The following is a 113,617-nucleotide window of genomic DNA, read 5'->3' on the forward strand; positions in this document are numbered from 1 at the left end:
AAAAGGGCCATGGAGGGCCCGTTAGCCGCTTAGGCCATGGATGGCCTTAAGTGGCGACCCCCGGAGCAATGCCGGAGGGAGGGCACCCCGAAGGGGCCGGAACCAGGAGCAAACGGTTTGGTTACTTTGCCAGGACAAAGTAACCCGGCCCGAAGAGGGTCGGAACCTCTCTGACAGGCCAGCACAAAAAGCCCATACAACCTGACCCAGTAATACCGCTTGGAGCACCAACAGACCCTAATCATTCACCTCGATAATCCCTTCACGCACGGCAAACAGCACCAGGCTGGCGATGTCGTGAATGCCCAGGCGGTGCATGACTTGTGAGCGGTGGGCTTCGATGGTCTTGACCGACAGGCCCAGGCCTACGGCGATGGAGCGGGTCGATTCGCCGCGGGCGATCAGGCGCAGGATTTCCAGCTGGCGGTCGGTCAGGGTGAAGTTGCCCGGCCGTGCCGGTTGCGCCATGCTTTTTCGCACCGCCTGGCTGACCACCAGCGGCACGACTGCCGACGACAGGTATTGGCCGCCGCGTCGCAGCGCCTGCAGGGCCAGTTCCAGCTCCAGCACGCTGGCGCTCTTGAGCAGATAGCCATGAGCGCCCAGTTGCAGGCATTTCATGACGAAGTCCGAGTCGGTGTGCATCGACAGCATCAGCACTTTGCTGTGCGGGGCGTGCAGCGATAACTCCTCCAGTGTCTGGACACTGGCGGTACGCTCCACCGACATGTCCAGCAGGACGATTTCCGGTTCCAGTACCACCGCCAGTTCCACAGTGCTCAGGGTGTCATCGGACTCCCCGACAATTTCGTACTCGTGTCGTTTTTCCAGAAGCGCCCGGATACCGGCCCGAAACAACGGGTAGTCATCGGCGAGCAAAATTCGGCAAGGCATAAGTCAGGCCTGTGTCGCATGGGAGGATGCCGTCCTTCAATATAGGCGGCGTTATTTTTATCCCGTAGGCGGACGGTGATCCGGCATGCTGGCGGACGCCCACAGGAAGACGTCCTTATCCCGGTACTGATATCCCGGAGTTCCGGCAATGTCCTTCAGCCGTGTCGAGCGTGGTCACCGAACTGCTGGATCAGCAGCGGGACCCTGGATAACGGTTCGACGGTTTGTGCAGCCCCCATGCGGATAGCCTCTTTGGGCATGCCGAAGACCACACAACTGGCTTCATCCTGGGCGATGGTCTGGGCGCCGCTTTCGCGCATGGCCAGCAAGCCGCGTGCACCGTCATCGCCCATGCCGGTCATGATCACCCCAAGGGTATTGGCCCCGGCGTGCCGGGCGACGGAACGAAACAGCACGTCTACTGAAGGTTTGTGACGATTGACCGGCGGGCCATCGAGTACTTCGACCTGGTAATGCGCGCCATTGCGCTTGAGCTGCATGTGCAGTCCTCCCGGCGCAACCAGTGCAAGCCCTGTGTGGACGCGATCCAGATGCCTGGCCTCGCGCACTTCTATCCGGCACAGACTGTCCAGGCGCCGGGCAAAGTCAGCGGTGAACTTCTCCGGCATGTGTTGAACGATCACAATGCCGGGGCAGTCACGCGGCAATTGTCGCAGCACATACTCCAGCGCCTGTGTGCCGCCGGTCGAACAGCCCAGCGCCACGACCCGGTCGGTGGTCTGCAATAGCCCGGCAGCCGGTATTGCCGGTGTGCGCGGCAGGTGATGCAAGACCCCTGCCGGAGGGCGAAAAGCCCCTGGCCGGGTGCGGGCTGCGTCTTCGATGGTGCGAATCAGCTCGCCGGACATCTGTTCCAGGCTTTGGCGCAAGCCCAGCCGCGCCTTGGTGAAAATCCCTACGGCACCGGCGGCCAGTGCTTCGACCGAAATACCCGCGCCCTGTTCGGTCAGGGTCGAGCAGATCAGCGTTGGCGTTGGCCGCTCGCTCATGATCTGGCGCAAAAACGTCAGGCCGTCCATGCGCGGCATCTCGATGTCGAGGATGATCACGTCCGGCCAGTCGCGGCGCATCTTGTCGATGGCATACAGCGGGTCGCCCGCATGGCCGATGACCTTGATGCCGGGGTGATTGTCCAGGCAACCGGTCAGCACCTGGCGCACCAGTGCCGAGTCGTCGACGATGAATACCTTGATCATGAGCTCAGCCTCCTGCTGATGGGCAGCCGCATGGGCATGCGCTGGCAATCGATGCGGCCGCTCATGCCGTCGATGCTCAGCCGCCGATAGTGCTCGCCGGCCAGGTCGCAATGGTCCACCGGCCAGTTGCGCTGCTCGAACTGGCCACGGGCAAACTCGCTGTTGTTATGGCCGACCCGCAACGCCGCAAGCCCGGCCCGGCCGGTCAGCCCGGCGAGGGTGCCGCCACCAAAAATGCTCTTGCGGTATTGGGCAGGATTGGTGCCATGGCGCAGCATGTCGGCGTGCATGCGCTTAAACACCGCGACGCCGTAACGGGTGTCGAAAGGCTCGCCGGGTCCGTCATCGCTGCGCAGGCCGGGATCTTTGGGCAGCACATAGTGCGACACGGCCAGCAATTTCCAGCGCGGGTGCCAGAGGATGATCGACACGCAGCTGCCCAGCAGGGTGGTGACCGGGCCGTCATGGCGTCCGAAAAAGTAATCGCCGGGGCGCAGGAACAGGGCAGGGCTTACAGGCATTCGTACACCGAAGGCTGGACCAGCCGCACCGGCAGCTCGAAACCGTGAATGCTTTCGGCATGGCCGATGAACAGCAGACCGCCAGGACGCAACTGATGCACCAGGCGTTGCACGATGCGTTTCTTCTCTTCGTTGTCGAAATAGATCAATACATTGCGCAGGAAAATCACATCGAACAGGCCCAGATCCTCGCTCAAGGGTTGCACCAGATTGACCTCGCGAAGGGTGATGCGTTCGCGCAGGGCGGCCTGGATGCGCAGGCGACCGCTCATGTCGCCGACGCCGCTCAGGCAATAACGCTGCAACCAGCCCTCGGGAAAATACTTGGCCTGGCTGATGTCGTAGATCGCCTCATGGGCCTTGTGCAGCATGCTCAGGCTCAGGTCGCTGGCGGTGATCGACCAGTCGCGGGTGGTGGCGTGCTCGCTCATCACCATGGCCATGCTGTAGGGCTCTTCACCCGATGAACACGCCGCACTCCACAACCGCAACGGGCCGCGCTGGCGGGTCAGCCAGCTGGCGAGAAAATCGAAATGCGGGTGTTCGCGAAAAAAGTAGGTTTCGTTGGTGGTCAACAGGTCGACCACCAGCCGTCGTTCCTGGCGATACAGCGGTTGTTCGATCAGGCGCAGGTATTCGTTGAAGCTGCCCAGCCGGTAGTGCCGCAGGCGTTTCATCAGCCGGCCGGCCACCAGCGGGCGCTTGTTGGCGGCCATCTGGATGCCGGACGCATCGGCCATGAGTTTTTGCAAATGCCGGAACTCGGCGTCGCCCAGCGCCGGCATTTTCAGTGCATCGGACATCTCAGCTTCCCTTGACAGCGGCAAGACTGAGCTGGCGGATATCGTCCAGGGACAACACTTGCGGGATGTTCAGAATGATGGTGAAAGTCTGTTCGTTACGGGCCATGCCGGCAATGAAGTCGGTACGGATCCCGGCACCGAACGGCGGAGGCGGCACCACGTGCTGCGGGTCGATATCGAGCACCGCATCCACCGCATCGACCACAAGACCAATGCTTTGCTGATGGTCTTCAAGGTGCAGCTCGATGATCACGATGCAGGTGCGTTTGGTCGCCACGGTCAGCTCGAAGCCGAAACGCGCCGCCAGGTCGAGCACCGGCACGACGTTGCCGCGCAGGTTGAGCACGCCGTGGATGAAGGCCGGCATCATCGGCACCGGCGTCACGTCGTGGTACTCGATGATTTCGCGCACCAGGTCGATGGGCAGCGCATAGGCCGCCTCGCGCACGCGAAACGACAAGTGCTGGACGCTCTCGACATGGCTGGCATCGGCGTGAGCCACATGCAGGCCGGGCAGGTTTTTCTGGGCAAGGTTCATGGGCGGCCTCCGTCAACCGAAACTGACGAACTGGCCTTCATCGACCTGGCTCTTGCCGCGCGACCAGGACGCCGGCGTGCCGGAGTGGCTGTCGTTGATACGCGGCAAGGGACGGCTTGAAGCGTTCTCGTCGAAGCGGAAGAAACCGATCAGTTCCTGCAATTGCCCGGCCTGGGCGTTCATTTCTTCGGCGGTGGCCGCCAGTTCTTCTGAGGCCGAGGCGTTCTGCTGGGTGATCTGGTTCATCTGGCCCATGGCGATATTGATCTGCCCGGCCGCACCGCTTTGCTCCTGGGAAGCGGCTGTGATTTCCTGCACCAGGTCCGAGGTCTTCTGAATGTTGGGCACGATCTCGTTGAGCAGGCGGCCGGCCTGTTCGGCCAGTTGCACGCTGCTGGAGGCCACCTGGCCGATTTCCTGGGCAGCGACCTGGCTGCGTTCGGCCAGCTTGCGCACTTCGGCGGCCACCACGGCAAAGCCCTTGCCGTGATCGCCTGCACGCGCCGCTTCAATGGCGGCGTTCAGGGCCAGCAGGTTGGTCTGGTAGGCGATGTCGTCGATGATGCTGATCTTGTCGGCGATCTGCTTCATGGCCAGCACTGTGTCGCTCACCGCACCTCCGCCTTGCACCGCATCGTTGGCGGCCTTGCCGGCGATGCCATCGGTGATCTTGGCGCTTTCAGTGTTCTGCGAAATCGACGCCGACATCTGTTCGACCGAGGCGCTGGTCTGCTCGACGCTGGCGGCCTGTTCGTTGGCCGCCTGGCTCAGCGATTGCGAGGTCGAACTGACTTGCTCGGAGGCCGACGACAACGCATCGGCGGCGCTGCGCACATCACCGAGAATGCTGCGCAGGCGCACCGCCATGTTCTGCATGGCGCCCAGCAACTGGCCGGTTTCATCCTTGCTGTTGATTTCCAGGTCCTTGCTCAGGTCGCCGGCGGCCATGCGGTTGGCCGCTTCCACGGCGCCGCCCAGCGGCTTGGTGATGCTGCGGGTGACCAGCACGCCGATGAGGATGCCCAGCAGGGTGGCGGCGATGATCAGGCCGATCATTTGCACGCGCGAATCTTCGGCGATGCTGGTGATTTGCTTGTTGGCTTCGCCGGCACGGGTTTTCTTGTGTTCGACCAGGTCGCCCAGCATCAGGTCGACAACGTCGCCACTGGCCACAGCCTTTGGCAGCAGCGCGGTGATTTCACTGGCTTCCTGCAACTGCGCGGTCTGGCGGCTGACGCTGACCAGTTGCTTGACCTGCGCTTCGTATTCGGCGAGCGGCGCGTTCATCTGGTCGAATTTTTCCAGGCTCTCCTTGGTGAAGAAGCTTTCGCGGCCCTTGGCAACCAGCTGGCGTGTCAGCTCAAGGGCGGACAGGGTCGTGACCAGCAGTTTTTCCCGGTCGGCCGCGGTGGTGGCCAGCAAGGCGCCGCGCAGCGAGCGACCCACGATCACCAACTGGATATTGGCCTCCTGCAACTGGGTCATGCCTTCGACATCGACGTCGTACATGCGGTCGGAAAGCTGGTTGACCTGATCCAGGTTACGGATGCCGATCACCCCGATGATGCCGGTCAGCAGCACCACCACCAGAAAGCCCAGCGTCAGCCTTAATCCTATCTTCATATTGCGAATGAACTGCATGGTCGATCTCCTGAAAGGCTGTAATCGTTAGTAAGCGTTGGCCACGCCGGGCGGTGTCGGGGTCTGGGTTTCAGCGTGCGTTTGCAAGTGCCGCAGCAAGCTGGGGATATCGAGAATCAGCGCCACCTGGCCCGACCCCAGAATGGTCGAGCCGCTGATGCCGCGCAGGTGCTGGAACATCGTGCCCAGCGGCTTGATCACCGTTTGCAACTCGCCGTGCAACTGATCGACAACCAGCCCGGCCTGCTGGCGGCCCTGGCTGACCACCACGATGTTGCGCCGCCGTGAAGGGCTGGGCGTAAGGCCGAAGTGGCTGTCCAGGGCAATGCACGGCAGCGGATGGCCGCGCAGGTTCAGATAGCCATAACCCTTGTCCAGCGCCTGTTCGTTGGCCTCCATGCATTCGGTGACCATGTCCAGCGGGATGACGAAGCTTTCGTCGCCGACACTGACCTGAAAGCCGTCGATGATTGCCAGGGTCAGCGGCAGGCGAATGCGGAAGATGCAGCCAAAGCCTGCCACCGAATCGATCTCGATCAGGCCGCGCAACTGATCGATGGCGCTGCGCACCACGTCCATGCCCACGCCACGGCCCGACAGGTTCGACACTTGCTCGGCGGTCGAGAAACCCGGTTCGAAAATCAACGCATGAATGTCCCGTTCGGACAGCACCGCGTCGGGTTCGACCATGCCTTTGGCGATGGCCTTGTCCAGAATGCGCTGGGTGTTGAGCCCGCGGCCGTCGTCGCTGATCTCCAGCACGATCATGCCGGAGTCGTGATAGGCATTCAGGCTCAGGTTGCCCTCGACCGGCTTGCCGGCCGCCAGCCGCTCGGCGGCCGGTTCGATGCCGTGGTCGATGGCGTTGCGCACCAGATGGGTCAGCGGGTCGGCGATCTTGTCGATCACCGACTTGTCCAGTTCGGTCTCGCCGCCACGAATGGTCAGCTGGATCTTCTTGTCCAGCTCCTGGCTGACATCGCGCACTACGCGGTGGAAGCGATTGAAGGTTTCACCGACCTCGACCATGCGCAGCTTCAGCGCGTTGTCGCGGATCTGCTCGACATGCTGGAACACCGCCTGGGTGCTTTCGATGCAGCGAGTGTCCCCGGACAAGCGCGCCTGAATCTGTGCGCCGGCGGTGCTGATGACCAGCTCGCCGACCAGGTTGATCAACTCGTCGAGCTTGCTGGCCGAGACCTTGATCATCGCCGATTCGCTAGGGCGACGGTCGCGGCTGGTCGTGCTGCTCGTGCTGCTCGTGCTGGCGGACGCCCGTTCGGGCTGAACGCCGGGTGCCGGGCTCTGCACCAGCGCCGTACTGGCTACCGGCAAGGGTTCGATCAACGCCGGCGGCAGAGGCTCATCCAGGGTTTCGATGCGCAGGCTGCAAAAGTCCTGGATGAACTCGAAGACATCTTCGATTTCCTGGCGAGTGGCCGCGCTGCTCAGCCCGATGTCGAGCGCCAGATAACACCGGTGCGGGTTGAGTTCGTGCAGCGCCGGCAGGTTCGGGGTGCGAGTGACCATGCGCGTGATGCTGCCGAGCTTTTTCAGGTAGCGGACAAAGGCGGCCGGGTCGAAGCCGTTCTCGAACAACTCAGGAGCAAAGCCTATCGTGATCTGCCAGTCACGCAGCGCTCCACTGTCGCTGTCCTGCGGTAACGGCGCCGGCTCAGCCTCAGGCTCAATGTCGGGTGCGGTCTGGTGTTGCGCTTGCGCCAATGCCGCCAGCAGCGGCGCCTGGCGCGCTTCATCGGCCTGCAGTTCGCCGGTGGCCGCATCGACGCTTTCGAGCATGACCCGCAGTTCGTCCATGCAATTGAGGATCAGCGAGGTCATCGGCGAGGTCAGGGCCAGCTGCCCGTCGCGCACCGACATCAGCAGGCTTTCCAGGTGATGGGTCAGGCCCACCAATGGCGTCAGCGAAAAGATGCCGGCCGAGCCTTTGAGGGTATGCACCGCACGAAACAACTGGTTGACCGCCTCGTCGTCGTCCGGGCGGGTTTCCAGGCGCAACAGGCTGTCTTCAGCGTCCTTGAGCAGGTCGCGGCCTTCATCCAGAAAGCCCTGCAATAGCTGGTTCCATTGATCGGCGCTGAGCATTGTTCAATCCTCGGCCAGGGCGGCGGGACGCAGAGCATCCAGGGCCAGCAGCCCGGCCAGCTCCAGCACGCTCGGCGAGGCGGCCAGCACGGTGGCCGGTTGTTCGAGCGACAAGGCCGTGTGCAGGGCCATCAGCAATTGCACGCCGGCGCTGTCCAGTTCGGCGACACCGGACAGGTCCAGTTGCCAGGCCAGGGCGTCGCCCGGCAGCAGGCCCATGAGCTGTTCATGGGCCTGCTGCACTTCATAGATGGTCAGGTCGCCGCTTACCTGCATCAGTGCAGGGTGGTCAGGTGTTGCAGGAGTGATCGAAAACATGGGCTTACCCCATCAGCTTTTCGACCGCCGCGAGCAACTGCTGGGGCTGGAAGGGCTTGACGATCCAGGCCTTGGCACCGGCGGCCTGGCCTTCGGCTTTTTTCGACTGCTCGCTTTCGGTGGTGAGCATGATGATCGGCGTGAAGCGGTATTCAGGGCGCGCCTTGACCGCCTTGACCAGACCGATGCCATCCAGGTTGGGCATGTTCACGTCGCTGATGATCAGGTTGATTTTCTGCCCGGTCAGTTTGTTCAGCGCATCGCGGCCATCGCTGGCCTCGATGACCTGATGGCCTGCGCCGGTCAGGCTCATCCTCACCAGTTGGCGCATCGAAGAAGAGTCATCAACGATCATTACGGTCTTGGCCATGTGTCAGGTCTCGTACAGAAGAAGGGCAATCAGAAAAATGTCACTTCATTGGCCGGGGTTGCGGTTCGCCCGTGGCGTTCCTCTTCGGTCGTGAAGCGCTGGCGCAGGCGTTCGAGCCAGGCGCGCGGGTCGTGCAGGCTGGCGTCCTGGTCGTGCAGGGCGCTGAGCAACTGTTGCTGGTCGCTTTGCACGTGATCGAGCATCTGATCGGCGCGATCCTGAAACTGCAGGTTGACCATGATGGCCTGGATATCGTGCTGGGTATCGCGGGCGTCGTTCTGCAGGATGCGTGAGGCGTCGGACAGCTCGTTGAGGTTGTTTTCCAGATGGCCCATGACCTGTTTGACCGAGCCATCGAGAAACGCCAGATTGCTGCGCTCGCTTTCGCCCAGCGCAGTGGCGGCGGTGATGGTCGAGGCGATGGCGTGATTGATTTCCACCACCTTGGCGTCCATGCCCTGGCCGGTCTCGGCAGACAACGAAGAGAGCTTGCGCACCTCGTCGGCCACCACCGAAAACCCCCGGCCATGCTCGCCGGCACGCGCCGCTTCAATGGCGGCATTCAGGGCCAGCAGGTTGGTCTGGCTGGCGACTTCCTGGACACGCTTGGCCATCTGCTGCAACTGGCCGGTGTAATTGCCGAGCTGGCCGATGGTTTCGATCAGGCTGTGCTGGCGTTGACTGCTGGCCTGGAACGCATCGGTGACTTCCTTGAGGCGCTGGTTGGCATCGCGCAGGCTGCTGCCGACGCCGCCATTGGCCAGGATGTTTTCCGAGTTGCCGAGGCTGCCTTCCAGGCGGCTGGCAATGTTGCTGAAGCGCTCGAACAGGTCGCCGATGTTGCTTTGCAGCAAGTGCCGGCTCTGGGCGATGCTGTCGCTCCAGCTGGGCACCACGCTGTGCAGCAGCGCAGGTACATCGGGAGCAACGGGGACGGTGTCGGCGGAGTCGACGCTGTCTTCGCGGGCGGGCGCGGCGGCAGGCGCGCGCAGGTGCAGGCTCAGGGTCGCGATGGCGATGATCACCAGCCCTGAGGCGGCCACCAGGGTATGGGTCAGTGCAAGTCCGGTTGCAGCGAGAGCGAGGCCGGCCCATAAAGCAAGATAGATCACCATCCTCGCATCCATTCGATTATCTAAAAGTATGGCGATGATAGCGATGGCAATTTGACGTCAATATCGGGATAACCCCTAAGCCGACCAGTGGGTATCTGGTACACCAGACAGATGAAACCGGCTCTCGGGTTGACTGAAGCGCCGGTTGAATCTGCGCAGAGTCAAGACAGCCATGGTGTCAAAGGCGGTTGTGGGGCTTGAGGATGCAAATGGCCATTTAAGAGATTGGCTTAAGGGTTGTCCTACAATTTGACCATTTTTTGTGAATTTTCAGACGAAAAATGTGCTGCTGGCATCTTTACCCGCGCACCAGAACGCCAAACGGCGCCGCTGCAATCTGCAGGGGCGCCGTTTGGCTTTTCAGGTTGAGGCGTAAGGTCAGGCAGGGTTGCGGCTGGCGAACACAGCCTTGCCGATGCCTTGCAGCACGGCGTCGTTCTGCGGCGTGTGGACCCGCGCACAAAGCACATTGCGGTAATGACGTTGCAGCGGGTTGCTGCGCGACAGGCCAGGGTTGCCGCTGGCTTCGATGGCGACCTCTACCGCGCGCAGGGCGTTGTCGGTGGCCAGGTATTTGATCTGCGCCGCATGCTGGGTGGGCACCAGGCCCTGGGCTGCGGTACTCAGCAAATTCTGGTTGGCGAACAACAACGTGTCGATCTTGCCGACCACTTCCTGAAAGCGCGGCAAGGTGGCCAGCGAGGCGCCGAGGTTGGACGGCTTGCGCTGTTCCAGCCACGCCACCAGCCAGTCGCGTGCGGCATGCGCCACGCCGTCGTAGACCGCCGACAGCAACACCGACATCCACAGCATGCCGGCCGGGTCCAGCTCCGAACGCGGCGCGCTCCAGCGGCTGACACTGACCGCATGTTCCAGCGGCACCAGCACATCGTCGAAGATCACTTCATGGCTGCTGGTCGCGCGCATCCCCAGGTGATCCCAGTCTTCGACGATGCTGATACCCGGCGTGTCCTTGTGCACCAGGTAAGTACCCACCAGCGGGTCTTCATCATCGCTGCGTGCCCACACGCCAAACCAGGTCAGGCCGTGGCTGCCGGTGGAGTAGATCTTGCGCCCGCTGATGCGCCAGCCCTCCGGCGTGCGCCGGGCGGTGGTGGCCGGCAAGCCACCGCGTGCCGGAGTGCCAAGGTCCGGCTCGACGCGCAGGGCGTTGATCAGCGCACCGTCGCGCACCGCCTCGATGGCCACCTGCTGGCGCAAGTGTTCGGGCCACTGCTGGCTGTCTTGCAGGCGCGCATGCTGGATGTACTGCATGACCAGCACCAGCGCGGTCGACGGCTCGCCCCGCGCCACGGCGCTGATCACCTGCAAAGCCTGCGGCAGATCGGCACCGCCGCCGCCCAGCGAGCGCGGCACGGTCAGGCCCAGCAGGCCGTGCTCGTGCAGCAGGCGAAAGTTTTCATGCGGAAACTCGCCCGACTCGTCGTAACGCTCGGCGGTCGCCGCCAGTTGTGCGGTGATGCTCGCCAGCCTGGCGCTGAACGCCTCGGCAGATTCGGGTTCGTCATGACGCTGACGAAGGCTTGTGAGACTCATGTGCGGTTCCTTGCGCAGTAAGTGATGGCGCGTTCAGACGGCCGCTGCGGTCTTACGAGCCGCCAGGGCCAGCTCGACCGCCTGCAGGATGGGCTCGGCTTCGGTGCGCACCAGCCAGTCGGGGCTGACCTGGGCAAACACCACGCGGGCCTCGGCATCGAGCACCACCACGGTCGGTTGCGGCAGTTCCCATGTTCCGGTGCCGGTCACTTCGCCGATTGATTTGCCCTTGCTCAGCGCTGCCTGGCGCGACGCGTCATCAAAGCTGTAGAGAATCCCCAGGCGGCGGCCCAGCTCGTTGTCCTTGTCGCTGGCGACCTGCAATTGCAGAGTGTGCTTTTGCTTGATCTCGATCAGGCGCTCAGGCACCTGCGGGCTGACCGCCACCAGCGGCACGCCCAGCGCCTTGAGCGCCGGCACCAGTTGCCGATCGTAATGCGGAATGGCGATGTTGCACGCCGGGCATCCGGCAAAGCGGAAGAACACCAGCACTGCCGCGCCGTTTTCCAGCAACTGATCGCGGCTCAGGGTGCCACCTTCGACCTTGAGCAGCTCGAACGGCTCGATGTGATCGCCGGCCTTGACGAAGCGCTCGGTATCGGCGCTGTCGACCAGGTGCTGACGCTGGTTGATGTTGACCTGCAGCACTTCCGGCGCCCAGTTGGCGACGCGCTCGGCATGCAGATCGGCCAGTTGACGGTTCAGGGACTGGCTCATGCCACGGCTTCCTCTTCAGTGGTTTGGTTCAGGCGGGCAGCGGTGTGGCGGTTGACCGGCGCTTGCAGGCCAAAGTGCTCGCGCAGGGTCTGGCTTTCATACTCGGTACGGAACAGGCCACGCTGCTGCAGGATCGGCACCACCAGCTCGGCGAAATACTTAAGGCCATCGGGCAGCACCGAGTTGATGATGAAACCGTCGGCGGCGCCTTGTTCGAACCAGGTTTGCACGGTGTCGGCCACTTGCTCCGGGGTGCCGACAAAGTCGCGGCGCGGACGCGAGAAATACAGCGCGACTTCACGCAGGGTGAGGTTTTCGTCCCTGGCCAGTTGCTTGATGCGGTCAGAGCCGCCTTTCTGGCTGTTGGCGCCCAGATCGCCCAGTTCCGGGAACGGCGCGTCCAGCGGGTATTGAGTGAAGTCGTGGTCGTTGAACGGACGGCCCAGCGCGACGATGGCGTCTTCGATGCTGACCAGGTCCACCACCTGCTGGAAGCGTGATTCAACCTCGGCTTCATCGCGCCCGACAATCGGGCGGATGCCCGGCAGGATCGACAACGCCTGCGGGTCGCGGCCGAAGCCGGCAGCACGTTGCTTCAGGTCTCTGGCGTAGGCGATGCCGTCTTCCAGCGACTCGACATGGACGAAAATCGCATCAGAATATTCAGCGGCAAAGTTGCGCCCGTCGTTGCTGGTACCGGCCTGGAACAGTACCGGCTGGCCCTGACGAGAGCGGGCGATGTTCAGCGGGCCCTTGACCTTGAAGAATTCACCCTGGTGATTGAGCGTGTGCAGTTTGTCGGGCGCAAAGAACTCGCCGGTCTGCTTGTCGCGGGTAAAGGCGTCGTCTTCCCACGAATCCCACAGGCCCTTGACCACCGCGACATGCTCTTTGGCAATGCGATAGCGCACGGCGTGTGGCGGGTGCTCGCTCTTGCCGAAGTTATCGGCGGTGCCGCTGAGCCACGAGGTGACGATGTTCCAGCCGGCGCGGCCGCCGCTGATGTGGTCCAGCGAGGCAAACTGACGCGCGACCTGGAAGGGTTCGGTGTAGCTCACGGTCACGGTGGCCACTAGGCCGATGTGCTCGGTGGTCGCGGCCAGCGCCGACAGAATGGTCAACGGCTCGAAGCGGTTGAGGTAATGCGGGCTGGATTTTTCATGAATGTGCAGGCTGTCGGCAATGAACACGAAATCGAACTTGGCGTCTTCGGCCAGCCGCGCCTGTTGCTTGTAGAAACCGAAATTGACGCTGGCATCGGGCTGGGCATCGGCATGCCGCCATTCGCCCCAGCCATGACCGACGCCGTGAACCATGGCGCCGAGTTTCAAATGACGTTGCTTGCTCATGAGACTGCTCCTGAAAATTGTCGAGTGATTGCACGCATCTGGCGCTGCTGTCGTCGAGTCGAGCAGGTCATGGCAAGACCGTGCAGCAGGCGATTGGAGGACGTCCGCCAGGCTGGGGGTCGGTCTTGAATTGAAGTTATGCCTATAAGAACGGGGAGGGAAGGAACTTTTGGCTATAAGCTAATTATGTATTTGTTTGATTATATTTTTGGTTAATATAATTTTTTGTAATTTAAAGGTTGGGCAATATGCTTTCGCCTCGTTCTCGTAGGACCGACTTTAGTCGGGAAGCAGACGCCACAAAACGGTGGTGTACTCTTCGCAGCTAAAGCGGCTCCTACGAGAGTGGATCATCAGATCACATAGAACCCATGGGTGCCATCACGGCCCAACTGCGCCACCAGGCCGTATTCCCAATCCAGGTACGCCTGCATCGCTTCACGCGGTGCATCGGTGCCTTCGTACGGGCGGCGATAGCGGTCGATGCGAGGTGAGGCCAGACGGGTTTCGCCATGCTCCAGCGCCAACCCGGCCTTGATCCAGCTGGCGGTGCCGCCATTGAGCAGAAACACCGGCTTGCCGGTCAGTTCCTGCACCTTGCCCACCGCCAGGCGCGCCAGGCGGCTGCTGCCGCAGGTCAGCACATAGCGCTCGGCCGCCGACACCTTGGCCACGGCGTTTTCCAGATCGGCACGCAAGGTCCACCAGGCACCGGGAATGTGCTGCTTGACGTAGTTGGCGCTGGCGGTGAAATCCAGCACGGCGACGTTGTCCTGAGCCTGCCATTCGGCCAGCGTCTCGGGGCTGATTTCTTCGACCTGCGGCGGGTTGGGGTAGGGCGCGTCCCAGTCGCCGGTCTCGGTGAACTGCGCCGCTTGCAGGCCGTCGAGCACATAGACTTCCCAGCCCAGCTGGGCCAGCCATGAAGCCGACATGTTGGCGCGCACGCCGTCGTCATCGGCCAGCACGATGCGTGCACCGCGTACGCTGGCAAAGTGATCGGTTTCCTGCACCAGCTGGCCGCCCGGCGTGGAGCGTGCGCCCGGCAAATGGCCCTTGGCGAATTCTTCCGGGGTGCGCACATCGAACAGGTAAGTGGTGCGTGCGGCCTCGGCTTGCCAGGTGTGCAGCTCGCTCAGGCTGGCGCGTTTTACCCGGGCCTTGTCGGCCACGCGACGGGCATCGGCGCTTGCGGTTTCGCGGGTGTCTTCACTGACTTCGGCAAAGCGCCGTGCCTGGCCGTGGTCCAGGGTCTGGCCGGCCAGCAGCCAGCCGATGGTGCCATTGCGCAGCGCGCTGATCGGGTTGGGCAGGCCGGCGTTGACCAGCGACTGGGTGCCAATAATGCTGCGCGTGCGCCCGGCGCAGTTGACCACGATGCGCGTGGCCGGGTCCGGCGCCAGTTCACGGGCACGCAGCACCAGTTCGGCGCCCGGCACGCTGATGCCGGTGGGAATGCTCATGGTCTGGTATTCGTCGAAGCGGCGTGCGTCGAGCACCACCACATCGGCCTTGGCGTCCAGCAATGCCTTGACCTCTTCGGCGGCCAGCGACGGCGTGTGGCGATGGTGTTCGACCAGCTCGCCAAAGGCCTTGCTCGGCACGTTGACGTCGATAAACAGCTCGCCACCGGCATCGCCCCAGCCTTTGAGGCCGCCTTCAAGCAGCTTCACATCGACATAGCCCAGCGCTTGAAAACGCTCTACCGCCAGCGCGGCCAGGCCTTCGCCGTTGTCATAAACGGTGATGGCGGTGTCCTTGCGCGGGATGCGCGCCAGCACTTCCAGCTCCAGCTTGGACAGCGGGATGTTCACGGCAAACAAAGGGTGCGATTCGGCGAAAGGAGCTTCTTCGCGCACGTCGACCAGGGCCAGTTCTTGCCGTTCCAGCAAGGCCTGGCGAATGTCGGTATAGGAACGGGTTGCATGTGTAGTCATCGTGCTTGGCTCACTTCTTTGGACAGGTCCCAGATGTTGGGGAGAAAGGCATTGGAATAGCCGGAGATGAACGGTTTCTCGGTGCCGTCGGGCAGATACACCGCACGGCGTACGGCACCGATGTTGGCGCCGTAAACATGAATGCTGATCGAGACTTTATCGTCGAAGGCGTTGTTGACCTGGTGCACATCGTTGCTGCGCGGCGACAGCGCCTCGACCTGACCCGGCTCCAGGCGAATGGCCGGGCCTTCAAGCTCCAGGCGGCCGTCGGCGGTGCGCACATAGCCTTGCGAATACTCGGCGCCGCGCAACATGCCGATCAGGCCCCAGACGCGGTGGTCGTGGATCGGCGTGCTCTGGCCTGGCCCCCAGACAAAGCTGACCACCGAAAAGCGCTGCCGCGAGTCGGCATGCAGCAGAAATTGCTGGTAGCGGGTCGGGTCCGGCACCGCAAACTCTTCAGGCAACCAGTCATCAAAGCTGACCAGTTGCGAGAGCAGCTTGCCGCCGCGATGCAGCAGGTCGCTTTCATGCGGGTTGCTGTCGACCAGCTCGGCCAGTGCGCCAATAAAGGCCCTGAGTCTTTCGGGGTGTGCAGTATGTGACATGTCCATTACCAGGCTGTGTTGAGGCATGGATGGATATAAACATAATAGGGTCATCTAATATGCTATTTTTTTATGATTAGCATATAACGAAACGCTCTTTTGAAGCCTGAAAGTGCGTGCTGTACTGCATATGTGGTGATGTTGGCCAAGGCCGTGGTGCGCGAAAAGAGTGCGACTTGGTCGAGCGCCGGACTATCCAGAAACGGCGAATCGCACTATGCTTTTTGCCTATGTTCCTTTTATGCCTTTATGTGCGGTTCGAATGAAAATTGATGATATCGATGCCTTCGTTGCTGTGATCCGCTGTCAGTCGATCAGCCATGCCGCTGAGTCGCTGGATCTCACCCAGCCCGCCATCACCCGGCGGGTGCAGAATTTCGAGCAGGCGCTGGGGGTCGAGCTGTTCGATCGCAACACCAAGCCGCTCAAACCCACGCCGATGGGCAATCAGGTTTACCAGAAATGCCTGGCGATCCTGCGCGAGATGGACTCGCTGCGCGAGCTGGTCGCCAGCGACACACCGCCCAGCGGCCAGTTGCGTCTGGGTGTACCGCAGACCATTGGCGACGTGGTGTTGCTCGATGCGCTCAAGCAACTGCGCGGTGCCTTCCCCGACCTGCGTGCCCAAGTGGTAACCGGCTGGGGCAGCAACCTGATCGGCAAGATCGAAAATGGCGAGCTGGATGCCGCTGCGGCGCTGTTTCCGGCCGGCAAGATCTTCCCCGACAACATCCTCGGCGAGTCGATCGGCAAGATCGAACTGGTGGTGGTCTGCGCCCGCGACGCCCTGCCGAAAAAGGCCGGCAAACTGTCTGATTGTTATCAGCAGGGCTGGGTGCTCAACCCGGACGGTTGCGGCTTCCGTGCCGGCTTGCAGCGCACGTTGTCCGATCAGGGCCTGGGCTTGAAGGTCAACCTGGAAACCTTCGGCACCGAGCTGCAACTGGGCCTGGTTGCCGACGGCATGGGCCTGGGCCTGGTGCCACGCCCGCTGCTGGAGCGCAGCGCGCACCGTGAGCAACTGGCAATCATGGCCTTGAAGGATTTCAAGCCGGTGATGGACTTGTGGCTGGTGTACCCGCGCTTCCTAGGCAACCTGCAAGGCCCGGTCGAAGCCTTCGGCAACCTGGTGGCGCAGTCGCTGAAGCAGGTATCAGCGGCTGCATAGGACCTACGCCGACATCTGGTAGGAGCGCGCTTGCCCGCGACCGAGTGCGTAGCGCTCGCAAAGTTGTGTAAACGCCACAAATTTACGACTGCTAACGCAGCCGGTCGCGGGCAAGCGCGCTCCTACGGGGCCGTGTTGTCCTTAACTAATCGGTATTACTACGGGGATCGTGTGGCGTTTCAAGCCACCTTTTCCTGCGCTTCGCGCTCGCGCTGTGCAACCAGTTCGCGGGTCAGCGGGATCAGCTTGCGGCCATAGTCGATGGCATCCTCCAGCGGGTCGAAGCCGCGAATCAGGAAGGTGGTGATCCCCAGGTCGTAATAGTCCAGCAACGCTTCGGCCACTTGTTCTGCTGTGCCGACCAGCGAGGTGGAATTACCCTGGGCGCCCAGCAAGCCGGCAATCCCGGTCCACAGACGCTTATCCAGACGCGCGCCTTGGGCCGCCGCAGCCAGCAGCCGGCGCGAGCCTTCGTTCGGCGGGTCCTTGCGCACAAAGCCATTGCTTTCGGCCAGCGCCGTGGCACGTTCAAGAATGCTGTCGGCGCGTGCCCAGGCCAGTTCTTCGGTCTCGGCCAGAATCGGGCGCAGCGACAGGCTGAAGCGAATGGTGCGGCCATGCCTGGCGGCTTCTGCGCGCACCTGTTTGACCACTTCGCGCACTTGCTCGTAGGTTTCGCCCCACAAGGCATAGACATCGGCATGCTTGCCGGCCACCGCAATCGCAGCCGCTGACGAACCACCGAAGTACAGCGGAATATGCGGCTGCTGCGGCGACTTGACCTGCGAGTGCGCACCTTCGACGTGGTAGTACTCGCCCTTGTGATCGAACGGCGCTTCGGCGGTCCATTCCTGGCGCAGCACGCTCAGGTATTCGTCGCTGCGCGCATAACGTTCGTCCTTGCCGATATGGCTGCCGTCGGCGCGCAGTTCCTGATCGTTGCCGCCGGTGATGATGTGCACGGCGGTGCGCCCGCCATTGAACGCATCCAGCGTCGCGAACTGCCGCGCCGCCACGGTGGGCGCGATAAAACCAGGACGGTGAGCCACCAGAAACTTCAGCCGTGTGGTCAGGCTGGACGCGTGGGCCGCCACGAATGCGCTGTCCGGGCTGTTGGAATGATAGGCCACCAGCGCCCGGTCAAAACCTGCGTCTTCGTGAGCCTTGGCCACCTTGGCGACGTACTCATGCTGGATGGTCGGGCCACTGCGCGGATGAATCTCCGAGCCGGGTTGTGTGCCGATATAACCGATGAATTCGATGCTCATGAAATCTCCTGCCGCGCGGCTTGAGTAAGAAGGGTGCTCAGGGCGCGTGTGGCCCCAACCTGCTGGCGGGCACCTTAAGGTGCGCAGGCGGTGGCTGTGAAATTCCAATTGGGTCTAAGTTAATTATAAAAAATACGCATTATAAAAAATGATAATAATCAGGGTTTTTTAACTATTAGGTTATTTCCAAATAGAATTTCACGCCTGTTTTTTATGCGCTTAGCATTGGCCCTCCTGTGCTCGGGTGGTTTTGTCCGGGTTGCTCACCAAGGATGTGCCTATGTCTGAAAAGACCCTCGACCCCGTCAACGCCGGCTTTCTGACCATCAGCAAGCCAGACCCGGCCAAGGCCGGAACGCGTAAAAACAGCCGTCAATGGCAAGTGCCGGCGTTCGCGTTGCGTCTGCTCAGCCCGCTGGCCCTGCTGGTGCTCTGGGAGCTGGCGTCGCAGACCGGCCTGTTGCCCAGCCGCGTCATTGCCGCGCCCTCGCAGATCGGCGGCACCCTGTGGGAAATGATCACCTCCGGCGAGCTGGCCGGGCACCTTTGGGTGTCCTTGCAGCGCGCCTTGCTGGGCCTGAGCATCGGCGTGGCCATCGGTGTGGCCGCAGCGCTGTTCACCGGACTGTCCAAGCGCGGCGAGGTGATTCTCGACTCGCCGATGCAGATGCTGCGCACCATTCCTTCACTGGCGCTGGTGCCGCTGTTCATCCTCTGGTTCGGCATCGGCGAATTCACCAAGGTCGCGCTGATCGTCACCGGCACCACCTTTCCGGTGTACCTCAACCTGTTCTCCGGCATCCGCAACATCGACCCGAAACTGATCGAAGCTGCCAACACCCTCGGCCTGAGCCGCCGCGAACTGATCTGGCACGTGATCCTGCCGGGCGCCTTGCCGTCGTTCTTCGTCGGCCTGCGCTACGCATTGGGCATCTCGTGGCTGGCGCTGGTATTCGTCGAACAGATCAACACCACCGCCGGCATCGGCTACCTGGCCAGCGATGCGCGCGACTTCATGCGCACCGATGTGATTGTCATCTGCCTGTTGATCTACAGCGTCCTGGGCCTGTTGATCGACGGCATCATCCGCACGCTGGAGCGCCATGCGCTGGCCTGGCGACCCACCTTCGTGAGGAACTGAACATGAGCGCTATCGATGTGCTGGATCCTGTGACCACCCGTCCCGCCGCCCACCCGGCCGTCCCTGCTGCGGTGCAGTTGCGCAATGTGGTGCGCCAGTTCGGCGAACAACGGGTGATCGACAACCTGCAACTGGACATCGGCGCCGGCGAATTCGTCGCCTTGCTCGGCGCCAGTGGCTCGGGCAAAACCACCTTGCTGCGCAGCCTGGCCGGGCTGGACAGCATTGAAGGCGGCGAACTGCGCGTGCCCAAAGCCCGTGCAGCGGTGTTTCAGGAACCCCGCCTGATGCCCTGGAAGCGCGCCTGGAAAAACGTCGTGCTCGGCCTGCGCAGCGACGACGCCAAGGTTCGCGCCGAAGCGGCGCTGACCGAAGTCGGCCTGTCGCACCGCATCAACGCCTTCCCCGCGACCCTGTCCGGCGGCGAAGCACAACGCGTCGCCCTGGCCCGCGCCCTGGTGCGCGAACCGAAACTGCTGCTGCTCGACGAACCCTTCGCCGCGCTGGACGCACTGACCCGCATCCGCATGCACCAGTTGATCATCGATCTGTGGCGCAAACACACCCCGGCCGTGCTGCTGGTCACCCACGACGTCGACGAAGCGATCCTGCTGGCCGACCGGGTCATCGTCCTGGCCCACGGCAAGATCGCCGACGAAATCCACGTTGACCTGCCACGCCAGCGCGACAGTAGCCAGCCGGGTTTTCAGGCGATTCGGGCGCGGTTATTAGGGTTGTTGGGGGTCAAGGTGGGGGAGCATGAGACGCCTGTTGCTGCAGCGCAGGATCCGACACTGAATGCCTTGCGGCGGGTGGCTAACGCGCGTTGAGGTGAGAATAGGGGAGAACCCACGTTATCGGCTGAGGCGGGTGGCGTGGGTTTTTTGGTTTTACCACTCCCAGACTTTTTCGGTAAATTCGGCTTGCGGCGCAACGGCGGTGTGCAGGAAGACGAGGTATTGTTCGAAGAGTTCTTTGTTGGGGAAGCGGGCTTTGAAGCCGGTGGTGGTGTCGGTGGTATGCACCACGATGATCAGGTGTTTGCGGTCGACGGTAACGAAGTGGTGTTTTATCCATGGCATGCTTGTTTCATGTTGTGCTGCAGGCGGCTCCCATTTCAGCAGCCTCGTGGCCGGGATAACGATGAATATGATCGTTCCCAAAAGAAAGAGCAGTGAGCCTGTGAAAATGGCAAGCAGGATAAACAGGAAAATCAGCATGATGGCGATGCCGATAAAGATATCACCTGCATATTTTGAGGTGTGAAGCTGGTAGTCGACTTCGCCTTGGTGGGCATGGATACGGTAGTGGAAATTGGATTTTTGTAGCATGGCCTTAAGAAGGAATAATATGACAGCTGTCGATGTTCCTCCGGCTATTAGAACAACGTCATAGTTTTCGCTGAGGGTGTTCCATAAAAGGTAAGCTACATAGCTTGACATTATTATGGGAATGCAGGAGAAAGCGAATGGTAGCTTTATTATGGCTGGGCGCGGAAGGTTGATACGTTTAACGGACCATGTCATTAATGCTGGAGCGGTGCTTGTTTTTTGGGGAGTGCTCTTATGCAGATTTTTCTGGGTTTTTGTGGTCATGGTTTTTTTCAATAGGGCATCATGAATGCTGACGAGTATTTGACTCGTCAGACATATTTAAAATTTTAAGTCAAAGCTGTTACGGCATCAGAAATATTTGCGATGCTGCTTCACGGCTTTCATTTTTTACCTGTAACTCTGTTTTGCCGAGCGCATCAATCGTACTAGCACCTTTGGCGCTCAGTTCAATCTGATAGAGATAGCCTGTGTCATGAGTTGATGGGTGGAGGATGTCGACGGGGTACCAGATCTGGAATTCGAGAAAATCAGCGTCCTTGTCGAGTGGAATCCAAACTTTCCAGATAATATCCTCTTCTTCTGGTATGCCATAAGCTAAAGACGGATAAAAGCCTAAAGGCTGGCGCTGGTTATCAATGTTGCCCCAGTTTTTGATAGATGTATAAGTGCCTTCTTCCAAGAAGATATCCTTGATGGGGGATTCAATTTTCCTGACGGGCATAATACCTAGTGGGCGCGTGCTGCTAATAACATCAAAAAATATGCCACGGCCTCGTAGTGCATGAGGAAAGCGAATCTGAACCCAGGCACCATTTTGCTTTGTAATCGGGACGTGACCTTTGCCAGTGAATATCCACTCTTGCTCCGTGGTGCTTTTGACCATGATCTGCGGGCTGAGCTGGATTTCCAGTAGGGTTTTTAGTTCTTGAGCGTGCCCGTCTGGTGTGTCGGGATATCGAGAGTCTGAGGGATAGGACCAACAGCAATTTTTAAGCCAGGAACCGATGTTGTCTTGTTTTAGATAGTTTAGTAGGGCGCTGGCGAATAAGTAAATAATCCCCCCGGTCAATGTGATAATGGTAAGCCAGCCACCTAAAGCCATCATGGCTGCGCTTATTGCCAATGAGCCTGTTACCAACGCTGCAGCTCCTTGCCCAAAGGCAGCTGCTCCCATAATAAATATTCCGGCAGCCTTTAGCTTTAGTATGTTTTTTTCAGTTGGAGTTTTAGCATTTTCTAAATCCACTATCAGCTCCGAGAACTCCAGCGCTGCCGCACCTACTCCCCAAGCTCCCGCAGCCAATAAACGTGACCTGAAGCTACGAACTGCACTTGCCCATGTCGAATTCCCCTGGGCTTTCCAATATCTGGAAGAGCGCTCCAGTATTCCGATTTGATAGTTTCCTGCTTGGATGGGCTGAGCATTTTTGACAATCGCCCACGGCGCCTCAACATACAAGGCCATCAACAGGTTAAAGCTATACCCCAGGTTGTAGCCGACCTTTACAAGGTCCTTCTTGCTGAGGTCTCCATCCCGGCTGACCTCTTCCAGCGTCATCGCTGTATTGATGAAGTTAAGTATGATCACGCCCCAACTGATGCTGGCGCCATGAATGCCCAGACGCTGACTCCAGTTTTTGACATGTTGCTGCCAATGCTTGACGACGTTCTTGCCGGACTGGAAGAACTTTTCAATTTCCTGCTGAAACAATTTGGCGTACTGATTGTTTTGAAAATCCACCAGCATGGGCAGTTTCAGGTCGTGGGCTTTGAGGCGGTCTGTGCAAGCTTGTACTTCGCCGGTCAATCCGCGGCGCACCCACTGTTCAGAGGGGTAGAACCACCTCATCTGTACGCGATCAAGGTGCTGAAGCAAAACCCGGCGTTGTCGTTGCCATTCCTTGAGTTTGCTGGCGATAGCCGTGTCTACAACCAATCGTTCCGGGGAGTTGCTCAGGATCTGGCCGATCAGCAGGGTGCGCAGTAATGCAACCACGTTCAGTTGCTTGCCTTGTGCCAGGCGGCTGTCCACGGGTAACCAGGCAATCAGCATGCGTTGTGCTGTCTCTTTACCTATATCGCTGGCCAGTGTCCGTAACGCCTTGAAGGTGTCTTGCACCGGTTGTTTGAGGGCCTTCATCCACGGCGCATTGGCAAAGTCCTTATGGTTGAGCACAGCATTGAGTTCGCCCGCGCGGGTGGCCAGATTGGTGAAATCGCTGACACCATTGATCAATTTGTCGGCTTCGTGGTGCAGTGCTTCTTTCAAGGCCGGCGAGAAACCGTAGCGCATTGTGCCGAACAGGGTGGTGGCCCGGTTTTCCTGCTCCATTAGCCAGTCGGTGGTGCGCATGTCCTGGGCCCAGATGGTGAGCAGGTTCTCCATGATCATTTTCAGGTAGTCGAGTGTTCTGATGTTCCCGGTATCGATGAACAGTTCCAGAGGGTCGATGCCGATGCGTTCAGCCCACGTTTCAAAATCTGCCTGAGTGTCGCGAACCTTTTGCAGCAATCGCTGCTGAGGCAGGTGCTGTTGCTGCATATGAACACGTGCGGCCTGCAGATCAACTTCGCGTCGCCATTTGCTCCGCTCCAGCCACGATTGCACATCGGCCTGATCGGGGGCATGGCCATAACGATCTTTTAGCGCCTGAAGCTTCGCATCGCTCTCGGTCCGGGACATGAAAAAGATTTCAGGCGCGACAGTCGTGTTTTCGGTGTGAAGACGTTCTTCCAGCTCGTACTGTTCCAGATACTCTTCCGCTTCGATCAGATACTGCTGGGTCATGACCGGGTTGCTTAAAACCGATGCCGGTAGCTTGTCTTTTTCCGGTTTGCTGGCTGTACCACACAGATTGCTGACTAATGAGGCGATCTCAAGCTTATGCTCATGCTCCGCCTGCCAACTCTGATAAGCCGCCTGATCGCCCGCCAGTTGCATGCCCAGATCCTTGAGAATGGCCAGCGAGTCGTCCAGCGCGATTAAAAGCGCGCTGTCCTTGTCCGGCACGCTGCCCAGCCAGTGCACGTCGGCGCCCAGTGGCACCCATTCAGGTTTCTTGTCAGGTTTTTCCGGATCGGGTGGTGGCTGGGTGCTGGGCAGCGCGGTATCGGCAAATCGTTGGTCTTCGTTGATGCACCCCGCATCCACATCCGCCACCGCCTTGGCAATCTCGCTCAGCGGTAACGTCCCCGGCTCGTTCATGGTGATGCAGTAATTCGCCAGATCCAGACGCTTCATCCACAACGCCCGGCTGTCTTCGTGCGAGCGCAGGTGTTCGCAGATTCGCCACGTCCACTGCATCGGCGCGTAAGCGATATGCAGCGTGTGGTTACGCGGATAGAGCAGATACGGCAGCGCTTCACCGTCACCGGTGCGTTCATCCTTGCCCAGTTGCGCTTCAGTCCAGACGATGCGCCGCAGACCGGCATCGGTGGCCGAGAAAGCATATTCATGCAAAGTGCCGGCGGTTTCGTCGAACACATAGACATAGCCGTCGTACAGCTGGCGCAGGGTGTAGGTGCGGCTTTTCAGTTTCGGCAGGGCCGCCCATTTGCCTGCCCTGTACAGCGGCGTGAGCACATGCGGGTTGGGATCGTAGCGCGAGCGGTCCAGCGCGTAGCGCATCGGCACGATGGCGATGCCCGGACCCTTGAACGGGCACAGGCTGGTGCCGGTGGCCGGGGTCTTGTCGAAGGCCGTGGCGCGGCATTGTCGGGCGGTGCCTTGTTTTTTATTCATCGGTGGCCTCTTGGGCGGTGCGTTGTTCCTGGTAAAGGTCGAACGCATCGAGGCGCAGCTCCGGTGCCAGGTTTTGCTGTTCGGGATGCTCGGTCAGCCATTGCTGCCAGAGGCCGTCCGGGGTGTGGACAAAATCCACACCCTGCGCATGGCTGTACTCAGCCCAGGTCGCCAGGGCGAATTCGCTGATCAACCCCCATTCACGGCCACCGCGCAGGCTGTGGTCGAGCCAGGTATCGATCTGTTCTGGGCGCTCTGTGGCGAAGGCGCCGGGTGTCCGGCCGGTGATCCAGTCGTACAGGCGTCGTTTGAACAGAAAGTCATAAGCCTGCTCGAAGGCTTCAAGCTGCGCCGGGCCTTGCAGGGCAAAACTTGGCTCCCATGCCTGCTCCGCTTGGTCGCGGGCAAAGGTCGCAATCCCGTGCGTTACCGAAGCCGGTTCGCGGTGCCAGGGCTGGCGGGGAATGGCGACCCGTAAATGCTCGATGGGTCCGAGCGTGCGGTTCAGGTGCGCTTGTTCCTGACTGTTCAGCCAGGCGTGCATCACCAGCGGATCGGCGAAACGCAACAGGCTGGCGTTACCAAGATAATCGGGCGGGCAGAGGAAGCGACGCAGGTGCGCGGCGAGTGTCGGCATTGTTGCCTGGCTATAGAGCAGCGACGAACAGGCATGCCAGTGCTGCTCGCACAGCCATTCACCTTCAAGCCGCTCGCTGGCCTGGACCAGAATCGGCCCTTTGTCCTTGAGGTTGTGCCAACGGGTGCCGAGGTAAAGCGGCTCGATCTCCAGGGTTTCGCCGCGGCCATATAACTGCCTGAGTGCCTCGGGCAGTAACAGGCCGTCGATCAGCACAAACGCCTGGGCGCTCATTGGCCGGCCTCTTTGGCGGCTGCTTCGCATTCTTCGCAACGGCCGGTACGTTTGATCGCCACGTTCTGTGCCGGCACCAGCAGCCCTCCGGCCTTGTCGCTGTCGGCCGGCTGCACGGCGCCGGGCAGCAGCGGGGCGGCGGGCGTGCCATTGCCGGCACTGCCACCGCTGTTGAGTTTGATGTCCGGGCCCATGAGGGTCACGCCGCTGGCATCGAGGGTGATGAAGCTGCCGCCAGCCTTGAGCGTGATGTGCTGGCCGGCATCGAGAATCAGTTTTTGCCCGGCCTTGAGGTGAATTTCGTTGCTGGCTTCGACCAGTTGCGCGACCCCCAGGCGAATGTGCTGGGTCTGGCCGACGGTCAGGTGGTCGTCGACCTTGACCTCGGTGCGCCGCTGGGTGTCGGTGGTGCAGTGTTGTTCGGCGAGAAAGTGGCTGTAGCTGTTGGCCTTGACCTCGTCGTGACGCTCATGACCGACGCGGATTTTCTGGTTGCGTTCGATCTCCTGGTCCCAGTCGCGCTGGGCATGGACAAAGATCTGCTCTTCGCCGGCCCGGTCTTCGATGCGCAATTCGTTGTAACCCTTGCCGCCTGGGCTGCTCAGGCTTTTGAACACGCTGCGGGTCTTGTTTTCGGGCAACGGGTAGGGCGGCGGATGGTCGCTGTGAAACAGGCAACCGCTGATCAGCGGCTGGTCGGGGTCGCCTTCCAGAAAGGTCACCAGCACTTCCATGCCGACCCGTGGCAGGCTCACCGCGCCATAACGATTACCGGCCCAACCGCTGGCAACGCGCACCCAGCAACTGGAGCGTTCGTTGTTCTCGCCCTCGCGGTCCCAGTGGAACTGCACCTTCACGCGCCCATGGCGGTCGCAGTGAATCTCTTGCCCGGCGGGACCGGTGACCTTGGCAGTCTGGCTGCCAAGGATGCGTGGCTTGGGATGATCGAGCGGCGGGCGGTACATCGTGTCCCAGGGCGTGGCGAGAAAGCGGTTGCGATAGCCCTGAACCAGCTCGCCAGCCGCAGGCTTGGCAAGGCTGGTCGACTCTTCCAGCACCTGCGGCTGGCGGCCTTCATGGTGGACTTCGGTCAGCAGCCACAACTGGTTCCAGTCCTGGCGAGCGTGTTCGGTCAGCGGCAGAAAATAACCGCTGACCAGGCGCGGCTGGTCGCTGTGCCCTTCGGCCAGCCGGTAATCATGGCGATGGCGTTCCAGCGCGCGTTGCGCCAGCACCTGGCCACGGTCGCGATGGATAAAGCGCCCCGGATAGTCGTAGTCCTCCAGATCCAGTACGGCTTTACCGCCGGCGCTGCTGATCAGGTCGACCCGCGGAATTTCAAAATGGTAGTCGCGCCGGGTAGTGCGGTTGCTGCGGGTTTCCAGGCGCACGTTGAAGCGCTTGACCACCGGCGCATCGGCGACCATGGATACATCCGGGTGGTAGGCCAGCGCCGGCAAGGACGGGAAGTACGCCTGATCGTCGCCGAACACCAGTACATGGCCGGCTCGGCTGTGCTCGAAGTGATAGTGCAGGCCTTCTTCTTCACACAGGCGCTGGATGAAGTGCAGGTCCGACTCATCGTACTGCACGCAGTATTCTCGCTCCGGGCACGGCGTCTTGACGTTGAAGCGCCAGGCATCTTCAAGAATGCCGTGTTCCTTGAGCAACTGGCCGATGATCTGCTGCGCGTTGCGCTGCTGGAAAATACGCTGGTTGATGCGGTAGGCAAGGTTGGCCAATCGGGGCCGCAGGCTGAGCTGGTAGTAGCTGAGCCGCTGGCCGCGATCCCCTTGGGCAATACGCTCGACCTGGCCATGAATGCCGCTGCCGTCCGGGCTCAGTTGCAGAAAGGCCGGCTGGTGCAGCATGGCTTCCAGGTCCAGGCCATGGTGTTCGCTGACCAGTTGAATGTCGAAACGAAACGGCTGGTTAAGGGCTTCATGGCCTTCGAACGCCAGCACCTGGAATTCATGCTGACCGGGCAGGCTCAGAGTAAAGGATGGCTGATTGGCTTGAGTGGACATGCCGGGTCTCCCGGTAATGGCTGACGGGTGAGCCAGTCCAAGATCTGTGCCACGGGAATATTTCTGTTCTTAATCAATATCTTGCGTTTTCTATTGCTTGAATCTGAGCGTTTTTTGAGCAAAACGCCGGTTAAATTGCGCAACACCTTGCGCAAGGTATGCAGGCGCTTGCGCGCTTGAATGAAGGTCACGGCCGTGTTGGCCGGCAGCCATCCGCCCACAGGGTTATCCACCGCTGGCTGCGCAACTTGATGCGCAGCAAGGCGTATGATGACGCGCTTCAACGACTCTGTTTCTCAATCACCTGTTTCGAGCGTGACTTCATGAGCACTGACAAAGCCCACATCGTCATCACCTATTGCACTCAGTGCCAGTGGTTGCTGCGTGCCGCCTGGCTGGCCCAGGAATTATTGAGCACCTTCGGCGACGATCTGGGCCGGGTGAGCCTGGAGCCGGGCACCGGCGGGATTTTTCGCATCACCTGCGACGAGGTGCAGATCTGGGAGCGCAAGGCCGACGGCGGCTTCCCGGAGGCCAAGGTGCTCAAGCAGCGGGTGCGCGATTGCATCGACCCCGAGCGTGACCTGGGGCATAACGACCGCCCGGCTCAGTGAGCTGCGCCGGTTTTGTCCTGAGGCTTGAGCCCTGACAACACGATGGCGGCGATGATCAGCGCGCCGCCGGCCAGCATGCGCGGGGTCGGGGCTTCGGCAAATACCAGCCAGGCCAGGGCAATGCCGTAGACCGGCTCCATGGCGAACACCACCGCCGCGATGCGTGCCTTGACCACCGCGAGGCTGGCGACGAACAGGCTGTGGGCCAGCCCGGTGCAGATCACCCCGAGCAGCGCCAGCCACACCCAGTCGAGGGCGCGCAGGCTGCCCAGTTGCGGCGCGGCGAACGGCAACAGGCACAGCATCACCACCAGGTTCTGGCACAACGCCGCCTGCACCGGTGGCACTTGCGCGGCGCTGGCGCGGTTGGCCAGCGACAGCAAGGCGAAGGTCAGCCCCGAGAACACGCCCCATAGCAGCCCGCCGGTGGCATCACTGGCCAGGTCGAAACCGGGTGTGACCAGCACCAGCCCGGCGCTGACCATCGCGACCAGCAGTATTTCCCGGCGGTGGATCTTCTCTTTGAACAGCAGGCCTTCGAGCACCACGGTAAAGGCCGGAAACGTCGCAAAGCCCAGCGTGGCGATAGCCACGCCAGCGGTTTTGATCGCGATGAAAAACGCCACCCAATGCATGCACAGCAACACGCCGGACAGCGTCATCTGCAGCCAGTGACGGCGCTGCAAGGGTTGCCAGCCATTGCGCCGGAACAGTTTGATGAACGCGGCCAGTGCCAGCACCGCAAAGGCGGCGCGGGCGAACACGATGACGCTGGGCGTGGTGGCGGCCAGCTTGCCGAGCACGCCGGCCAGGCCGACCAGAATGGCGCCCAGATGCAGGGCGCCCAGAGCAGTGCGTGGGGTCATCGTCGTCCTTGTGCGTATGGCGGGCGAAAGCCCGGAAGTCTACACGGTGATGGCACTGGCCGGTTGTCATGCGAATGCCATGACGGTGTCATATTCGGGTCACCGCTGCCGGGCACTCTTGGCAAAACCCAGCCGGAGGTCGCCCATGAGCAGCGCTCAGCTCGCCAAACCCAGCCGCAAGCAACGCGTGCGCACCTTGTGGATTTCTGATGTGCACCTGGGCACCCGCGATTGTCAGGCCGAGCATCTGTCGACCTTTCTCAAGGGTTACCAGGCTGACAGGATCTATCTGGTGGGCGACATCATCGACGGCTGGAAACTGCGCGGCGGCATGTACTGGCCGCAGGCGCACACCAATGTGATTCGTCGCCTGCTGACCATGAGCAAGCGCGGCACCGAGGTGATCTACATCACCGGCAACCACGACGAGTTCCTGCGCCGCTATTCAAAGCTGGTGCTGGGCAATATCAAGCTGCTGGACGAGGCCGTGCACGTTACCGCCGATGGCCGGCGCTTGCTGGTGATTCATGGCGACCAGTTCGATGTGATCACCCGCTACCACCGCTGGCTGGCGTTTCTTGGCGACTCGGCCTACGAATTCACCCTGACCCTCAACCGCTGGCTCAACCACTGGCGCGCCCGTTATGGCTACGGCTACTGGTCGCTGTCGGCGTACCTCAAGCACAAGGTCAAGGGCGCGGTGAACTTCATCAGCGATTTTGAAAACGCCATCGCCCACGAATGCGTCAAGCGCGGGCTTGATGGCGTGGTCTGCGGGCACATTCACCATGCCGAGATTCGCCAGGTGGGCGAGGTGGAATACCTCAACTGCGGTGATTGGGTGGAATCGTGCACAGCGCTGATCGAGCATCTGGACGGCAGCATCGAGCTGTACCGCCTGGCGGATGCGCAGATGCTGGAGAAGCAACGAGCTGAAGAGGCGCTGGCCGTTTAAAACGCCACCCGGCCCAGCAACATGTCGCGGAACATCACGAAATCGGCCATCAGGCTGTACAGCGGATGCTGAAAGGTCGCGGGGCGGTTGTGTTCAAACAGATAGTGCCCGGCCCAGGCAAAGCCGTAGCCGGCCACCGGCACCAGCCATAACAACCCCCAGCGACCGCTGCCGATCCCGAATGCCAGCAGAAAAATCACCAGGCTGGTGCCGACAAAGTGCAGGCGCCTGCAGGTGCTGTTGCGGTGTTCTTCAAGGTAATACGGATAAAACTCAGCGAAGTTCGCGAAATGCCTGACGTGTTCCATGGTGTACGTCCTCATGCTGGTCTATGGCCAGTCTAGCCGGGCACAAGGACGTTCGGACACCTCTAAAAACTACCTGCGTTGTCATCGCTGCGTTAAAAACCGGCTCGGAATGCTCATTTACAACCCGTAAAGTCGGCCGCGACTCCGACCGTTCCTCGCCTGTTTTTGTGGGGCCGCCATCGGTATTGCGCTGACTGCCTCGCTTACGTTTTTAGAGGTGCCCGTTCGTCATCAGTGTCGCCAGAAGGCCGGCACGCAGAGCACCAGAATGGTGATGATTTCCAGGCGGCCCAGCAGCATGCCGGCCGACAGAATCCATTTGGCCGCATCCGGCAGGCTGGCGAAGTTGCCCGCAGGACCTATCACTTCACCCAGGCCCGGGCCCACGCCCGATACAGTGCTGGCCGCGCCGGTCAGGGCGGTCATCCAGTCCAGACCCAGCAGCGACAGCAGCAGGGCGATGATGCAGATGGTGATGGTGAAAAAGAACGAGAAGGTCAGGATCGAGCGCACGATCTCATCGTCCAGGCGATGGCCGTTATACCTCTGCTTGATCACTGCGCGCGGATGGATCAGTTGATTGAGGTTGGCCTTGAGCAGGATATAGGCCACCTGAAAGCGGAAAATCTTTACACCGCCAGCGGTCGAGCCGGAGCAGCCGCCGATAAAGCCCAGGTAGAAGAACAGCATCAACGAAAAGTTGCCCCACAGGCTGTAGTCGCCCAGCGCAAAACCGGTGGTGGTGACCACCGAGGTCACGTTCAGCGCCACATGGCGCAGCGCATCGAGCCATGGCAGGTCGGTGGTCAGGCCGTACCACAAGGTCATGACCAGCCAGGTGACCAGCAGCAGGCCGAGCATGCCTTGCACCTGTTCGTCGCGGATCAGCGCCTGACGATTGCCGCGCAAGGTCGCCACATACAGGGTGAAGGGCAGGCTGCCGAGGATCATCACCACGATCGCCACCCAGTGCACCGCCGGTTGCGGCCATTTGGCCAGCGACAGGTCGGAGGTCGAGAAACCGCCGGTGGAAATCGCCGACATCGCGTGGTTGATGGCATCGAACAGGCTCATGCCCGCCCACCAGAAGCCCAGGCTGCCGAGCACGGTAAAGCCGACGTAAGCGAGGATGATGTACTTGGCCACCATGTGTGAGCGCGGCATGACCTTTTCCGAGCGGTCCGAAGATTCGGTCTGGAACAGGCGCATGCCACCGATGCGCAACAGCGGCAGGATCGCCACCGCCATGCCGATAAAGCCGATACCGCCAAGCCAGTGCAGCATCGAGCGCCAGATCAGAATGCCCGGCGACATGCTGTCCAGGTGGTTGAGCACCGTGGAGCCGGTGGCGGTGATGCCCGACATGCTTTCAAAGAACGAGTCGGTGTAGCTGATGTGCTGGGTCAGCAGAAACGGCAGCGCGGCAAAGATGCACACCACGATCCAGCTGGTCACGGTCAGCATGTACATGTCGCGCGGGCGCAGGTGCACGTGCTCCGGGCGGCCCGGCAATACCAGCGCAAGGCCGGCGATAAAGGTGATGGCGCTGGCCCACAGAAACGAGCGCAAGTCTTCGAAGCGGTCGTAGATCACCAGCGTGGCCATCGGCACGATCATCGAGATCGCCAGGGTGATCAGGAAGATGCCGATAATGAAACCGATAATGCGAAAGGTCGGCAACGCCATGAACTGCTCGGACTGGAGGGGAAGTGGGGCGCCATTCTACCTGCGCGTTTTTGCATGTAAACCTGTGGCTAAAGGGTAGCGTCTGATGAAGGTTGCGCTCGTTATTGCAGGCAGGCCTGGCCTAGAATGTCCGACTGTCTTTCAAGGAGATTGGCCCATGCAGGCTCTCGACGTTTTGCTCAATCGTGTTTCGGTCCCGCGTCTGGTCGAACCGGCCCCTGATGCCGGCCAACGGGAAATCCTGTTTGGCGCCGCCTTGCGCGCGCCAGACCATGGCTTGCTCAAGCCTTATCGTTTTCTGACGGTTGAGGGTTCGTCGCGTGAACGCCTGGGCGAACTGCTGGCTCAGGCCCTGCTGGAAAAAGACAGCAACCCGCCGGCCCAGCAACTGGACAAGGCGCGTCAGGGGCCATTGCGCGCGCCATTGGTCGTGGTAGTGATTGCCCGCTTGCAGGACCATTTCAAGGTGCCGCGCAGCGAACAGCTTCTGACCGCAGGCTGTGCCGCGCACGGGGTGTTGCTGGCCGCCTACGCGCTAGGGCTGGGCGGGGTGTGGCGTACCGGTGAGTTGTCGTATGCGCCCGGCGTGGCCAAAGGCCTGGGCTTGAGCGACGGTGAAGAAGTGCTGGGCTTTCTGTACCTGGGCACGCCGCTGAACCCGCCACGGGTGGCGGGCAAGGAAGAGATCGGCGCATTTGTCAGCGCCTGGTAAACCAGCCGGTTTAAGGTGTCAGGTCAATGCACGGGATTGACCGGCACCAGCGGTAACTCCACCACGGCAAGAAAACCGCCCTGCGGATGGTTGCTCAAGGTCAGGCTGCCGCCGTGGCGTTCGGCGGCGCGGCGGGCGATGGCCAGGCCCAGGCCATGGCCGGCGCTGCTCTGGCCGGGCGCGCGGTAGAACGGTTCGCCCAGCTGCGTCAGGTATTCGGGCGCGGTGCCCGGGCCATGATCGCGCACGCTGATACGAACGCGATCCTCAAGCTTTTCGGCATGCAGCTCTACAGGCTGATCGGGCGGGCTGAAGCGCCGGGCATTGCGCAGCAGGTTGTCAATGGCCCGTTCGATCATGTCCGGCCAGCCTTCGACACCCAGCGGGCTCTGAATCTGCAAGCTGATGCCGGGTTCCTGGCCGTCGAGCAATGCATCGTTGCGCAGTCGTTGCAGCAGGTTGTGCAGGTCCACCGGCTCGGCCTTGGCCATGTCGGCATCCAGGCGCGCCAGGGCGAGAATTTCACTGATCAATGCTTCAAGCCGATCGCATTCACGGTCCAGGCGCGGCCAGAGCTTTTCACGCTCTTGCGGTGTGGCGCGGCCCGCCAGAGCCAGGGCAATGCGCAGGCGTGCCAGCGGTGAGCGCAGTTCATGCGACACGTCGCGCAGCAACTGGCGCTGGCTGCCGATCAGGCTTTGCAGGCGCGCGCCCATGCGGTTGAAGTCGGTGGCCAGTACGCCAAATTCATCGCGGCGGTTGGCCAGTTGCGCCAGGCTGTGCTGCTGATAGCTGGCCTGGCCCAGATCATGGACAGCGCTGCGCAGGCGGTTCAGCGGGCGGGTGATCGACAAGGTCACGAACAGGCTGAACAGGGTCAGCACCACCAGCGCAATGCCCAGCGCACTGAGCGGCCACATCAGGCTCTGGCGATGCCATTCTTCGACTTCCGGGTGGGGGATGCGATAGATCAGCAGGTAGGTTTCGCCACTGGTATCGCTGGTGTATTCAGTGGTCAGGCGCCGCCATGGCAAGGGACGCGAGTCGTCGCCCTGACGTGCTTCATAGGCGGCAGCACGAGGTGGAAAGGTGCCTGGCACCACCGGCTCGCCACTGCTGTTGAGCACCTGCACATCGATTCGGTGCTTGCGTTTGACGTTCTGCAGAAAGTCCTGCGCTGCATCCGCGCCCTGTTCTTCAAAACGGCTGGCCCATTTTTGCGGCAGCTCGTTAAGGACCGGATGACGGCTGAGAATCCAGGCATCCTGGTTCAACATGTGCCCGAGCAGGACCGACAGGCCCGCCACCAGGGCGATGGCCAGCCAGAAACTGGCCAGGATTCGCCAGAACAATGAACGCACGTTTTGACCTCACTGCAACGGGAAAACCCGACATGCACGCATGTCGGGTCGGGGAGGGCGAAGAGTGTAACGATTACTGAGCCTTTTTGGCCTTTTCCGCTTTCCAGGCCTGGAACTCGGCCCACTCGGCGCGGCGTTCTTCGCGTTTTTTCTTCTCGGCGTCGAACTCTTTCTGCTGTTCAGGCTTGAGCAGGGCGCGCACGGCAGTGTCGGTCTTGTCGCGGCTGGCTTGCAGCTCATCCTTCATGGCTTTCTGGTCGGCAGCGGGCAGCTTGTCCAGGAAGCGCTTGTTGATTTCCTTGCGTTCGTGGGCTTGTTCGCCCATCAGCTTGCCGATCTGCTGGCGCTGTTCGCGACTCAGGTCCAGGTCAGCGAACGGGCCGCCGCGGTGCTTGCCAGGGCCTTGATCCTGATGGAAGCGTGGGCCGCCGTGCTCAGGACCGTCAGCCGGTGCAGGAGGTGCGGCCATGGCCAGGGCAGGAAGGGCAGCAGCGAACATCAAAGCAGTCAGGGTCTTGCGCATGGTGTATCTCCTTGTCTCTGGTGCGGCTTGTTTGCCGTTGGAGCCCAGTTTAGGGAGATCAAGGTCAAGCGCGGTCAATGCAGCGTAAAGCTTATGTAAAGGCCCGTAGGACCGACTTTAGTCGGGAAGCAGGCGCTAAAAATCTGCGGTGATGCACTTCGCTGCTGAAGCAGCTCCTACGGCTGTTTCAAAGGCTGTAATAGTAGCCGCGGCTGCGCAGGGCGACGATGCGCGGGCGGCCGTCGGGGTGTGGGCCGATCTTTTTGCGCAGGTTGCTGACGTGCATGTCCAGGCTGCGGTCGTACAGCGTCAGCTTGCGGCCCAGCGCCAGTTGCGCCAGTTCCTGTTTGTCCAGCGGCTCGCCGGGTTGACGCAGCAGGGCTTCGAGCAGGCGGCTTTCGGAGACGGTCAGGGTCATTTCCTGTTCGTCGATGATCACCACGCCACGCACCGCGCTGAAGGTCAGGTCGCCCAGTTCCAGCTGGCTGGTAGCAGTGGCCGGATGGCTGCGGCGCAAGACCGCCCGCAGGCGGGCCGTCAGTTCGCGCGGGTCGCAGGGCTTGGCCAGGTAATCGTCGGCGCCCAGTTCCAGACCCAGGATGCGGTCCAGCGGTTCGCCGCGTGCCGAGAGCATTACCACCGGCAAATCGGGGTGTTCGTTGCGCAATTGCTTGAGCAGCTCAAGACCGCTGCCGTCGGGCAGCATCACGTCCAGCACCACGGCATCGGGTGCCGACTCGGCCAGGGCCTTGCGGGCGCTCTGGCCGTCGTGGCAGGCGCGGATCTGAAAACCTTCCTGAGACAACCAACTGCCCAGCAGCTCACACAGCTCTTGGTCATCATCAATCAACAACAGCTCGCTCATGACTTACTCGATCAATCCGGGAAGGTTGCAGATGTGCAGCCGTACGGTCAGGGCAGAACCTGACGGAACGGCTTGACCACCACATTGGCATAGACACCGGCTTCTACGAATGGGTCGGCCTTGGCCCAGGTTTCTGCAGCGTTCAACGAGTCGAACTCGGCGACGATCAGGCTGCCGCTGAAGCCGGCAGGGCCTGGATCGTTGCTGTCGATGGCCGGGTGAGGGCCGGCCAGCACCAGACGACCGGCGTCTTTAAGGGCGTTGAGGCGCTCCAGGTGAGCGGGGCGCACGCTCAGGCGTTTTTCCAGGGAGTCTGCAGTGTCGGTGGCAATAATGGCGTAGAGCATGTCAGTCCTTGGTCTTGGTGGTCGATTGTGGGGTGTCGTTCAGGTAACGGGCCAGGTACAGGCCTTGCAGCACCATGAAGATCAGGGTCATGGCCAGGCTGCCGAAAACCTTGAAGTCGACCCAGAACTGCTCATAGGTAAAGGCGACGTACAGGTTGGCGGCGCCGCTGAACAGGAAAAAGATGACCCAGGAAATGTTCAGGCGTGTCCACACCGCTTGCGGCAAGGTCAGGGCGTGGCCCATGGCCCGCTGTACCAGCAGCTTGTCGCCGATAAAGTGACTGCCGGCAAAGGCCAGCGCGAACAGCCAGTTGACCGCCGGGGCTTTCCACTTGAGGATGGCTTCGCTGTCGAGCGCCAGTGTCAGGCTACCGAACACAATGCACGCGATCAGGGTCAGCCACTGGCTCTTTTCCAATTTGCGCTGCTTGATATAAAGAATGCCGTAAACCACCACGGAACTGGCGATCAGCACTTTGGTCGCACTGAATATCCCCCCCAGAATGAAGCTGTGGCCCAGGATATCGACGGCGTGAGGTTCGATCTTGTAAACGATGAAGAACAGAATCAGCGGGATGAAATCGATGAGTTGTTTCACAATGGCAGCCAGACGCGGGATGTGGCGGCATAATAACAAACATCAAAGACCGCGAAACCTAACTAAATGAATGTTGACCTGCATTGCCACAGCACCGCCTCCGACGGGGCTCTCGCGCCCTCAGTGGTGGTTGCCCGAGCCTATGAAAACGGCGTGCGCGTCCTGGCCCTGACCGACCACGACACCACCGAAGGCCTGCCCGAGGCCCGTGCAGCCGCCGAAGGATTGGGTATGCAACTGATCAACGGCGTCGAATTGTCCTGCGTCTGGAATGGCTCGACCATCCATGTATTGGGCTATGGTTTTGCTATGGACGCTCCGGCACTGACCGCCGCCATCGCCAGCCTGCACCAGGGGCGCTGGCTACGGGCCGAAGAGATCAGCCGCAAGCTGGCGCTCAAGGGCATGCCCGGTGCGCTGGAAGGCGCGCGTGCTGTGCAGCAAGCGCTGGGTGACAGCGGCAATGCGCCGGCCCGGCCGCATTTTGCCGATTTTCTGGTCAACGCAGGCTTCGTCAAGGACCGCGGCGAAGCGTTTCGCAAGTGGCTGGGGGCCGGCAAGCTGGGCGACGTCAAGCAGCACTGGCCGACGCTTGAGGAGACGGTCGCTACCTTGCGCGATTCCGGGGCGTGGATCAGTCTGGCACATCCTATGCATTATGATTTCACTCGCAGCAAGCGCCGCCGGCTGGTGATCGACTTCATCAAGGCCGGTGGTCACGCCATTGAAGCGGTCAATGGCATGCAGTCGGCCGATCAGGTCGGCAGCCTGTCTATCCTGGCCCGTGAGTTTGGCCTGCTGGTCAGTGCCGGCAGTGATTTTCATGGCCCCGGCCACTGGTCGGAGATCGGCATTTATCGGCCGCTGCCCGAGGATTTGCCACCGTTGTGGAGCAAATTCAAACATGAACCCGTCATTACCGCCGTTTGAACAGGATGTAACCGTGAGCCAATTTTTCCAGGTCCACCCGGAGAACCCGCAACCGCGCCTGATCAAACAGGCCGTGGAAATCATCAAAGCCGGCGGGCTGGTGGTGTACCCAACCGATTCGTCCTACGCGCTGGGCTGCCAGATCGGCGACAAGGGTGCCATCGAGCGCATCCGCCGCCTGCGCAAGCTGGACGATAAACACAACTTCACCCTGATGTGCTGCGATCTGTCGCAACTGGGGCTGTTCGCCAAGGTCGACACTGGTGCCTTTCGTGCCCTCAAGGCCCATACGCCAGGCCCTTACACCTTCATTCTGAATGCCACGCGCGAAGTGCCGCGCCTGCTGCTGCACGCCAAGCGCCGCACCATCGGCCTGCGTGTGCCGGGTCATCCGATTGCCCAGGCCTTGCTGGCGCAACTGGGCGAGCCGCTGATGAGCGTCAGCCTGATCATGCCCGGCGACACGCTGCCGCTGAGCGATCCTGAAGACATGCGCGAGATTCTGGAGCACCACGTAGACCTGATCATCGACGGCGGCATCGGCGGCGTCGATGCCTCGACGGTGATCAGCCTGGCCGAAGGCGACCCGCAGATCATCCGCGTAGGCTGTGGCGACCCGACGCCGTTCGGCGAACCTGCTTGATGACGGTTGTCGAAAGCGCCGAACCCCCTGAAGATGCCCAGCAACCCGCTCGCGTCTACGGCCAGCCGTTCCGCGAGTTGCCGCAGGATCTGTATATTCCGCCGGATGCCCTCGAGGTCTTTCTAGAAGCCTTCGAAGGGCCGCTGGACCTGCTGCTGTACCTGATTCGCAAGCAGAACATCGACATCCTCGACATCCCGGTGGCAGAAATCACCCGGCAATACATGGGCTATGTCGAGTTGATGAAAAACGTGCGCCTGGAACTGGCCGCCGAGTACCTGGTGATGGCCGCCATGCTCGCCGAGATCAAGTCGCGCATGCTGCTGCCGCGCTCGCAAGAGATCGAAGCCGAAGAAGATGACCCGCGTGCCGAACTGATTCGTCGCCTGCAGGAATACGAGCGCTTCAAGAGCGCCGCCGAAGGCATCGACCAGTTGAGCCGCGTAGGCCGCGACACTCATGTGCCGCGCCTTGAAGCGCCCGAAGCCCGTGCCCGCAAGCTGTTGCCGGATGTCAGCATCGAAGAACTGCTGATGTCGATGGCTGAAGTGTTGCGCCGTGCCGACATGTTTGAAAGCCATCAGGTCAGCCGTGAAACGCTGTCGACCCGCGAGCGCATGAGCGATGTACTCGAACGTCTCAAGGGCGGCGGCTTTGTACCCTTTGTCGAGCTGTACGGCGCCGAAGAGGGCCGTTTGGGCGTGGTGGTGACCTTCATGGCGATCCTGGAGCTGGTCAAGGAGTCGCTGATCGAGCTGGTGCAGAACGAACCCTTTGCTGCAATCCATGTGCGTACCCGAGCCTAAAAGAGCTATAGCCCCATGAACCTCAATGAACCCCGCGATCTGGCGCCGCTGCTGGAAGCTTTTCTGCTGGCCTCCGGCAAGCCGCAACCGCTGGAGCGCCTGTACGAGCTGTTCGAGGAAGCTGAGCGGCCCGGGCCTTCGGTCTTCAAGAAAGCCTTGCAGTTACTCGGCAAGTCCTGCGAGGGGCGCGCCTTTGAGCTCAAGGAAGTGGCTTCAGGCTACCGCTTGCAGATCCGCGAGCGTTACGCACCGTGGGTCGGCCGGCTGTGGGAAGAGCGCCCGCAGCGTTATTCGCGGGCCATGCTGGAAACCCTGGCGCTGATCGCCTATCGCCAGCCGATCACTCGTGGCGAGATCGAGGATGTGCGCGGTGTCGCGGTCAACACCCAGATCGTCAAGACATTGCTGGAGCGCGAATGGATCCGCGTGGTCGGTTATCGCGATGTACCGGGGCGGCCGGCGATGTTTGCCACCACCAAGGGCTTTCTCGATCACTTCAACCTCAAGGGGCTGGAAGACTTGCCGTCGCTGGCCGAGATTCGTGAAATCGAACCCGAGCCGCTGTTCGACCCGGAAGACGCCCCGGTGCCGGCGCATCTTCAGGCCCTGGCCGACGCCAGCCTGGGCGAAGACGGCGAGCCCGAAGCACCGCGCGAAGAAACCAGTTTCCGTACCTTGCTGGTCGAGCTCGACAGCATGGAGGAGGGCTTGAAGATCGACTTCGACGATTTGCTGCCGGCGGAACCGGCGGGCGATGAAAGTGACGAAGATAAAGACGACGATCCGCGTCTATTCCATGAGCCTTCTGCATGAGTTCAAGCAAAAGCCCCTGCACCGGCCTGTGCAAGTTCACCGATGACATTTGCCTGGGCTGCGGCCGCAGCAAGAAGGAAATCAAGGCCTGGAAGAAACTCGACAAGGACGAGCGGCGCGAGGTGCTGGACGCTTGCAAGCAGCGCCTGGCCGGGCTCAAGTCATCCGGCCGGCGGAAAAAGAAATGAGCGGTGATGCATAACCTTGCACAAGCGCGTATGATTCGCGCCCCTCTGGCCGTCCCAAATGGCCATGATTATTGAATTGAGCTTCGGCACGGCACACACTGCCTGCCGGGCAACAGGTCTTTCCGGTCCTCGGTGAGTCCTGATTCGACACACCGGGAGGTGCCCAGATGAGTGAAATAGAAGTTAAAGACGACCAGACCGAGAAACCTGCAGGCGAAAAACTGCAAAAGGTTCTGGCGCGCATTGGCGTTGGCTCGCGTCGCGATGTCGAGGCCTGGATCGGCCAGGGCCGCATCAAGGTCAACGGCGTAGTTGCCTCCCTCGGCCAGCGCGTCGACCTGTTCGATGCCATCAGCGTCGACGGTCAGGTGGTCAAGCGCGAAGAGTCGCGTGAGAACGTGCGCCGGGTCATCATGTACAACAAGCCGGACGGCGAAATCTGCACCCGTGACGACCCTGAGGGCCGTCCGACCGTGTTCGATCGCCTGCCGCGTCCGAAAGAAGGCCGCTGGGTCAATATCGGCCGTCTGGACATCAACACCACCGGCCTGCTGATGTTCACCACCGACGGTGAGCTGGCCAACCGCCTGATGCACCCGTCCTACGAGATGGACCGCGAATACGCAGTGCGTGTGCGGGGCGAAGTCGATGACGACATGCTGCTGCGTCTGAAGAACGGCGTGATCCTCGAAGACGGCCCGGCGCGTTTTACCGACATCAAGAAAGCGCCCGGTGGCGAAGGCTTCAACCACTGGTATCACTGCGTGGTGATGGAAGGTCGTAACCGCGAAGTGCGTCGCCTGTGGGAATCGCAAGGCCTGGTGGTCAGCCGCCTCAAGCGCGTGCGTTATGGACCGGTGTTCCTCAACTCCGACCTGCCGATGGGCCGCTGGCGCGAAATGAGCCAGCAGGAAGTCGACATCCTCGCCGCCGAAGTCGGCCTGACGCCGGTCGCCATGCCGGTGCTCAATGCCAAGAGCCGTGAAAAGCTCGAGCGTCTGCAGCGTCAGTCGTCGCGTCCGCTGGGCAAGGGTGAGCGGGTGCGTACCGTGCGTCCGGCCCTGGACAGCGGTGAGCGTGCCGAACGTGCACCGCGCCAGCCTGCCGGCGAAGAGCGTGGTCGTCCGGCCGCGCCACGCAGCGGCAGCGACAAGCCGCGTATTGGCGATAAGCCAGCCCGCGCCCCGCGTCCTGCCGAGCGTGAGCGCACCAGCACCGTCGCCGAGCGCCCAAGCGAAATGCGCAAGGACGTGCGTCCGCGTCCAGGCAAGCCCGATGGCAAGCCAGGCGGCAAGCCGAACGGCAAGCCGAGCGGTAAACCTGTCGCCAGGCGCGCCCCGGGCCGCAAGCCGGAGTAAATCCTGCCTGAACAAACGCCGGTTTCGACCGGCGTTTGTTTATGCGGCGTTTGTATAAAAACCACGGGCCACCCGCCACGCGGTTTCGCTTTCTGTCGCGTCACAAGCGCGGCAGGTTCCATTGCATCGAACAGGTAGCTTTTCCATGAATGCAACCGACGCGCAGCCAAGCGGGCTGAAACGCGGGCTGAAGAACCGTCACATCCAGTTGATCGCCCTGGGCGGCGCCATTGGTACCGGTTTGTTCCTGGGTTCTGCCGGCGTGCTGAAATCGGCCGGCCCGTCGATGATCCTCGGCTATGCGCTGTGCGGCTTCATCGCCTTTCTGATCATGCGCCAGCTCGGCGAGATGATCGTCGAAGAGCCGGTGGCCGGCTCGTTCAGCCACTTTGCACACCGCTATTGGGGCGGCTTTGCCGGCTTTCTGTCGGGCTGGAACTGCTGGCTGCTGTATATCCTTGTGGGCATGTCGGAGCTGACGGCGGTCGGCAAATACGTGCATTACTGGTGGCCCGAGATTCCGACCTGGGTCACGGCCGCAGCATTCTTTGTATTGATCAATGCGATCAACCTGACCAACGTCAAGGTCTTCGGCGAGACCGAATTCTGGTTCGCGATCATCAAGGTGGTGGCCATCATCGGCATGATCGCCCTGGGCAGCTATCTGCTGGTCAGTGGTAACGGCGGCCCGCAAGCGTCGGTCAGCAACCTCTGGGAACATGGCGGCTTCTTCCCCAACGGTGTGGGCGGGCTGGTGATGGCGCTGGCCTTTATCATGTTCTCGTTCGGCGGCCTGGAAATGCTCGGCTTCACCGCTGCCGAGGCCGAACAGCCGAAAACCGTGATCCCCAAGGCGATCAACCAGGTCATCTACCGCATCCTGATTTTCTACATCGGTGCACTGGTGGTGCTGCTGTCGCTGACGCCGTGGGACAGCCTGTTGATCACCCTCAATGCCTCGGGCGATGCCTACAGCGGCAGCCCGTTCGTGCAGGTGTTCTCGATGCTGGGCAGCGACACGGCCGCGCATATCCTCAACTTTGTGGTGCTGACCGCCGCCTTGTCGGTCTACAACAGCGGCACCTACTGCAACAGCCGCATGCTGGTCGGCATGGCCGAGCAGGGCGATGCGCCGCGCGGGCTTGCGCACATCGACCGACGCGGCGTGCCGGTGCGGGCGATTCTGGTTTCGGCGGTGGTTACCCTGGTGGCCGTGTTGCTCAACTATTTCATGCCCGGCAAGGCGCTGGAGCTGTTGATGTCGCTGGTGGTCGCCACGCTGGTGATCAACTGGGCGATGATCAGCTACTCGCACCTCAAGTTTCGCCAGCACATGCAGCGCAGCGGGCAGGTGCCGGCCTTCAAGGCGTTGTGGTACCCGTTCGGCAATTACCTGTGCCTGGCGTTCGTGGGGCTGATTCTGGTGATCATGCTGATGATTCCGGGCATTCGCATCTCGGTGTTCGCCATTCCGGTCTGGCTGTTGGCGATGGCGCTATTCTATTGGCTCAAGACCCGACGCAAGGCCTGATCATGCTGATCATCTCCAACAACGTTCACCTGCCCGATGGCGAAATCGAATGGAGCGCGATTCGCGCTCAGGGCGCGGGCGGGCAGAACGTCAACAAGGTCTCGAGTGCGATGCACCTGCGCTTCGACATCAATGCCTCGTCGCTGCCGCCGTTCTACAAGGAGCGGCTGCTGGCGCTGAGTGATAGCCGCATCACCAGCGACGGGGTGATCGTGATCAAGGCGCAGCAATACCGCACCCAGGAGCAGAACCGCGCCGATGCCTTGCTGCGCCTGACCGAACTGATCATCAACGCCACCAAGGTCGAGAAAAAGCGTCGTCCGACCAAGCCGACCCTGGGCTCGAAAAAGCGCCGGCTCGAATCCAAGACCAAGCGCGGCTCGATCAAGGCCGGGCGCGGCAAGATTGACTATTGAGCGCGTAGCGCCTTGCTGCGCGAATACAGCCACGCACTGAGCACCAGCCCACACAGTGACGCAGCGGCGGCAAACAGGAAGATCGACACAAAGCCGAAGCCTGCCGCCACCGCGCCCGCCAAGGGGCCGGTGATGCCCAGCGACAGGTCGATGAACAGCGAATAGGCGCCCACCGCCGCGCCACGGCTTGAGGCCGGCACCAGGTTCACCGCTTCCACGCCCAGCGCCGGGAATACCAGCGAGAAACCGAAGCCGGTCAGGGCGGCGCCGACCAGCGCCAGTTCCGGTGTTTGTGCCAGCCACAGCAGCAACAGGCCGAGGGTTTCGACGCTCAGGCAGACAATCGCCACCCGAAAACCGCCCAGCCGGTTGATCAGGTTGCCAAACAACAATCGGGCAATGATGAAGCAGCCGCCGAACAGGCTCAGGCACAGCGCGGCATCGGGCCATTTATTGCTGGCGTAATACAGGGTGATAAAGGTGGCGATGGTGCCAAAACCGATCGAACCCAGCGCCAGCCCCATGCCATGCGGGAGCACCCGGCCGAGCACGTGCATGAATGGCAGGCGCTCGCCGATCACGATCGGCACCGGCGATCTCTTCCAGGCCAGCAACTGGCCGATGATGCCCAGCAGGATGATGCTGATGCCCATGCTGGCCAGGCCAAAGGTCTTGACCAGCCAGACTCCCAGCGGCGCGCCGATAGCCAGCGCGCCATAGCTGGCAATACCGTTCCAGGAAATCACCTTGGCGGTGTGTTGCGCGCCGACCCGGCCGATACCCCAGCCAATCGAGCCTGAACCCACCAGGCTTTCGGCGCTGCCCAGCAGCACACGGCCCAGCAGCAGGCTGGCCAGGCTGACCAGCGGCCAGCCTTGCAAGCCCACCGCCAGCAGCATGAACACCCCGCTCAAGCCACAGCCGAGCAAGCCGTACTGCACCGATTTCTTGCAGCCCAGGTTGTCGATGACTTTGCTGGCCCACGGGCGGCTAAGCAGGGTTGCCAGGTACTGCACGCTGATCACCAGCCCCGCCGTGACCGCGCCGAAGCCCAGGTCGGTGTGCACATAGCCGGGCAATACGGCCAGCGGGATGCCGATATTCAGGTAACCGATAAAGGTAAACAGCACCACCGAGACCACTTGCCGGGTGACTTGCATCCGGGTCGGGGTGGGATTTTTTTCGAGTGTGGTCATCAGAGAGCGCCAGAACCTTAGCAAGCTTACGATCGGCGTTCATGATAGCGGGTGAAGCGGGGGTGATGGCAGGGCGTCAACAAAAATTGCGCAGGCGGCGCGAGTCAGTTATTGGCCGCTGTCAGCAGACGGGTGGTCATCAGAGCCGCCAGGGCGTTTTCCTGGGTGCCGAAGCGGGCCAGCAGGGCGTTTTGCTTTTCCGGGCTGAGGCGCAGCCAGAGATCGATCATTTTTTCGGCGGTTTCGATCAGCACATCGGCTTTTTCGGGTTTGAAATCGTTCATGGGCGTATTACTTCTTCAAGGGGGCTCAAAGCAAGACAGGCGTATGGAAAACAGGTTGACCCGTTTTCGATACGCCTGCGGTCAGCCTTTCGCGAATTCAGTCTTCGCTCATGGCCTGTTGGCTGTCTTCAGCCGGGGTTGTTGCTTTGATATCAGCCGCATGTCCGAGCTCTTGCCGAGCCAGAACGGACTGCGAGGGTTCCTGTGGGCTTGTGAAGGGGAAGTTGGGTATTTCATGCATCGTCATCACTCCTCTCAAGGGTTTGCAGGTTGCACCTTGCTTGAATAAAGCGGCGTCAGGATAGCGCAGTGAAGATGACAATCAGACTTTTAATTTGCCTTCGATGAAACAAAAACCATTTTAAGCGGTCGTCGTACAAGTGCGGCGTAGAGCGTCATTTACGCCCCAGGGCCTGCTGTGCAAGGGCTTCGGTACGCGCCGCGAGGATGAAATCGTTGGTATGCAGCCCCTTGATGGCGTGGGTCCACCAGGTGACGGTGACCTGGCCCCATTCGGTCAGCAGGGCCGGATGATGGTCTTCAAGTTCGGCCAGCGCGCCGACGGTGTTGGTAAACGCCAGGGCGCTGGCAAAATTCTTGAACGTGTAGGCTTTTTCCAGCTGCCTGACCCCTTCGCGGGTTTCCAGGCGCCACAGCGGCAGTTGCGCCAGCAACACCGGCAGGTCCTCGTCAGCGACAGGAAGGGCGTCGGCGTTGCAGGGTTGGCAGGTTTTCTGGTGCAAGGCAGTCATGGCGGCAGTCCTGGGTAAAAAAGAGACCGCCCTAGCATAGCCGCACCTGAGCGATCAGCTATTACCGCAGCCGTTGGCCATGACCTGATAACTCATGACATGCCGGTGCCCTTGCGAGTCTTCATAGGTCATGCGCGCCGGCACGACCTTGCACACATTCGGCGTCGGGCTGATGGAAATCACCCGGGCGATATCGGGGTGTGAATCGTAGGTGTAGGTTTCGACGGCCTCAAGGGCGGCAGGGGCTGTCTGACTGGCTGTTCTGGTCGACGATTCCTCGGCCAGCACCAGGGTGCTGAAGCCGCAAAGTGCCAGAATCCAGAGTGAGCGTTTCATGTGGGGACCTTTTTCAGTGCGAGAGAGGCCGCATCGACCCGGATCGGATCGATGTTTTCAGCCTGTCTGCGTGGGGGGTTACAGGTTTGCCGGTTGGCGAGGCACATTCTAGGAGCCTGCCGGCGCGGGATATAGACGCCAGTCTGAGAAGCGGTTTTGGCAAAACTGCAACAATGGCGCCGGCTGCCCGGTAAGACCATCGTCGAATGGCCCCACAACCTGTGGCGGGATAAAACACAGGCATACAACAACAACTATTTCACCGAGGTAACCAAGATGAGTGCAGCTTCCCTGTACCCCGTGCGCCCAGAAGTCGCGGCCAATACGCTGACCGACGAGGCCACCTACAAGGCCATGTACCAGCAGTCGGTGGTCAACCCCGATGGTTTCTGGCGCGAACAGGCCAAGCGCCTCGACTGGATCAAGCCCTTCACCCACGTCAAGCAGACCTCGTTCGACGATCACCGTGTCGACATCAAGTGGTTTGCCGACGGCACCCTCAACGTGGCCTACAACTGCCTGGACCGTCACCTGGAAGAGCGCGGCGACAGCATCGCAATCATCTGGGAAGGCGATGACCCGTCGGAACACCGCGAGATCACCTACCGCGAACTGCACGCCGAAGTGTGCAAGTTCGCCAACGCCTTGCGCGGCCAGGACGTACACCGTGGCGATGTGGTGACCATCTACATGCCGATGATTCCGGAAGCGGTGGTCGCCATGCTGGCCTGTGCGCGGATCGGCGCGATTCACTCGGTGGTGTTCGGCGGCTTCTCGCCCGAGGCGCTCGCCGGGCGCATCATCGATTGCAGCTCCAAGGTGGTGATCACCGCCGACGAAGGCCTGCGTGGCGGCAAGAAAACCCCGCTCAAGGCCAACGTCGACCGTGCCCTGACCAACCCGGAAACCAGCAGCGTGCAGAAGGTCATCGTCTGCAAGCGCACCGGCGGCGAGATCGAGTGGAACCGTCACCGCGACATCTGGTACCACGCGCTGCTGGAAGTGGCCTCGAGCACCTGCGCGCCCAAAGAAATGGGCGCCGAAGAATCGCTGTTCATCCTTTATACCTCCGGCTCCACCGGCAAGCCCAAGGGCGTGTTGCACACCACCGCCGGCTACCTGCTGTACGCGGCGCTGACCCACGAGCGCGTGTTCGACTACAAGCCGGGCGAAATCTACTGGTGCACCGCCGACGTGGGCTGGGTCACCGGCCACAGCTACATCGTCTACGGCCCGCTGGCCAATGGCGCCACCACATTGCTGTTCGAAGGCGTGCCGAACTACCCGGACATCACCCGCGTGTCGAAAATCGTCGACAAGCACAAGGTCAATATCCTCTACACCGCGCCGACCGCAATCCGCGCCATGATGGCTGAAGGCACCAAGTCGGTCGAAGGCGCCGACGGTTCCAGCCTGCGCCTGCTGGGTTCGGTGGGCGAGCCGATCAACCCCGAGGCCTGGGGCTGGTACTACGACACCGTGGGCAAGAAAAACTGCCCGATCGTCGACACCTGGTGGCAGACCGAAACCGGCGGCATCCTCATCAGCCCGCTGCCGGGCGCCACCGCGCTCAAGCCAGGTTCGGCGACCCGTCCGTTCTTCGGCGTGATCCCGGCGCTGGTCGACAACCTCGGCAACCTGATCGAAGGCGCGGCCGAGGGCAACCTGGTGATTCTCGATTCGTGGCCAGGCCAGTCGCGCACCCTGTACGGCGACCATGACCGCTTTGTCGACACCTACTTCAAGACCTTCCGCGGCATGTACTTCACCGGCGACGGCGCACGTCGTGACGAAGACGGTTACTACTGGATCACCGGCCGGGTGGACGACGTGCTCAACGTTTCCGGCCACCGCATGGGCACCGCCGAGATCGAAAGCGCCATGGTTGCGCACCCCAAGGTCGCGGAAGCGGCGGTGGTCGGCGTGCCGCATGACCTCAAGGGCCAGGGCATCTATGTGTACGTGACGCTCAACTCCGGTGAGGTGCCGGACGAAGCGCTGCGCATCGAACTGCGCAACTGGGTGCGCAAGGAGATCGGCCCGATTGCTTCCCCGGATGTGATCCAGTGGGCGCCGGGCCTGCCCAAGACCCGCTCGGGCAAGATCATGCGCCGCATCCTGCGCAAGATCGCCACCGGCGAATACGACTCGCTGGGCGATATCTCGACGCTGGCTGATCCAGGTGTGGTGCAGCACCTGATCGATACGCACAAGACCATGAAAGTCGCCTGACGGGTACCTCTAAAAACTACCTGCGTTGTCATCGCAGCGTTAAAAACAGGCTCGGAATGCTCATTTACAACTCGTAAACTCCGCTTCCTCGCCTGTTTTTGCCTTGCGCTGACTGCCTCGCCTACGTTTTTAGAGGCGCCCGGGCATTGAGTGTTTGATCGCGCCCCGTCCGGCCTTGCCGACCGGGGCGTTTTTCATCAGGGCGATGAACGAACCGCGTTCAGGCTTGCCGTATTAAAAGGCATTGCCAATAATGGCCGCGCTTTTTGCTTTACCGGGTGTGGGAAATCTTCCCCTTTGCTCAATCCTGATCAGTCTTGTCAACAGCCAATCTCCGATCTGTAGCAGCTTCTATAACTAGTTGTCGCATTGAAGAAATATTGGCGTGTCACCTGCCGCTAGAATGCCCGCCCATCCGCGATGCCCGGTTTTCATGTTCCAGCCTTTGGCATTGCACACCCGCTGCCTCTTCGTGCATTGAGTTCTATGCTCAATCTGCCACCTGAATGTTTTACGACGGAGTCTCAGGAATGAAAAAGCTCATGCTCATGGGCGCACTGGCCTTGTCCGTGCTCACCCAGCCGGTTTTTGCCGATGAAAAACCACTGAAGATCGGCATCGAAGCCGCCTATCCTCCGTTCGCCTCCAAGACTGCCGATGGCAGCATCGTCGGTTTCGACTACGACATCGGCAACGCCCTGTGCGAAGAGCTCAAGGTCAAGTGCACCTGGGTCGAGCAGGAGTTCGACGGCCTGATCCCGGCGCTCAAAGTGCGCAAGATCGACGCCATCCTGTCGTCCATGTCCATCACCGATGACCGCAAGAAGTCCGTGGACTTCACCGGCAAGTACTACAATTCGCCGGCACGTCTGGTGATGAAAGAGGGCGTTACAGTCAGCGACAGCCTGGCTGAAGTCAAAGACAAGCGCATCGGTGTGCAGCGCGGCTCGATCCATGAGCGCTTTGCCCGTGAAGTGCTGGCGCCGCTGGGTGCCGTGGTAACGCCGTACGGCTCGCAGAACGAAATCTACCTCGACGTCGGCGCCGGTCGCCTCGACGGCACGGTGGCCGACGCCACGCTGCTGCAGGATGGCTTCCTGAAAACCGACGCCGGCAAGGGCTATGCATTTGTCGGCCCGTCGTTCACCGACCCGAAATACTTCGGCGAAGGCATCGGCATTGCCGTGCGCAAGGGCGACAAGGAAAACCTGGAGCGCCTGAACGCGGCCATCGCCGCGATCCGTGCCAATGGCAAGTACAAGGCCATCCAGGACAAATATTTCGATTTTGATATCTACGGCAAGTAAAACCTCGCCATTGCATTGACTGTCGAAAATGGCGCAAGCCGGGACATCCTGCTTGCGCCATTTTTTATCCACCCTTTTTGAGGGCCGTACACCATGTTGAAAGGCTACGGGGCCGTGATCCTCGAAGGCACCTGGCTGACCTTGCAGTTGGCCCTGTCGTCGATGGCCCTGGCAATCGTTCTGGGCTTGATCGGTGTCGCGGTGCGTCTGTCGCCGGTGCGCTGGATGGCCTGGCTGGGCGATCTGTACAGCACGGTGGTGCGCGGGATTCCCGATCTGGTGCTGATCCTGCTGATCTTTTATGGCGGCCAGGACCTGATCAACCGCGTGGCGCCCATGCTCGGTCATGACGACTACATCGACCTCAATCCGCTGCTGGCGGGCATCTGCACCCTGGGATTCATCTTCGGCGCCTATTTGTCGGAAACCTTTCGCGGCGCCTTTCTGGGCATCCCCAAAGGCCAGGCCGAAGCCGGCGCTGCCTATGGCATGAGCGCCATGCAGGTGTTCTGGCGCATTCAGGTGCCGCAAATGGTACGCCTGGCGATTCCCGGCTTTACCAATAACTGGCTGGTGCTGGTCAAGGCCACCGCACTGATTTCGGTGGTCGGCCTGCAGGACATGATGTTCAAGGCCAAGCAGGCGGCCGATGCCACCCGCGAGCCATTCACCTTCTTTCTTACCGTGGCGGCGCTGTATCTGCTGATCACCAGCGTGTCGTTGCTGGTGCTGCGTTATCTGGAGAAGCGCTACAGCGTAGGCGTAAAGGCGGCTGACCTATGATGTTCGACTACAACGTGATCTGGGACAGCTTGCCGCTGTACCTGGGCGGCCTGCTGGTGACCCTGAAGCTGCTGGGGATTTCGCTGTTTTTCGGCCTGCTCGTGGCGCTGCCGCTGGGCATCATGCGCGTCTCGAAGAACCGCTGGATCAACGCCACGGCCTGGCTGTACACCTATGTGATTCGCGGCACGCCGATGCTGGTGCAATTGTTCCTGATTTACTACGGGCTGGCGCAGTTCGAGGCGGTGCGCAACAGTTACCTGTGGCCGTGGCTATCGAGCGCGACCTTCTGCGCGTGCCTGGCGTTCGCGATCAATACCAGCGCTTACAGCGCCGAGATCATTGCCGGCAGCCTCAAGGCCACGCCGGCCGGTGAAATCGAAGCAGCGCGGGCCATGGGTATGTCGCCGGCGACCTTGTACCGGCGCATCCTGCTGCCCTCGGCGTTGCGTCGGGCGTTGCCGCAATACAGCAACGAAGTGCTGATGATGCTGCAAGCCACCAGCCTGGCGTCGATCGTTACCCTGATCGATTTGACCGGTGCGGCGCGCACGGTCAATGCCCAGTATTACCTGCCTTTCGAGGCGTATATCACCGCAGGCGTTTTCTATCTGTGCCTGACATTCATTCTCGTGCGGCTGTTCCGGCTGGCTGAGCGCCGCTGGCTCGGTTACCTGGCCCCAAGGAAGGTCTGACATGCAACGAATCGATCATTCATTGCCGTGGAGCAGCCTCGGCACCCAGCGTCAGTTGAGCGTGTTCCGTTTCGGTTCCGGCGAGCGCAAGGCCTACATCCAGGCCAGCCTGCACGCCGATGAATTGCCCGGCATGCGCACCGCCTGGGAGCTGAAAAAGCGCCTGGCCGAGCTTGAGGCGCAAGGCGCGCTCAAGGGCACCATCGAACTGGTGCCGGTGGCCAACCCGCTGGGCCTGGGGCAACTGCTGCAGGGCGCTCATCAAGGGCGCTTCGAGTTTGGCAGCGGCAAGAATTTCAACCGCGACTTTGCCGAACTCAGCGAGCCGGTGGCCGCGCAGCTCGAAGGCCGGCTGGGCGACGACCCGCGGGCCAATGTGCAACTGATCCGTCAGGCGATGCGTGACGCGCTGGCTGAACTGCCGGCCGCACAAAGCGAGCTTGAAGGCCTGCAGCGCCTGCTGCTCAGTCATGCCTGCGATGCCGATGTGGTGCTCGACCTGCATTGCGATGCCGAGGCGGCGTTGCACATGTACGCCTTGCCGCAGCATTGGCCGCAGTGGCGTTCGCTGGCCGCGCACATGCAGATGACCGTGGCGCTGCTGGCCGAAGATTCCGGCGGCAGCTCGTTCGATGAAGCCTGCTCGCTGCCCTGGTTGCGCCTGTCGCGGATCTTTCCTGATGCACAGATTCCGCTGGCCTGTCTGGCGACCACGCTGGAACTCGGCGGCCAGGCCGACACCGGTCAGGCCCAGGCTTGCGCGCATGCCGATGGCATTCTGGCGTTTCTGGCCGAGCAAGGCCTGATCGAGGGCAACTGGTCGCGACCGGCCACCGAGGCGTGCGAAGGCATGCCGTTCGAAGGCACCGAACTGGTCTATGCGCCGCACCCCGGTGTGGTGACTTTCTTGCGGGCGCCCGGTGTCTGGGTCGAGGCTGGCGAGCCGTTGTTCGAGGTCATCGACCCGCTGTCCGATCAGGCCAGCACCGTGTGTTCGTCCACCGCTGGCGTGTTGTTCGCCGTCGAGCGACTTCGTTACGCTCAACCCGGTTTCTGGCTGGCCAAGGTGGCGGGGCGCACGGCGCTTCGCCACGGGCGCCTGCTCAGCGACTGACCGATTTTTGAGAACCCACAGATGAACAAACTGCAAGTCCAGGATCTGCACAAGCGCTACGGCACCCACGAGGTGCTCAAGGGTGTGTCTCTGACCGCCCGGGCCGGCGATGTCATCAGCATCATCGGCTCCAGCGGCTCGGGCAAGAGTACCTTCCTGCGTTGCATCAACCTGCTCGAACAGCCGCACGCCGGCAAGATTGTGCTCAATGGCGAAGAGCTGCGTCTGGTGCCGGGCAAGGACGGCAGTCTGCGCGCCGCCGAACCCAAGCAGCTGCAGCGCATGCGCTCGCGGCTGACCATGGTGTTTCAGCACTTCAATTTGTGGGCGCACATGACGGCGCTGGAAAACGTCATCGAGGCGCCGATTCAGGTGCTCGGCGTGCCGCGCCGCGAAGCGCTGGAAAAGGCCGAGCATTACCTGGCCCGTGTCGGTGTCTCGCACCGCAAGGACGCTTACCCCGGCCACATGTCCGGCGGCGAGCAGCAGCGCGTGGCGATTGCCCGGGCGCTGGCAATGGAGCCCGAGGTGATGCTGTTCGACGAGCCGACCTCGGCGCTGGACCCCGAATTGGTCGGCGATGTGCTCAAGGTCATGCAGAGCCTGGCCCAGGAAGGCCGGACCATGGTGGTGGTGACCCACGAAATGGGCTTCGCCCGCGAGGTCTCCAATCAACTGGTGTTCCTGCATCAAGGCCTGGTGCAGGAGCAAGGTGACCCGCGTGAGGTGCTGAGCAACCCGCAGTCCGAGCGGCTGCGGCAGTTTCTGTCGGGAAGCCTGAAGTAGTTCGCACCATATTGGTGCTTTTGCAAGTAGAACAAGGCATGCTGCGTCAGTCTTTCTGACAGAGCCCTATGAGCGGCAATACGTACTGGATGTCCCAATGACTGCCCACCGAATAGGTTTTCTCGTTTGGCCCGGCACCAAGGCCCTGACCCTGGCGCTGGCAGAAGAAGCCTTGAGCGTTGCCCAGCACGTTCATCCCGACGTGTTGTACGAACAAGTGATTCTGCATGCCGAAACCTTGTCGGCACCCGCCGATTCAAGCTGGCGCCTGCCGGGCGAGCTGTGGAGCGCAGCGCGCCTTGAAGGGCTGCAAAAACTGTTCGTGATCGCCGATGAGCCGCCCACGGCCATCGCGCCGGCGCTGGGCAGTGCGCTCAAACAGCTGGTGCGCAGCGGCTGCCTGATCGGCGGGCTATCGGCAGGGGTTTATCCGCTGGCCATGCTTGGCTTGCTCGATGGCTATCGCGCTGCCGTGCATTGGCGCTGGCAGGACGATTTCAGCGAACGCTTCCCCAAGGTCATTGCCACCAGCCACTTGTTCGACTGGGACCGCGACCGCCTGACCGCGTGTGGCGGGCTGTCGGTGCTTGACCTGCTGCTGGCGGTGCTGTCGCGCGATCACGGCGCAGAACTGGCCGGCGCCGTCTCTGAAGAACTGGTGGTCGAACGCATTCGTGAAGGTGGCGAGCGCCAGCGTATTCCGTTGCAGAATCGTCTGGGTTCCAGCCATCCGAAGCTGACCCAGGCCGTGCTGCTGATGGAAGCCAATATCGAAGAGCCGCTGACCACCGACGAAATCGCCCAGCATGTCTGCGTGTCGCGCCGGCAACTGGAGCGCATCTTCAAGCAGTACCTCAATCGGGTGCCCAGCCAGTATTACCTGGAGCTGCGCCTGAACAAGGCCCGGCAGATGCTGATGCAGACCAGCAAATCGATCATCCAGATCGGCCTGTCGTGCGGCTTCTCGTCAGGCCCGCACTTCTCCAGCGCCTACCGCAACTTCTTCGGCGCCACCCCGCGCGAAGACCGCAATCAGCGCCGCAGCAACAGCCCGTTCGAATTATCGTCGGTGCCGGCCGAGCGCGGTTGACGTATAAAACCGCGCCCAAGTGCTGTAACAACTTGTCGCTTCAGGGCAAGGCCGCGCAAAATGCAGTCCTTACAATCCCTTATCACTCGCTTGCCGGTTCCTGGCAGGCGTTTCTCTTCAGGAGACTCTGATGTCCGTTGAGCATGCTGCAGTGCAACGCGCCGATTTCGACCAGGTAATGGTTCCCAACTATGCGCCAGCCGGGTTCATTCCCGTGCGCGGTGCGGGCTCGCGGGTCTGGGATCAGGCCGGCCGCGAGCTGGTGGACTTTTCTGGCGGGATTGCGGTGAACGTACTGGGCCACTGCCATCCGGCGCTGGTCGGTGCGCTGACCGTGCAGGGCAATAGCCTCTGGCACGTCTCCAACGTGTTCACCAACGAGCCGGCCCTGCGCCTGGCGCACAAGCTGGTCGACGCCACCTTTGCCGAGCGGGTGTTCTTCTGCAACTCCGGCGCTGAGGCCAACGAGGCCGCGTTCAAGCTGGCGCGCCGCGTGGCGCACGACAATTTCGGTCCTGAAAAATACGAAATCATCGCCGCCCTCAACAGCTTCCACGGTCGTACCCTGTTCACCGTCAGTGTCGGTGGCCAGCCCAAGTATTCCGATGGCTTCGGTCCAAAGATCACCGGTATTTCCCATGTGCCGTATAACGATCTCGACGCTCTGAAAGCGGCGATCAGCGACAAGACCTGCGCCGTTGTGCTGGAGCCGATCCAGGGCGAAGGCGGCGTGCTGCCGGCTGATCTTGCTTATCTGCAAGGCGCCCGCGAGCTGTGCGATCAGCACAATGCGCTGCTGATTTTCGACGAAGTGCAAAGCGGCATGGGCCGTAGCGGCAAGCTGTTTGCCTACCAGCACTACGGCGTGACCCCGGACATTCTGTCCAGCGCCAAGAGCATCGGCGGCGGTTTCCCGCTGGCAGCGATGCTGACCACTGAAAAGCTGGCAAAGCACTTCGCTGTCGGCGTACACGGCACGACCTACGGCGGCAACGCGCTGGCCTGTGCGGTGGGCGAGGCGGTGATCGATATCGTCAACACCCCGCAAGTGCTGGAAGGCGTGCTCGCCAAGCAGCAACTGTTCAAGACACGCCTGGAGCGCATCGGTGAACAGTACGGTGTGTTCAGCGAAGTTCGCGGCCTGGGCCTGTTGATTGGTGCGGTGTTGTCGGATGCCTGGAAAGGCCGCGCCAAAGACATCTTTGCCGCCGCTGAGAGCGAAGACCTGATGATCCTGCAAGCGGGTCCCGATGTGGTCCGTTTTGCACCGAGCCTGGTCATTCTCGACGCCGACATCGAAGAGGGCCTGAACCGCTTCGAGCGCGCCGTTGCCAAGCTGGCCGGCTAAGCAGGCCTGCCTTATCCATCTGCCTGCCGGCACCGCCGGCAGGTCTACACGCCAAGGAGTGACACCATGCTGGTGATGCGCCCCGCGCAAATGGCTGACCTGGCCGAGGTTCAGCGCCTCGCCGCCGACAGCCCGATCGGTGTCACGTCCCTGCCTGACGATGCAGATCGGCTGGGCGACAAGATTGTCGCGTCCGAATCGTCGTTTGCCGCCGAAGTCAGCTTCAACGGTGAAGAAACCTACTTTTTCGTGCTTGAAGACAGCGACACCGGCCGCCTTGTGGGCTGCTCGGGCATCGTCGCGTCGGCGGGCTATTCCGAACCCTTCTACAGCTTTCGTAACGAGACGTTCGTACACGCCTCGCGCGAGCTGAAGATTCACAACAAGACCCACGTGCTGTCGCTGTGTCACGACCTGACCGGCAACAGTCTGCTGACCAGCTTTTATGTGATTCCGGAACTGGTCGGCAGCGCCTGGTCGGAGCTCAATTCGCGTGGCCGGCTGTTGTTCATCGCCAGCCACCCGGAGCGTTTCGCCGACTCGGTGGTCACCGAAATCGTCGGCTACAGCGACGAACACGGCGACTCACCGTTCTGGGACTCGATCGGGCGACATTTTTTCGACCTCAACTACGCGGATGCCGAGCGCCTGTGCGGGCTCAAGAGCCGGACCTTTCTGGCCGAACTGATGCCGCATTACCCCATCTACGTGCCGCTGCTGTCCGATGACGCGCAAGAGGCCATGGGGCAGGTGCATCCGCGTGCGCAGATCACCTTCGATATCCTGATGCGCGAAGGCTTCGAGACCGATCACTACATCGATATCTTCGACGGTGGGCCGACCTTGCATGCGCGCACCTCGGGGATTCGCTCTATTGCCCAGAGCCGTCTGGTGCCGGTCAAGATCCAGGCCGGGCAGGGCAGCGAGCCCGTGCGCGGTGGGCGTCTGTACCTGGTTGCCAACGACCTGTTGCAGGATTACCGGGCGGTGCTGCTGGAGCTGGACTGGGCACCGGGACGTCCGGTGACCCTCAATACGCAGGCGGCCCAGGCGCTGGGTGTCGGCGAAGGCGCCAGCGTGCGCGTAGTTGCGGTCTGACCGGCAGCGGTCGGTTGGTTTGTCGGGGCTCGCAGAGTCCCTTGAGGAGAAAACATGATCGTTCGTCCTGTACGCAGCACTGACCTGCCCGCGCTGATCGACCTGGCGCGCAGCACCGGTGCGGGCCTGACGACCCTGCCGGCCAACGAACAGCGCCTGACGCATCGGGTCGGCTGGGCCGAAAAAAGCTTTCGCGGCGAGGCCGAGCGGGCCGATTCCGATTATCTGTTTGTGCTGGAAGACGATCAGGAGCGGATCATCGGCATCAGTGCCATTGCCGGCGCCGTCGGCCTGCGCGAGCCCTGGTACAACTACCGCGTGGGGCTGACGGTCAACGCCTCTCAGGAGTTGAACATCTATCGCGAGATTCCGACCCTGTTCCTGGCCAATGACCTGACCGGCAACTCGGAATTGTGCTCGTTGTTCCTGCACGGCGATTCGCGCACCGGGCTCAATGGTCGCCTGCTGTCCAAGGCGCGGATGCTGTTCATTGCCGAATTCCCGAACCTGTTTGGTCCCAAGATCATTGCCGAGATGCGTGGCATTTCCGATGACCAGGGCCATTCACCGTTCTGGGAGAGCCTGGGCCGGCACTTTTTCAAGATGGAATTCAGCCAGGCCGACTACCTGACCGGGGTCGGCAACAAGGCGTTCATCGCCGAGTTGATGCCCAAGTTTCCGCTGTACGCCTGCTTTCTGTCTGCCGAGGCCCGCGAAGTGATCGGCCGCGTGCATGCCGAAACCGAGCCTGCGCTGACCATGCTCAAGAGCGAAGGCTTCAGCTACCAGGGTTATGTCGACATCTTCGATGCAGGTCCTGCCATCGAGTGCGAGACCGGCAAGGTCCGTGCGGTGCGCGACAGCCAGACGCTGGTGCTGGCCATCGGTACGGCGGGCGAAGAAGCGCCGCTGTTTCTGATTCATAACCGCAAGCGCGAAGACTGCCGGATTACTGTGGGCCGTGCCCGCTCGGTGGCCGGCACATTGGTGGTCGATCCGGCGACCGCGCGGCGTCTGCGCATGAGCCCGGGCGACAATGTGCGGGCCGTGCCGCTGGCAGCGGGTGTTTGATGAACGGCCTGTACATCGGCGGCGCCTGGCAACCGGGGCAGGGCGAGGCATTCGCTTCACATAACCCGGTCAGCCAGCGGGTGGTCTGGTCCGGTGAGGCCGCCAGCGCCGCCCAGGTCGATCAGGCGGTGCAGGCGGCGCGCCAGGCCTTTGCCGGCTGGGCACTGCGGCCCTTGCAAGAACGCATCGATCTGCTCGAAGCTTTCGCCGCACGCCTCAAGGTGCGCGCCGATGAACTGGCGGTCAGTATCGGCAGCGAGACCGGCAAGCCGCTCTGGGAGTCGGCCACCGAAGTGACCAGCATGGTCAACAAGATCGCCATCTCGGTGCAGAGCTACCGCGAGCGCACCGGCGAAAAGAGCGGCCCGCTGGGCGATGCCAATGCCGTATTGCGGCACAAGCCGCATGGCGTGGTGGCGGTGTTCGGTCCGTACAACTTCCCCGGCCATTTGCCCAACGGCCATATCGTGCCGGCGTTGCTGGCCGGCAATACCGTGCTGTTCAAGCCCAGCGAACTGACCCCCGGCGTGGCCGAGCTGACCGTGCAGTGCTGGGTCGAGGCCGGCTTGCCGGCGGGCGTGCTCAACCTGTTGCAGGGCGGGCGCGACACCGGTGTGGCGCTGGCTGCGCATGCGGGCATCGACGGGCTGTTTTTCACCGGCTCCAGCCGTACCGGGCATGCCTTGCATCAGCAGTTTGGCGGGCGCCCGGAGAAGATTCTGGCGCTGGAGATGGGCGGCAATAATCCGCTGCTGGTCGATGAGGTGCAGGATGTCGATGCCGCCGTGTACGCGGTGATCCAGTCGGCGTTTATTTCGGCGGGTCAGCGCTGCACCTGTGCCCGGCTCCTGCTGGTGCCTGAAGGCGCGTGGGGCGATAGGTTTTTGCAGCGACTGGTGACGGTCGGCAAGACCTTGCAGGTGGGCGCCTTCGACAGCCTGCCGGCGCCGTTCATGGGCGCGGTGATTTCCTTGCAGGCTGCCGACAGCCTGTTGCAGGCCCAGCGTGACCTGCTGGCCGGTGGCGCCGTGGCGTTACTGGAAATGACCCGTTTGCAGCCGGGCACCGCCTTGCTCAGCCCCGGCATTCTCGATGTCAGCCAGGTTGCACAGCGCCCTGACCAGGAGCTGTTCGGGCCCTTGCTGCAAGTGATCCGCTACCCCGATTTCGCGGCCGCTGTCGCTGAGGCCAACGCCACGCAATTTGGCCTGGCCGCCGGGCTGCTGTCCGACAGCGAAGAACGCTACCGTGAGTTCTGGCTGCACAGCCGCGCCGGCATCGTCAATTGGAACAAACCGTTGACCGGTGCCGCCAGCACCGCGCCGTTCGGGGGCGTGGGCGCATCGGGCAATCACCGCGCCAGTGCCTACCATGCCGCCGATTATTGCGCCTGGCCGGTGGCATCGCTGGAGGCCCGGGACCTGACCCTGCCCGGCAGCCTGACGCCGGGCATTCGTCTGGACTGATCGTCCGGGAGTGCCGGCTACATAAAAAATAGATCCATGGAGCCGTGCTTGATGAAAACCCGTGAAATCAATTTTGACGGTCTGGTGGGCCCGACCCACAACTATGGCGGCCTGTCTTACGGCAACGTGGCCTCCCAGAACAATAGCCAGCTCAGCTCCAACCCGCGTGAAGCCGCCTTGCAGGGGCTGGCGAAAATGAAAGCCCTGATGGACCTGGGTTTTACCCAAGGGTTGATCGCACCGCAGGAGCGCCCGGATGTCGCCAGCCTGCGTCGCCTGGGTTTTACCGGCAGCGACGCGCAGGTCATCGAAAAGGCCGCGCGCCAGGACATGCCGTTGCTGGCCGCCACCTGTTCGGCATCGAGCATGTGGGTAGCCAACGCGGCGACCGTCAGCCCGAGTGCCGACACCGCCGATGGCCGCGTGCATTTCACCGCGGCCAATCTCAATTGCAAATACCACCGCAGCATCGAACACCCGACCACCAGCCGCTTGCTGGAGGCGATGTTTGCCGATGCGCGTCATTTCGCCCATCACCCGGCATTGCCGGAGGTCACCCATTTCGGCGACGAGGGCGCGGCCAATCACACCCGTCTGTGCCGCGAACACGGCCAGCCCGGTGTCGAGTTTTTCGTTTTTGGCCGCAGTGCGTTCGACACTCGCTATGCCGCACCGCAAAAGTACCCGGCGCGCCAGACCCTTGAGGCCTCAAAAGCGGTGGCCCGCCTGCATGGCCTGAGCGATGAGCGCGTGGTGTTCGGCCAGCAGAATCCGGCAGTGATCGATCAGGGCGTGTTCCACAACGATGTGATCGCGGTGGGCAACGGCCAGGTCTTGCTGCATCACGAGGACGCCTTTCTGCACAGCAAGGCGTTGCTGGACGAGCTGCGCGGCAAACTCGAACGGGTGGGCGGGCAATTGCAGGCGATTGCCGTGCCGCGCGCCGCCGTGAGTGTCGACGATGCGGTGCGCTCTTACCTGTTCAACAGCCAGTTATTGACGCGCGATGACGGCTCGATGCTGCTGATCGTGCCTCAGGAATGCCAGGCCAACCCACGGGTATGGCATTACCTGCAAGGCCTGCTGGCCTCTGGCGGGCCGATCAGCGAGGTCAAGGCCTTTGATCTCAAGCAGAGCATGCGCAATGGCGGTGGCCCGGCGTGTCTGCGCTTGCGTGTGGTGCTGAGCGATCAGGAACTGGCGGCGGTCAACCCTGGCGTGATATTGAATGAATCGCTGTACCGGCAACTGACCGGCTGGGTGGCGCGGCATTACCGTGACCGCATGCATGAGCAGGACCTGGCCGATCCGCAGCTGTTGCTCGAATGCCGCACGGCATTGGATCAACTGACGCAAATCCTTACACTGGGGTCTGTTTATCCCTTTCAACAGATCTGAAGCGCCGTTTTGCGCTGATTTTTACCTGCCTGGAGCAACCCGAACATGAGCGACACCCTGCAGCTGATTCTTGAAGATGCCGACGGCAAGCAAACCGAGATTTCTTCCACGCGCCTGGCGGTGGTCTGGCAAGGCAAGGAAATCTGGATCCAGCAAGATGGCCGTGGCCAGTTGCTGATCGGTGTCGATGTCGAGGAAGGCGATGCCGAATACGCCAACCTGCTGCTGCGCCCGCTAGCCACCAACCTGGTCAGCCTGCAACTGGAAATGGAACCGGCCGATCCTGAAGCCGGTGACGATCACGTCCACGGTCCGGACTGCAATCACTGAGGAACCGCCTATGCTCGCCCTCGGTAAATTGCTTGACCTGACTCTGGCGGGCCGCGAGCCCGCAGAAAAGACGCAACTGACCGTCGGCGGCGTACGCCTGCGCTGGCTGGAGGAGGGCGCACTGGAAGTGCGGCCTCCCCAGGGTCGCGACAATGGCCTGGACCTGCTGTTATCGGCAGGAATCCACGGCAATGAAACCGCGCCCATCGAGCTGCTGGATGAGCTGATCCGCGCCATCGCCCGGGGCGAACTCAAGCCTCGGGCACGTATTTTGTTTCTGTTCGGCAACCCTGAAGCGATGCGCCGTGGCGTGCGCTATGTCGAAGAGGACGTCAACCGGCTGTTCAGCGGTGGGCATGAACAAAGCAGCGGCCCTGAAGCCCTGCGCGCCTGCCTGCTGGAGCGGCTGGCCGCCAGTTTCTTCAACCAGCCTGAGCGCGAACGGGTGCATTACGATTTGCACACCGCCATTCGCGGCTCGAAAATCGAACAGTTCGCCCTGAGCCCCTGGAAAGACGGCCGTCAGCCTTCGCGCTTCGAGCTGGCGCGCCTGCACGCCGCCGGCATCAGCGCGGTGCTGTTGCAGAGCAAGCCTTCAACCGTATTCAGCGCCTACACCCGCGATCGGCTCGATGCCCAGGCGTTTACCCTGGAGCTGGGCAAATCCCGTCCGTTCGGCCATAACCAGCAGGTCAATCTGTCGGCCCTGCGCGAGCGGTTGATGCAGATGATCGAGGGCAGAGAGCCAGAAACCGAAAGCTCGTTGCAAGGGCTGCAACTGTTTCGCGTGGCGCAGGAAGTCATCAAGTACAGCGATAGCTTTCTTCTGCACCTGGCCGAGGATGTAGAGAATTTCTCAGTGTTGCAGAAGGACTATGTGCTGGCCCAGGACATCGGCGGCAAGCGCTGGGTGATCGAGCACAAGGGCACGCGGGTGATTTTTCCCAACCCACGGGTCGCCAGTGGATTGCGCGCCGCGATTCTGATCGTGCCGGCAGAGGATGTTTTGCTGGAGGATTGATGCGGTGTGTCTGTTTCGCGGCCGGGCGGTAATCCGTCCCGGCCGCGAATGTCGCAACTGTCAGCCCGCCGCTTTCTGCGGTGCAGCCAGGTGATGCAACTGACGAACCTTGGCCAGGGTGTCGGCGCAGGTGCGTGCCGCTTCTTCGCCTTTGTGCACGAAGTGATTGAAGAAGAATGTGTGGTGTTCTTCACCGGCATGGAAGTGGTGCGGGGTCAGGACCACCGAGAACACCGGCACCTGGGTTTCCAGCTGCACCTGCATCAGGCCGCTGATCACCGATTGGGCAACGAATTCGTGGCGGTAGATACCACCGTCGACCACCAGGCCTGCGGCGACGATGCCGGCGTAGCGACCAGTGTTGGCGAGCAGTTTGGCGTGCAGGGGAATTTCAAAGGCGCCACCGACTTCGAAGAAATCGATATCGTTTTCGCTGTAGCCCTGGCGGATGATTTCGGCGAGAAAGCCCTTGCGGCTCTGATCGACGATGTCCTTGTGCCAACTGGCCTGGATGAAAGCGATGCGTTCGTTAGCGTGGCTTTTGCTGTTGATAGCGGTAGGTTGCACGTGTTCTGACTCCTGTTTATCAATAAAACAGGGCGTTTGGATCGAAGGGGATGCGAGCTGGCGTAGAAGCTCACCGAAACCGGTTGCGGCTTTCGATGAGAGACTGGATACCGTCGACATTCATCCCGTTCTCTCTTCATCCGGACTATAACCGTCGGCCCCGGAATCACACCGGGTCTGCTGACCTTCGGGCTCGAAAACCCGAAGCGCTCGCGGGCTAGACGCTGTGCGTCATTACCGCCGGTGGGGACTTGCACCCCGCCCTGAGAACGTTACCGACCCCTCTTTGGTGGCCGGCGCAGGATTTTTATCACAGTTCTGACAAACATGCTTGGACACTTTAGTCTGGTTTCCCTACCTTTTGCTTATAAGCAAAAGGGCCTGTTGCAAATATCCGCAGGCGTCGTTCGTCAGTCAGTAACCGATAATCCAATGAATCGTATCTATCATACAAACACACTGTACCGAGGACGCAACGCCTATATAATGCGGCCCTTTGCCGTCGTTACGTCTCGCGACGTTGTGTACGGGCCTGGCTGCAGTCTCCGTGGAAGAACCTAATGAAAAGCGCAGAAATCCGTGAAGCCTTCCTGAGCTTCTTCGAAGAGCAAGGCCACACCCGTGTTGCCTCCAGCTCCCTGATCCCGGGCAACGACCCGACCCTGCTGTTCACCAACGCAGGGATGAACCAGTTCAAGGACTGTTTCCTGGGCCAGGAAAAGCGGGCCTATACCCGTGCCGTGACCAGCCAGAAGTGCGTGCGTGCCGGTGGCAAGCACAACGACCTGGAGAACGTGGGCTACACCGCCCGTCACCACACCTTTTTCGAAATGCTGGGCAACTTCAGCTTCGGTGACTATTTCAAGCGTGATGCGATCACCTTCGCCTGGACGTTCCTGACCTCGGAAAAATGGCTGAACCTGCCCAAGGAAAAACTCTGGGTCACGGTCTACGCCACCGACGACGAAGCCTACGACATCTGGACCAAGGAAGTCGGCGTGCCGGCCGAGCGCATGGTGCGCATTGGTGACAACAAGGGCGCGCCTTACGCCTCGGACAACTTCTGGACCATGGGCGACACCGGCCCGTGCGGCCCGTGCACCGAGATCTTCTTCGACCACGGCGCCGACATCTGGGGCGGCCCGCCCGGTTCGCCAGAAGAAGACGGCGACCGTTACATCGAGATCTGGAACAACGTATTCATGCAGTTCAACCGCACCGCCGACGGCGTGTTGCACCCGTTGCCAGCACCGTCGGTCGACACCGGCATGGGCCTGGAGCGGGTCAGTGCGGTGCTGCAGCACGTGCATTCGAACTACGAGATCGATCTGTTCCAGAACCTGTTGTCAGGTTCTGCCCAGGCCATCGGTTGCAGCAACGATGCCCAGGCATCGCTCAAGGTGGTTGCCGACCACATCCGTTCGTGCGGTTTCCTGATCGCCGATGGCGTGCTGCCGTCCAACGAAGGTCGCGGCTATGTGCTGCGCCGCATCATTCGTCGTGCCTGCCGCCACGGTAACAAGCTGGGTGCCAAGGGCAGCTTCTTCCACAAGATCGTCGCCGCCCTGGTGGCCGAGATGGGCGAAGCCTATCCGGAACTTGTGCAACAACAGGCGCACATCGAGCGGGTGTTGCAGGCCGAGGAAGAGCAGTTCGCCAAGACCCTGGATCAGGGTCTGAAGATTCTCGAGCAGGATCTGGCCGACTTGCAGGGTTCGGTAGTACCGGGCGCCGTGGTGTTCAAGCTGTATGACACCTACGGTTTCCCGATGGACCTGACCGGCGACATCGCCCGCGAGCGCAACCTGACCCTGGACGAGGAAGGTTTCGAGCGTGAAATGCAGGCGCAGCGTGAGCGTGCGCGTTCGGCCAGCGCCTTCGGCCTGGACTACAACAGCCTGGTCAAGGTCGATGTCGCCACCGAATTCACCGGCTACACCGGCACCGACGGATCGGCCAAAGTCGTTGCGCTGTACAAGGACGGCCAGTCGATCGGTCAGCTGAACGAAGGCGAAGAGGGTGTCGTGATCCTCGACACCACGCCGTTCTACGCCGAATCCGGCGGCCAGGTCGGCGACAGCGGTTACCTTGAAGCCGGTGCCGTGCGTTTCGACGTGACCGATACCACCAAGACCGTGGGCGCGTTCCTGCACCATGGCGTGGTTGCCAGCGGCAGCCTGACCGTCGGCGCCGAGGTGCAAACCCGCGTGGCGGGCGAAGTGCGCCAGGCCACCTCGCTGAACCACTCGGCCACTCACTTGCTGCACGCGGCCTTGCGCCAGGTGCTGGGCGAGCACGTTCAGCAGAAGGGCTCGCTGGTCGACAGTCAGCGCCTGCGTTTCGACTTCAGCCACTTCGAGGCCATCAAGCCCGAGCAGCTGCGTGAACTGGAAGACATCGTCAACGCCGAAGTGCGCAAGAACACCGAAGTGCTGACCGAAGTCACCGACATCGAGACCGCCAGGCGCAAAGGCGCCATGGCGCTGTTCGGCGAGAAATACGGCGACACCGTGCGCGTACTGACCATGGGCGGCGATTTCTCCGTCGAGCTGTGCGGTGGCATTCACGCCAATCGCACCGGCGACATTGCCCTGTTCAAGATCGTCAGCGAAGGCGGTGTCGCCGCAGGCGTTCGCCGTATCGAAGCGGTGACCGGCAGCGTGGCCCTGAACTGGGTCAACTCGGCCGAAGATCAACTCAAGGAAGCCGCGAGCCTGATCAAGGGCAACCGCGACAACCTGCTGGACAAACTGACGGCGGTGCTGGAGCGCAACCGTCAGCTGGAAAAACAACTGGAACAACTGCAAGCCAAGGCAGCCAGCGCGGCCGGCGACGACCTGTCGTCGAGTGCGCTGGACGTCAAGGGTGTCAAGGTCCTGACTGCGCGCCTGGATGGTCAGGATGGCAAGGCACTGCTGGCACTGGTCGATCAGTTGAAGAACAAGCTCGGCCGCGCAGTGATCCTGCTCGGCGGGGTTCAGGATGACAAGGTCGTACTGGTCGCAGGCGTGACCAAGGACCTGACTGGCCAACTCAAAGCCGGTGATCTGATGAAGCAAGCGGCTGCTGCCGTCGGCGGTAAAGGCGGTGGTCGTCCCGACATGGCCCAGGGTGGCGGTGTCGATGCAGCGGCGCTGGATGCGGCGCTGGCGTTGACCGTTCCGTTCGTGGAACAGGGTATCTGATCCGGCTTCACGGCCTGCCGGACCACCGGCAGGCCGGGCCTGATCTGAATGTTAACGGGTGCCCTTTAAAGGGCTCTGAGGCGGCTTTGACATGGCTTTGATCGTACAGAAATTTGGCGGCACCTCCGTCGGCACTGTCGAGCGAATCGAACAGGTAGCCGAGAAAATCAAGAAATTCCGCGAGGCCGGTGACGACCTCGTGGTCGTGCTGTCGGCAATGAGCGGCGAAACCAACCGGCTGATCGAGCTGGCCCGGCAGATTACCGATCAGCCGGTTCCGCGTGAGCTGGACGTGATTGTGTCGACCGGCGAGCAAGTGACCATCGGCCTGCTGGCCATGGCCTTGATCAAGCGCGGTGTGCCGGCGGTGTCCTACACTGGCAATCAGGTGCGCATTCTGACTGACAGCGCGCACACCAAGGCGCGCATCCTCGACATCGACGACCAGAAGATCCGCGCCGACCTCAAGGCTGGTCGCGTGGTGGTGGTGGCAGGTTTCCAGGGCGTCGACGAAAGCGGCAACATCACGACGCTGGGGCGTGGCGGCTCGGACACCACCGGCGTGGCCCTGGCGGCGGCGCTGAAGGCTGACGAGTGCCAGATCTACACCGACGTCGATGGCGTCTACACCACCGACCCGCGGGTTGTGGCGCAGGCTCGCCGGCTGGAGAAGATCACCTTCGAAGAGATGCTGGAAATGGCCAGCCTCGGCTCCAAGGTGTTGCAGATCCGTTCGGTCGAGTTCGCCGGTAAATACAATGTCCCGCTGCGCGTTCTGCACAGCTTCAAGGAGGGTCCGGGCACCCTCATTACCATTGATGAAGAGGAATCCATGGAACAGCCGATCATATCCGGCATCGCTTTCAACCGCGATGAAGCCAAGCTGACGATCCGTGGCGTGCCAGACACCCCGGGCGTGGCCTTCAAGATTCTTGGGCCCGTCAGTGCCGCGAATGTCGAGGTCGACATGATCGTGCAAAATGTTTCGCACGATAACACCACGGACTTCACCTTCACCGTGCACCGCAACGACTATCAGGCGGCCTTGCAGATCCTGGAAAACACAGCGCGTGAAATCAGCGCCCGTGAAGTCTCCGGCGACACCAAGATTGCAAAGGTGTCGATCGTCGGCGTCGGCATGCGCTCGCACGCCGGTGTAGCCAGCCGCATGTTCGAAGCGCTGGCCAAGGAGAGCATCAATATCCAGATGATCTCCACCTCCGAGATCAAAGTGTCTGTGGTCATTGAAGAGAAGTACCTGGAACTGGCTGTGCGCGCCTTGCACACCGCTTTCGAGCTGGATGCTCCCCGCCAGGGCGAGTGACCTGTAAGTAGTACAAGGCGCGGCATGACCGCGCCTTGTGCTTTCTGAACGGCGCACAAAGACTTTTCTTTTCGGTGCGTTGGTCAATACTCAGGCTTGGCTCGTGGCTTTCTTGTCGCCGGCTGTTGCCTGGTGGTTGTGCAGACTTGTTGTTCCTGAATGTATTGCGTGAGGAGAAAAGTATGCTGATTCTGACTCGTCGTTGCGCAGAAAGCCTGATCATTGGTGATGGTGAGATCACGGTGACTGTGCTCGGCGTCAAAGGAAATCAGGTGCGCATTGGTGTCAATGCGCCCAAGGAAGTCGCGGTTCACCGCGAGGAAATCTACCTGCGAATCAAGAAAGAGAAGGACCAGGAACCAAGCCATTAATTTATTTGAAGATTTTGTTTGCAAAGCGGGATAAGCGTGGTTAATATACGCCCCGTGTTGCGGAGAGCTGGCCGAGTGGCCGAAGGCGCTCCCCTGCTAAGGGAGTACACCTCAAAAGGGTGTCGGGGGTTCGAATCCCCCGTTCTCCGCCATTATTTGTGTAGTGCGTCGAGTCTGGCTTTACTTGAAATCTTCTACTCGGGATCGATAGAAAAAGCGCTTTACAAAATGATTCGACGACCTAAAATGCGCAACACTGAATATGCACTCGTAGCTCAGCTGGATAGAGTACTCGGCTACGAACCGAGCGGTCACAGGTTCGAATCCTGTCGAGTGCACCATTTAAAGGTTGTTTGAAAGATACAGGGCCTCACGGTTCTAACCTCCGACAGATAACTTGCTTCAACCAGAGATGGTCTGGTCTAAAAACATACTTGCACTCGTAGCTCAGCTGGATAGAGTACTCGGCTACGAACCGAGCGGTCACAGGTTCGAATCCTGTCGAGTGCACCAAACACCAGAAAGCCCATATCGAAAGATATGGGCTTTCTGCTTTTACGGGAATCGTGTTGTGGGCAGGGTGGTTTTTCCGTGCTGTTCCGGCGTCTTCCCTTGTGTTGTAAGTCATTGAATTTATTTTAAAAAATCACTTTACAGAATAATTTAACGACCTATAATGCGAACCAACAAATGCACTCGTAGCTCAGCTGGATAGAGTACTCGGCTACGAACCGAGCGGTCACAGGTTCGAATCCTGTCGAGTGCACCAAATATCAAAAGGCCCGTATCGAAAGATACGGGCCTTTTGCGTTGTGGCGTCAGCGCTTTCCCTTCACGCAGCCATCCTCGTCGAAGGTGACCTGGTTGCTGCGCCCGTTCTTCGTTGCGTAGTGATAGCGCATTTCGCCGTTGCGCTGGGTGACTTTGGTCGGTCGTCCCAGCAGGCTCTCTACATCGCGCTGGGTCATGCCTGATGGTGTGCGCTGATTGATGATCGCCATGCGTCGCTGCTCGGCGCTCAGGCGATTGCCGCAGCCATCATCGCGCTGCCCGACCACTACCACCTCCCTGGCGGGCGCACGTGCGCGCGGATAGTCATCTGGCGATGATGTCGGTGCCACGCTGCCGGGCGGTGCGTTATAGGCGTTCACTGGCTGGCTGAGCTGTCCGGTCGTGCAGCCCAGTGAGGTGAAGGTGATGGCGCCGCTGGCGTTTTCGCAGCGTTGCACGGTGCTGGCCTGTCCTGCGAGCGGTAAGCAGAGCAGGGCGCCGATCAAGGCATTGGTGCTCAGGGTACGGGTGGTCCGAGTGTGCATCGATGAGTCCTCCATGACTGATGCGCCACAGCCTAGTACGGCTGATTTCTACCGGCGAGCGTGTTTTCTTCGCCGGATGTGACGTCGTAGCAATACTGACTCGCACGATTGTTAGGTTTGTGTCGCAAGCATCTGTTCTTGCCCGAATTTTCTCACATGCTTACCGGTCAAAGCGGTGTATGATTGCGCCCGTCAGCCCCGCCGGGGCTTATGGAATACCTCCATGGACTTACCCAGTAGTTACTTGACATCAGATTTTAACAATCAAGTTTCACCTGATTGATCTCCCGGCGTGCTCCGCTGCTGGGAGTGGAGTTCGCCTATGACCGAAAGAGAAGTAAAAAAAACGCAGGCAAGCCTGCAGGACCGTCTGGCGCAAGTCATCGACCTTCTGCATCGCCAGCGTCTTGTCGAAGACCTGACCCATCGTCAGGAAAGCCAGCATCAGGATCGTGTCGAGAACCTGGTGCATCGGCAGAATCTGGTCGAGCTGCAACGCAAGCTCGATGACCTGCACTCTGCCGACGTTGCCTACATCCTTGAAGCCTTGCCGCTTGAAGACCGTCTGACGGTCTGGCAACTGGTCAAGGCCGAGCGCGACGGCGACATTCTGCTTGAAGTATCCGATGCGGTTCGCGAAACCCTGATCGCCGACATGGACGATCACGAGTTGCTGGCGGCTGCCCGCGACATGGACGCCGACGAACTGGCGGACCTGGCCGCAGAGCTGCCACGCGACGTTGTCCATGAGTTGATGGAAACGCTTGATGCTCAGCAACGCGAGCGGGTGCGTTCGGCGCTGTCCTACGACGAGGAGCAGGTCGGTGCGTTGATGGACTTCCAGATGGTCACCATCCGCGAGGATGTCAGCCTGGAAGTGGTATTGCGCTACCTGCGCCGCCTCAAGGAGTTGCCAAGCCATACCGACAAGCTGTTCGTGGTCGATAGCGAAGGCGTGCTCAAGGGTGTGCTGCCGATCAAACGCCTGTTGGTCAATGACCCGGATAAGCAGGTTGCCGACGTCATGGCCAATGACCCGGTCAGCTTTCACCCTGAAGGCGATGCCTACGAGGCGGCTCAGGCGTTCGAGCGTTATGACCTGATCTCCTCGCCGGTGGTCGACAAGAACGGCAAGCTGATCGGCCGTCTTACCATCGACGAAATGGTCGACCTGATTCGTGAAGAGAGCGAAAGCGAAGTGCGCAGCATGGCCGGTCTTCGTGAAGACGAAGACATCTTCGCCTCGGTCTGGCGTTCATTGCGTAACCGCTGGTCGTGGCTGGCCGTCAATCTGATCACGGCATTCCTGGCTTCGCGGGTGATCGGCCTGTTCGAAGGCTCCATCGAGAAGCTGGTGGCGCTGGCGGCACTGATGCCGATCGTGGCTGGTATCGGCGGCAACTCCGGTAACCAGACCATCACCATGATCGTGCGTGCCATGGCACTCGATCAGGTCAGTACCGGCAATACCGCGCGCCTGCTGCGTAAAGAGCTGGCAGTGGCGCTGGTCAACGGCCTGGTGTGGGGCGGTGTGATCGGTATCGTGGCTTATCTGCTGTATGACAGCTGGTCGTTGGGCGTGGTGATGACCGCTGCCATGACGCTCAACCTGCTATTGGCGGCCTTTATGGGGGTGACCATTCCCATGACGCTGGTGCGCTGTGGTCGGGATCCGGCGATGGGCGCCAGTGTGATGATCACGGCCATGACCGACAGTGGCGGGTTCTTTATCTTCCTGGGCCTGGCAACCGTCTTTCTGCTTTAGTTGCTCTAAATCGCAAGTACAAAAAAACCGCCGTATGGGGCGGTTTTTTTGTGGCTTAAAGAAACGTCCTACAACTAACAGAGCGTTTTACAGCCGTTAAAAAAGCCAGCGTTAAGCTGGCTTGAACATCCTGCGCACTACTTACGACTCTTCGTTCGCAAGTTCGGTGTCGTGTGCAATCAACGATACCAGTGCAGTCTGTTGGCGGTGGGAAAGCTGGCGGAAGCGTTGCAGCAGTTCGCGTTCGTTCAGGGTCAGCTCAGGGCTATCAAGGCGCAGGCTTGGCTCGTCGCCAAAGGCACCTTCCTGAATCAGACTCTGCTCGAGGCGAGCAATGATTTCCGAGTTCATGCTGCGGTGATGATTCTTGGCCACCTCTTGCACGCGATTACGCATGCCATCGGGTAGGCGGACGACGAACTTGTCAGCCGTGCGGCTGGAATAAGTAGCCTGTTTCATAGGGCTCATATATTTAACCGGTTAGTTCAGAGGGAGCGGTTCTGGCAAATGGCCGCAAGCTTGTCCGTGTATGACAGTCCTTTTGACCAAATGTTCAACCGCGCTATCAAGGGGTCAGCATCATGCCCCATTGCGTCGATTACTTGGCGTCAAATCTGTGACAAATATTGACTCAGATAAAGGCGTTTGGCCAGCACCGATTATCAGAATTGCGAACGATTTTGCAAAGCTCGAAGCTGTCGCCTTCCTGTCGATGCCCACGAACATCTGAATGCTTTTTGCCATCATGGCTATCTGTATTCAGAGCGTAGATGGTTCTGAAGGCGAATACGAATGCGGTCCGACCAACGCACTGCGCAGGGCAAACGGTGTTGTAGCGGAGGGGATAGGCGGGGGAAGAACAGAAAGCGATGCTGATGCCCGGTCACAGAATCAGACCAGTACAACCATCAGCGTGAAGAGGTTCAGGGAACGCAGGGCAGGGTTCGATGCTCTGAAGCTTTAGCGCAACACCGGGTCGAACTTGAAGCGGCGACCGATGATCAGCGCACCAAAGAACAGGCTGGCAAAGATACCGGCGGTGACTTTTGCCAAGGTGTTCAGGCTGGATGCCTGCTCGGGTAGTAACAGGTCAACGGCGATGGCCATCAAGGTCAGGATCAGGAACGACAGTGCGGATTTCGACATGGCGGCTCTCTCATGAGGTTCTCAGGCAGATGGATTCTGCAAGACGCGATCAGAACACCCAGCGCTGTGCCGCACTGCCTGTTGCCTGGGGCATCTGTTGCGCGTCATTGGTCAGCATAGCCGGGTTGGTACCTTTGTCAGCCATGATCGCCAACTGCGGCGTCTGGCGCAGGGTGTTCTGTGTATAAGCATGAGTGCTCACCTGGGCGTCCTGGCTGGCAGTGCCTTGAAAATGAAAGGTCACCAGTGCCACCAGAGCTGCTGCATTCAACGCGGTGAGGATCATGTTCATTTTTGTTTACCTACGCCCGAGGGTGGAAAAGAGTCTACTCGTGGAAGGTAATAATGCAGCGTGCATGCCAAACTTTTATCGTAAAAAAACCCTTATAAATCAACGACTTGAATTATAATTTCAAACGCCTTCCGTTGCGTTTTGCAATGATGGCCATTTGAGAGGTTGCAAAATGCACGACAAAGGCTGCGAACCAAATCCTCAAAGTTATGTCGGTATCGCCTTACAGGCCTGACAGACAGCTATTCATTCGCCAGGCGGGGCATCGCGGCCGGTGCACAGCAAACGGCACGAAGTTTTTGCTAAATCCTTGTTTTTGCGTAAAATGCCCAGCACCTGACGGCAAGCTGTCAGGCCACTTCAGTTGATGTTGAGTCCTCTTAGTTCAACGGATAGAACGAGCCCCTCCTAAGGGCTAGATGCAGGTTCGATTCCTGCAGGGGACACATTCTCGCTTGTATCGGTCAGCCCTGCGTTGACGCCACCTTCGTTTGAAAACCTTCGCCTCACAAGCCTTCCTGCATGCCTTGCGGGCAGCGTACGTCTGTGCCTAAACGAAAGTGGCTCATGCTTTATGGCTCTCTGATATCGTTGTGGCCGTCTGTCTGGTGTGGACATGACGCAACCAAAGAATCGTGCAGGAGCAAGAATCATCATGAGGCGCATCGCTGCCACGCTGGTCGGGGCCATCTCGCTGGCGACACTGTCATTGGCCTGGGCCGATGACAGTTATCAAGGTGTGTTGAACGACAATGGCCAACCGCTTGCCGTGGCCCTGAGTATCAATTCATCGGTTCAGGAAGGTGACCTTGCGGGCCGGATTCGTTTCAACGAACCCTGGGTGTGTGGTCTTTCGCTGGTGTTCGTCGGCGCGGATGCCGCCAATGCCGCAAGCTATGTCTTCAGGGGCGCCGCTGCCGGGCGTTGCACGGCGTTGGCGGCCGGATCGCTGAAAGCCCGGTCTGACGATGACGGCGTCATGGTTCAACTGTTCGACAGCGCCAACAAGCTGCGCTACAGCGTCAAGCTGGCTAAAAAAACGTAACAGGACCTTCGGCTGCGTGCTGCCTCTTGCCGCACGCCTGTGTCGCAGCAAAATGAACATGACTGTTCGTCGCCTGCCCTGAACAGCCTCTGCTCGCCCCCGGTCGACTCCACGGGGGAAGCGCCCATCGCTTCCCTTGCCGTAAATCTCACGCAGTCAACCTTACTGGATGAAATCCGCGATGAGCAAAACAGCAAGCAGAAAGACCCTCGACGACCTGTTTATCCATGAACTTTCCGATGTCTACAGCGCGGAAAAACAGATGACCAAGGTCTTGCCGAAACTGGCCCGTGCCGCCACCAATCCCAAACTGCAGGAGGCTTTCAAAGCGCACCTGGAAGAAACCCATGGCCAGATCGAACGTATCGATCAACTGGTCGAGGCGTCGAACTTCAAGCTCAAGCGCATCAAATGCCTGGCCATGGAGGGCTTGATAGAAGAGAGCAAGGAGTTGCTCGAAGAGATCGAGCCCGGGCATGTGCTGGATGCCGGGCTGATTGGCGCGTGCCAGAAGATCGAGCACTATGAAATCGCCAGCTACGGGACGTTGATCGCCATGGCTGGCCAGCTGGGCATCAAGGATGCGGCCAAACTGCTCGGGCAGACCCTCAAGGAAGAAAAGTCTGCCGACGAGAAGCTGACGCTACTGGCTGTGCAAAGCGGTGAGCAGGCCACGATTGCCGATGATGAGGCGCGTGCCGGGTAACAAGAGGCCACACGGTAGTGAGCCTGTGGCTCAGCACTCCACCAGGCTCACCGCCAGGCCGCCGCGCGAGGTTTCCTTGTATTTGTCATGCATGTCGGCACCGGTGTCGCGCATGGTGCGGATCGCCTGATCCAGCGAAATGAAGTGCTCGCCATCGCCGCGCAGTGCCATCTGCGCGGCATTGATGGCCTTGACCGCGGCGATGGCATTGCGCTCGATGCACGGCACTTGCACCAGGCCGCCGACCGGGTCGCAGGTCAGGCCCAGGTTGTGCTCCAGGCCGATCTCAGCGGCGTTCTCGACCTGCTGCGGCGTAGCACCCAGAATTTCTGCGATGCCTGCCGCCGCCATGGCGCAGGCCGAGCCGACTTCACCCTGACAGCCGACCTCGGCACCGGAGATCGATGCATTTTTCTTGCACAGGATGCCGACCGCTGCCGCGCTGAGGAAAAACCGCACCACATCGTCTTCGTTGGCCGCCGGGTTGAATTTCATGAAGTAATGCAGCACCGCGGGCACGATGCCCGCTGCGCCGTTGGTGGGCGCCGTGACCATGCGCCCGCCGGCGGCGTTTTCTTCGTTGACCGCCAGAGCGAACAGGTTGACCCATTCCATGGCGCTCATGGTCGAGCCGATCACGTTCGGGTTGTCGAGGTTCAACAGGTTCTGGTGCAGGCGATAGGCGCGGCGCCGCACATTCAGCCCGCCCGGCAGGATGCCTTGTTCGATCAGGCCTTTATTCACGCAAGCCTGCATCGCGGCCCAGATATCGAGCAGCTTGCTGCGAATCTCGGTTTCGCTGCGCCAGACCTTTTCGTTCTCCAGCATCAGCGACGAAATGCTCATGTTGTGGGTCTTGCACAGCGCAAGCAGCTCTTTGGCGCTGGAAAAGTCATAGGGCAACACGGTGGTGTCGCCATCGAGTGTGCCGCTGGCCGCTTGCCGGGCGTCGATGACAAAACCGCCGCCAATCGAATAGTAGGTCTGTTCGTACACCTCGCCGGTCTGGCCGTAGGCGCACAAGGTCATGCCGTTGGGGTGAAAGGGCAGGCTTTCGTCGAGCAGGCGCATGTCGCGTTGCCAGATGAACTCGATGTCGCGTTCGCCGGCCAGCAGCAGCCGATTGTCACGCAGCAACGCTTCAATGCGCTCATTGACTGCGCTGGGGTCGACCTGGTCGGGCCATTCACCCATCAGGCCCATGACCGTGGCGCGGTCGGTGGCATGGCCGATACCGGTGGCAGACAGAGAACCGTACAAGCGCACCTCCATCCGTTCTACGCTGTCGAGCAGTTGTTGCTCGCGCAGGTCGGTGACAAACAGCGCCCCGGCTCGCATCGGACCCACCGTGTGCGAGCTGGAAGGCCCGATGCCGATTTTGAACATGTCGAAGACGCTGATAGCCATCTGGTGCACCCTTGGGATAAGTAGCCTGAGTCTCAAGGGCACCTCTAAAAACTGCCTGCGCTGTCATCGCTGCGTTTTTAGAGGCACCCTTAATGACCTCATGTGTAATGGGGCTTATCTTTGAGTGAGCACCGTGAAACGACAAACGATTGTTCCTATGCAACGTATTAGCAGAACTGTTCAATGAGCCGAATCTTCAATGCCCAGATGCACGCATGGCTACAGGTGTTTGCCTGCGCGGCGCGGCACCTGTCGTTTACCCGTTGCGCCGAGGAACTGCACGTCACGCCGGGTGCGATCAGCCAGCAGATGCGCCAGCTCGAAGAGCGCCTGGGCTTTGCGCTGTTTCACCGGGTCGGGCGCGGCCTTGAGCTGACTGCCGAAGGCCAGCGTCTGGCGCTGGTGGCCAACGAGGTGCAGAGCCGCATCAGCGATGAGTTGCGGCTGTTGTATTCCGGACGGATCGGCGGGGTGTTCAAGCTGCGCTCGATTCCGTCGTTTTTGCATAAATGGCTGATGCCGCGCTTGCCGCGGTTGCAGCAGGCGTTTCCCGATATCCAGTTGCGGATCATTGCCGAGGACAGCAGCGGCTCGTTGCGCGACGACGATTTCGACCTGGCCATCGACCTCAATGACGGCAGTTATCCCGGCTTGCTGACCACGCCGCTGCTGGAAGAAGAGCTGTTTCCGGTCTGCTCGCCGGCGCTGCTTGAGGGCCGTCCGCCGCTGGACGGGCCTGGGCAACTGGTGCATTACCCGTTGCTGCACGACATCACCGCCTGGCGTGGCAGCTATGAATATGCCGAGTGGGAGTTTTACCTGACCGCCATTGGCGCGGCGGGTGTCGACGTGCGGCGCGGGCACACGTTCAACCGCAACCACCTGACCATCGAAGCTGCGCGCATGGGCATGGGGGTGGCGATTGCGCGCAAGACCCTGATCACCGATGAGCTGGTGCAAGGCTCGCTGATCGTACCGTTTGGCCAGCCGATCAAGGCGCGCAAGAAGTACGTGCTGGTCTACCGCGAAGGCGCCCTCAATACCCCAGCCCGTCGCGCGGTGCACGACTGGCTGGTGAATGAAGCCGGGCAGGGCAATTGACGGCCTTACACCAACGGCGGCACACGCAGTTGTGTCGAGCAGTCCAGTAGCGAGCGGCGCTGGGTGTCGGCGTACAGCTTCAACTCGTTGATCGTCTCGCGGCCCAGATCGATCTGGAATTGCTGCTGGTTGGAGCTGGCCGCGTAGTGCGATTGCGAGTCGTCACCGAGGTTGGACTGAAAGATCCCCGCCGCGCTGACCGGCAGAAAGTCCTCATACACCAGCGGCTCGAAATCGATATGCCCGGCATCGATCAGTTGCTCCAGATCCTTGAGCGGCAAATCGTTGCTGCGCGCCGCGATGCCTTTTTCGGTCGGGAAGAAGCGGAAGTAGGCCAGGCCCTGCTTGCGCATCGCGTCCAGGTCATCGGGGAAATCCTTGAAGGTCTTCTCCAGCAGCTCGGCATAACGCAGCGCATTGGCTTCGTTGGGAAACTCACCCAGCTCATCGCGCGCGGTATTCAGCAGTTGGTCGTAAAGTGCACGGCCCTTGGGCGTCAGCGCCGCACCGCGCTGTTCGATCTCACCGAAGCGCGCCGAGTGGCTGCCCGACTCATGGGTGCCCTGGCCGACAAAGGTGATCGGCTCTTCCAGCGCCTTGAAACTGGTCTGGCGCAGCAGAATCGGATGCTCGCGGCGCGGCGGACCTTCAACCACCGCCTTGGGCGTGATGCCCTTGAGCGGCATGCCGCTTTGCACCGTGTCGATATCCAGCGTGCGCGGGGTCAGGTGGTTGATGTGCGGACCACGGAACGCCACCACGTCAGCGATCAGGCGATGCTGGGCCAGCAATTGCTGGTACTCGCCCAGCGACACGGTCGAGGTGTTGTGCCAGCGGAAGGTTTCCAGCGCCTGCTCGACGAACTCGGCGGCCTCGGCTTCGCTCAGGCCACCCTCGCGTTCATCCTGGGCGATCAGCTCCAGCGCGCGTGGAGTGAAGATCGAACGCTTGGCCAGCACTTCGGCGGCAAAAGCGCGCAGCTCGACGTTGTCGATCAGCTCCAGACGCAGCAGCGAGGTAAACACCCGGAACGGGCTGACCTGCAGCGCGTCTTCATGCACCGCCCGAAACGCGGTGGAATGCACCGGCACGCCGGCCGGCGTCAGGTCGTAATAACCCACCGGCTGCATGCCCATCACCGCAAACAAACGTGCCAAGGTTGCCAGCTCTTCAGGCGTACCGACGCGGATGGCGCCGTGGCGCTCCATGTCCAGGCGCTCGATCTCGCCGGTTTTTTTCAGGCTGTCGAGCACCTTGGGCTGAGCCTTGAACACGCCGTCATTGGTTTCGGCCACCAGTTCCATCAGGGTGCCGTACAGCGGCACTTCCTGTTGGTACATGTGCGACATGGCGCGGGAAAAGCTGGCGCGAATCTGGTCGCGGCTGGCGAATTTTGCAGTGCTCATCGGGGTGGTTTCTCCGCACAAATTCCGGTCAATCAACGGTATTTATTATCAGTTCAAGGCCGCCAGGCATCGTTCGAAGATGTCCAGGCCCTGTTCAAGAATCTCAGGCTCGGTGGTCAATGGCGGCAGCAGGCGGATGATGTGCCGCGACTTGCCGCTGGGCATCAACAACAGGCCGGCATCGCGCGCAGCACTCAGCAACTGCGCCAGTTGCATCGTGCCCGGCGCACCTTCAGGCGTCACCAGCTCGATGCCGCGCATGCTGCCGACACCGGTCAGGCGCCCCAGATAAGGCGACAGCCGGGTTTCCTGCCAGGTGCGGTAACGATTGACGATGGCCTTTTCCTGACGCTGGCCCCACAAGGCCAGGTTCTCATCGGTCATCTGCGCCAGCGACGCCAGGCCTGCCGCACAGGCAATCGGGTTGCCCGAATAGGTACCGCCCAAACCGCCCTTGGGCAGGTTGTCGAGCAGCGGCCTGCGCCCGACCACCGCGCCCAGCGGAATGCCGCCGGCGATGCTCTTGCCGAGCAGGATCAGGTCCGGTTCGATGCCCAGGCGAGAAAAACCGAAGCGCTGGCCGGTGCGGCCGAAGCCGGACTGGATTTCATCGGCGATCAGCAAAATGCCATGCGCATCGCACAGGGCGCGCAGGGCCACGGCAAATTCCGGCTCCAGCGCCAGAAAGCCGCCTTCACCCTGCACCGGTTCGATGATGAAGCAGCCGATTTCATTGACATCGATCTCGACGCTGAACAGCCGGTCGATGGCCTTCAGGGTCTGCTCGGTGGTAACGCCGGTGTCCTTGCTCGGGTACGGCACATGGAACACCGGGCCGGGCAACACACCGATGCGCTGTTTATACGGCGCGACCTTGCCGTTGAGGTTCAGCGTCGCCAGGGTGCGGCCATGAAAACCGCCGTCAAAGGCGATCACGCCGGTGCGGCCGGTCACGCCACGGACGATCTTCAGCGCATTTTCCGCCGCTTCCGCGCCACTGTTGGTGAGCATACCGCTCAGCGGGTAGCTGACCGGCACGAACGCTTCGAGGCGGTCCATGAACTGAATGTAGGGATCGTGCGGCACGGCATTGAAAGCGTAGTGAGTCAGTTTGCCGGCCTGCTCCTGAATGGCCTTGACCACTGCCGGGTTGCAGTGGCCCAGGTTCAGCACGCCGATGCCGCCCATGAAGTCGATGTAGCGCTTGCCGGCGGTGTCCCAGACTTCGGCGTTCTTGCCGTGGGACAGGGTCAGCGGGTGTACCGCCGAAATCGACTGGCTGATGTTCTCGCGGCTCATTGAATGAACTTCCTGCCTGTTAGACGTTTTATCTATCTAAGCGAACAACCGGCAAACCCCGCAAACGAAATAAAATCGCTGTGTCATTCCATTAATTCTGGATGTGGCCCGTACTGACCTTGTGCCTGATCCAGTCCACGAATGCCTTGACCTTCGGCACTTGCGCCGAATGTTCGGCGTGCGCCAGAAAGTGCGAACCGTCGCTTTGCAAAGGATGATTCCAGGGAATGACCAGCTTGCCTTCGGCCAGCTCTTCGTTGACCAGATAGCGCGGCACCAGCGCAATACCGCAACCGGCTTGCGCTGCGCGGATGCACATATAAAAGGTGTCGAAGCGCGGGCCGTGGTAGCTGTTCTGCGAATGCAGGTTCTGCTCCAGAAACCATTCATGCCAGGCCTCGGGGCGCGAGGTGCATTGCAAAAGAATGTGCCCGGTCAGCGCCTCGGCGTTCTCGAACACATGGCGGGCCATGACTTCCGGGGCGCAGACCGGCACCACTTGCTCCTTGAACAGCTCGATGCAGGTTGCACCGGGCCAGGTGCCCTGGCCGAAAAAGAACGCGACGTCGGCTTTGGCGCGCACCAGGTCAAACGGTTCCAGCTCGCTGCGGATATCCAGGTGAATGCCCGGATTAAGGCTGCTGAAACCCTTGAGGTTGGGCACCAGCCAGCGGTCGCCGAAGGTCGGCTGGGTGGCGATTTTAAGCACTTCGGTTTCGCCGCCGTAGGTCAGGATATAGCGGCTCGACATGTCGACCTGAATCAGGATCTTGTTGACCTCGGCCATGTACAGCTCGCCGGCCGGCGTCAGGTGCAGGCGCCGGCGGATGCGCTGGAACAAGGGGTGGCAGAGCATTTCTTCAAGCTGGGCGACCTGTTTGCTGACCGCGCTCTGGGTCAGGTGCAACTCTTGCGCGGCGCGGGTGAAGCTCAGATGCCGGGCCGCTGCCTCGAAGCATTGCAGGGCGGTGGTGGAGGGCATCAGACGCTTGGACATCGGGGAGTTCCTGCTAAGGTAGAACATTCCAAAACGGAATCATGTTTTTCTAAATCGTCGTTTGTGACGATGACGGGTGTGGATCAATACTGACCGACATCAATGCTTTCAACCAGTGTCAAAGCAGGAGAATCAAAGTGGTTGCCAAATTGTTAGAAAGTCTGGGCGTGGATAAAAGTGCCTACACGGGCGGCAACCATGCCGTCTTCACTCCCATCGATGGCAGCCAGATCGCTTCCGTCACCCTGGAAAGCACAGAACAGGTCGCGGCCCGTGTGCAACGCGCTCACGAAGCCTTTCTGAAATGGCGCAGCGTGCCGGCCCCTCGTCGTGGCGAACTGGTGCGCATCCTCGGTGAAGTGCTGCGTGAGCACAAAGCCGAACTGGGCGAGCTGGTCTCGATCGAAGCCGGCAAGATCACGCAGGAAGGCCTGGGTGAAGTGCAGGAAATGATCGACATCTGCGACTTCGCCGTCGGCCTGTCGCGCCAACTCTACGGTTTGACCATCGCCTCCGAGCGTCCTGGCCACCACATGCGTGAAACCTGGCACCCGCTGGGCGTGGTCGGCGTCATCAGCGCCTTCAACTTCCCGGTCGCCGTCTGGGCCTGGAACACCGCGCTGGCACTGGTGGCCGGTAACGCGGTGCTGTGGAAACCGTCGGAAAAGACCCCGCTGACCGCCCTGGCGTCCCAGGCGCTGTTCGACAAGGCGCTGAAAATCTTCGGCGATGCGCCTGAAGGCCTGGCGCAACTGATCATCGGCGACCGCGAAGCCGGCGAAGTGCTGGTCGATGACCCGCGTGTGCCGCTGGTCAGCGCCACCGGCAGCACCCGCATGGGCCGCGAAGTCGGTCCACGCATCGCTGCCCGCTTTGGCCGCAGCATTCTGGAACTGGGCGGCAACAACGCCATGATCCTCGCCCCGAGCGCCGATCTGGACCTGGCCGTGCGCGGCATTCTGTTCAGCGCCGTCGGCACCGCCGGCCAGCGTTGCACCACCCTGCGTCGCCTGATCGTGCACCGCTCGATCAAGGACGAAGTGGTTGCCCGCGTCAAAGCCGCTTACGGCAAAGTGCGCATCGGTGACCCGCGTGAAGGCAACCTGATCGGCCCGCTGATCGACAAGCAAGCGTTCAACGCCATGCAGGACGCACTGACCAAGGCCCGCGACGAAGGCGGCCAGGTGTTTGGCGGCGAGCGTCAACTGGCCGACAAATTCCCCAACGGTTACTACGTGACGCCGGCCATTGCCGAGATGCTAGGCCAGAGCGCTGTGGTGCGCCATGAAACCTTCGCGCCGATCCTGTATGTGCTGGCCTATGACGATTTCGAAGAAGCCCTGCGCCTGAACAACGAAGTGCCGCAAGGCCTGTCGTCGTGCATCTTCACCACTGATGTGCGTGAAGCTGAAGCCTTCCAGAGCTCGGCCGGCAGCGACTGCGGCATTGCCAACGTCAACATCGGCACCAGTGGTGCAGAAATTGGCGGCGCCTTCGGTGGCGAGAAAGAAACCGGCGGCGGTCGCGAATCCGGCTCCGATGCCTGGAAAGGCTACATGCGTCGCCAGACCAACACCGTCAACTATTCCCGCGAGCTGCCACTGGCTCAGGGCATCGTGTTTGATTGATGTAAAGCACAAGCGCTGCCTCTTGTAGGCGCGTGTTTGTCGGGGTGCCGCGATCGGGTGTGTTAGCGCTCGCAAAATCTCGGAAACGCTGAAATTTTACGACTGCTAACGCAGCCGGTCGCGGGCAAGCGCGCTCCTACGGGGGTTCCAGCTGCACAATGCTTTTTTTCTGGCCATCGCCCGGGAGTTCTTGCATGGCGCAATTTCAACAAGGCTGTCTGTGGGAGCAGTTGACGCCACAGCGCCCGATTCATCCGCCATTGACGGGCGAGCGTACGGCTGACGTCTGCATCATCGGCGCCGGTTTTACCGGGTTGTCGGCTGCCCTGCAGTTGCTTGAGGGCGGCAAGTCGGTGTGTATCGTCGAGGCGCATCAGGTCGGTCACGGTGGCTCGGGACGCAACGTCGGCCTGGTCAATGCCGGCACCTGGGTTGCGCCCGATGACCTTGACAAGGTCTTGGGCAGCGTCGAGGCCACGCGCCTGAACACTGCCCTTGGCGCCGCGCCGTCGCTGGTGTTCTCGACCATCGACAAGTACGCCATCGATTGTCAGGACACCCGCACCGGCACGCTGCACATGGCGCACAACGCCAAGGGACTGGAAGACCTGCGCAGCCGGGTCGAACAATGGCAGCGTCGTGGCGCACCGGTCGAGCTGCTGACCGGCAAGGCCTGCGAAGACGCCTGCGGCACCGATAAAGTCGCTGGCGCCGTGCTCGACCATCGCGCGGGCACCGTCAACCCGATGGCCTATGTCTCGGGAATGGCGCTCAATGTGGTGAAAAAGGGCGGCGAGCTGTACGGCGAGTCACCGGTCAACGGCCTGCGCCGCACCGGCGATGGCTGGCAGGTGACCACCGAGCGCGGCAGCGTGCGCGCCGAAAAAGTCATCATCGCCTCCAATGCCTACACCGAAGGCGAGTGGACCGATGTCAAAAGCCACATCTTCGCCGGCTACTACTATCAGGTCGCGTCAGTGCCGCTGCACGGTGCCGAACAGGCCGGCATCCTCAAGGGCGGCCAGGGTTCGTGGGACACCCGCACGGTCCTGAGCAGCATCCGCCGTGACCAGGACGGTCGTCTGGTGCTGGGCAGCCTGGGCAATGCCGGCAATTATCCGCTGTGGTTCATCCGGCGTTGGGCCGACCGTATCCAGCAGCATTACTTCCCGCAACTGGGCAACAAGGTTGAATGGCAATGCACCTGGACCGGGCGCATCGGCTTTACCCCCGATCACCTGCTGCGCCTGTTCGAGCCGGCGCCTGGCCTGTTGGCGGCCACCGGTTTCAACGGTCGTGGGGTGACGACCGGCACGCTGGTGGGTAAATGCTTCGCCGATTACCTGCTCGGCGGCAACGATGCCAGGGCGCTGCCGGTCTCGTTCACCACCGGCAAGGCGGCCACCGGTAACCCGGTGCGCAGCCTGGCCTATGAAGCCGGCTTTACCCTGTACCACGCCGGCCAGTGCCTGCGCGTTGTGCTTTGATCGTGCTGGCGCCAGCCCTTCAATGAAATCAGCAGGCTCGTTACAACGGCGAGCCTGTCTCTAAGCAAAAAACCGTTCTGCCTCAGAACCTATAACAACGCTTATTTCAGCACTACGTCGCCTTGTGGCCGGCGCGGTTTCGGCTGCCCGCAAGAAGACGCTCACGTTGAGGGAACACCATGACCACAGACAAGAAAAAAGAGCACCGCTCACTCCAGCACGGCCTGACCTCGCGTCAGGTGTCGATGATTTCGATTGCCGGCATCATCGGCGCCGGGTTGTTCATCGGCTCCTCCAACGCCATCGCCAAGGCCGGTCCTGCGATTCTGATTTCCTACCTGATCGCCGGCACGCTGGTGCTGCTGGTGCTGCTGGTGCTGCTGGTGATGCGCATGCTGGGTGAAATGGCCATCGCCAACCCCAACAGCGGTTCGTTCTCCACCTACGCCGGCCGCGCCATCGGCCAATGGGCCGGCTTTACCATCGGCTGGCTGTACTGGTGGTTCTGGGTGCTGATCATCCCGGTCGAAGCGATTGCCGGTGCGGACATTCTGCACGCCTGGATGCCGGCGGTGCCTTCGTGGCTGTTCGCCTTTCTGATCATGATCGTGCTGGCCGGCACCAACCTGGTCAGCGTGAAAAACTTCGGCGAATTTGAATACTGGTTCGCACTGGTCAAGGTCATCGCGATCCTGGCGTTCATCGCCGTGTGTAGCGCTGCGGTGCTGGGTTTCTGGCCATTGGCTGAAGTCTCCGGCGTGCAGCATCTGTGGCAGGACGGCGGCTTCATGCCCAATGGTTTTGGCGCGGTGCTGGGCGGTGTACTGGTTACGATCTTCTCGTTCTTCGGTGCCGAGATCGTCACCATTGCGGCCGACGAGACGGCCAACCCCAAGGAAAAGATTCGCCGCGCCACTAACCTGGTGGTCTACCGCATTGCGATTTTCTATGTGTTCTCGATCTTCTTCATCGTCTCGCTGGTGGCCTGGAACGACCCGCAACTGCTCAAGGTCGGCTCGTTCCAGCGGGTACTTGAAGTGCTTAATGTGCCCGGCGCCAAACTGATGGTCGACATCGTGGTGTTCGTCGCGGTGACCAGTTGCATGAACTCCGGGCTCTACACCGCCTCGCGGATGCTCTACTCGCTGGCCTCGCGCGGCGAGGCGCCGGATGCGGTGCGCCGCGTCTCGGGCAATGGCGTGCCGACCGTGGCCGTGGTGCTGTCGACGTTGGCCGGGTTCGTTGGCTGCTTCGTCAACTATGCCTTTCCGGGGCAGGTATTCGGTTTCCTGCTGTCGACCACCGGTGCGATTGCCTTGCTGGTGTACCTGGTGATCGCCATTTCCCAACTGCGCATGCGCAAGATCATGGAGCGCGAAGGCACCGAAATCGCCTTCAAGATGTGGCTGTTCCCGTGGCTGACCTGGTTTGTCATCGGCCTGATCAGCCTGGTGCTGGGCTATATGCTGATCAGCCCGAGCTACCGCTACGAGACCCTGCTGACCGCAGCGGTGACTGGCGCGATTCTGCTGATTGCCTTTGTGCGACGTAAGCCTGCGGTGAATATTTACGCCACGTGATCGGGAGCGCTTTTTTCGAGAAAGCAAAAGGGGTTGTCAGATAACAGGCGGTTGCAAAAGGCCGCATGCGTATCTGATAATCACTTTCATTCCCATCGAACGAAGTCCCATGGCTGTCGATCCTCCTTCCCTGCACTGCGCCGTCAACGATCTGTACACCGAGCACCATGGCTGGTTGCAAGGCTGGTTGCGCCAGCGCTTGAGTAATCGCTGCGATGCGGCCGATCTTGCCCAGGACACCTTCGTGCGGCTGCTCAAGGCCCGCACCGCGCTGGATATCCGCGAGCCGCGGCATTACCTGTCGACCGTCGCCCGCGGACTGTTGATTGACCTGTTCCGCCGCCGTGCGCTGGAGCAGAGTTATCTGGAGTGGCTGGCCAGCGTGCCGCCCGCCGAACAACCCACGCTGGAAGACCAGGCGATCATCGTCGAGACCCTGATCGAAATCGACCGCATGCTCGACGGGCTGGGCGGCAAGGTCAAACAGACCTTTCTGCTCTCGCAGTTCGACGGCCTGACCTACCCGGTCATCGCCGAGCGACTGGGCATCTCGGTGCGCACGGTCAACAATCACATGGCCAAGGCGATGGAGCATTGTTGCCTGATGCAGCTTTCATGAGTGCTTCACCCGGTGAGCGCGAAGCCATTCGTGCCGCCGCGCAGTGGTACGCGCGGCTGGCCAGTGGCGAAGACATCGAACACAACCGCCACGCCTGGCAGCATTGGCACGACGCCGACCCGTTGCATCGCCAGGCCTGGCAGCGGGTCGAGTCGGTCAGTTCGCAGTTCGCCCGCGTGCCGGGCCAGGTCGCGGTGCCGGTACTGCGCGGTGGGCAGTCGCGGCGTCAGGTGTTGCGCAGCGTGGTGCTGTTGGCCGCTGCCGGCGGCCTGGGCGTCGCCGGCTGGCGCAGCGACACCGGCGCCGCGTGGCTGGCCGACTATCGCACCGCGGTAGGCGAGCAGCGCGACCTGCAACTGGCCGACGGCAGCGCCATCAAGCTCAACACCCACACCGCGCTGGACATCGATTTCAATGCGCGGCACCGGCAGTTGACCTTGCGCGACGGAGAAATCCTGGTGAATGTCTCGCCCGATCCGCTCGGCCGGCCGCTGTGGGTGCAAACCCCGCACGGCCGGATACTGGCCCGGGACACCCGCTTTACCGTGCGCGTGCTCGATGAGGACAGCGAGGTGTCGGTGCTGCGCAACGATGTTCAGGTGCGCCTGCCGCATGGGCGTCAGTTGCAACCGCTGCTGGCGGGCCAGCAATTGCGTTTCGACCGCGAGCACATTGGCGCCGCCCGGGCCAATACGCCGGCCACGGCCGCCTGGCAGCACGGCAGCCTGCTGGCCATCGAACAACCGCTGGGCGAGCTGTTGGCTGAACTGAACCGTTACCGGCGTGGCTGGTTGCGCTGCGATCCGGCGGTGGCCGGGCTCAAGGTGTCCGGCGCCTTTCCGCTGCACAACACCGACGTTGCGCTGGCGGCGCTGGAAAGCGGCCTGGGCCTGAAAGTGGTGCGCCATACCGCGTTGTGGGTGACCGTCAGCCGCGCCTGATATGTGCTACGAATAGCCTCGTAAATAAAAATGGGTCGTCTTTGCATTAAAACCGTGTCCCGTTCGGCTTAACCCTCGATATCGGTCATTACATACCCGGGGGAGGGGATACATGACACCTTGCAAGCCCACGTACAGCGTTTTGAGTACGGCCATTCGCGTTTGTCTGTTCGGCCTTGGGGCCGCCTGCCTGACGCCAGCACAGTTTGTAAATGCCGCCGAAACTGCCAGCCAGAGCAGTGTGCGCAGCTATGACATCGCCGCTGGCAGCCTGACCGAAGTGCTCAGCCGCTTTGCCGCCGAGGCGGGCGCCGCCATTTCTTTCAATGCGGCGCAGCTGCAAGGTCGTCAGTCGCCTGGCCTGCGCGGCAGCTACAGCGTGCAACAGGGCTTTGCGACCCTGCTGGCCGGCAGCAACTTTCAGGTGGTGGCCCAGAGTAATGGCAGCTACGTGCTGATCGCCAGGCCAGAAGCGCTGGCTGAAGGCGCTATCGAACTGGGCGCCACCAGCGTCACCGGCGCGGGGCTGGGCAGCGTCACCGAGAACTCCGGTTCCTACACCACCGGTGCCGTGAGCATCGGCAAATCGCCGCAAACCCTGCGCCGTACCCCGCAGTCGGTTACGGTGCTGACCAGCCAGCGCCTGCAAGACCAGGGCCTGACCAACCTGACCAGCGTGCTGGAGCAGACGCCGGGCGTGGTGGTCGATTACACCGACAGCGAGCGGGTCAATTACTATTCGCGCGGCTACCAGATCGACGCCATCCAGTACGACGGCGCGACCGTGGTGCAGGGCAGCGGCGGTGGCTCGTTCATCCAGAGCGACTCGGCAATCATCGACCACGTTGAAGTGCTGCGCGGTGCCACCGGCATGCTGCGTGGCTCTGGCAACCCGTCCGGCACGGTGAACATGGTGCGCAAGCGTCCGACCCGCGAATTCCAGGGCTCGGCCAGCGTCACCGCCGGCTCCTGGGATGCCCAGCGCTATGTGGTCGATGTCTCCGGCCCGCTGGCCGCCGAGGGCGCGATTCGTGGCCGCATGATCGCGGTACACGATGACCGCGAGATGTTTCAGGACATCCGCAAGGAGCGCAAGAATGTGCTCTACGGATCGCTGGCCGCCGACCTTGGCGAGCGCACCACGCTGACCACCGGCATCGAGTACACCGAACTGGACGCCACCGGCGCCTGGGGCGGCCTGCCGGCAGACTTCAGCGGCAAGCCGCTGGACCTGTCGCGCAGCACTTACCTGGGCACGGACTGGAACCGCTGGAACCGCAGCAACCTGCAGACCTTTGTCGAACTGGAGCACCTGTTCGACAACGACTGGGCGTTGAAGCTGTCCGGCACCCGCACGCATTTTCGCCTTGATGACCACGGCTTCAAGCAGACCTTTATCTCGCGGTCCAACACCACCAACCCTTACCTGGTCAATGTGCAGACCACCGAAGGTGATGGCGGCGAAAGCGAGCAGACCAACCTCAGTGCCACGCTCAACGGCCCGTTCAGCCTGCTCGGTCGTCAGCATGAGCTGATGCTGGGTGTGGAACGCATCCGCAACGACTCTACCGCTTCGGCAACTAACAACATTGCCAACCTGACCGGTGTCGATGTGCGCACCTGGGACCCGAAAACCATCCTGGCGGAACCGGCGATCACCATTCGCGCGCGGCCGGTGATGACTCGCACCACGCAGGAAGGCGCCCACGCGACCTGGCGCATTTCGCTGGCCGACCCGCTGACCGCCATCGTCGGCGCGCGGATCAACTGGTGGGATTACGACCAGTCGACCACGGCCACCGGTGACTACAGCGTCACGCAGGAAGTGGTCCCGTACGCCGCGCTGATCTATGACCTCAACGACAACTTCAGCACCTATGCCAGCTACACCGAGATCTTCAATCCGCAAAGCGCCACCGACGTGTCAGGCTCGGTGCTGGACCCGATCACCGGCGAAGCCTACGAGATGGGCATCAAGGGCGAGTTCTATGACGGGCGCTTGAACACCTCGCTGGCGCTGTTCCGCATCAACCAGGTCGGCAAGGCGCTGGACGACATCAACAGCCCCAACCCGTGCCCGCCGTTCTATGCCACCGGTTATTGCCAGGCGGCCAGCGGCAAGAGCCGCAGCGATGGTTTCGAGATCGAAGTGTCGGGTGAAGTCTTGCCCGGCTGGCAGATGTCCGGTGGCTACACCTACACCAGCACCGAGTTCCTCAAGGACACGGTGAGCAATACCGGCAACGTGCTGCGCTCCACCGACCCCAAGCGCATGCTCAAGCTGTTCACCAGCTATCGCCTGCCGGGCGCCTGGTCGGACCTGACCGTGGGCGGCGGGGTGCGTGCGCAAAGCGACATCTATTCGCGCAGCGGCACCGCGCTGGCGACTCAAAGTGGTTATGCGGTCTACAGCGCAATGGCCAGTTATCGCTTTAACGATCACTATTCAGTGCAACTCAATGCCAATAACCTCTTCGACAAGGCGTATTACAAGAAGATTGGCACTACCGCCACCAGTTATTACTGGGGCGAGCCACGCAGTCTTGAAGTGACCCTGCGCGGTACTTTCTAAACGCAGTAGTTTATTAATAGGGTGTTCACTCGAATGAGGGGTGAACACGCTTTTGGGTAGGCGGAAATAGTGTTATTGAATGCGCCGGTTAACGGTGTATGTAGTGAATGTGAAACATTATATTTTTAGTGAGCGCTTATAGATAATATTGCCTGTAATAGTTTGACATTTTCACAGTGCTAACACATCCTTCATGGCGTTGGCCTAAGGCCATCAGCGCCTGCTTGACGCAGCGTCACAAGGGACAAGCCACGCTTAAGGCCCTCCTCGCGAAGTGAATCGATTCATCTAATAATAACGACAGGTGCTACAGGCTGAACGGCGGTGCATTAACCGTTGCATTGCACCGTTCTGTTTATATTTAGTTGTTGATGTGCGAACCCATTGCCTGGTTCAACTGACCCTCGATCAGAACCCCGCTTCTGATGAGTCGATTGTGTTTGATGATAATAAAGGCAGGATGTATGGAATTACATGGCCTACTCGGTTTTCCATCCCGTTCGCCTCAACCCTCTCCGCTCTGGTGGGAGGGTGCACCGGCGTTATACCCCGTATTCAAGGCGCGGATGCTAAAGGACTATCCCGACGCGCACACGCATATCAATCACCTGCTGCCGGTCGGCTTTGCTTCAGCCGATGTCGGCCTCGGCGGGGCTGTCACCACGATAGAGTCGATCACCACCTATCTGATGTCCAACCCGCAGCATTGGGCGCGCCGAGCCCGGCAGTGGAATCAGTTGCTCAGCCCTGCGCCGATTCATCGAACCCTGTACGAAACGGCCCTGCGTGAAAACGCCGAATTGCTTTTTCCCGCCTGGCAAGCCAGCGATGGCGAGCGCGGCTGGGTGGCTGTAGAAATCGAACCGAGCGACATGCAGGGCGCGGTGGCAATGCTCAGACGCGCCCGTCAGTTGGCTAACCTGATGCCCAATATCATGGTCAGCGTGCCACTTAGCGAAATGGGCTGCGAGGTCATCGAAGAACTGGTCGCCACAGGTCATGCTGTCAACGCCAGCCTGTGCTTCAGCGTTGCGCAGGTGCGCGCAGGGCTGGCGGCGATTCGTCGCGGGCGTCAGCGTGCCTTGAGCCAGGGTGTCAGCATCAAGCGGACCCGGCACCTGATCAGTGCCACCTGTACAGGCTTCATGGCGCACCCTGAATTCGCGCTTCAGGCCGCGCAGTTCGACATCGAACTGTCGGCCAGCGAGCGGCGTTGGGCCGAGATTGCCCTGCATCGAGCGTTATGCAGCGCCATGCTCGGCTACAGCGAGTCCACCCGGTTGATGGTCCCGGGGCTGGCGCCCGACCCGCAAGGTGCGCAGGCCAGGGGCCAGACGAAGCAGCCGGTCCTGTACAGCGCCTGCGAACATCAGGTCGAAGCGCTGATCGGCACTTCATGTGCCACGGCACACGACCTGGCTGCCGTGCCTGGCGAGGTCATGCAGCGGCTGCTGAGCGTGCCGGCCTTTCGCCAGGCCTGGGGCGCCGACAGCCTGAACAGTGCCTGCTTTGCCCGGCATCCGGTATTTCTGCAGGGTGCGGTGCAAAGTTTGCGCAACTACACACGCCTGCTGGGGTTTGCCCGGCCACTGGGACCGTCGTTGTATGGCAATGCACCCTCACCGAACATTTCTACCTGCAGTTGGGCCAGTGCCATGAAAAAGACCTGAAGCGCCGTTCTGCGTCACCGGCAGGCGTTAAATTTGCTTTTGAGCACTAAAATGCCTGTCGGCAATGGCGTTGCGCCTGTATGTTAAGGCTTTTTGATCGCTGGGATGCGTTTTGCAGTCCAACCCTCTGAGAGCCTTACCGGATGTCGGCAATGCCCCTTTGCCTGGATTCACCCACAGTGCTTGACGCGCTTCGCGCACGTACAGGCCAGCTACACGTTGAACTGGAAAAGCGCATGCCGTTTTTCTCTGCGCGTCTCGATCTGGCGTTGTACATCCGCCTGATTCAAGCCTATTACGGTTTCTACCAGCCGCTGGAAACTGCGCTGACACACAGCCACTGCGTGCCGGCCGGGCTTGACCTGGGCGAGCGTCTGAAAGTACCGACCCTGCTGCGCGACCTTGAGGCCCTGGGTCATGAGCCCGGCCAACGGGCGCCATTGCCATGCTGCACCGACTTGCCGCTCATCGACAGCACTGGCGCTTGCCTTGGGGTGTTGTATGTTCTGGAAGGCGCCACCCTGGGCGGCCAGGTCTTGCGCCGCCAGATGCATACCCGTCTGGGGCTGGACGAGCACAGCGGGGCTGCCTTTCTGAATGTCTACGGCGCTGAAACCGGGCGACGCTGGAAAGCCTTTCTGGCACTGCTGGACCAGCAACCGCCAGACCCTGCGCTGTACCAGGACGCTGCAGAGGCTGCGTATTCGACCTTTATCTGTTTCGAGCGATGGCTCGATCGTCAGGGAATCCTGTCATGAGCCAACTCGACCCGGCCACTTTCAAGCAACTGCTGGACAACTGCGCCAGCGAGCCGATTCAGTTCCCTGGCGCCATCCAGCCCCACGGCGTGCTGCTGAGCCTCAGTGAGCCGGACCTGACGCTGGTGCAGGTCAGCGCCAACATCGAGGCGCTGTTCGGCCAGCGTCCCGATCAGGTGCTGGGTCAGCCGTTGACCCACGTACTGGGCCACGAGCAGGCCGGACGCATTGCCCAGGCCTGCACCGCCGAGTCGTTTAGCGATGCGCCGCAAATGCTGATGAGCGTCAATGGCCAGGTGTTCGAGGCCCTGCTGCACCGGTACCAGGGCGTGCTGGTGCTGGAGCTGGAGCGTCAGGACACCGCGGGCATGGCGGTCAACGACAAGGTGCTGACCGGCAATCTGGGGCGCATGCTGCGCAACCTGCAAGCCGCGCAAAGCCTGCCGGCCCTTTATGAGGCCAGCGTGCGCGAGATCCAGAAGCTCACCGGCTACGACCGGGTGCTGATCTACCGCTTCGAAGAGCAAGGCCACGGGCAGGTCATTGCCGAGGCGTCTTCGCCGGCCATGGAGCTGTTCAATGGCCTGTTCTTTCCGGCCTCCGACATTCCAGAGCAAGCGCGCGAACTGTACCGGCGCAACTGGCTGCGCATCATCCCCGACGCCAACTACACACCGGTCGAACTGGTTCCGCGCGTGCGTCCCGACACCGGCCAGCCGCTGGACATGAGTTTTGCCACGCTGCGCAGCGTCTCGCCGGTGCACTGTGAATACATGCGCAACATGGGCGTGCGTTCGTCCATGAGCGTCTCCTTGCTCAAGGGCGACACACTCTGGGGCCTGATCACCTGCGGGCACCGCACGCCGTTGTATGTGCCGCATGAACTGCGTATTGCCTGCCAGACCCTGGGCCAGGTGCTGTCGTTGCAGATCAGCGCCATGGAAGCACTGGAAGTCAGCCGCCAGCGCGAAGCCAAGTTGCAGACCCTGGCGCTGCTCAATGCATCGATGGTCGATGCCGAAGAAACCGTGTTCGAAGGCCTTGCCGCGCAACCGCAGCTGTTGATGGAACTGGTCGGCGCCAGCGGCGTGGCAATCATCGAAGGCGCGACCCTGCATCGGCATGGCAACTGCCCGGCGCCCGAGCAGATTCGTGCCTTGCACACCTGGTTGATGACACGTGGGCAGCCGGTATTTGCCAGCCATCACCTGTCGAGTCTTCATGCGCCGGCAACCGAGTACCTGCGAGAGGCCAGCGGTGTCCTGGCCATGAGCCTGCCGAAGCCGGTCGACAATGGCGTGCTGTGGTTTCGACAGGAGGTCAAGGAAAGTATTCAGTGGAGCGGCAACCCCGAAAAGCCGCTGGACATGAGTGATCCCGCCGGCGCCCTGCGTTTGCGCCCGCGCACCTCGTTCGAGACCTGGAAGGTCGAGGTGACCGGTATCGCCACGCCATGGAGCCATGGCGATGTGTTCGCCGCCCAGGACCTGCGTCGCTCGGCGCTGGAAAACGACCTGTCCCGCCAGGTTCACCGCGAGCAACAGGCGGTCAGGGCCCGCGATGACCTGGTGGCCGTGGTGTCCCACGACCTGCGCAGCCCCATGACCGTCATTTCGATGCTCTGCGGCATGATGCAGAAGTCGTTCAGCTCCGAAGGGCCGCACACCTCACGGCGCATTTCGACGGCCATCGACACCATGCAACAGGCTGCCAGCCGCATGAATGTGCTGCTCGAAGACTTGCTCGACACCTCCAGGATCGAAGCCGGGCGCTACACCATTACGCCCAAGGTGCTGGAAGTCAGCCACATCTTCGAAGAGGCCTATACGCTACTGGCGCCGCTGGCACTGGATAAGGGCATCGTCCTGCTGTTCGTGCCCGGCCTGGAGCTGAAAGTCAGCGCCGACCCGGAGCGCCTGTTCCAGGTGCTGTCGAACCTGATCGGCAACGCCATCAAGTTCAGTCCCAAGCAGGGGCAGATCACTGTCACCGCGACCGTGAGCAGCGACGATGTGCTGTTCAGCGTGCGTGACGAGGGCGAGGGCATTGCCGCCGAGCAACTGCCGCACATCTTCGACCGCTACTGGACCCTCAAGGAAAACAACCCCACCGGCACCGGCCTCGGGCTGTACATCTCCCAGGGCATCGTCAAGGCGCACGGTGGGGTCTTGAGTGTCGAAAGCGAAGTCGGTCAGGGCAGTGAATTCCATTTCACCATCCCCAGGGTCATGTAGAACCCGCAATCAATAACGGATCATCACCGATTTCAGCTCGGTGTAATCGTCGATGAACGCTTCGCCGAACTCCCGGCCGATGCCCGAGGCCTTGATCCCGCCAAACGGCACGGCCGGGTCCAGCAGGGTGTGCATGTTGACCCACACGGTGCCCGCTTCGATGCGCGGGATCATGCGCATGGCCTTGCCCAGGTCATTGGTCCACAGGCTGGCGCTCAGGCCGTACGGGGTGTTGTTCATCAGCGCCAGCATCTCTTCCTCATCGTCATACGGCAGGAAGGTCGCAATGGGGCCGAAGGTTTCTTCGTTGAGCAAGGTGTCGTTCACCGAATTGGCAAGAATCACCGTCGGCTCGACATAAAACCCCTCGCGCTCGATGAGTTTGCCGCCGTGGACGATGATGCATTTCTCGGCGCGCGCGCGGTCAAAGAACTGGCCCAGTTTCTGTTGATGAATGCGGTTGGTGACCGGCCCGAACTCGGTGCTCTCATCCAGCGGCGAGCCGATCTTCAAGGCTCGCAGGCGCTGCGACAGCTTGTCCATGATCTCGTCGATGCGCTGGCGCGGTGCAAAGAAGCGCTCGCCCGCCGCACAGATCTGCCCCGAATGCAGAAAGCCTGCCTCGATGGCGCCGTTGACCGCCTTGTCGATGTCGACATCGGCCAGAAACCCCACCGAGTTCTTGCCGCCCAGTTCCAGCGTGGCGCGGGTGAGGTTGGCGCTGATGGCGGTCTTGCCCACCGCGATGCCGGTGGGCACGGAGCCGGTGAACGACACCTTGTCGGTGCCCGGATGCTCGATCAAGGCCTGGCCGACCTTGCCCAGCCCGGTCACCACGTTCAAGGCACCGGCCGGCAGCCCGGCCTGAATGCCCAGTTCGGCGATGCGCAGGATGGTCAGCGGCGTGAATTCACTGGGCTTGATGATCACGCTGCAGCCGGTGGTCAGCGCCGACCCCAGCTTCCAGATGGCGATCATGGTCGAGAAATTCCACGGCACGATGCCCACCACCACCCCGACCGGCTGGCGCAAGGTATAGGCGCTGTACTGCTCGCCATTGAACGAGGGCAGCGACGGGGTAATGGTCTGCCCGGTGATGCGGGTTGCCCAGCCGGCGAAATAACGCAAGAAGTGCGCGGCCTGGCCGACTTCGAAGGCACGGGAAATCTGGATGATCTTGCCCGACTGCAAGGTTTCGATCTGCGCCAGTTCCTCGCCATGCTGCTCGATCAGGTCGGCCAGCTTGTTCAACACGCTGCTGCGCACCGCCGGTGCCGTTTGTGACCAGGTCTTGAAACCCTGGCGCGCCGAGGCCACGGCGGCATCGATATCGCCACTGTCGGCATTGCCGACCCGTGAGATGACCTGGCCACTGGCCGGGCTGATCACCTCGATGTTCTCGCTGCCATGTGCGGCAACGCTGCGGCCATCGATGAACAGACCATGGTCACGGTCCAGAAAGGCCTGAACCTGGGGGAGCAGTTGAATATCGGTCACGTGAAGTACCTCGGGCAGGGAAAGCAGCAAAGAGGTCATCAGGGTACGTTTCGGCTGTCAGGCATTCTTGATCGAGCCTGACCGGGGTTTGTTTGTGCCTGCCAACGGTGCGGTGGGCAGCGGCAAGGGCTGGCCTGTGAAAAGTGCAATCTTCCATCTGGAAGGTGCATTTTCTGCTGTCGGGGCGGCGCACATACTGGGCCGACTCCTCCAATAATAAGCAGAGCCCCTCATGAAAAAGCCCAATTCCCTGCTTGAAGACCTGCGTGCGATTCTGCCGGCCATCGTTGCCAATGCCGCCCAGGCTGAAAAAGACCGCAGCGTGCCCGCCGAGAACATCGCCCTGCTCAAGAGCATCGGCTTGCACCGCGCCTTTCAGCCACGTCATTACGGCGGCCTGGAAATCTCGCTGCCACAGTTCGGCGACTGCATTGCTGTGTTGGCCGGCGCCTGCGCCAGCACCGCCTGGGCCATGAGCCTGCTGTGCACCCACAGCCACCAACTGGCAATGTTCTCGGCCCGTTTGCAGGACGAGGTCTGGGGCGAGGACCGCGATGCCACCGCCAGCAGCAGCGTGGCGCCGTTCGGGCGCACTGAAGAGGTCGACGGCGGGGTGCTGTTCAGCGGTGAAATGGGCTGGAGCAGCGGCAGCGACCACGCCGAATGGGCCATCGCCGGCTTTCGCCGCAAGAACGCCGAAGGCACCCAGGATTACTGCTTTGCCGTGCTGCCGCGCAGCGACTATGAAATCCGTGACGACTGGTACGCCGCCGGCATGAAGGGCAGCGGCACCAAGACCCTGATCATCGACAACGCATTCGTGCCCGAGTACCGCATCCAGAAAGCCCGGGACATGATGGAAGGCAAGTCCGCAGGCTTTGGCCTGTACCCGGACAGCAAGATTTTCTATTCGCCGTACCGTCCGTATTTCGCCAGCGGCTTCTCGACCATCAGCCTGGGCGTGGCCGAACGCATGCTGGTGGCGTTTCGCGAAAAGACCCAGAACCGCGTGCGTGCCTACACCGGCGCCTCGGTGGGCGCGGCAACGCCTGCATTGATGCGCCTGGCCGAATCCACCCATCAAGTGGCCGCTGCACGGGCCTTTCTGGAAAAGACCTGGCAGGAACACGCCGACCATAGCGAGCGTCACCAGTACCCGGCGCGCGAAACCCTGGCGTTCTGGCGCACCAACCAGGCCTATGCGGTGAAGATGTGCATCCAGGCCGTGGATCGCCTGTTCGAAGCCGCCGGCGGCACTGCCTGGTACGAGAGCAACGAGATGCAGCGGCTGTTCCGCGATGTGCACATGACCGGCGCCCATGCCTACACCGACTACGACGTCTGCGCGCAGATTCTCGGTCGCGAGTTGATGGGCCTGGAGCCCGATCCGACGCTGGCCTGAATACAGCCTGATTCTTATAAAAACAGTTAGCAGGGCAGCCACTGAGCGCTGTCCAGGAGTCTTGCATGTCCACATCCGTAGCCACACCTGCCGCCACCACCGCCAACAACCCGCTGGACGGGCGTGCGTTTCGCCGCGCGCTGGGCAATTTTGCCACCGGCGTCACGGTCATCACCGCCGCCACGGCCGCCGGCAACAAGGTCGGGGTCACCGCCAACAGCTTCAACTCGGTGTCGCTGGACCCGCCACTGATTCTCTGGAGCCTCGACAAGCGCTCCACCAGCCATGACGTGTTCGCCGAGGCATCGCACTTTGCGGTGAACATTCTGGCCGCCGACCAGATCGATGTGTCGAACAACTTTGCCCGGCCCAGGGATGACCGCTTTGCCGGCATCGAGCATGAACCGGGTGTGGGCGGCTCGCCCTTGCTGATGGACTGCTCGGCGCGTTTCGATTGCGAAAAGTACCAACAGATCGACGCTGGCGATCACTGGATTCTGATCGGCAAGGTCGTGGCCTTCGATGACTTTGGCCGTTCGCCGCTGCTGTATCACCAGGGCGCCTACTCGATGGTGCTGCCGCACACACGCATGACCCAGCGTGAACAAGGCCAGCCGCCGAGCAGTCACTTTCAGGGCCGCTTGCAGCACAACCTGTACTACCTGATGACCCAGGCGCTGCGCGCGTACCAGGCCGATTACCAGCCGCGCCAGTTGTCCACCGGGTTACGCACCAGCGAGGCACGGATGCTGATGGTGCTGGAGAACGACGCGGGCCTGGGCCTGAGCGAACTGCAACGTGAAGTGGCGATGCCGGTCCGCGAAATCGACGAGGCGGTGGCCAATCTGCGGCGCAAGGGGCTGGTCTGCGACCGCGACGAGCGCGTGTGCCTGACGCCCAGGGGCGTGGACGAAACCGAAGGCCTGTGGAACATCGCCCGCGAGCAGCAGGACAAGGTGTTCGGCCAGTTCAGCGATGAGCAGATCGAGACCTTCAAGCGCGTGTTGCAGGCGGTGATCCGCAACGGCTGAGCCGCATGACAAGGCCTGTGGCAGGCCGGTGCAAGTAGATTGGCAGCCATGCACATGCAGGGCAGGGGCGATCCGCGATCAGATCGGTCGCGGAGTCCTTCATGTCCGGGGTGTGCAGATGTTCTTCAAAAATAACCAATGGGTCGACGAACTCAGGCCAGCGCTGCAACGCATCGCCGCCGGCCAGCCGCCTGGCGCTCTGCAAGGCGCCAGCTTGCAGCGTTTTCCGGGATTGCTGGACGATCTTGCGCAATTGGCCCGGCAGCGCGAGCAATTGCACGATCAGTTGCAGCAAGCCGCTGCCGGGCAGGCGGCGTTGCAGGCGCAGTTGCAGAGCGAACGTGAGGCGCTCAAGGCCTCGGACGCCGAACGCCAGCGCTTGCAACAGCAGTTGCACACGCTGCAGGACGAGCACCTGCAACTGAGCCACAGCCTGCAACAGCACCGTCAGGAACAGCGCTTCTGGGCGCTGCTGCAGTCGACGCTGACCGAAGGCTTCTGGGACATCCATGTGGTCAATGGGCGTGTCGACGACCCGGCGAGCCTGATGCGCATCTCCGATCCGTTCCGCACTTTGATGGGTTATCTGGCGCATGAACTGCCCGATGGCTGGGACAGCCAGGTGAGCATCTCGCACCCCGACGATCTGCCCGGAATCCTGCAGACCTTCGAGCGCGAAATCGTCGCGCCCGGTGGTAGTGGCGAGTATGTCTTCGAGTACCGCATGCGCCACAAGAGCCGCGGCTATATCTGGTGCCGGGAGCGCGGGCGGGCGATTCGTGACGAACACGGCGTATTGCAACGGGTGATGGGCGCGGTGCGCGACATCAGCGACGAACGCTCGGCCATGGCCAGCCAGGCGCAGATGCAACAGCACAATGACGCCACCTACGGGCAGATTTCCACCGTGGTCGGGGTGATCAAGGGCATTGCCGACCAGACCAACCTGCTGGCCCTGAACGCCGCCATTGAAGCGGCGCGTGCAGGCGATGTGGGCCGAGGCTTTGCGGTGGTCGCCGACGAAGTCAAGAAACTCGCCGAAAGCACCCGCCACGCCACCCAGCAGATCCAGACCATGCTGGTGCACAAGACCTGATGTGTTACGAGCCCACCTCCAGGGTGCTCAGGCCATTGCCCTGGCGTCTGACGCGGATCTGCACGGCGATGCGTTCGTGCATTTCCTGGACATGGGAAATCACCCCGACCTTGCGGCCCTGGGCTTGCAGGCCGTCGAGCGCGTCCATCGCCAGTTGCAGCGATTCGGGGTCCAGGCTGCCGAAGCCTTCGTCGATGAACAACGATTCGATGCGCAGCGTGCTGGAGGCCATCGAGGCCAGGCCCAGCGCCAGCGCCAGCGAGACCAGGAAGGTTTCGCCACCGGACAGCGAGTGCACCGAGCGCACTTCATCGCCCATTTCGGTGTCCATCACCAGCAGGCCGAGCAGGCTGCCGCCGCGCTTGAGGCGGTAGCGGCGCACCAGCTGGCGCAGTTGTGCGTTGGCGTGGTGTACCAGCAGATCGAGGTTGTAGGCCTGGGCGATCTTGCGAAAGCGGTCGCCTTCGGCCGAGCCGATCAGTTCGGCCAGCCGGCCCCAGCGCAAGCGCTCGGTGCCGGCCTGTTCGATGCGGGTCTGCAACTCGCCACTCTCGGCCTGGCGGCGCTGGTCTTCGCTGACCTGGGCACGCAGGTCGGCGCACTGTTGTTCGCTTTCGGCGCATTGCGTCTGAGTGGCGTGCAGCGCCTCGGCCAGTTCAGCACCCTCGAGGGCCTGTTGCTGCGCCCTATGCTGCTCAAGGCGCTGCTCGCGCTCCTGAATCAGCACCCTGGCCTGCTCCAGGGCTTTTTCGCTCGATTGCAGACGCTGACGCAACGGTTCGATCTGCGCCTCGTCGACATCGAGCAGGCTCTGCAGGGTCGCGTCGTCCAGTTCGCTGTGAGTGCTGCGCCAAGCGGCAATCTGCTCGACCAGTTCTGCGTGCTCACCTTGCAGCGCCTGGTGTTGCTGCTCGCAGGCCGTGAGTTCGGCCGCCAGTTGAATGGCCTGCGCCTGATTGCTTTGCAGTGCCTGCGCCGCCTCGGCTTCTGCGCTGCGGGCCTGTTCCACGGCCTGCTCCAGCGCCTGCTGCCAGTGTTCGGCGCTGGCCTGCGTGCCCAGCAGTTCGCTCAAGGCCAATTGACTGGCATGCTGCTGGTCGCTCAGTTGCTGCACCTGCTGTTGCAGTTCGCCCAGGCGTTGCTGATGGTTGGCCTGTTGCTGCTGGAGCTGTTCAAGCGCTTTCTGCCGTTCGGCTTGTTCTTGCTGTTCGTCCTGCTGTTGCTCGATCAGCGCCAGGCGCTCGCTGACCTGCTGTTCAAGACGCATGACGCTGGCGCTGGTGTCGTCGCGCAGCGCGTCGAGCGTGGCTTGCGGCAGCAAGGTCGCCAGTGCGTCGAGTTCTTCCTTGAGGCGTTCGCGGTCGGCGTGCAATTGCCGCTGCTGTTCCTCGACCTGCCGCGTGGCGGTCTGGCTGGCCTGTTGCGCTTCGTGCAACTGGTGCTGCAAGTGCGCGGCATCCTGCTGCAGTTTGAGCAACGCTTGCTGGCGCTGTTCGTCCTTGAGGATGACGTCGCCCAGTTGCTGCAATTGCCGGTTCAGCCAGGCACTGCGCTCGGCCGGTGTGCGATCCAGTAACGGCGCGGCCTGCGGATGTTCTTGCAGTTGCCCGGCCAGTTGTTGCTGCTGGGCCTGCAACTGTTTGTGCCGCTGGAGAAAGTCTTTTTGCCGCTCGATGATCACGCCGACCTGCTCGCGCAGCTGGCTGCGGCGTTCCTTCAGCTCATCCACGGCCTTTTCGGCGTTGGCCTGTTCGTTTTCATCGTGCTCGGCCAGCCCCTGCAACATGGCTTCGGGCTGATGCCAGGGATGCTCGGCGCTGCCGCACACCGGACACGGCTGCTCATCCTGCAACTGATTGCGCAGCGCTTCGACGCTGGCACTGCGCGCCAGGCGCTGGCGGTCGAGCAGTTGCCGGGTGACGATCAGGGTCTGCTCGGCAACCTTGAGTTGCTCGGCAATCGCCATACCGTTCTCGGTCAGTTGCTCGCGCTCAAGCCGGGTGCTTTGCAATTGTTCGCTCAACGCCTGCAAGGGCGCGTCGAGTTCCTGCTGGCTGGCCCACAGGCGGCTGAGTTCTTCGACCGCACGTTGCTGCTTGCGGTTGTCTTGCAGCAAACCGCCAAGCAATTGCAGGTGTTCGGTGACGGCCTGGACTTCGACATCCGCCTCGCGGTAGAGCAAATCCACGGCGTCGCGCTGGTTGCCCAGTTGCTGCTCGGCCTCCACCGCGCGTTGTTCCAGCGCCGGCAGTTCCTGCTGGCCGAGGCGCACGCGGTTGGCGGTCAGGGTCAAGGACTTGAGGCGGTCGCGCCAGGCGCTCCAGGCCTGGGTCAGCGGCGCCAGCGCGGTGCTGGCTTCAAGCTGCCCGGCGATGGTGTGCAGGCGCAAGCCGACCTGTTGCTGCTGGTCGAGCAGGGTGGCAACACGCGCCTGGCCCTGTTGGCAGTCTTGCTCGCTGTGTTGCTGCTGGGTGCGGGCCTTGTCCAGCCCGTCAGCCAGGTGGATCAAGGTGTTCTGGGTGTCGAAGGCTTGTTGCAGGCGCGGTCGCGCCTCGCCCGACTGTTGCTGGGCCGCGAGCAGCGCGCTGTGCGCCGCGTCGCGGCGGGTTTGCAGGTCCAGGTGCTGCGCGCTCAGTTCAATCTGGCGCGCCTGTTGCCGGGCAATGCGTTCGGCCAGCGGCGTCAGTTGCGCCTCCAGCAACGTACGGCGGACAAAGCGGTGGCGCTGCGGCCCCAGGCGTTCCAGCTGGGCTGACATCTGCCGCTGGTCAGCGAGTTGCTGCCAGTCCTGTTCGGCGGCGTTCAGGCTGTTGCGCGCCGTCAGCGCCTCATCGCCCAGGCGCTGCAATTCGCCGAGCCATTGCTGTTGCTGTTCCAGCTCGCGCAGCCTGGCCTGGTGCGCCTTGAAGTGCTGAAGTGCTTCACTCAACTGCGCGTCCAGCCCGGCACGCGCTTCAGCGCTCATGGGCGCGACGCCGCTGGCCAGCAGGTTGAGGTCTTCCAGGGCTTTTTTGGCGTCATTGGCCTTGAGGTAGGCGCGCTTGCCCAGCTGGCTGTAGATGGCCGTGTTGGTGAGCTTTTCCAGCAGCTCGCTGCGCTCTTTGTCGTCGGCCTTGAGAAAGGCGCTGAACTCGCTCTGGGCCAGCATCACCGCGCGGGTGAATTGCTCGAAGTTCAGGCCCAGGCGCTGCTCGATCAATTGTTCGAACTCGCGCTTGCTCTGGTTGCTGAGCACCTGCTCGCTGTCCAGATCGGTCAGGGTCTGGCGGCTGGCCTGGAGTTTCTTGGCGGCGTTGTCACGGGCACGGTTGGTTTCCCAGCGGGCGCGGTAGCGGCGCTGGTCGATGCCGACAAAGTCGACCTCGGCGTAGCCACTGCCGGTGCCACGACGCAACAGGGTGCGCGGGTCGCTGGTGGTGATCTCGCCGTCGATGTCCGGCACTTTCGAGGCGGTGATGCGGCTCAGGCGCGGAATGGCGCCGAACAGCGCCAGGCACAAGGCGTCCAGCAGCGTGCTTTTACCGGCGCCGGTCGGCCCGGTGATGGCGAACAGGCCGGCGCTGGCCAGGGGTTCTGCGGTGAAGTCCACTTCAAAGGGACCGGCCAGCGAGGCAAGGTTTTTCAGGCGGATGGCAAGGATTTTCATGGCTGCTCGCTCTCGTGCTGGACTTCACGCAGCAGCGTGGCGAAATCGCTGAGGGTCTGCTCATCGACGGGGTTGCCGTAGTTATCTTGCCAGGCGCGGCTGAACAGCTCGTGCGGGGTCAGTTGCTCCAGCTCGATCAGCTCAAGGCCCGCATCGTTCGGGTCGTCACTGCTGGCGCCTGCGTATTCGGCGGCGATGCGCACCAGGCGCACGGCCTTGCCTTGCAGCGCCGCTTCGATGCGGTTGCGCAGGTCCGGCTGCGGCTGGTCCAGGCGCACGCGCACCTCAAGCCATGGCCGGCGCTCGGGGTCGTCGAGCAGGTCGACATCGGCCAGGGCGGCGATCTGCACCAGCAGCTCATCGAGCAGCAACGGTCCCAGGCGCTGCAGCGGCACGGCGCGCGGGATCAACAGCGGCTCGACGCTGAGCAGGCGTTCGCCGTCGCAAGTGATTTCAAGAATCTGGTGCTTGTAGCCGATTTCCGAAAACGACAGTGGAATCGGTGAGCCGCTGTAGCGGATGCGTTCTTCGCCGTTGACCTGTTGCGGCTTGTGCAGGTGGCCGAGGGCAACATAGGTGATCTCGGACACGAACAGGCTGGCGGGCAGGGCCTCGGCGTTGCCGATGATCAGGCTGCGCTCGGAGTCTTCGGACACCGAACCCCCGGCCATGTGCGCGTGGCTGACGGCGATCAGCGCCTGGCCGGGCTGGCGTTTGGCGACGGCAGCGTCGATCAGCAGGCGATGCACCTTGGCGATGCCGTGCAGGTAATCGTCGCCCAGCAGGGCGCCGGTGACCTCGGCCGGGCGCAGGAACGGCAGCGCCAGGCACCAGGCGCGCACTTCGCCCTTGGCGTCGGGCAGCGGCAGCAACAGACGTTCGGCGTCCAGGCTGCCATCGTCGAGCCACAGCACACGGCCCAGCGCGTGAGTGCGCAAGCGGCGCATCAACGGCGCGGGCAACTCGATGCGCGAGCCGGAATCATGGTTGCCGGCAATCATCACGATGGTCAGCTGCGGCTGTTGTTCGTGGGCATCGACGATGAATTCGTAGAGGCGTTCCTGAGCCGTGACCGGCGGGTTGACCGTGTCGAAGATATCGCCGGCGATCAGCAGCACATCGGGCTGGCGCTCGGCCAGGCGGGCCAGCAGCCAGGCCAGAAAAGCCTGATGCTCGAAATCCCGGTTTTGACCATGCAGGTGCTGACCCAGATGCCAGTCGGAGGTGTGGAACAGACGCATTTGATTACCTTGTCATTGAAACGGGAGTACCGGCGGGCTACTTCGGATACAGCGGTGGCAATCCCGCTTCGCCGTTGGCGGGCTGGGCGCTTTCGCTGGCCGGCAGGGTGCGGATCGCGCGCCACAGGTCTTCGCCCAGCCAGAACTGCCCGGTCTCGCTGTACAGCGCGCCGTTGAGGCCATCCAGGGCATCGGACAGCGGCACGAAGCGGGCAGCCATGTCGGCCAGGGTTTCCGGTTGCTGGCGCGCCCAGGCATCGAGCGCCTGGCGGGTGGCTTGCGGGTCGTTGGCCTGGCAGGCGCGCTTGAGGTCGTCCAGCACCGTGCGTGGGCTGGGGCCGTTCTGGGCGATGCGCGCCACCGCCGGCTGGCCGCGCGCGCGCCACCAGAAAATCGCGCCCAGCAAGGTGGTGCAGGCGAAGAACAGCGTGCTCAGTTGCCAGACCCACAGCCACGGCGCCAGGGTGCTGTGTTCGCTGCCCACCGGCGTGTCGACCGCCAGGCCCGGATTGCTGGTGACTTGCAGGGTACGGGCCGGCACGCTGGTGTGTTCTATATGTTCTTGCTGGGTGTTCCACCAGGTCACCTCTACGCTCGGCAGCTCCATGGCGCCGCTGCGGTTGGGCACCAGGGCTTCGCTTTCCTGACGCCGGCCGATCAGCCCGCGCTCGACGGCCTCGTTGCTCAGTTGCGGCTGGTCCGGGTAGCGGCGCAGGCCTGGCAGGTCAGGGTTTTGCAACGGCGGCAGTTGCGCCGCCGACAAGCCCTCGACCTTGAGGGTCAGGGTACGGGTCAACGAGTCGCCGACTTGCGTGTTGATGGTGTCGGGGTTCCAGTTTTCATCCAGCGTCACGTTGCGCGCCGGTAGCCAGGGCAGTTGCGCGGGCCAGCTCTCGGGCACCGGCTTGACGGTCAGGTTGATCTCGGCAGAGCTGACCTGCAACGCCTTGCCCGGTTGCGGGCCATACGGGTTGGGCGCCTGCTGCTGGCCGGGGCCGATGGCCGATGCGGCTTGTACCTGGGTGGCGCTGAACACCAGCGCCGGGATCGGCAATACGCCGCTGCGCTGCGGGTAAATGGCGTAGCGGGTCTCGATGACCCCGTGGCGAATACCGTTGATCAGCTTTTCATAGGTGCGCGACTCGCCGAGCTTTTCGATCCGCGCCTCGGGCAGTTGCAGCGGGCTGAGGCTGCTGTCGTCGAACAGCGACACCGAATGATAGATGCGCAGCGTCAGCACGGCCTGGGCCTGCACATAGACGTTGTCGTGGTCCAGGCTGGCCTCGATGAACACCGGTGCCAGCTCGTTGGCTGGCTCCTGAGTGTTGCTGGGCAACACTTGCAGGGTGATCGGCTGGCTGCTCAGTTCACCCAAAGTCAGCGGCGGAATCTGCACACTGCCGGTCTGGCGTGGCAGCAGGGTGATCAGCCAGCGGGTGTTGGCCTGGCTGGCGCCGTCGAGCGTGGTCAGGCGGTTGACCTGGCGGGTGTCGCGCACCTCGAAATCAGTGTCCAGCACGCTCAGGTCGGGCTTGCCGAACTGGGTCACGTCGCTGGTTTCCAGGGTCAGCTCCACGGTTTCGCCCGCACTCAGGCGCGTGCGGTCGACCTGGGCGGTCAACTCTGCCGCGTGGGCTGGCAGCATGAGCAGCCCGAGCAGCAGGCCAGCCAGTGATGAAAGGAGGCGACTCATGGCGTGTTTTCCTGATGCTGCTGTTCATAGCGAAATTTGCGTCGCAGCAGTTCGCCGGGGTCGTCCGGGATCTGCCGCAGCCAGTGTTCCAGCGCCTGGCGCCGCTCGGCATCGATCGGCCCATCGCCGGCCTGTAGCGGCGGGCGGGTGGTGTTGTCGGCGTCGTCCGAGATCGGCGTGCCGCTGACCTTGTCACTGTCGCCCTCGTCGGGCGGGCTGTTGGCGTCGGCCTGCTCAGCGGGTTGCGCGTCACTCTGGCCATCGGCCGAGGCGGCGTCCTGGGCGGCGTTATCGCTCTGCGCCGTCGGTTCATTGTCCTCTTCTGGCGAGGCCTCCTCAGGCGGCGGTTCTTCGGCCGCCTGCGCCTGATCGCGGGCCTGCTGTACCAGCAGCCGGTTGATCTGCGCGGCCGGAAAGTCCGGCTGACGCTCCAGCGCCAGCTCGAAGGCGTCCAGGGCAGCGTCAAGTTCGCCGCTCAGCGCCAGCGCCGTGCCACGGTTGTAATGGTCGGCGGCGCTGTCACCGGCCGCGAAGCGTTGGGCGGCGCCGGCGTAGTCACCGGCGGCGAACAGGGCCATGCCTTGCCATTGCACATTGTCGAAGCGTTGTGCCGCCTCGGACGGGCGATGGCGCTCCAGCAGGCGCTGGCCTTGCTGGTCAGGACGCTGCCACAGGTCTTGCCACTCGAATGCCAGGCTTTCGCGCGGCAACACACACAACAAGGCCAGTCCAAACAGCCAGCCCCGGCGCATGGCGGTGGCGGCCAGCAGCAATAACGGCAACAGCAGCCAGTAGCCTTCGTCGGCCCAGGTGTCCAGGCGCAGGCGGCGCCCGTCGCTGAGGACCCGTTGCGGGTTATCGAGCAGCCCCAGCGTTTGCAGGTCTTGCAGGTCGCCGTGTGCCGGTTGGTAATGCCCGCCGATCGAGGTGGCGAAATCGTCGAGGCTGGCGCTGTCCAGGCGCGACAGCACGATGGCGCCGTGTTCGTCGCGCAGCAGGCCGCCGTTGTCCAGGCTGACCGGCGCGCCGTCGCTGCTGCCCATGCCCAGAATCAGCAGCGGCGTGGCCTGGCGCGCTAAAGCTGCGCGAATGCCCTGGCGCTCCTGATCGCTGAGCGAGGTGCCGATCAGCAGGATGCGGCCCTGGCCGACATCGGCCTGACGCAGCAGCGCCAGCGCTTTGCCGATGGCCAGGTCGGCGCGCTGGCCGGCCAGTGGCATGATCGCAGGCTTGATGGTTTCAAGCAGGTTATGACTGGTGGCCAGGTCATCGGACAGCGGCACCAACGTGTGGGCGCTGCCGGCATAGACGACGATGGCGGTTTGCGCATCGCTGCGCGTGGCCAGCAGGTCGCGCAGCTTGCGCCTGGCCAGTTCCAGACGGTTGGGCGGGGTATCGCTGGCGAGCATTTGCGGGGTCAGCTCGAGCACCACCACCAGCGGGTCGATGGGTTTCTGGCCTACTTGCTCCAGGCGCTGCCAGCTCGGACCGACCAGCGCCAGTACCGCCAGCAGCCAGGCGATGCCCAGCACCACCCAGTGGGTTTTACTGTCGCGGCCCTGACCACCGCCGAGCAGAGCGTGATGAAAGGCCGGCGGCAGGATCATCTGCCAGCGGCCGGCGCGTTTCTGCCGGTGCCAGAGTTTGTACAGCAGCCACACCAGCAGCGGCACGACAAGCAGCCAGGCGGGGCGCAGCCAGTGCGGCCAGAGGCTGATCATTTCGGGCTCCGTAGCTGTTTGAGGCGTTGTTGCCAGCGTTGCAGGTGCGCCGCCAGTCGCTGGCGTGTCCAGGTGTGCAGGCGCGGCAAGGCGCGGTTGGGCCACAGCTCGACAATCACCCACAGCAGGCTCAGCAACAGCGCAAGCGCCAGTGGCCAGGGATACAGCGCGTGGGCCGGGCGCACCTGGGTGGGCTGTTGCGCGACCGGCTCCATGGCGTCCAGCGTGGCACGGATTTTTTGCAACTGGTCGCCATCCCGGGCGCGGAAATACTGGCCGCCGCTGAGCTGGGCGATGCGTTTGAGGGTCGGCTCGTCCAGGTCCAGGCTCGGATTGAGGCCCAGCAGGCTTTGCACGCCGGTGCTGTCGGGGTCGGCGCCGATGCCGATGGGGTAGATGCGCACGCCTTCTTCGGCGGCCAGCCGGGCGGCGGTGACCGGGTCGATCTGCCCGCCGTTGTTGGCGCCGTCGGTGACCAGCACCAGCACCCGGCTTTCGGCCGGACGCTGGCGCAGGCGCTTGAGGGCCAGGCCGATGGCATCGCCGATGGCGGTGTTCTTGCCGGCGATGCCGATGCGCGCCTCGTCCAGCCAGACCCGCACGGTGTGACGGTCGTAGGTCAGCGGCGCCTGCACGAATGCCTGGCTGCCGAACAGGATCAGCCCGACCCGGTCACCTTCGCGGCCTTCGAGAAAATCGCCCAGCAGTTGCTGGACCAGCGCCAGACGGGTGACATCCTCGTCTTGCCATTGCATGTCCGGGTAGTCCATCGAGCCCGACACATCCACTGCCACCAGCAGGTCGCGGCCGCTGGCGGCAATCGGCAACGGCTCGCCCAGCCACTGCGGGCGGGCGCTGGCGCCGAGCAGCAGCAGCCAGATAACCAGCAACGGTGCGCCCTGGCGCCAGACCGGCAGGTTGGCCTTGGCGCGTCGCCCGCTCAGGCCTTCGAGTTCGTTGAGAAAGCTGACCTTGAGCGCCGCCTCACCGCTGTCGGCGACCGGCAGCAGCCAGCGCATCACCCACGGCAACGGCAACAGCGCGAAGATCCAGGGCCAGGCGAATTCAAACATGCTTGCGAATCCAGGTGTCGACGGCCTGGGTCAGGCCGCTGATGGCCTTGTCGTCGAGTTTGCATTCGGGTTTGTACGCGCCCTCGACCAGCACCATCCAGCGCGTCAGGCCGGCAGCGGGGCAGCGGTTGTCGAGAAACGCCAGCCACTTGCGCCCGTTCAGGGTGTGGCTCTGGCTGTAAGGGTATTGGTTGCGGCACAAGCGCTTGAGCAGTGCGTTGATCTGCTGCAACCAGGCACCGGCCGGCGCGCCATCGTAGGGCTTGGGCAGGCTGGCCAGCTCGGCCAGGGCCGACACGCGCAGCGGGTCCAGCGGTTGTTCGGCACGCGACAGCGGCGCCTTGGCCCGTAGCAGCCGGCGCAGGCGCCACAGGCCAAGGCCTGCCAGCGGCAGCAACACCGCCAGCAGCCACCAGCCGGGCGCCGGTGGCCAGGCGCTGACAGGCGCGGGCGCGATCAGCGGTTGCAGTTGGTCCAGCGGGCTCATGGTTGTTTACCGGGACGCTGGGGGTTGAGGAACTGACGCAGTTGTTCGACCAGGTCGGTCTGGGTACTCAGCGGCATCAGCAACACGCGCAGTTTCTTGGCCAGCCGTTCCCAGCGTGCGCAGCGCTCTTCACCCTGGGCGCGATAGTTCTTGCGCAGCTCGCTGTCCAGGGTATCGAGCTCAAGGCTGGCGCCGCGTTCGGCAAAGCGTAGCAGGCCGGCAGCGGGCAGGGCGCGGTCCAGCGGGTCGGACAACGGCAGCAACAACAGGTCGCAATGGCGTGACAACAGGCTCAGTTGCTGTTCGGCGGCATCGCCGAGCGCGCGTTCGTCGCACAACACGATCACCAGGCTGCCGGGACGCAGCACTTCGCGGGCACGCCGCAAGGCGGTGCCGAAGGCGTCGCGGTCGGCGGCGATCTCGGTGTGCAGCGACTGGTTGACGCGCACCAGCCGGTTGAGCAGTTGCAACAGGCTCTGCTTGCTGCGCCGTGGCTTGATCTCGTAGTGCTCGCGGTCACCGAACACCAGCCCGCCGACCCGGTCGTTGTGCTCCAGCGCCGCCCAGCCGATCAGCGCTGCCGCTTGTGCGGCAAGCACCGACTTGAAGGTCAGCCCTGAGCCGAAGAACAGCCGGCGGCTTTGTTCGACCAACAGAAAGATCGGCCGCTCGCGCTCTTCATGGAACAGCTTGGTGTGCGGCTCCTGAGTGCGGGCGGTGACCCGCCAGTCGATATTGCGCACATCGTCGCCGGCCTGGTAGACGCGCACCTGATCGAAATCCACCCCGCGCCCGCGCAGCTTGGAGTGGTGCAGGCCGATCAGCGGGCTGCGCCGGGTGGGCGTCGAGAACAGCTGTACCTCGCGCACGCGATGGCGCATCTCGATCAGCTCACGCAGGCTGACGCGGATACCCGGCTGGGAAATCAGCTCCGGTTGCATGGCGTCAGGCTACGGCAACGACGTCAAGGATGCGCTGGGTCACGCGGTCCTGGTCGATGCCGGCCGCTTCTGCTTCAAAAGACAGAATGATGCGGTGGCGCAGCACATCGAACAGCACCGCCTGAATGTCTTCGGGGCTGACAAAGTCGCGCCCGGCCAGCCACGCATGTGCCCGCGAGCAGCGGTCCAGCGCAATCGAGCCGCGCGGGCTGGCGCCATAGGCGATCCACTCGGCCAGTTCCGGGTCGAACTTGGCAGGCGTACGGGTGGCCATCACCAGTTGCACCAGGTATTCCTCCACCGCATCGGCCATGTACAGGCCGAGAATCTCTTTGCGGGCGGCAAAAATCGCCTGCTGGCTGACCCGTCGCTCGGGCTTGGTTTCGCCGTTCAGCGCTTCGCCACGGGCCTGCTGGAGAATCTTGCGTTCCACCGCCGCGTCCGGGAAGCCCATTTTCACGTGCATCAGAAAGCGGTCGAGCTGGGCTTCGGGCAGCGGGTAGGTGCCTTCCTGCTCGATCGGGTTCTGGGTGGCCATGACCAGAAACAGCGGCGACAGGTCGTAAGTGCTGCGCCCGACGCTGACCTGACGCTCGGCCATGGCTTCCAGCAGGGCCGACTGGACCTTGGCCGGGGCACGGTTGATTTCGTCGGCCAGCACCAGGTTGTGGAAGATCGGCCCTTGCTGGAACACGAAGCTGCCGGTTTCCGGGCGATAGATTTCGGTGCCGGTGATGTCGGCGGGCAACAGGTCCGGGGTGAACTGAATGCGATGGAACTGGGCCTCGATGCCTTCGGCCAGTTCCTTGATGGCCTTGGTCTTGGCCAGCCCCGGTGCGCCTTCGACCAGCATGTGGCCATCGGCAAGCAGGGCAATCAGCAGGCGCTCGACCAGCTTTTCCTGGCCAAGGATCTGGGTGGAAAGAAAGGTTCGCAGCGCATTCAGCGCTTCACGATGTTCCATCGGTGATGGTTCCTGGCAGGCGTGTGCCGTTATGTCGGAGAGCGGTCAGGGCGCGGCACGTTGAACCTGGTTCAGACCCTGGACCGGGGGCGATACTTTAATGCATCCGGGGCTGGAACGACTAATGACGGCGGGGGTTTTTTATTGAATCGACGGCTTGATGCCTCATGAGGTTTGCAGGCGATAGAAGCTGAAAGCGTTGTGCCACAGCGCCCGCTGGGCTCCGGCATCGCCCAGGGTCTCGAACAGGGCCTCGATATCGCGGGCCGTAATCCCGCGTTGCCCCGGGATCATCGGGGCGCCGCTACCGAACATCAGCGCGTTGGGATTGGCCTCGTGAATGTCCTTGAGCATCAGCGCCATGCTCGGGTTGAAGCGCCCCGGCGCGCAGACCTTGATGTGTACGCCGCGCTCGGCCAGGCGCAGCAGGCTGGGCAGGGCAGGCCGGCTCAGGGCCCGGTGGTCCAGGCTCAGCGAGGGCAATTGCAGCAGGGTTTCTTCCAGTTCGGCCAGTTCGCGGGAATCGACGGCCAGTTCGGTGTGCCAGCCGACATGGCGGTGCACGCGCTTGGCGATGCCCAGCACCTGTTCGGGCAGCAACGCGCCGCCGCGCCGCAGGGTCAGGCGCAGGCCGCGGATGCCGAAGCCGTTGAGGGTGTCGAGTTCGGCATGGGTGACCATCGGCGAGACTTGCGTCACGCCGACGAAACCGGCCCCCAGCCAGCGCAGCGAGTCGAGCAGGTGGCCTTGTTGAAAGCCCTGCAAGGCGCTGGACACCACCACACCGCCGCTGAAGCCCAGCGGCACGACGCAGTCGCGGTAGTCCTGAATGGTGAACGGCTCGGGCGGCGACTCAAGATGGGTCTTGAGCCGAAAGCGCGGGTTGAATATGTGGCAGTGGGCGTCGAAGCGAGGGGCGGTCATGGCAGGCTCCACAAAGAAGGAGCCTGACTTTACTCCCCTGACTCAGGCGATCTCGCTGACATATATACCGACATTGTCGAGAATGATACGCAACGTGGCGTCGGCTTCCTGTAAGTCCTGGGCATCGCTGGTGTGGCGAATCTCATACTGTGCGTCGCCGCCCAGACGGGCTGCATCGGCTGCATCGAGTTCGACCAGCAGGCGTTCGGCGCCAAAAGTGACTTTCAGCGAGGTGACGGTCAGGGTCTTGTCGTCGCCCAGGCTGATTTCGACCTCGTTTTCGTCGGGGAAGCGGCTCAGGGAGAACAGGTCGCCGTTTTCCCCATGGCAGCACAGCAGGGCCATGTCGTCGTACTCGTCATCGCACGGGTTGGCGATCAGGCAGGGCGTGTTGATTAGCATCGGGGGAGTTCCTGAGCAGGCTGGCAAAGGCGTGATTTTGCCATTCCTTGATGAACTTTGCTGTAGTGCAATCGGAGCTGTGTTGTCCGGGTCTGGGTGGTGGTGCTTGAGAGTGGTTCCGGCCCTCTTCGGGCCGGGTTACTTTGTCATGGCAAAGTAACCAAACCGTTTGCTCCTGGCTGGGCCCCTTCGGGGTACCCTCCTTGCGGCGCCACTCCATCGGGCCGCGCCGATGGGCCGTCCCTGGCCCAGCGGCGCTGGCTCGGCATCCATGCCTCGCTCCCCGACTCCGCGTCGCCTCCACTCGGCCTTGCGCCCAAGTCGCGTTCTGCGGCGCCTGTGATATTTGTGTAGAAGATCAAGATCAAAAGCGCTTGTTCTGCTTTTGCCCTGCTTTTGCTCTGCTTTTCATGCTCATGCGCGACGGCACAGGCGGCGCCAATCGCGACGTGTGCAGGCCCGAAGAGGGCCGGAACCCTTCTCGCCACAACCTCCAATCTATACAACTCCCGTCTCCAGATAACCTGCAACACCCTGAACGAGTCCCGCCAGGCACAGTCTGCTACACGATGACCGAATATGTCGCAGCCTTGTACGCCCTGTACGGACCGCTATCGTTAAGCTGAAAGGCGACGAACGGTTGTGTGCATTGGCGCCACTGTATCGTCGCTTTTTCTGACGTACCTCTCGGAATTCACAAGCGACGAGCCCGATACCCGAGGCATCGTCTGTTTGGCTCTACACTCGATCATGTCTTGCCCGACTGATCGCGACACCTGCTCCAAGCCTCCCTCTATAAAAGCAAAGCGGAGTACCATCGATGGCGTTCTTCACCGCAGCCAGCAAGGCCGACTTTCAGCATCAACTGCAAGCGGCCCTGGCTCAGCACATCAGTGAACAGGCACTGCCACAAGTGGCGCTGTTCGCCGAACAATTCTTCGGCATCATTTCCCTGGACGAGCTGACCCAGCGTCGACTTTCCGACCTGGCAGGTTGCACGCTGTCGGCCTGGCGGCTGCTGGAACGCTTCGAACACCACACTCCTCAAGTACGCGTTTACAACCCCGATTACGAGCGTCACGGCTGGCAATCGACCCACACCGTGATCGAGGTGCTGCACCACGACCTGCCGTTTCTGGTCGACTCGGTGCGCACCGAGCTGAACCGTCGCAGTTACAGCATCCATACCCTGCAAACCACTGTGCTGAGCGTGCGTCGCGGGCCGCAGGGCGAGTTGCTGGAGTTGCTGCCCAAGGGCACCACCGGCGATGACGTCAAGCAAGAATCGCTGATGTACCTGGAAATCGACCGCTGCTCCAATGCCAGCGAGTTGAACACCCTGGCCCGCGAGCTGGAGCAGGTGCTGGGCGAAGTGCGCGTGGTGGTCGAAGACTTCGAGGCCATGAAGGCGCGGGTCAATGATGTGCTGGCGGCCATCGACAGCAGCGAATACAGCATCGACGGCGAGGAGAAGTCCGAGGTCAAGGTGTTCCTGCAGTGGTTGCTCGACAACCATTTCACCTTTCTGGGCTACGAAGAGTTCCAGGTGCGTGGCGAGGCCGACGGTGGCCAGATCGAATACGATCCGTCATCTTTCCTGGGCCTGACCAAGCTGCTGCGCGTGGGCTTGAGCACAGAAGAGCTGCACATCGAAGACTACGCCGTCAAATACCTGCAGGAACCGACCCTGCTGTCGTTCACCAAAGCCGCCTTACCAAGCCGCGTGCATCGCCCGGCGTACCCTGACTATGTGTCGATCCGCCTGATCGATGCGGCAGGTGCGGTGGTCAAGGAATGCCGCTTCATGGGCCTGTACACCTCGACGGTGTATGGCCAGAGCGTGCACCAGATTCCTTACATCCGCCGCAAGGTCGCCGAAATCGAACGCCGCTCCGGCTTCGATGCCAAGGCTCACCTGGGCAAGGAACTGGCCCAGGTTCTGGAAGTGCTGCCGCGTGACGACCTGTTCCAGACGCCGGTGGACGAACTGTTCGGCACCGTGATGTCAATCGTGCAGATCCAGGAGCGCAACAAGATCCGCGTGTTCCTGCGTAAAGACCCGTACGGCCGCTTCTGCTACTGCCTGGCCTATGTGCCGCGCGATGTGTATTCCACCGAAGTACGGCAAAAGATCCAGCAGGTCCTCATGGACCGCCTCAAGGCCAGCGACTGCGAGTTCTGGACCTTCTTCTCCGAGTCGGTGCTGGCCCGTGTGCAGTTGATCCTGCGCGTCGATCCCAAGGTCAATCTGGAAATCGATACGCTGCAGCTGGAAAACGAAGTCATCCAGGCCTGCCGTTCGTGGAAAGACGACTACGCCAGCCTGGTCATCGAAAGCTTCGGCGAAGCCAACGGCACCAACGTGCTGGAAGATTTCCCCAAGGGCTTCCCGGCCGGCTACCGCGAGCGCTTTGCCGCGCACTCGGCCGTGGTCGACATGCAGCATGTGCAAAGTCTTTCGGAAACCAACCCGCTGGTGATGAGCTTCTACCAGCCGCTGTCGGGCAGCCGCCAGCAATTGCACTGCAAGCTGTACCACGCCGACACCCCGCTGGCGCTGTCGGACGTGCTGCCGATTCTGGAAAACCTCGGCCTGCGCGTGCTCGGCGAGTTCCCGTACCGCCTGCGTCACGTCAATGGCCGCGAGTTCTGGATTCATGACTTTGCCTTCACCGCCGAAGGCCTGAACCTCGACATCCAGCAGCTCAACGACGTGTTGCAGGATGCCTTCGTGCACATCGTGCGCGGCGATGCCGAAAACGATGCCTTCAACCGCCTGGTGCTGACCGCCGGTCTGCCGTGGCGCGATGTGGCGCTGCTGCGCGCGTATGCCCGCTATCTCAAGCAGATCCGCCTGGGCTTCGACCTGGGCTACATCGCCAGCACCCTGAACAACCACACCGAAATCGCCCGCGAACTGACCCGGTTGTTCAAGACCCGCTTCTACCTGGCGCGCAAGCTGGGTGCCGACGACCTGGACGACAAGCAACTGCGTCTGGAGCAGGCGATTCTCA

At 61.8% G+C, this 113,617-nt stretch carries 101 protein-coding genes, 5 tRNA genes and 1 riboswitch (1 of these 107 cut by a window edge); of the genes, 53 read left to right on the top strand and 53 right to left on the bottom strand.

Features of this window, described 5'->3' with window-relative positions:
- Window positions 1-237: 237 nt before the first annotated feature.
- The 15 genes from ACYAS9_RS21940 to ACYAS9_RS22010 form a co-directional block, all read right to left on the bottom strand.
- Entirely contained in the window at window positions 238-894 is a 657-nt protein-coding gene (locus ACYAS9_RS21940; RefSeq protein ID WP_463570409.1) for a response regulator, read from the bottom strand.
- A gap of 155 nt (window positions 895-1,049) precedes the next feature.
- Entirely contained in the window at window positions 1,050-2,111 is a 1,062-nt protein-coding gene (locus ACYAS9_RS21945; RefSeq protein ID WP_463570410.1) for a protein-glutamate methylesterase/protein-glutamine glutaminase, read from the bottom strand.
- On the bottom strand, window positions 2,108-2,632 hold the full coding sequence (locus ACYAS9_RS21950) for a chemotaxis protein CheD (RefSeq protein WP_463570411.1): 525 nt from the start codon (window positions 2,630-2,632) through the stop codon (window positions 2,108-2,110). The genes ACYAS9_RS21945 and ACYAS9_RS21950 overlap by 4 nt, the downstream gene beginning before the upstream one ends.
- A complete protein-coding gene (locus ACYAS9_RS21955) occupies window positions 2,623-3,435 on the bottom strand; it encodes a CheR family methyltransferase (RefSeq protein WP_463570412.1) in 813 nt (270 codons plus the stop codon). Before ACYAS9_RS21955 ends, ACYAS9_RS21950 begins: the two co-directional genes overlap by 10 nt.
- A 1-nt stretch (window position 3,436) precedes the next feature.
- Entirely contained in the window at window positions 3,437-3,973 is a 537-nt protein-coding gene (locus ACYAS9_RS21960; protein WP_463570413.1) for a chemotaxis protein CheW, read from the bottom strand.
- A gap of 12 nt (window positions 3,974-3,985) precedes the next feature.
- Entirely contained in the window at window positions 3,986-5,614 is a 1,629-nt protein-coding gene (locus ACYAS9_RS21965) for a methyl-accepting chemotaxis protein (protein ID WP_463570414.1), read from the bottom strand.
- Window positions 5,615-5,641: 27 nt separating this feature from the next.
- On the bottom strand, window positions 5,642-7,720 hold the full coding sequence (locus tag ACYAS9_RS21970) for a chemotaxis protein CheA (RefSeq protein ID WP_463570415.1): 2,079 nt from the start codon (window positions 7,718-7,720) through the stop codon (window positions 5,642-5,644).
- 3 nt (window positions 7,721-7,723) lie between these two features.
- Window positions 7,724-8,038, bottom strand: a complete 315-nt coding sequence (locus ACYAS9_RS21975) for an STAS domain-containing protein (RefSeq protein WP_463570416.1) — start codon at window positions 8,036-8,038, stop codon at window positions 7,724-7,726.
- 4 nt (window positions 8,039-8,042) lie between these two features.
- Window positions 8,043-8,408: a response regulator gene (locus ACYAS9_RS21980; RefSeq protein WP_463570417.1), complete on the bottom strand. Its 366-nt coding sequence runs from the start codon at window positions 8,406-8,408 to the stop codon at window positions 8,043-8,045.
- Window positions 8,409-8,437: 29 nt separating this feature from the next.
- Entirely contained in the window at window positions 8,438-9,535 is a 1,098-nt protein-coding gene (locus ACYAS9_RS21985; protein ID WP_463570418.1) for a methyl-accepting chemotaxis protein, read from the bottom strand.
- A 366-nt stretch (window positions 9,536-9,901) separates the two neighbouring features.
- On the bottom strand, window positions 9,902-11,080 hold the full coding sequence (locus tag ACYAS9_RS21990) for an acyl-CoA dehydrogenase family protein (protein ID WP_463570419.1): 1,179 nt from the start codon (window positions 11,078-11,080) through the stop codon (window positions 9,902-9,904).
- A 33-nt stretch (window positions 11,081-11,113) separates the two neighbouring features.
- Window positions 11,114-11,797, bottom strand: coding sequence for a peroxiredoxin-like family protein (locus ACYAS9_RS21995; protein WP_463570420.1), 684 nt, complete (start codon window positions 11,795-11,797; stop codon window positions 11,114-11,116).
- Entirely contained in the window at window positions 11,794-13,146 is a 1,353-nt protein-coding gene (locus ACYAS9_RS22000) for an LLM class flavin-dependent oxidoreductase (protein WP_463570421.1), read from the bottom strand. Before ACYAS9_RS22000 ends, ACYAS9_RS21995 begins: the two co-directional genes overlap by 4 nt.
- Before the next feature lie 353 nt (window positions 13,147-13,499).
- A complete protein-coding gene (locus ACYAS9_RS22005) occupies window positions 13,500-15,083 on the bottom strand; it encodes a rhodanese-related sulfurtransferase (protein WP_463570422.1) in 1,584 nt (527 codons plus the stop codon).
- Entirely contained in the window at window positions 15,080-15,691 is a 612-nt protein-coding gene (locus ACYAS9_RS22010; protein WP_463570423.1) for a cysteine dioxygenase family protein, read from the bottom strand. Before ACYAS9_RS22010 ends, ACYAS9_RS22005 begins: the two co-directional genes overlap by 4 nt.
- Before the next feature lie 262 nt (window positions 15,692-15,953).
- Between ACYAS9_RS22010 and ACYAS9_RS22015 the strand changes: the two genes are divergently transcribed.
- Window positions 15,954-16,859, top strand: a complete 906-nt coding sequence (locus tag ACYAS9_RS22015) for a LysR family transcriptional regulator (protein WP_463570424.1) — start codon at window positions 15,954-15,956, stop codon at window positions 16,857-16,859.
- Window positions 16,860-17,038: 179 nt separating this feature from the next.
- Here ACYAS9_RS22015 and ACYAS9_RS22020 read toward each other — a convergent pair whose 3' ends face one another.
- Complete coding sequence (locus ACYAS9_RS22020) at window positions 17,039-18,127, bottom strand: LLM class flavin-dependent oxidoreductase (protein WP_463570425.1); 1,089 nt, start codon at window positions 18,125-18,127, stop codon at window positions 17,039-17,041.
- 280 nt (window positions 18,128-18,407) lie between these two features.
- On the opposite strand from ACYAS9_RS22020, the gene ACYAS9_RS22025 reads away from it, so the two are divergent.
- Both ACYAS9_RS22025 and ACYAS9_RS22030 read left to right on the top strand, forming a co-directional pair.
- On the top strand, window positions 18,408-19,268 hold the full coding sequence (locus ACYAS9_RS22025) for an ABC transporter permease (protein ID WP_463570426.1): 861 nt from the start codon (window positions 18,408-18,410) through the stop codon (window positions 19,266-19,268).
- Between the two features lie 2 nt (window positions 19,269-19,270).
- Entirely contained in the window at window positions 19,271-20,098 is an 828-nt protein-coding gene (locus tag ACYAS9_RS22030) for an ABC transporter ATP-binding protein (protein WP_463570427.1), read from the top strand.
- 60 nt (window positions 20,099-20,158) lie between these two features.
- Here ACYAS9_RS22030 and ACYAS9_RS22035 read toward each other — a convergent pair whose 3' ends face one another.
- From ACYAS9_RS22035 to ACYAS9_RS22055, 5 genes are all read right to left on the bottom strand, one after another.
- On the bottom strand, window positions 20,159-20,863 hold the full coding sequence (locus ACYAS9_RS22035; RefSeq protein WP_463570428.1) for a permease: 705 nt from the start codon (window positions 20,861-20,863) through the stop codon (window positions 20,159-20,161).
- Window positions 20,864-20,942: 79 nt separating this feature from the next.
- Window positions 20,943-24,344 (bottom strand): T6SS effector BTH_I2691 family protein, encoded by a 3,402-nt coding sequence (locus ACYAS9_RS22040; protein ID WP_463570429.1) that lies wholly within the window; start codon window positions 24,342-24,344, stop codon window positions 20,943-20,945.
- Window positions 24,337-25,215 carry a DUF4123 domain-containing protein gene (locus tag ACYAS9_RS22045; RefSeq protein ID WP_463570430.1) on the bottom strand — a complete coding sequence of 293 codons (879 nt, stop codon included), beginning with the start codon at window positions 25,213-25,215 and terminating at the stop codon, window positions 24,337-24,339. The genes ACYAS9_RS22040 and ACYAS9_RS22045 overlap by 8 nt, the downstream gene beginning before the upstream one ends.
- Window positions 25,212-27,242, bottom strand: coding sequence for a type VI secretion system Vgr family protein (locus ACYAS9_RS22050; RefSeq protein ID WP_463570431.1), 2,031 nt, complete (start codon window positions 27,240-27,242; stop codon window positions 25,212-25,214). The genes ACYAS9_RS22045 and ACYAS9_RS22050 overlap by 4 nt, the downstream gene beginning before the upstream one ends.
- A complete protein-coding gene (locus ACYAS9_RS22055) occupies window positions 27,206-27,526 on the bottom strand; it encodes a hypothetical protein (protein WP_463570432.1) in 321 nt (106 codons plus the stop codon). Before ACYAS9_RS22055 ends, ACYAS9_RS22050 begins: the two co-directional genes overlap by 37 nt.
- Before the next feature lie 39 nt (window positions 27,527-27,565).
- Between ACYAS9_RS22055 and ACYAS9_RS22060 the strand changes: the two genes are divergently transcribed.
- The gene (locus ACYAS9_RS22060; RefSeq protein ID WP_463570433.1) at window positions 27,566-27,856 is read left to right on the top strand and encodes an Rdx family protein; all 291 of its coding nucleotides are present in this window, start codon (window positions 27,566-27,568) and stop codon (window positions 27,854-27,856) included.
- Here the strand turns inward: ACYAS9_RS22060 and ACYAS9_RS22065 are convergent.
- Complete coding sequence (locus tag ACYAS9_RS22065) at window positions 27,850-28,722, bottom strand: DMT family transporter (RefSeq protein ID WP_463570434.1); 873 nt, start codon at window positions 28,720-28,722, stop codon at window positions 27,850-27,852. The genes ACYAS9_RS22060 and ACYAS9_RS22065 overlap by 7 nt on opposite strands.
- 145 nt (window positions 28,723-28,867) lie before the next feature.
- On the opposite strand from ACYAS9_RS22065, the gene ACYAS9_RS22070 reads away from it, so the two are divergent.
- Window positions 28,868-29,677 carry a UDP-2,3-diacylglucosamine diphosphatase gene (locus tag ACYAS9_RS22070; RefSeq protein WP_463570435.1) on the top strand — a complete coding sequence of 270 codons (810 nt, stop codon included), beginning with the start codon at window positions 28,868-28,870 and terminating at the stop codon, window positions 29,675-29,677.
- On the opposite strand, the gene ACYAS9_RS22075 is transcribed toward ACYAS9_RS22070, so the two are convergent.
- Entirely contained in the window at window positions 29,674-29,985 is a 312-nt protein-coding gene (locus ACYAS9_RS22075) for an Mpo1-like protein (RefSeq protein ID WP_463570436.1), read from the bottom strand. The two genes, ACYAS9_RS22070 and ACYAS9_RS22075, sit on opposite strands and share 4 nt — an antisense overlap.
- Window positions 29,986-30,216: 231 nt before the next feature.
- Window positions 30,217-31,671, bottom strand: coding sequence for a TrkH family potassium uptake protein (locus ACYAS9_RS22080; RefSeq protein ID WP_463570437.1), 1,455 nt, complete (start codon window positions 31,669-31,671; stop codon window positions 30,217-30,219).
- A 157-nt stretch (window positions 31,672-31,828) separates the two neighbouring features.
- On the opposite strand from ACYAS9_RS22080, the gene ACYAS9_RS22085 reads away from it, so the two are divergent.
- Window positions 31,829-32,383 carry a nitroreductase family protein gene (locus ACYAS9_RS22085; protein WP_463570438.1) on the top strand — a complete coding sequence of 185 codons (555 nt, stop codon included), beginning with the start codon at window positions 31,829-31,831 and terminating at the stop codon, window positions 32,381-32,383.
- A 23-nt stretch (window positions 32,384-32,406) separates the two neighbouring features.
- Here ACYAS9_RS22085 and ACYAS9_RS22090 read toward each other — a convergent pair whose 3' ends face one another.
- The 5 genes from ACYAS9_RS22090 to ACYAS9_RS22110 form a co-directional block, all read right to left on the bottom strand.
- Window positions 32,407-33,744, bottom strand: a complete 1,338-nt coding sequence (locus ACYAS9_RS22090; RefSeq protein ID WP_463570439.1) for a sensor histidine kinase — start codon at window positions 33,742-33,744, stop codon at window positions 32,407-32,409.
- Between the two features lie 73 nt (window positions 33,745-33,817).
- The gene (locus ACYAS9_RS22095) at window positions 33,818-34,267 is read right to left on the bottom strand and encodes a hypothetical protein (RefSeq protein ID WP_463570440.1); all 450 of its coding nucleotides are present in this window, start codon (window positions 34,265-34,267) and stop codon (window positions 33,818-33,820) included.
- A gap of 187 nt (window positions 34,268-34,454) precedes the next feature.
- Window positions 34,455-35,132, bottom strand: a complete 678-nt coding sequence (locus tag ACYAS9_RS22100; RefSeq protein WP_463570441.1) for a response regulator transcription factor — start codon at window positions 35,130-35,132, stop codon at window positions 34,455-34,457.
- A 47-nt stretch (window positions 35,133-35,179) separates the two neighbouring features.
- Window positions 35,180-35,479: a YciI family protein gene (locus tag ACYAS9_RS22105; protein ID WP_463570442.1), complete on the bottom strand. Its 300-nt coding sequence runs from the start codon at window positions 35,477-35,479 to the stop codon at window positions 35,180-35,182.
- A gap of 1 nt (window position 35,480) precedes the next feature.
- A complete protein-coding gene (locus ACYAS9_RS22110; RefSeq protein ID WP_463570443.1) occupies window positions 35,481-36,077 on the bottom strand; it encodes a septation protein A in 597 nt (198 codons plus the stop codon).
- A gap of 66 nt (window positions 36,078-36,143) precedes the next feature.
- Between ACYAS9_RS22110 and ACYAS9_RS22115 the strand changes: the two genes are divergently transcribed.
- The 8 genes from ACYAS9_RS22115 (at window position 36,144) to arfB (ending at window position 42,762) form a co-directional block, all read left to right on the top strand.
- Window positions 36,144-37,007 (top strand): PHP domain-containing protein, encoded by an 864-nt coding sequence (locus tag ACYAS9_RS22115; RefSeq protein ID WP_463570444.1) that lies wholly within the window; start codon window positions 36,144-36,146, stop codon window positions 37,005-37,007.
- Between the two features lie 13 nt (window positions 37,008-37,020).
- Complete coding sequence (locus ACYAS9_RS22120; protein WP_463570445.1) at window positions 37,021-37,650, top strand: L-threonylcarbamoyladenylate synthase; 630 nt, start codon at window positions 37,021-37,023, stop codon at window positions 37,648-37,650.
- Window positions 37,650-38,456, top strand: coding sequence for a segregation and condensation protein A (locus ACYAS9_RS22125; RefSeq protein WP_463570446.1), 807 nt, complete (start codon window positions 37,650-37,652; stop codon window positions 38,454-38,456). Before ACYAS9_RS22120 ends, ACYAS9_RS22125 begins: the two co-directional genes overlap by 1 nt.
- A 15-nt stretch (window positions 38,457-38,471) precedes the next feature.
- Window positions 38,472-39,269, top strand: a complete 798-nt coding sequence (gene scpB / locus ACYAS9_RS22130) for an SMC-Scp complex subunit ScpB (RefSeq protein ID WP_463570447.1) — start codon at window positions 38,472-38,474, stop codon at window positions 39,267-39,269.
- The gene (locus ACYAS9_RS22135) at window positions 39,266-39,457 is read left to right on the top strand and encodes a DUF1289 domain-containing protein (protein ID WP_463570448.1); all 192 of its coding nucleotides are present in this window, start codon (window positions 39,266-39,268) and stop codon (window positions 39,455-39,457) included. The genes scpB and ACYAS9_RS22135 overlap by 4 nt, the downstream gene beginning before the upstream one ends.
- A gap of 167 nt (window positions 39,458-39,624) precedes the next feature.
- The gene (gene rluB / locus ACYAS9_RS22140) at window positions 39,625-40,815 is read left to right on the top strand and encodes a 23S rRNA pseudouridine(2605) synthase RluB (protein ID WP_463570449.1); all 1,191 of its coding nucleotides are present in this window, start codon (window positions 39,625-39,627) and stop codon (window positions 40,813-40,815) included.
- Window positions 40,816-40,960: 145 nt separating this feature from the next.
- Entirely contained in the window at window positions 40,961-42,346 is a 1,386-nt protein-coding gene (locus ACYAS9_RS22145) for an amino acid permease (RefSeq protein ID WP_463570450.1), read from the top strand.
- 2 nt (window positions 42,347-42,348) lie between these two features.
- Window positions 42,349-42,762 (top strand): alternative ribosome rescue aminoacyl-tRNA hydrolase ArfB, encoded by a 414-nt coding sequence (gene arfB, locus ACYAS9_RS22150; RefSeq protein ID WP_463570451.1) that lies wholly within the window; start codon window positions 42,349-42,351, stop codon window positions 42,760-42,762.
- Here the strand turns inward: arfB and ACYAS9_RS22155 are convergent.
- From ACYAS9_RS22155 to ACYAS9_RS22170, 4 genes are all read right to left on the bottom strand, one after another.
- Entirely contained in the window at window positions 42,756-43,958 is a 1,203-nt protein-coding gene (locus ACYAS9_RS22155; protein WP_463570452.1) for an MFS transporter, read from the bottom strand. The genes arfB and ACYAS9_RS22155 overlap by 7 nt on opposite strands.
- Before the next feature lie 104 nt (window positions 43,959-44,062).
- Entirely contained in the window at window positions 44,063-44,242 is a 180-nt protein-coding gene (locus tag ACYAS9_RS22160; RefSeq protein WP_463570453.1) for a hypothetical protein, read from the bottom strand.
- Window positions 44,243-44,637: 395 nt separating this feature from the next.
- Window positions 44,638-44,994, bottom strand: coding sequence for a 4a-hydroxytetrahydrobiopterin dehydratase (locus ACYAS9_RS22165; protein ID WP_463570454.1), 357 nt, complete (start codon window positions 44,992-44,994; stop codon window positions 44,638-44,640).
- Window positions 44,995-45,048: 54 nt separating this feature from the next.
- Entirely contained in the window at window positions 45,049-45,330 is a 282-nt protein-coding gene (locus ACYAS9_RS22170) for a DUF2790 domain-containing protein (protein ID WP_463570455.1), read from the bottom strand.
- 276 nt (window positions 45,331-45,606) lie between these two features.
- Between ACYAS9_RS22170 and acs the strand changes: the two genes are divergently transcribed.
- The 14 genes from acs to astE all read left to right on the top strand — a co-directional run bounded on the left by acs (window position 45,607) and on the right by astE (window position 61,069).
- Entirely contained in the window at window positions 45,607-47,562 is a 1,956-nt protein-coding gene (gene acs, locus ACYAS9_RS22175) for an acetate--CoA ligase (protein WP_463570456.1), read from the top strand.
- 530 nt (window positions 47,563-48,092) lie between these two features.
- Window positions 48,093-48,869: an ABC transporter substrate-binding protein gene (locus tag ACYAS9_RS22180; RefSeq protein WP_463570457.1), complete on the top strand. Its 777-nt coding sequence runs from the start codon at window positions 48,093-48,095 to the stop codon at window positions 48,867-48,869.
- A 93-nt stretch (window positions 48,870-48,962) separates the two neighbouring features.
- A complete protein-coding gene (locus tag ACYAS9_RS22185) occupies window positions 48,963-49,652 on the top strand; it encodes an ABC transporter permease (protein ID WP_463570458.1) in 690 nt (229 codons plus the stop codon).
- Complete coding sequence (locus ACYAS9_RS22190; RefSeq protein ID WP_463570459.1) at window positions 49,649-50,347, top strand: ABC transporter permease; 699 nt, start codon at window positions 49,649-49,651, stop codon at window positions 50,345-50,347. Before ACYAS9_RS22185 ends, ACYAS9_RS22190 begins: the two co-directional genes overlap by 4 nt.
- Window position 50,348: 1 nt before the next feature.
- Window positions 50,349-51,461 (top strand): succinylglutamate desuccinylase/aspartoacylase family protein, encoded by a 1,113-nt coding sequence (locus ACYAS9_RS22195; protein WP_463570460.1) that lies wholly within the window; start codon window positions 50,349-50,351, stop codon window positions 51,459-51,461.
- Window positions 51,462-51,482: 21 nt separating this feature from the next.
- Window positions 51,483-52,247 carry an ABC transporter ATP-binding protein gene (locus tag ACYAS9_RS22200; RefSeq protein WP_463570461.1) on the top strand — a complete coding sequence of 255 codons (765 nt, stop codon included), beginning with the start codon at window positions 51,483-51,485 and terminating at the stop codon, window positions 52,245-52,247.
- 97 nt (window positions 52,248-52,344) lie between these two features.
- A complete protein-coding gene (locus ACYAS9_RS22205; protein WP_463570462.1) occupies window positions 52,345-53,337 on the top strand; it encodes a GlxA family transcriptional regulator in 993 nt (330 codons plus the stop codon).
- Between the two features lie 130 nt (window positions 53,338-53,467).
- On the top strand, window positions 53,468-54,685 hold the full coding sequence (locus ACYAS9_RS22210) for an aspartate aminotransferase family protein (protein WP_463570463.1): 1,218 nt from the start codon (window positions 53,468-53,470) through the stop codon (window positions 54,683-54,685).
- A gap of 66 nt (window positions 54,686-54,751) precedes the next feature.
- The gene (gene aruF, locus ACYAS9_RS22215; RefSeq protein ID WP_463570464.1) at window positions 54,752-55,783 is read left to right on the top strand and encodes an arginine/ornithine succinyltransferase subunit alpha; all 1,032 of its coding nucleotides are present in this window, start codon (window positions 54,752-54,754) and stop codon (window positions 55,781-55,783) included.
- 54 nt (window positions 55,784-55,837) lie between these two features.
- Window positions 55,838-56,854: an arginine N-succinyltransferase gene (gene astA / locus ACYAS9_RS22220; protein WP_463570465.1), complete on the top strand. Its 1,017-nt coding sequence runs from the start codon at window positions 55,838-55,840 to the stop codon at window positions 56,852-56,854.
- Window positions 56,851-58,320 carry a succinylglutamate-semialdehyde dehydrogenase gene (gene astD / locus ACYAS9_RS22225; protein ID WP_463570466.1) on the top strand — a complete coding sequence of 490 codons (1,470 nt, stop codon included), beginning with the start codon at window positions 56,851-56,853 and terminating at the stop codon, window positions 58,318-58,320. The genes astA and astD overlap by 4 nt, the downstream gene beginning before the upstream one ends.
- Before the next feature lie 51 nt (window positions 58,321-58,371).
- Entirely contained in the window at window positions 58,372-59,718 is a 1,347-nt protein-coding gene (astB, locus tag ACYAS9_RS22230) for an N-succinylarginine dihydrolase (RefSeq protein WP_463570467.1), read from the top strand.
- A gap of 45 nt (window positions 59,719-59,763) precedes the next feature.
- Window positions 59,764-60,048, top strand: a complete 285-nt coding sequence (locus tag ACYAS9_RS22235) for a topoisomerase II (protein ID WP_463570468.1) — start codon at window positions 59,764-59,766, stop codon at window positions 60,046-60,048.
- A gap of 10 nt (window positions 60,049-60,058) precedes the next feature.
- A complete protein-coding gene (gene astE, locus ACYAS9_RS22240; RefSeq protein ID WP_463570469.1) occupies window positions 60,059-61,069 on the top strand; it encodes a succinylglutamate desuccinylase in 1,011 nt (336 codons plus the stop codon).
- Window positions 61,070-61,129: 60 nt separating this feature from the next.
- Here astE and ACYAS9_RS22245 read toward each other — a convergent pair whose 3' ends face one another.
- Window positions 61,130-61,636: a 6,7-dimethyl-8-ribityllumazine synthase gene (locus ACYAS9_RS22245; protein ID WP_463570470.1), complete on the bottom strand. Its 507-nt coding sequence runs from the start codon at window positions 61,634-61,636 to the stop codon at window positions 61,130-61,132.
- A 123-nt stretch (window positions 61,637-61,759) separates the two neighbouring features.
- A riboswitch (FMN riboswitch) is annotated at window positions 61,760-61,911 on the bottom strand.
- Between the two features lie 285 nt (window positions 61,912-62,196).
- Between ACYAS9_RS22245 and alaS the strand changes: the two genes are divergently transcribed.
- The 7 genes from alaS to ACYAS9_RS22280 all read left to right on the top strand — a co-directional run bounded on the left by alaS (window position 62,197) and on the right by ACYAS9_RS22280 (window position 67,285).
- Window positions 62,197-64,821 (top strand): alanine--tRNA ligase, encoded by a 2,625-nt coding sequence (alaS, locus tag ACYAS9_RS22250; protein WP_463570471.1) that lies wholly within the window; start codon window positions 62,197-62,199, stop codon window positions 64,819-64,821.
- Between the two features lie 91 nt (window positions 64,822-64,912).
- Window positions 64,913-66,145: an aspartate kinase gene (locus tag ACYAS9_RS22255; RefSeq protein ID WP_463570472.1), complete on the top strand. Its 1,233-nt coding sequence runs from the start codon at window positions 64,913-64,915 to the stop codon at window positions 66,143-66,145.
- A gap of 182 nt (window positions 66,146-66,327) precedes the next feature.
- Window positions 66,328-66,516, top strand: a complete 189-nt coding sequence (csrA, locus tag ACYAS9_RS22260; RefSeq protein ID WP_020290522.1) for a carbon storage regulator CsrA — start codon at window positions 66,328-66,330, stop codon at window positions 66,514-66,516.
- Window positions 66,517-66,577: 61 nt separating this feature from the next.
- Window positions 66,578-66,668, top strand: a tRNA-Ser gene (locus tag ACYAS9_RS22265).
- Between the two features lie 112 nt (window positions 66,669-66,780).
- Window positions 66,781-66,857, top strand: a tRNA-Arg gene (locus tag ACYAS9_RS22270).
- A gap of 95 nt (window positions 66,858-66,952) precedes the next feature.
- A tRNA-Arg gene (locus ACYAS9_RS22275) sits at window positions 66,953-67,029 on the top strand.
- A 179-nt stretch (window positions 67,030-67,208) separates the two neighbouring features.
- A tRNA-Arg gene (locus ACYAS9_RS22280) sits at window positions 67,209-67,285 on the top strand.
- A gap of 49 nt (window positions 67,286-67,334) precedes the next feature.
- Here ACYAS9_RS22280 and ACYAS9_RS22285 read toward each other — a convergent pair.
- Window positions 67,335-67,832, bottom strand: coding sequence for a cell envelope protein SmpA (locus ACYAS9_RS22285; RefSeq protein ID WP_463570473.1), 498 nt, complete (start codon window positions 67,830-67,832; stop codon window positions 67,335-67,337).
- A 322-nt stretch (window positions 67,833-68,154) separates the two neighbouring features.
- On the opposite strand from ACYAS9_RS22285, the gene mgtE reads away from it, so the two are divergent.
- Window positions 68,155-69,597: a magnesium transporter gene (mgtE, locus tag ACYAS9_RS22290; RefSeq protein ID WP_463570474.1), complete on the top strand. Its 1,443-nt coding sequence runs from the start codon at window positions 68,155-68,157 to the stop codon at window positions 69,595-69,597.
- Between the two features lie 141 nt (window positions 69,598-69,738).
- On the opposite strand, the gene ACYAS9_RS22295 is transcribed toward mgtE, so the two are convergent.
- The 3 genes from ACYAS9_RS22295 to ACYAS9_RS22305 all read right to left on the bottom strand — a co-directional run bounded on the left by ACYAS9_RS22295 (window position 69,739) and on the right by ACYAS9_RS22305 (window position 71,035).
- The gene (locus ACYAS9_RS22295; RefSeq protein ID WP_459749042.1) at window positions 69,739-70,065 is read right to left on the bottom strand and encodes an Arc family DNA-binding protein; all 327 of its coding nucleotides are present in this window, start codon (window positions 70,063-70,065) and stop codon (window positions 69,739-69,741) included.
- Between the two features lie 492 nt (window positions 70,066-70,557).
- Window positions 70,558-70,743 (bottom strand): PA3371 family protein, encoded by a 186-nt coding sequence (locus ACYAS9_RS22300; protein WP_463570475.1) that lies wholly within the window; start codon window positions 70,741-70,743, stop codon window positions 70,558-70,560.
- 49 nt (window positions 70,744-70,792) lie between these two features.
- Complete coding sequence (locus tag ACYAS9_RS22305) at window positions 70,793-71,035, bottom strand: hypothetical protein (RefSeq protein ID WP_463570476.1); 243 nt, start codon at window positions 71,033-71,035, stop codon at window positions 70,793-70,795.
- A gap of 374 nt (window positions 71,036-71,409) precedes the next feature.
- Here ACYAS9_RS22305 and ACYAS9_RS22310 point away from each other — a divergent pair.
- The 3 genes from ACYAS9_RS22310 to ACYAS9_RS22320 all read left to right on the top strand — a co-directional run bounded on the left by ACYAS9_RS22310 (window position 71,410) and on the right by ACYAS9_RS22320 (window position 72,786).
- Window positions 71,410-71,481, top strand: a tRNA-Arg gene (locus tag ACYAS9_RS22310).
- Between the two features lie 209 nt (window positions 71,482-71,690).
- On the top strand, window positions 71,691-72,080 hold the full coding sequence (locus ACYAS9_RS22315; RefSeq protein ID WP_463570477.1) for a hypothetical protein: 390 nt from the start codon (window positions 71,691-71,693) through the stop codon (window positions 72,078-72,080).
- A 181-nt stretch (window positions 72,081-72,261) separates the two neighbouring features.
- The gene (locus ACYAS9_RS22320) at window positions 72,262-72,786 is read left to right on the top strand and encodes a YciE/YciF ferroxidase family protein (protein WP_463570478.1); all 525 of its coding nucleotides are present in this window, start codon (window positions 72,262-72,264) and stop codon (window positions 72,784-72,786) included.
- Between the two features lie 30 nt (window positions 72,787-72,816).
- Here ACYAS9_RS22320 and ACYAS9_RS22325 read toward each other — a convergent pair whose 3' ends face one another.
- The gene (locus tag ACYAS9_RS22325; protein ID WP_463570479.1) at window positions 72,817-74,193 is read right to left on the bottom strand and encodes an L-serine ammonia-lyase; all 1,377 of its coding nucleotides are present in this window, start codon (window positions 74,191-74,193) and stop codon (window positions 72,817-72,819) included.
- A gap of 183 nt (window positions 74,194-74,376) precedes the next feature.
- Between ACYAS9_RS22325 and ACYAS9_RS22330 the strand changes: the two genes are divergently transcribed.
- A complete protein-coding gene (locus ACYAS9_RS22330) occupies window positions 74,377-75,294 on the top strand; it encodes a LysR substrate-binding domain-containing protein (RefSeq protein ID WP_463570480.1) in 918 nt (305 codons plus the stop codon).
- 5 nt (window positions 75,295-75,299) lie between these two features.
- Here the strand turns inward: ACYAS9_RS22330 and hglS are convergent, their stop codons facing one another.
- From hglS to ACYAS9_RS22345, 3 genes are all read right to left on the bottom strand, one after another.
- A complete protein-coding gene (gene hglS, locus ACYAS9_RS22335) occupies window positions 75,300-76,700 on the bottom strand; it encodes a 2-oxoadipate dioxygenase/decarboxylase HglS (protein ID WP_463570481.1) in 1,401 nt (466 codons plus the stop codon).
- Between the two features lie 48 nt (window positions 76,701-76,748).
- Window positions 76,749-77,999, bottom strand: coding sequence for a 2-aminoadipate transaminase (locus ACYAS9_RS22340; RefSeq protein WP_463570482.1), 1,251 nt, complete (start codon window positions 77,997-77,999; stop codon window positions 76,749-76,751).
- A gap of 91 nt (window positions 78,000-78,090) precedes the next feature.
- A complete protein-coding gene (locus ACYAS9_RS22345) occupies window positions 78,091-78,996 on the bottom strand; it encodes a LysR family transcriptional regulator (RefSeq protein ID WP_463570483.1) in 906 nt (301 codons plus the stop codon).
- 137 nt (window positions 78,997-79,133) lie between these two features.
- Between ACYAS9_RS22345 and amaB the strand changes: the two genes are divergently transcribed.
- The 9 genes from amaB (at window position 79,134) to ACYAS9_RS22390 (ending at window position 92,485) form a co-directional block, all read left to right on the top strand.
- Window positions 79,134-80,624 (top strand): L-piperidine-6-carboxylate dehydrogenase, encoded by a 1,491-nt coding sequence (gene amaB / locus ACYAS9_RS22350; protein ID WP_463570484.1) that lies wholly within the window; start codon window positions 79,134-79,136, stop codon window positions 80,622-80,624.
- Between the two features lie 194 nt (window positions 80,625-80,818).
- Window positions 80,819-82,111: an L-pipecolate oxidase gene (gene amaA, locus ACYAS9_RS22355; RefSeq protein ID WP_463570485.1), complete on the top strand. Its 1,293-nt coding sequence runs from the start codon at window positions 80,819-80,821 to the stop codon at window positions 82,109-82,111.
- Between the two features lie 179 nt (window positions 82,112-82,290).
- Window positions 82,291-83,691 carry an amino acid permease gene (locus ACYAS9_RS22360; protein ID WP_463570486.1) on the top strand — a complete coding sequence of 467 codons (1,401 nt, stop codon included), beginning with the start codon at window positions 82,291-82,293 and terminating at the stop codon, window positions 83,689-83,691.
- A gap of 109 nt (window positions 83,692-83,800) precedes the next feature.
- Window positions 83,801-84,310 (top strand): sigma-70 family RNA polymerase sigma factor, encoded by a 510-nt coding sequence (locus ACYAS9_RS22365; RefSeq protein ID WP_463570487.1) that lies wholly within the window; start codon window positions 83,801-83,803, stop codon window positions 84,308-84,310.
- A complete protein-coding gene (locus ACYAS9_RS22370; protein ID WP_463570488.1) occupies window positions 84,307-85,251 on the top strand; it encodes a FecR domain-containing protein in 945 nt (314 codons plus the stop codon). Before ACYAS9_RS22365 ends, ACYAS9_RS22370 begins: the two co-directional genes overlap by 4 nt.
- A gap of 112 nt (window positions 85,252-85,363) precedes the next feature.
- On the top strand, window positions 85,364-87,823 hold the full coding sequence (locus tag ACYAS9_RS22375) for a TonB-dependent siderophore receptor (RefSeq protein WP_463570489.1): 2,460 nt from the start codon (window positions 85,364-85,366) through the stop codon (window positions 87,821-87,823).
- A 566-nt stretch (window positions 87,824-88,389) separates the two neighbouring features.
- The gene (locus ACYAS9_RS22380) at window positions 88,390-89,493 is read left to right on the top strand and encodes a transaldolase family protein (RefSeq protein ID WP_463570490.1); all 1,104 of its coding nucleotides are present in this window, start codon (window positions 88,390-88,392) and stop codon (window positions 89,491-89,493) included.
- A 143-nt stretch (window positions 89,494-89,636) separates the two neighbouring features.
- Window positions 89,637-90,251 (top strand): biliverdin-producing heme oxygenase, encoded by a 615-nt coding sequence (locus ACYAS9_RS22385; protein WP_463570491.1) that lies wholly within the window; start codon window positions 89,637-89,639, stop codon window positions 90,249-90,251.
- Complete coding sequence (locus tag ACYAS9_RS22390) at window positions 90,248-92,485, top strand: ATP-binding protein (protein ID WP_463570492.1); 2,238 nt, start codon at window positions 90,248-90,250, stop codon at window positions 92,483-92,485. The genes ACYAS9_RS22385 and ACYAS9_RS22390 overlap by 4 nt, the downstream gene beginning before the upstream one ends.
- Before the next feature lie 9 nt (window positions 92,486-92,494).
- On the opposite strand, the gene ACYAS9_RS22395 is transcribed toward ACYAS9_RS22390, so the two are convergent.
- Window positions 92,495-93,982: an aldehyde dehydrogenase family protein gene (locus ACYAS9_RS22395; RefSeq protein ID WP_463570493.1), complete on the bottom strand. Its 1,488-nt coding sequence runs from the start codon at window positions 93,980-93,982 to the stop codon at window positions 92,495-92,497.
- A gap of 232 nt (window positions 93,983-94,214) precedes the next feature.
- Between ACYAS9_RS22395 and ACYAS9_RS22400 the strand changes: the two genes are divergently transcribed.
- The 3 genes from ACYAS9_RS22400 (at window position 94,215) to ACYAS9_RS22410 (ending at window position 97,511) form a co-directional block, all read left to right on the top strand.
- Window positions 94,215-95,384, top strand: a complete 1,170-nt coding sequence (locus ACYAS9_RS22400) for a p-hydroxyphenylacetate 3-hydroxylase oxygenase component (protein WP_463570494.1) — start codon at window positions 94,215-94,217, stop codon at window positions 95,382-95,384.
- A 65-nt stretch (window positions 95,385-95,449) separates the two neighbouring features.
- Window positions 95,450-96,415: a p-hydroxyphenylacetate 3-hydroxylase reductase component gene (locus tag ACYAS9_RS22405; RefSeq protein ID WP_463570495.1), complete on the top strand. Its 966-nt coding sequence runs from the start codon at window positions 95,450-95,452 to the stop codon at window positions 96,413-96,415.
- 118 nt (window positions 96,416-96,533) lie between these two features.
- The gene (locus ACYAS9_RS22410) at window positions 96,534-97,511 is read left to right on the top strand and encodes a methyl-accepting chemotaxis protein (protein WP_463570496.1); all 978 of its coding nucleotides are present in this window, start codon (window positions 96,534-96,536) and stop codon (window positions 97,509-97,511) included.
- Between the two features lie 4 nt (window positions 97,512-97,515).
- Here ACYAS9_RS22410 and ACYAS9_RS22415 read toward each other — a convergent pair whose 3' ends face one another.
- The 10 genes from ACYAS9_RS22415 to ACYAS9_RS22460 form a co-directional block, all read right to left on the bottom strand.
- Window positions 97,516-101,157 (bottom strand): AAA family ATPase, encoded by a 3,642-nt coding sequence (locus ACYAS9_RS22415; protein ID WP_463570497.1) that lies wholly within the window; start codon window positions 101,155-101,157, stop codon window positions 97,516-97,518.
- Window positions 101,154-102,398 carry an exonuclease SbcCD subunit D C-terminal domain-containing protein gene (locus tag ACYAS9_RS22420; protein WP_463570498.1) on the bottom strand — a complete coding sequence of 415 codons (1,245 nt, stop codon included), beginning with the start codon at window positions 102,396-102,398 and terminating at the stop codon, window positions 101,154-101,156. The genes ACYAS9_RS22415 and ACYAS9_RS22420 overlap by 4 nt, the downstream gene beginning before the upstream one ends.
- A gap of 37 nt (window positions 102,399-102,435) precedes the next feature.
- Window positions 102,436-104,091, bottom strand: a complete 1,656-nt coding sequence (locus ACYAS9_RS22425; RefSeq protein ID WP_463570499.1) for a BatD family protein — start codon at window positions 104,089-104,091, stop codon at window positions 102,436-102,438.
- A complete protein-coding gene (locus ACYAS9_RS22430; RefSeq protein WP_463570500.1) occupies window positions 104,088-105,812 on the bottom strand; it encodes a VWA domain-containing protein in 1,725 nt (574 codons plus the stop codon). Before ACYAS9_RS22430 ends, ACYAS9_RS22425 begins: the two co-directional genes overlap by 4 nt.
- Window positions 105,809-106,885 (bottom strand): vWA domain-containing protein, encoded by a 1,077-nt coding sequence (locus ACYAS9_RS22435; RefSeq protein ID WP_463570501.1) that lies wholly within the window; start codon window positions 106,883-106,885, stop codon window positions 105,809-105,811. Before ACYAS9_RS22435 ends, ACYAS9_RS22430 begins: the two co-directional genes overlap by 4 nt.
- Window positions 106,878-107,372, bottom strand: coding sequence for a DUF4381 domain-containing protein (locus tag ACYAS9_RS22440; protein WP_463570502.1), 495 nt, complete (start codon window positions 107,370-107,372; stop codon window positions 106,878-106,880). The genes ACYAS9_RS22435 and ACYAS9_RS22440 overlap by 8 nt, the downstream gene beginning before the upstream one ends.
- Window positions 107,369-108,313 (bottom strand): DUF58 domain-containing protein, encoded by a 945-nt coding sequence (locus ACYAS9_RS22445; RefSeq protein ID WP_463570503.1) that lies wholly within the window; start codon window positions 108,311-108,313, stop codon window positions 107,369-107,371. The genes ACYAS9_RS22440 and ACYAS9_RS22445 overlap by 4 nt, the downstream gene beginning before the upstream one ends.
- A 4-nt stretch (window positions 108,314-108,317) precedes the next feature.
- A complete protein-coding gene (locus ACYAS9_RS22450) occupies window positions 108,318-109,277 on the bottom strand; it encodes an AAA family ATPase (protein ID WP_459749012.1) in 960 nt (319 codons plus the stop codon).
- A gap of 165 nt (window positions 109,278-109,442) precedes the next feature.
- Window positions 109,443-110,201: an amidohydrolase family protein gene (locus ACYAS9_RS22455; protein ID WP_463570504.1), complete on the bottom strand. Its 759-nt coding sequence runs from the start codon at window positions 110,199-110,201 to the stop codon at window positions 109,443-109,445.
- Between the two features lie 42 nt (window positions 110,202-110,243).
- On the bottom strand, window positions 110,244-110,603 hold the full coding sequence (locus ACYAS9_RS22460; protein ID WP_463570505.1) for a hypothetical protein: 360 nt from the start codon (window positions 110,601-110,603) through the stop codon (window positions 110,244-110,246).
- Window positions 110,604-111,423: 820 nt separating this feature from the next.
- Here ACYAS9_RS22460 and ACYAS9_RS22465 point away from each other — a divergent pair.
- On the top strand, window positions 111,424-113,617 hold the 5' portion of the coding sequence (locus ACYAS9_RS22465; protein ID WP_463570506.1) for an NAD-glutamate dehydrogenase. The gene runs 2,660 nt beyond the window's last position; the window shows 2,194 of its 4,854 coding nt (coding positions 1-2,194); its start codon is at window positions 111,424-111,426; its stop codon lies off the right edge, out of view.

The organism is Pseudomonas sp. HP_08 (assembly GCF_055284095.1).

Excerpts from the sequence above, each read along its gene's own strand:
- ACYAS9_RS21940 (WP_463570409.1), bottom strand. The coding sequence starts at position 894 with ATGCCTTGCCGAATTTTGCTCGCCGATGACTACCCGTTGTTTCGGGCC.
- ACYAS9_RS21945 (WP_463570410.1), bottom strand. The coding sequence starts at position 2,111 with ATGATCAAGGTATTCATCGTCGACGACTCGGCACTGGTGCGCCAGGTG.
- ACYAS9_RS21950 (WP_463570411.1), bottom strand. The coding sequence starts at position 2,632 with ATGCCTGTAAGCCCTGCCCTGTTCCTGCGCCCCGGCGATTACTTTTTC.
- ACYAS9_RS21955 (WP_463570412.1), bottom strand. The coding sequence starts at position 3,435 with ATGTCCGATGCACTGAAAATGCCGGCGCTGGGCGACGCCGAGTTCCGG.
- ACYAS9_RS21960 (WP_463570413.1), bottom strand. The coding sequence starts at position 3,973 with ATGAACCTTGCCCAGAAAAACCTGCCCGGCCTGCATGTGGCTCACGCC.
- ACYAS9_RS21965 (WP_463570414.1), bottom strand. The coding sequence starts at position 5,614 with ATGCAGTTCATTCGCAATATGAAGATAGGATTAAGGCTGACGCTGGGC.
- ACYAS9_RS21970 (WP_463570415.1), bottom strand. The coding sequence starts at position 7,720 with ATGCTCAGCGCCGATCAATGGAACCAGCTATTGCAGGGCTTTCTGGAT.
- ACYAS9_RS21975 (WP_463570416.1), bottom strand. The coding sequence starts at position 8,038 with ATGTTTTCGATCACTCCTGCAACACCTGACCACCCTGCACTGATGCAG.
- ACYAS9_RS21980 (WP_463570417.1), bottom strand. The coding sequence starts at position 8,408 with ATGGCCAAGACCGTAATGATCGTTGATGACTCTTCTTCGATGCGCCAA.
- ACYAS9_RS21985 (WP_463570418.1), bottom strand. The coding sequence starts at position 9,535 with ATGGATGCGAGGATGGTGATCTATCTTGCTTTATGGGCCGGCCTCGCT.
- ACYAS9_RS21990 (WP_463570419.1), bottom strand. The coding sequence starts at position 11,080 with ATGAGTCTCACAAGCCTTCGTCAGCGTCATGACGAACCCGAATCTGCC.
- ACYAS9_RS21995 (WP_463570420.1), bottom strand. The coding sequence starts at position 11,797 with ATGAGCCAGTCCCTGAACCGTCAACTGGCCGATCTGCATGCCGAGCGC.
- ACYAS9_RS22000 (WP_463570421.1), bottom strand. The coding sequence starts at position 13,146 with ATGAGCAAGCAACGTCATTTGAAACTCGGCGCCATGGTTCACGGCGTC.
- ACYAS9_RS22005 (WP_463570422.1), bottom strand. The coding sequence starts at position 15,083 with ATGACTACACATGCAACCCGTTCCTATACCGACATTCGCCAGGCCTTG.
- ACYAS9_RS22010 (WP_463570423.1), bottom strand. The coding sequence starts at position 15,691 with ATGTCACATACTGCACACCCCGAAAGACTCAGGGCCTTTATTGGCGCA.
- ACYAS9_RS22015 (WP_463570424.1), top strand. The coding sequence starts at position 15,954 with ATGAAAATTGATGATATCGATGCCTTCGTTGCTGTGATCCGCTGTCAG.
- ACYAS9_RS22020 (WP_463570425.1), bottom strand. The coding sequence starts at position 18,127 with ATGAGCATCGAATTCATCGGTTATATCGGCACACAACCCGGCTCGGAG.
- ACYAS9_RS22025 (WP_463570426.1), top strand. The coding sequence starts at position 18,408 with ATGTCTGAAAAGACCCTCGACCCCGTCAACGCCGGCTTTCTGACCATC.
- ACYAS9_RS22030 (WP_463570427.1), top strand. The coding sequence starts at position 19,271 with ATGAGCGCTATCGATGTGCTGGATCCTGTGACCACCCGTCCCGCCGCC.
- ACYAS9_RS22035 (WP_463570428.1), bottom strand. The coding sequence starts at position 20,863 with ATGACCACAAAAACCCAGAAAAATCTGCATAAGAGCACTCCCCAAAAA.
- ACYAS9_RS22040 (WP_463570429.1), bottom strand. The coding sequence starts at position 24,344 with ATGAATAAAAAACAAGGCACCGCCCGACAATGCCGCGCCACGGCCTTC.
- ACYAS9_RS22045 (WP_463570430.1), bottom strand. The coding sequence starts at position 25,215 with ATGAGCGCCCAGGCGTTTGTGCTGATCGACGGCCTGTTACTGCCCGAG.
- ACYAS9_RS22050 (WP_463570431.1), bottom strand. The coding sequence starts at position 27,242 with ATGTCCACTCAAGCCAATCAGCCATCCTTTACTCTGAGCCTGCCCGGT.
- ACYAS9_RS22060 (WP_463570433.1), top strand. The coding sequence starts at position 27,566 with ATGAGCACTGACAAAGCCCACATCGTCATCACCTATTGCACTCAGTGC.
- ACYAS9_RS22065 (WP_463570434.1), bottom strand. The coding sequence starts at position 28,722 with ATGACCCCACGCACTGCTCTGGGCGCCCTGCATCTGGGCGCCATTCTG.
- ACYAS9_RS22070 (WP_463570435.1), top strand. The coding sequence starts at position 28,868 with ATGAGCAGCGCTCAGCTCGCCAAACCCAGCCGCAAGCAACGCGTGCGC.
- ACYAS9_RS22075 (WP_463570436.1), bottom strand. The coding sequence starts at position 29,985 with ATGGAACACGTCAGGCATTTCGCGAACTTCGCTGAGTTTTATCCGTAT.
- ACYAS9_RS22080 (WP_463570437.1), bottom strand. The coding sequence starts at position 31,671 with ATGGCGTTGCCGACCTTTCGCATTATCGGTTTCATTATCGGCATCTTC.
- ACYAS9_RS22085 (WP_463570438.1), top strand. The coding sequence starts at position 31,829 with ATGCAGGCTCTCGACGTTTTGCTCAATCGTGTTTCGGTCCCGCGTCTG.
- ACYAS9_RS22095 (WP_463570440.1), bottom strand. The coding sequence starts at position 34,267 with ATGCGCAAGACCCTGACTGCTTTGATGTTCGCTGCTGCCCTTCCTGCC.
- ACYAS9_RS22100 (WP_463570441.1), bottom strand. The coding sequence starts at position 35,132 with ATGAGCGAGCTGTTGTTGATTGATGATGACCAAGAGCTGTGTGAGCTG.
- ACYAS9_RS22105 (WP_463570442.1), bottom strand. The coding sequence starts at position 35,479 with ATGCTCTACGCCATTATTGCCACCGACACTGCAGACTCCCTGGAAAAA.
- ACYAS9_RS22115 (WP_463570444.1), top strand. The coding sequence starts at position 36,144 with ATGAATGTTGACCTGCATTGCCACAGCACCGCCTCCGACGGGGCTCTC.
- ACYAS9_RS22125 (WP_463570446.1), top strand. The coding sequence starts at position 37,650 with ATGACGGTTGTCGAAAGCGCCGAACCCCCTGAAGATGCCCAGCAACCC.
- scpB (WP_463570447.1), top strand. The coding sequence starts at position 38,472 with ATGAACCTCAATGAACCCCGCGATCTGGCGCCGCTGCTGGAAGCTTTT.
- ACYAS9_RS22135 (WP_463570448.1), top strand. The coding sequence starts at position 39,266 with ATGAGTTCAAGCAAAAGCCCCTGCACCGGCCTGTGCAAGTTCACCGAT.
- rluB (WP_463570449.1), top strand. The coding sequence starts at position 39,625 with ATGAGTGAAATAGAAGTTAAAGACGACCAGACCGAGAAACCTGCAGGC.
- ACYAS9_RS22145 (WP_463570450.1), top strand. The coding sequence starts at position 40,961 with ATGAATGCAACCGACGCGCAGCCAAGCGGGCTGAAACGCGGGCTGAAG.
- arfB (WP_463570451.1), top strand. The coding sequence starts at position 42,349 with ATGCTGATCATCTCCAACAACGTTCACCTGCCCGATGGCGAAATCGAA.
- ACYAS9_RS22155 (WP_463570452.1), bottom strand. The coding sequence starts at position 43,958 with ATGACCACACTCGAAAAAAATCCCACCCCGACCCGGATGCAAGTCACC.
- ACYAS9_RS22160 (WP_463570453.1), bottom strand. The coding sequence starts at position 44,242 with ATGAACGATTTCAAACCCGAAAAAGCCGATGTGCTGATCGAAACCGCC.
- ACYAS9_RS22165 (WP_463570454.1), bottom strand. The coding sequence starts at position 44,994 with ATGACTGCCTTGCACCAGAAAACCTGCCAACCCTGCAACGCCGACGCC.
- ACYAS9_RS22170 (WP_463570455.1), bottom strand. The coding sequence starts at position 45,330 with ATGAAACGCTCACTCTGGATTCTGGCACTTTGCGGCTTCAGCACCCTG.
- acs (WP_463570456.1), top strand. The coding sequence starts at position 45,607 with ATGAGTGCAGCTTCCCTGTACCCCGTGCGCCCAGAAGTCGCGGCCAAT.
- ACYAS9_RS22180 (WP_463570457.1), top strand. The coding sequence starts at position 48,093 with ATGAAAAAGCTCATGCTCATGGGCGCACTGGCCTTGTCCGTGCTCACC.
- ACYAS9_RS22185 (WP_463570458.1), top strand. The coding sequence starts at position 48,963 with ATGTTGAAAGGCTACGGGGCCGTGATCCTCGAAGGCACCTGGCTGACC.
- ACYAS9_RS22190 (WP_463570459.1), top strand. The coding sequence starts at position 49,649 with ATGATGTTCGACTACAACGTGATCTGGGACAGCTTGCCGCTGTACCTG.
- ACYAS9_RS22195 (WP_463570460.1), top strand. The coding sequence starts at position 50,349 with ATGCAACGAATCGATCATTCATTGCCGTGGAGCAGCCTCGGCACCCAG.
- ACYAS9_RS22200 (WP_463570461.1), top strand. The coding sequence starts at position 51,483 with ATGAACAAACTGCAAGTCCAGGATCTGCACAAGCGCTACGGCACCCAC.
- ACYAS9_RS22205 (WP_463570462.1), top strand. The coding sequence starts at position 52,345 with ATGACTGCCCACCGAATAGGTTTTCTCGTTTGGCCCGGCACCAAGGCC.
- ACYAS9_RS22210 (WP_463570463.1), top strand. The coding sequence starts at position 53,468 with ATGTCCGTTGAGCATGCTGCAGTGCAACGCGCCGATTTCGACCAGGTA.
- aruF (WP_463570464.1), top strand. The coding sequence starts at position 54,752 with ATGCTGGTGATGCGCCCCGCGCAAATGGCTGACCTGGCCGAGGTTCAG.
- astA (WP_463570465.1), top strand. The coding sequence starts at position 55,838 with ATGATCGTTCGTCCTGTACGCAGCACTGACCTGCCCGCGCTGATCGAC.
- astB (WP_463570467.1), top strand. The coding sequence starts at position 58,372 with ATGAAAACCCGTGAAATCAATTTTGACGGTCTGGTGGGCCCGACCCAC.
- ACYAS9_RS22235 (WP_463570468.1), top strand. The coding sequence starts at position 59,764 with ATGAGCGACACCCTGCAGCTGATTCTTGAAGATGCCGACGGCAAGCAA.
- astE (WP_463570469.1), top strand. The coding sequence starts at position 60,059 with ATGCTCGCCCTCGGTAAATTGCTTGACCTGACTCTGGCGGGCCGCGAG.
- alaS (WP_463570471.1), top strand. The coding sequence starts at position 62,197 with ATGAAAAGCGCAGAAATCCGTGAAGCCTTCCTGAGCTTCTTCGAAGAG.
- ACYAS9_RS22255 (WP_463570472.1), top strand. The coding sequence starts at position 64,913 with ATGGCTTTGATCGTACAGAAATTTGGCGGCACCTCCGTCGGCACTGTC.
- csrA (WP_020290522.1), top strand. The coding sequence starts at position 66,328 with ATGCTGATTCTGACTCGTCGTTGCGCAGAAAGCCTGATCATTGGTGAT.
- ACYAS9_RS22285 (WP_463570473.1), bottom strand. The coding sequence starts at position 67,832 with ATGCACACTCGGACCACCCGTACCCTGAGCACCAATGCCTTGATCGGC.
- mgtE (WP_463570474.1), top strand. The coding sequence starts at position 68,155 with ATGACCGAAAGAGAAGTAAAAAAAACGCAGGCAAGCCTGCAGGACCGT.
- ACYAS9_RS22295 (WP_459749042.1), bottom strand. The coding sequence starts at position 70,065 with ATGAGCCCTATGAAACAGGCTACTTATTCCAGCCGCACGGCTGACAAG.
- ACYAS9_RS22300 (WP_463570475.1), bottom strand. The coding sequence starts at position 70,743 with ATGTCGAAATCCGCACTGTCGTTCCTGATCCTGACCTTGATGGCCATC.
- ACYAS9_RS22305 (WP_463570476.1), bottom strand. The coding sequence starts at position 71,035 with ATGAACATGATCCTCACCGCGTTGAATGCAGCAGCTCTGGTGGCACTG.
- ACYAS9_RS22315 (WP_463570477.1), top strand. The coding sequence starts at position 71,691 with ATGAGGCGCATCGCTGCCACGCTGGTCGGGGCCATCTCGCTGGCGACA.
- ACYAS9_RS22320 (WP_463570478.1), top strand. The coding sequence starts at position 72,262 with ATGAGCAAAACAGCAAGCAGAAAGACCCTCGACGACCTGTTTATCCAT.
- ACYAS9_RS22325 (WP_463570479.1), bottom strand. The coding sequence starts at position 74,193 with ATGGCTATCAGCGTCTTCGACATGTTCAAAATCGGCATCGGGCCTTCC.
- ACYAS9_RS22330 (WP_463570480.1), top strand. The coding sequence starts at position 74,377 with ATGAGCCGAATCTTCAATGCCCAGATGCACGCATGGCTACAGGTGTTT.
- hglS (WP_463570481.1), bottom strand. The coding sequence starts at position 76,700 with ATGAGCACTGCAAAATTCGCCAGCCGCGACCAGATTCGCGCCAGCTTT.
- ACYAS9_RS22340 (WP_463570482.1), bottom strand. The coding sequence starts at position 77,999 with ATGAGCCGCGAGAACATCAGCCAGTCGATTTCGGCGGTACACCCGCTG.
- ACYAS9_RS22345 (WP_463570483.1), bottom strand. The coding sequence starts at position 78,996 with ATGTCCAAGCGTCTGATGCCCTCCACCACCGCCCTGCAATGCTTCGAG.
- amaA (WP_463570485.1), top strand. The coding sequence starts at position 80,819 with ATGGCGCAATTTCAACAAGGCTGTCTGTGGGAGCAGTTGACGCCACAG.
- ACYAS9_RS22360 (WP_463570486.1), top strand. The coding sequence starts at position 82,291 with ATGACCACAGACAAGAAAAAAGAGCACCGCTCACTCCAGCACGGCCTG.
- ACYAS9_RS22365 (WP_463570487.1), top strand. The coding sequence starts at position 83,801 with ATGGCTGTCGATCCTCCTTCCCTGCACTGCGCCGTCAACGATCTGTAC.
- ACYAS9_RS22370 (WP_463570488.1), top strand. The coding sequence starts at position 84,307 with ATGAGTGCTTCACCCGGTGAGCGCGAAGCCATTCGTGCCGCCGCGCAG.
- ACYAS9_RS22375 (WP_463570489.1), top strand. The coding sequence starts at position 85,364 with ATGACACCTTGCAAGCCCACGTACAGCGTTTTGAGTACGGCCATTCGC.
- ACYAS9_RS22380 (WP_463570490.1), top strand. The coding sequence starts at position 88,390 with ATGCTAAAGGACTATCCCGACGCGCACACGCATATCAATCACCTGCTG.
- ACYAS9_RS22385 (WP_463570491.1), top strand. The coding sequence starts at position 89,637 with ATGTCGGCAATGCCCCTTTGCCTGGATTCACCCACAGTGCTTGACGCG.
- ACYAS9_RS22390 (WP_463570492.1), top strand. The coding sequence starts at position 90,248 with ATGAGCCAACTCGACCCGGCCACTTTCAAGCAACTGCTGGACAACTGC.
- ACYAS9_RS22400 (WP_463570494.1), top strand. The coding sequence starts at position 94,215 with ATGAAAAAGCCCAATTCCCTGCTTGAAGACCTGCGTGCGATTCTGCCG.
- ACYAS9_RS22405 (WP_463570495.1), top strand. The coding sequence starts at position 95,450 with ATGTCCACATCCGTAGCCACACCTGCCGCCACCACCGCCAACAACCCG.
- ACYAS9_RS22410 (WP_463570496.1), top strand. The coding sequence starts at position 96,534 with ATGTTCTTCAAAAATAACCAATGGGTCGACGAACTCAGGCCAGCGCTG.
- ACYAS9_RS22415 (WP_463570497.1), bottom strand. The coding sequence starts at position 101,157 with ATGAAAATCCTTGCCATCCGCCTGAAAAACCTTGCCTCGCTGGCCGGT.
- ACYAS9_RS22420 (WP_463570498.1), bottom strand. The coding sequence starts at position 102,398 with ATGCGTCTGTTCCACACCTCCGACTGGCATCTGGGTCAGCACCTGCAT.
- ACYAS9_RS22425 (WP_463570499.1), bottom strand. The coding sequence starts at position 104,091 with ATGAGTCGCCTCCTTTCATCACTGGCTGGCCTGCTGCTCGGGCTGCTC.
- ACYAS9_RS22430 (WP_463570500.1), bottom strand. The coding sequence starts at position 105,812 with ATGATCAGCCTCTGGCCGCACTGGCTGCGCCCCGCCTGGCTGCTTGTC.
- ACYAS9_RS22435 (WP_463570501.1), bottom strand. The coding sequence starts at position 106,885 with ATGTTTGAATTCGCCTGGCCCTGGATCTTCGCGCTGTTGCCGTTGCCG.
- ACYAS9_RS22440 (WP_463570502.1), bottom strand. The coding sequence starts at position 107,372 with ATGAGCCCGCTGGACCAACTGCAACCGCTGATCGCGCCCGCGCCTGTC.
- ACYAS9_RS22445 (WP_463570503.1), bottom strand. The coding sequence starts at position 108,313 with ATGCAACCGGAGCTGATTTCCCAGCCGGGTATCCGCGTCAGCCTGCGT.
- ACYAS9_RS22450 (WP_459749012.1), bottom strand. The coding sequence starts at position 109,277 with ATGGAACATCGTGAAGCGCTGAATGCGCTGCGAACCTTTCTTTCCACC.
- ACYAS9_RS22455 (WP_463570504.1), bottom strand. The coding sequence starts at position 110,201 with ATGACCGCCCCTCGCTTCGACGCCCACTGCCACATATTCAACCCGCGC.
- ACYAS9_RS22460 (WP_463570505.1), bottom strand. The coding sequence starts at position 110,603 with ATGCTAATCAACACGCCCTGCCTGATCGCCAACCCGTGCGATGACGAG.